This window comes from Thalassospira lucentensis (assembly GCF_032921865.1).
GTDB classification, from domain to species: Bacteria; Pseudomonadota; Alphaproteobacteria; order Rhodospirillales; family Thalassospiraceae; genus Thalassospira; species Thalassospira lucentensis_A.
The window spans coordinates 3,157,420-3,272,762 of record NZ_CP136684.1; the positions used below are offsets into that span (position 1 = coordinate 3,157,420).

The following is a 115,343-nucleotide window of genomic DNA, read 5'->3' on the forward strand; positions in this document are numbered from 1 at the left end:
ACAAGGGGTGGAACCTGCAGAAGCTGTTCCCCTGAGAGGTTTCGGAAACGTTGCCAGATTCCGGAAATGCAAACGCGCGGCCCCCGGGATCTGCGCGTTTCGGGTCGGAGGAAGTCTTAAGCTTCCTCGGGAGGGCAGAATACTTCCTGCAATACGCCGATGATCTTCATGATATCGGGATTGGCCAGTGAATAGTAAATCGTTTGCGATTCCCTGCGCGTTTTCACCAGCCCGTCACGGCGTAATCTGGCAAGGTGCTGTGATAGAGCCGATTGCTTGATGCCCAGTTCACCTTCCAGTGTGCTGACCGATTTTTCGGTTGTTCCCAGTGAACAAAGAACCATAAGGCGCCATTCATTTCCCAATGTTTTCAGGAACTCTGCGGCATCGCGAGCGTTTTTGTGTAAATTGCTATAAGGCATCAGGCGCAGTATCCATTCTCGCAGTCGGTTCGGCTATTTTCTGGCGCGTTGAATTCGACAAACCGGTTAATCTATTTAATCTTCGTCGTTCAGCAACGCATTGGTTTGATGTTACACTGGATTTCGTCACCAGCTAAGCAATTCGTAGCGGAAAGGGCGGTTTCGTTGATTAAAACGGGTTCTTTTATGAAAGTTTTGATCTTGAACAAGGAAAGATGCGTTTTGCGGTTGCAGACTGGCCCTGCATGACGTCTTGACGCGTTGAACTGACCGCAACAAGACATATGTGTCGAAAGACACACCAATCTCGGGAGTGAGTGCGATGGCAGTAAGAACGATTCTGGCTCCGGTGGCAGGTTCGAATATAGATCAGCGGGTACTTGATCTGGCGTTTCGAACGGCCAAAAGATTTAATGCACATCTCGAAGCATTGTTTGTCGCGGCCGAACCCCAGGATGCGATCCCGATTGTGGGTGAAGGTATGTCGGGTCTGATCATCGAAGAAATGATGCGGGCAGCCGAAAGCGAAACCCAGCGACGTGAAACCCGCGGGCGTGCAGCCTATGACGCGGCACGCGATGCCGCCGCCGTCGCGGAGGCTGCGGTTCCGATGCCTGATCTTCAGGCGACCTGCGCATGGCGGCGTGATAACGGTCGCGAGGACGAAACGGTCGCACGACGCGGTCGTTTGTTTGATCTTGTCGTGATTGGCCGCGATCCGCGCGAAGCTGCCGCGTCGCTAACCTTTGATGCCGCCCTGATGGAAACCGGTCGCCCGTTACTGGTTGCACCGGAAAAAACACCGGAAACCGTTGGTGAAAAAGTCGTGATTGCCTGGAATGGCGGGGTCGAAGCCGCGCGCGCCGTGACATCGGCCATGCCGCTTCTGCGTACGGCCAAGGAAGTCACCATCGTTAGTGTCGGCGAAGTCCCTCATGGCCGGGCTTGTGCCAAGGCATTGGCCGAACAGTTTGTCTGGCATGGAGTCGAGGCAAGGGTGTCCGAATTACCCGAACAGTCGCATGTTGCTAATGCCTTGATATCGGAGGCGGAAAAGGTTGGTGCCGATAGCATCGTTCTGGGCGCGTACAGCCATTCACGTTTCAAGGAAATGATCCTTGGTGGGGTGACGCAGGACATGCTGGCAAAATGCACCTTGCCGCTTTGGATAATGCATTGACCCAAGGGTCACGTAACCTCCTGATATCCGGATGATTATTTGTATGATCATTGGTATATGACACTAAAGGCGCAGTCTTCTGCGCCTTTTTTTGTTGCGTCTGCGAAGAAAACCGGCCACCGTTACTGAAATCTTACAAAGACGGAAGCCCGATTAACGAGGCTCTCCGCCCGATAAAAGAACAGTGGAAGAAACGTCTGGCAGGGGAATTCCCATGTTATCACTTCGCGATGTCATTGATTTCGCTTCCATGTCCGAGGATCTGGCCCGGGAACTCGCCCGCCAGAATGTCGGTTTGCCCGATCTTGGTGCGGTTGTGGCCGGTTATGGCAATGTTGCCACCGGCACTGTTAGCGCCTGCAATGCAACGCCCTGTGCGGCGAATGACGCGGATAGCGAATAAACCGCTAAATCCATGACCGGCCGATCAGAAAAGATCGATCTGGCCGTCGTCCTGCTTGGCGGTTTTGGTGCTGTCCGGCAAATCTTCGGACCATTTCAGAACATGATCGGGCACCGGGCCCAGCATGTGACGCACGGTGTAAAACCGGTTGGCGGGATCAAGCCATCCGGCGATATGGTTCGGTCCGATCACGGTGGGCATTCTGTCATGGATCTGCGCGATCGAGGGCGCGGGGGCACAGGTGATAATTACTGCCTCCGTCCCATTTTCAAGCCCGGCAAACAGCACTGGCTGATGATCGGGCAGGGTAATACGGGTTTTGTGTTTGACCGCGCCGTCCTTGCGCCATTCAAACCAGCTTGTCGCCGGGATCAGGCAACGCCGTTCCAGCAACGGACGAAAGGTCGGCTTTTGATCAAGGGTTTCGGCGCGTGCATTGATCAATGGCGCGTTCAGTGTCGCAACGCTTAAACCCCAGCGGCGCAAGACGGGTTTTTGCCCCGGCAGGATGACAATCACCGGATCGGTCGGGCGGCGAATGCCTGAAAGTGTTTCAAAGACGGTTTCGTCCGTCTCTGTTTCCAGTTCTTCCTGATCTTCAGGGACGGTTTCATTGGGAAAATCCGATGCTTCCTTGCGAATGATATCCGTAAGGTCGATGGCCAATTGCGCCTGAAACGCATTCATGTCGCTGATAAGCTGGTATTGGCTGCACATCGGATGTCCGTTCCTGAATTGACAATGATCATAGCCGTTTGACTGGTTTTGGCACAACCTTCATCCTATATAGGAACGCGTGTTGCGACAGGTGCCTGCCGCGGATAGCAATGCTATAAGAAGATTATTGCACGATATAACGCGCCATTTTGGCGCGCGGGATTTGAAAGAGCCGCCCAATGAATACCAATGCCCCGAAAACCGTTGTCCTGACCGGCGCAAGCCGCGGGATCGGCCATGTTACGGTCGGTTATTTTGCCGCGCGTGGCTGGCGGGTGATTTGCTGCTCGCGCGAGGCCCCGCCGCCCAGTTGCCCGCGTGATCCGGCACAAGGTATTCATATTGCCGCCGATCTTTCCAAACCCGAAGATGTCGAATTTTTCATCAAACAGGCCAACGAAGTACTGGGCGACGATCCGCTTCATGCGTTGGTGAACAATGCAGGTGTATCGCCCAAGACGCCGTATAAAGAACGGCTGGGCTGCCTGAATGGCGATATCGAGGCATGGCGTGATGTGTTCGAACTGAACTTCTTTACCCCGCTGACTTTGTCGCGCGGCTTTGCCGCTGCCCTGCACCGGGGCAAGGGGGCAATTTGCAACATTACCTCGATCGCGGGCCACTATGTCCATCCCTTTGCCGGGTCGGCTTATTCCACGTCGAAGGCCGCCCTTTCGGGGCTGACACGTGAAATGGCGGTGGAGTTTGCCGAACTGGGGGTGCGGGTTAATGCTGTCGCCCCCGGGGAAATCAAAACGGCAATGATTTCCCCTGAATACGAGGCACTGGTGCCCCGCATCCCGATGAACCGAATGGGCACCCCCGAAGACGTGGCCGCCGCCGTGCATTATCTGGTCGGCGACGACAGCAGCTATGTCACCGGCACGGAGATCTTTGTCACCGGCGGGCAGCATTTGTACTGAGTCGAAATCCGGATCAAACGGGGACCGCAATAGCTGTTGATGACAGGCTATCAAACGGCTGACGGTCGGGAATTTCCGGCTGTTTTCTTTTGTTCAGTGCTGCGGGGCGATGTAAAAGGCCGGGTCGTAATCAACATTTCCTGCCGGAATAGTATCGATCAGCGGTCGAGCCATGAAATACTGGTCGGGAACGCCTTCCAGTTTCAGATCGGGCAGGGGCGCAAAGCCAAAGCGGCTGTAGTAGTCCGGTTCGCCAAGGACCACGCAACCAGCTGCATCATTGATACGCAGTCTGGCGATTCCGGCCTGGATTAACTCTGATCCGATCCCCAAGCCCTGCCGGTCGGGGTTAACCGCAACCGGGCCAAGACCGAACCAGTCGCTTTCTTGGCCATCGATTTTTACCGGTGAAAAGGCAACGCAACCGACAAGTTCGTCATCTTCGATTGCCACAAGCGACAGGCTTAAACGGCCCTTGTCGCGCAATGCATCCACGATCAGATGTTCGGTTTGCTGGCTATGTGGTGCGGTTGCAAACGCATTCGCCAGCAATGCGTGGATTGCCGGAATATCGGCCTCTGTCTCATCGCGGATAAGCATGATCGGACCCGTCCCATCCTGTGACTTGGCACCCGCTACCTGCGGGTCTATCTCTCGACTATAACGGGAATTGGAATTAGGCCAACAGACTTTTCAGCCAATCGCGTTTTTGTTTCAGTCGACGTGCTTCCATGTCAAGCCATCCGGTGAATGGGGCAGCTTCGTTCGCATGCTCTTCGCGAAGTGCCAGAACGCGATCAAGTTCCAGTTCGCAAACGTCATGCAGGATTTCGATCTGGTCGCGGCGCGTCTCGTCATCCAGCAGATGCAGGAACCGCATTTTAAGTGCCATCACAAGGCGCGAAAGCTCGCCTGATGTATCACGAAGCGTGCCCTGCATCAGTTCCTTGAACTTGTCATGTCCGGCCTTGGTCAGCGACAATTGCGCATCCGAATATGACCCGCTGTTGCAATCTTCGCGCACCAACCCTTCAAGCTTAAGAAGCTGAAGCGAGCTCCCCATCATATCAAGCGACGGCCCCATGATATGGGCGGTAAAATGGCGCACTGAATTGGCCAGATCGGCATAGCTGATCGGTTTATCGGAAAGGGCAAGGGTGCCGAGTGCGCAAAGGCGCAGACATTCTTTGGGCAGCAAGGTTCTATCCGAATACATAAACGGTCCCTGTCATGTTGCAGACACCGAAGTTAGCGCGAACGGTTCTTAATTGCAAGATGGCAAATGGCTTCTGTCCCAACATCGTGTGATGGCAACAGCATCAATATAGGACGGGAAGTTTCGAAAGCAAACAACCGCATCACGAGAACAATCATTTCCCGATCTGCCGAAGAAGGGGCCCGCAATGAGTGGCAGACACAAAAAAGAAGGCCGTCGATAATCAACGGCCTTCAGTATTCTGTCATATGCAGTGGGATTTTAAGTCTCAGGCTGCCTTGGCAATACCAAGCTGGCCCCAAACCACCAGAAGCGAGTCGATCAGATGATCGATCAGTTCATCATTGTGAAGCGGGCCGGGGGTAAAGCGCAGCCGTTCTGTGCCGCGCGGTACGGTCGGGTAGTTGATTGGTTGCACATAGATGTCGTGATCAAACAGCAGACGGTCGCTGGCTTCCTTGCACATTGCTGCATCGCCCACCATCAGCGGCACGATATGGCTTGGCGCATCCATCACCGGAAGACCGGCGGTCCGCATGCGTTCGCGCAGCGTTTCGGCACGTTCTTTCTGGGCTTCACGTTCTATATTGCTGTCCTTGAGGTGGCGGACCGAGGCCAGTGCTCCGGCCGCGATGCTGGGCGGGTGAGAGCTGGTGAAGATAAAGCCATTCCCGAAACTGCGCACGAAATCGACAATTTCATGTTTGGCCGCGATATAGCCACCGATCACGCCAAATGCCTTGGCAAGCGTGCCCTGAACGATATCGACACGATCCATTACGCCGTCGCGTTCGGCAACGCCGCCGCCACGCGGGCCATACATGCCGACCGCATGCACTTCGTCGAGATAGGAGATCGCGTTGTATTTTTCGCAAAGATCAAGGATTTCTGTGATTGGCGCGATATCGCCATCCATTGAATAAACAGAACTCGAACGCGACGATCTTGGCCCGGTTCGGTCCCAGATCGCGCAGGATTTCTTCAAGATGTTCGACATCGTTATGTTTCCAGATCCGGCGTTCCGCCTTGGAATGGCGCATGCCTTCGATCATGGAATTGTGGTTAAACGAGTCGGAAATGATCACACAATCCGGGAGTTTCGAGCCAAGGGTTGAAAGCGTCGTCCAGTTGGCAACATAGCCCGATGTCATCAAAAGGGCTGCTTCCTTGCCATGCAGATCGGCGAGCTCCTGCTCTAGCGCGACATGCAGATGGTTGGAACCGGAAATATTGCGCGTGCCACCTGCACCGCCACCCTGACCGGTGATGGTGTTTTGCATGGCTTCAAGAACCTTCGGATGCTGTCCCATGCCAAGATAGTCGTTCGAACACCAGACCGTAATTTTGCGCGGCGCATCACCGTTTCCCGGGTGATACATGGCTTTGGGAAATTCACCGACAATGCGTTCAAGATTGGCGAATACGCGGTAACGGCCTTCGGCTTTGAGGCCGGACAACGCGTCTTTAAAGAAGGTGTTATAATTCATCTTTTGTGTCTTTCGCCTGTCTCTTTACCGCAGGTACGGGCTGTCTTTCATCCCGTTCTCTCACCCTTGGCAAAGCTCTGGTCCTGGCCGGATATGCGTACATCTCCGGATCAGCATGGTCCCGTTTGACCGGGTCTTGATAACTTCCTTATCGGACATGGCTTCCGACTTGGCATTGACCCTTGTCAAAAATTTTAAAGCGATTCCAGTTTCACTTCGATTGTCGTTTTCAGTGTCGCTGCGAACCACGCTGTCAAAGAAGGCGTCCATTCATTGTTTGTCGATCTCGCCATCACTCATGGCGTTGGGTGGTTCCCTGTTCAATTCCTGTTCCCAATTTGGCGCTATTGATCGCATTTGGCAAGGTTTTGAAAGGACTTCCGACCCACAATTAAATCAATTCAAACAAGCAATAAAATCTATCAACCGCCATTAATTGAAAGTTTCTTGCTATGGCGATGCCGCTGCGTCTTCATCGATGCAGCGGCATCTATTTGTTTTGTAAAGGTTTTCTGTTCTGGGATATTTCAGCCGAGGCTGTTGTGCCAGTCCCCAAGAGCAGCTTCGACCTTGTCGAACATATCGTGGACCTGCTGTTCGGTAATGATCAGCGGCGGGCAGAAGGCGACACTATCGCCAAGTGCACGCAGGATCACACCGTGGTCCATACATTTTGCAACAACCGCCTTACCGGCAGCACCGACAGGCTGCATTGGTGTTTTCAGGCATTTGTCTTGGACCAGTTCAAATGCGCCAATCAGCCCGCGTCCGCGGGTTTCGCCGACATGTTCGAATTTATTGAGGTCCTTGAGGCGTTTCTGGAATGGCGACATGACATTGCGGACATGGTCGATAATGCCGTCTTCCTCATAGATTTTAAGGGTTTCAAGCGCAACGGCAGCCGCGACCGGATGGCCGGAATAGGTGAAGCCGTGGCCAAATGTACCGATCTCGTCGGATGCCTTTTTCGCAGCCTGATAAATCCTGTCATTGATGAACAGGGCCGAAATCGGCTGATAGGCCGATGAAAGCTGCTTGGCGACCGTGATCATGTCGGGTTTAAGCCGGAAGGTTTCGGTGGCAAACATCCGTCCGGTCCGGCCAAATCCGCATATGACCTCGTCAGCGATAAACAGGATGTCATACCGGTCCAGAACTTCTTGCACCTTTTCGAAATAGGTGCGCGGCGGCACGATCACGCCACCGGCTCCCATGATCGGTTCGGCGATAAGCGCCCCGATGGTTTCCGGGCCTTCGGCTTGAATCAGGTCTTCAAGCTGTTCGGCAAGACGGGTCGCGAAATCCTCCTCTTCCTCGCCGGGCTGGGCCTCGCGCCAGTAATGCGGGGTTTCGGTATGGATGATGCGGTCAATCGGCAGGTCGAACATCTTGTGGTTGCCCGGAAGCCCCGTCATCGAGGCCGCAGCCACCGTCACCCCGTGATAGCCCTTCTTGCGCGAAATGATCTTCTTCTTTTCCGGTTGGCCAATCGCATTGTGATAATACCAGACCATCTTGACCGCGGAATCCGTTGCTTCTGATCCGCTATTGGCAAAGAAAACCTTGGACATAGGGACGGGTACAAGTTCCAGAAGCTTTTCGGCCAGGTCAATCGCCGGGTTGGTGCTGCGTGATGCGAAGGTGTGGTAATAGGGCAGGGTTTCAAGCTGCTTTGTCGCGGCTTTCACAAGGCGATTTTCGCCAAATCCCAGCGACGCACACCAAAGACCGGCCATGCCTTCGATAAAATCGCGGCCATTGTCATCGGTCACATAAATCCCGTGACCCTTTGAAATGATATGCGGCCCGGTTTTTTCGTGAGTGGCAAGGTTGGTATAGGGATGAAGATAGCTTGCGATATCGCGGCTGGCTGCGGAATTGCCTTTGGCGGTCGGGGCAGTATCGATTGTCGTGGTGGTGGCGTTGGTGTTCATGGCGAACCTCTGTTTCGTGCAGGAAAGATCCTGATGCTTTCAGGCACTTTAGTCAGCTATTTCCGGCATGGGAATCATTAGTTGGACCATGCTTTGGCGAAGATCTTTGGCGTGATCGGCAAAAACGAAACCGACAAACAAAACCGGCCGGGCAAGGGCACCGGCCGGCTTGGTAACGATGTCGTTGGTCGCAGCCTAGTGCGACATCAGAACCGGCACCGTCATGTGACGCAGAAGATGCTGTGTCACACCCCCCATCATCAATTCACGCAGGCGCGGGCGGCCATAGGCACCGCAAACGATCAGGTCGATGCTTTCATCGGCCGCACGCGACAGCAGAAGATCGCCAACGCTGATGCCGCTGGCATTCATATTCTCCTTGCGGACATTCACCCCGTGGCGTTCAAGCCGCGAACCGATATCGACACCGGGAACAGGAATGGAGTCACGGGCGCCCTTGTTCGGATCGGCACAAAGAACGAGGGCCGATTTGGCATTTTCGAGAAAGGCCATGCCGTCATTCACCGCACGGACGGCTTCGCGATACGGCTTCCACGCAACCATAACGCGTTCGCCAATCGTTTCGAACCGACCGGCATAGGGGACGACCAGAACCGGGGTGCCAGCGGTCAGAATGGCCTTGTCAGGCATTTCCGAGGTTGAGGACGGATCGGCACTGTCCGGGTCATACTGGCCCAGAACCGTCAGGTCATGATGGCGGGCATACATGGCAACCGTGTCGGCAATCTCGGCTGCCGAGCATGGCGTTTCCTGCCAACTGAAGGTAACACCAGCGTCTTCGCAGGCTTTTGCGAAGTCGCGCTTGGCTTCCTTGGCGGTTTCGGCCATGGCCGCGCGCTGCTGATTGACGATTTCCTGAGAAATCTGAACTTCCATGAAACGTGGAATTTCGGCATAGGGCAGAAGAAACAGCCCGGTCAGATGGGCTTTTTGCGCCTTGGCAACCTTCAGGGCAACCGAAAGCCGTTGTGCGCAAGGGGCTGAATTGTCGATATGAACAAGGATATCCCGATACATCTGCCAGTCTCCTTTTCCGGGCAGCACCGCCTTCGATCAAGGCGGCTAGCGTGGTTATGAGAAGCAGTCTAATGCGATCAGTGGTGGCGTTCTTTGTTCTATCTCAAATTGCACTTATCGCGTGTATCTGAGTATCGCGTGACCCTGTGGCGAGAAAATGGTCATTGGTAAAAGGCATCATCCATCAACGGGCTTGGACATCATCGGAATGGTCTTTTCCATGGTAGGTGTACCATTCTGCGGCATCGTTGTCGGGGCAGGGGATGTTACCAGACCGGGTGTTGCTCCCGCGGTCGGATCGCTCATTATTGGCGCACCGGCCGATGGCATTACCCCCATGTTGTCACCCGAAATGATCGAAAGGCTTTTGTGCAATTGCTGTGACAGGGTTGACCAGTTGGTCTGAAGTGTATTGCAGGCTGCCGGGTCATTTTGCTGCACACAACGTTGTGCCATGCGATCAAGGATGTCGAGCGCGATGCGTGCCTCGTCGATCTGTTGGCGCTGTATGTCGGTGATTGCGGCCTTTTGGGGATTTGGAGTCATGACGAATTTGTCATTTGCGGCATTCGCGGATGTTGCCGTGGTCGGGCCACCCCACGGAGTTACTATTTCCGCGGTGGTATCAGCGGCGGGATTGTTTTGTGCGGTGGGTTGCACGCAGCCCGAGAGTATCAAAGCGGAAACAACAAGACCGGACAGGAGGCCAGCGCTTCTGATCTTCATGAGTTGCTCCTTTGGCCGCAAAGCGATGATGCGCCCGGGCCGTTCCCATAACCTGACAGTGCCATTTATCATACGGCCTTGCTTTTGCTTTGGAATATATTGGACCCTGTTAAACCCGATGTCCAGAAAAGGGCATGTGACAGCACTGGCGCCATCAGTTCCCGGAGGCATGGTTATCACGCGATACCATGGCGATGATGGTTTCAAACAATTCCTGCTTTGCCTGATCGGCGGTGATTTCACCGGTTGCCGCGGCATAGGAGAGGGCCTCAGCGGCACCCAGAAAGCCCCAAAGACGCGGCATGGGGATTTTCCCCGTTGGGCTGAAAGACGACAGGATATCGCGGCATTTATCAATGAACAGAAGATGATAGTCCCGCTTGACCTGTTCGAGTTCCGGCGATCCGGCAAGCGATGCGATCACGCCCGAAATTTCGCGTCCCTGTGACAGCACACAGTCAACATAGGATGCCGCGATGACCGATGCCTTGTCGCGCAAGGTCGGGCTGCTTCGGGCCAGAGTGGCGTCCATCAATGCGGTCTGGCGCTGGTCGTAATCCTGATAAAGCGCGATCAGCAAACCAGACCGGGTGCCAAAATGATCATAGACCACCGGTTTGGTAACCCCGGCCTGTTCGGCAAGATTTCCAAGGCTAAGCCCCTCGGTTCCGCCGTCGTGGATCATCTTCCAGGCAACGTCGAGAAGTTGCCGGTTGCGATCTTCGCGGGTCATACGTTTACGGGGCTTATGCAACGGAGACTTTTTTGCACCGAGACTTGACATGGCTATATACCAAAAGTAACTTACAGATAGTAACTTACTTATAGTATATAATGATTGCCGTTGAGAGGCAATCACTTAGCAAGGAGATAAGCCATGCGCGCGCTTGTTGTTGTCGCCCATCCAAATTCCGGTTCGTTCAGTCATGCGGTCGCCAATCAAATTGGCAAAGGGATTGAGGATGCCGGGTCCGAACACAGTTTCGAGCTTGCCGATCTGTCGGAGGAGGGATTTGATCCGCGCTTCAATCAGGACGATATCGCGGCCTTCGAGATGAGGTCACCGTTTCCGGACGATGTGCTTGCCGAACAAAGGCGGATTGATGCCGCCGATACGCTGGTGCTGGTTTTTCCAATTTACTGGTGGTCGATGCCCGCAATCCTGAAAGGCTGGATCGATCGGGTGTTTTCAAATGGCTGGGCCTATGAGGATATTGACGGTGAAAAGGTGATCAAAAAGCTGAACCATCTGAAGGTTCATCTTGTCGCGATTGGTGGGGCAGGACTTGGCACGTTTGCCCGGCATGGATATTTCGGGGCCATGAAACTGCAAATCCATCAGGGCATTTTTGATTATTGCGGAGTGAAAGTCGCAACTTCGGAATTGATGTTGCTGGCCGACGGCAATGACCCTGCGGAGCACCTTAAAAAGGCACGCGAGGTTGGGGCGGCGATCCCGGCAAAGGTGACAAAGCCGGAATTGGATATGGCGGGATAAATCTCGTTAGACCGGCCATCAAAAGCAAAACGCCCGCAGATTTTCCCTGCGGGCGTCTGAATTTGGCAATGTGTTGCCGGCTTAGTCGTGCTTTCCGCCATTGGCTTTTGACCAGCCGATTGGATCAGCAAGGAAGGCCCGAACGCCTTCGATGGCTTCTTTGGGGAAGTATTCGCCTTCTTCGGCAACGGCCAGAACATCGGCCCAGGTTGCCAGGTAATGCAGTTCGATGTCGTCCTTTTTCAGTTCCTCAAGCGCGTTGGGGAACACACCATAGAAGAACACGACAAAGGCATGTTTGCATTCGGCGCCGGTTTCGCGGATGGCATTGACGAAATTGACTTTTGATGCGCCGTCGGTGGCAAGGTCTTCGACCAGAAGAACGCGCTGGCCTTCGTGGATGTCGCCCTCGATCCGTGCCTTGCGGCCAAATCCCTTTGGCTTCTTGCGGACATACTGCATCGGCAGGTCCAGGACATCGGCCAGCCAAGCGGAATAGGGGATGCCCGCGGTTTCACCACCGGCGACCGCATCAAATGCCTCGTAACCGGCCTTGTCGGAAACCTGACGCGCGGCAAGTTCCATGACCTTGCGGCGTGCGCGCGGGAAGGAAATCAGCTTGCGGCAATCGATGTAGACCGGGCTTGCCCAGCCGGATGTCAGGATATAGGCCTCTTCCGGGCGGAAATTCACAGCCCCGATATCAAGCAAAATCTTTGCGACGGTTTTGGCGGCATACGAGCAATGCGCGGTCGAAGTTTCGTTGGTCATGGCGACTATACCCTTTTTCGGATCGAATATTTGCGCACGTCTTAGCGTTTTTGAACGCAAAGCGCAAAGAAAAGCCGCTGTCCAGCTGGTCAGGATCAGGTGCCCGGTGTTGCCGGGGGCAAATTTGCGGGCAGCAGAGCCGGATGCGAATAACGCAGTGCCGATTTGAAATATCAAAACTGATATCTTAGATATCATAATTGCAGTTTCAGATACCTTTTGTTAGGCTTCGGTCATGTTTGGATAGAGGGTTTGCTTCATGATCACCGCAGGACAGATGCGCGCGGCGCGTGCGTTGCTGGGCATTGATCAGAAAACACTGGCTGAGATGGCCGGGATTTCTGTGCCAACCATCCAGCGGATGGAGTCCAGCAAGGGCAATGTGCGCGGTGTGGTCGATACGCTGGCCAAGGTGGTTGATGCACTTGACCGGGCCGGGATCGAGCTGATTGGTGATCAGGCACCGAGCATTGCGACCGGACGCGGTGTGCGCCTGAAGGAACCTGAAACGCGACCTGCCCGGGATAACGGGCAGGGTGAGGAATAAAACGCAACGAATTTTGCGACGGCGACCGCCGACTTATGCCGACGATCCCGCCGCCTTTTGCAAGGCTGCCGGAGACTATGGAAACCAGAACCTCGAAGATCAATCCGGCATCCGAACCCGGATATGCCGAACTGTTTACACCGAAACTTGTTACCGTCCTGCGCGAAGGATACGGACTTAAAGAGCTTCGCGCTGATGCGATTGCCGGTTTGACAGTGGCGATTGTCGCCCTCCCGCTATCGATGGCGATTGCAATTGCATCGGGCGTTTCTCCGGCGCAGGGGCTTTATACCGCGATTGTCGGTGGCATTCTGGTGTCGCTTCTGGGCGGCAGCCGTTTTCAGATCGGTGGACCGGCGGGGGCGTTTATCGTTCTGGTTGCGGGCACGGTGCAGGCGCACGGGCTGGACGGGTTGCTTATTGCAACCATCCTGTCAGGCGTGATGTTGCTGGCCATCGGGGCACTGAAGCTTGGCACCTATATCAAATTCATTCCCTATCCGGTGACGGTTGGCTTTACCGCCGGGATTGCGGTGATCATTTTCGCAAGCCAGATCAAGGATTTGCTGGGGCTGACCCTGTCGGGGGCGGAGCCGGGGCCGCTTCTGGAAAAACTTCCGGCGATCTGGGCCGCTTTGCCGGGGATTGATCTTGTAACGGTTGCCCTTTCCGGGGCGACGATCCTTGTGATCATTGGCACCAAACGGGTGCGTCCGCACTGGCCGGGCATGTTGATTGCCGTCGCCGGGGCCGGGTTGATAACAGCATTTTTCAATCTGCCGGTATCAACCATCGGCAGCGTCTTTGGCGGTATACCAGGCGACTTTCCAGCGCCGGTGCTACCGGAATTCACCCTTGAGAAAGTGCAGGCGGTTTTGCCCAACGCAATTGCATTTGCACTTCTGGGCGCCATTGAATCGCTGCTATCCGCCGTGGTGGCCGATGGCATGACCGGGCGGCATCACCGGTCGAACTGCGAACTGGTGGCCCAAGGGGTGGCCAATATGGCATCGGGTCTGTTTGGCGGCATATGCGTGACCGGCACGATTGCGCGCACCGCGACCAATATCCGTGCGGGTGCGCATGGTCCGGTTGCCGGGGTTCTGCATGCGCTGTTTTTGCTGCTGTTCATTCTGGTGGCAGCCCCGTTAGCAAGTTTCATTCCGCTGGCAAGTCTGGCCGGGGTGCTGGCGGTCGTCGCGTGGAACATGATCGAAAAACATGCCTTTGCTACCTTGCTGCGTGCATCGCGCGGTGATGCGGCGGTGTTGCTGGTGACGTTCCTGCTGACGATTTTCCGTGATCTGCTGGAGGCCATTGTGGTCGGCTTTGCCTTGGGATCGGTCCTGTTTATCCAGCGGATGTCAAAAACGACCGCAATTGCCACCCACAGCCCGTTTGTGTCCGAAGACCGGGCGGATGGCACGACCGGCGGGGCCGGGGCATCGGGTATTTCATCGACAACCGATCCTGACATCATGATTTACCGGATTACCGGCGTGTTCTTTTTCGGGGCCGCGGCATCCATCGGATCGGTTCTGGACCGGATTGGTGATACGCATAAGGCGCTGATCATTGATTTTGCTGCCGTGCCGTTTCTTGATTCAACCGCGGCCAATACGATTGCCGGGCTGGCAAGCAAGACTCACGGACGCGGGATCGAGGTCATTCTGACCGGCACATCGCATGACCTTCGGCGGGAACTGTTTGCGCACGGCATCAAGCCGCCGCTGGTTCATTATGAAACTGATATCGAGACGGCGGCGGTGTGGCTTCGGGCGCATGGGATGCGCGACGTCCCTGCATCCTGATTTGCTGCCACGAAGACAGTGAGAATACCCCAAGCCCTTGTCAGGCATTGGCAAAGTGCGGTTTTGGGTTTATTTGGTATAGCTTTACCGAATTAAGCGGAAAGGCACTGCCATGTCGCAGGAAACCGGACTTGTCGTCGATATCAATGACGGCGGTATTGCAATCATCACCATTTCGCAGCCGGAGCGCAAAAACGCGCTGACCAAGCCGATGTGGGGGGAACTTGCCCGGATTGCCGACGATCTTGGTGGGGACAGCAACCTGCGTTGCATCGTTATTCGCGGCGGCAGCGGGGCCGGATTTGGGGCCGGAGCGGATATTCATGAATTTGTTCGCGAACGTGACGGGTTTGAAAAGGCGCGCGATTACGGAATGCTCCATGCCGAAGCCTTGCAGGCGCTTCGGGTTTGCCAGCATCCAGTGATTGCGGCGATTGACGGGCCGTGCATCGGGGCGTCGTTTGTGTTGGCTGCGGCCTGCGATTTGCGGATTGCAGCCGATAATGCAAAATTCGCCGTGCCGCCGATGAAGCTTGGCGCGACGCTGGGCTATCCGGAATTGCAGATCATGCTGGATCTTCTGGGCGAAGCAACCCTGTTTGAAATCCTGCTGGAAGGGCAAGTTTTTGATGTCGCGCGTGCGCGCGAAATCGGCTTTATCGCCCGGCATGTGCCACTTGATGCATTCGATGCGGAAGTAACGGCGACAGCAACCCGAATTGCCGGTGGCGCACCGATCACCCAGCGCCTGCACAAGAAAATGATCAACCGCCTGAAAGAAGGCGGTTCGATTGACGCAAGGGAATTTGACGAAGGATACCGCGCCTTTGACAGTGCGGATTTCAAGGAAGGCTACACCGCCTTTCTGGAAAAAAGAAAAGCGGTGTTCGAAGGCAGGTAACGGTCGGGTCACAACGGCAAATCCGGTGTCAGCGGCACGTCGGTAATGCCGTAATCAAGACCCATCTTGTAAAGCTCGCTTGTGATTTGCGATCTGTGATGGGTTTGGTGGTTGAAAAGCTGCATCAGGAAAAGCTGGCGCGGCAATTTGCGGGTTACACCATCCAGCCCCATCAATTCGCGAATGTCATCCTGCCAGCCATGATCGCTGGAATCGACGAATTCGGCGATTGCCGTGTCGGTTTCGATCCGCATTTTGCCAAGAGTTTCGAAATCATCGGCCATGACGGTGCGGGCATCAAATGGCTCGGCCTGTCCGGTTTTCAGAATGCCGAGGATGCGGTGATCTATATACAGCAGATGATTAAGTGTTGCGTGGATCGAGCCAAAAAACATACCGCGGTCACGGCGGCGTTCCTCGTCACCAATCTGATCACAAAGATCGTACAGAATACCATTTTGCCAGCTGTTATATTTGGCCATGGCGCGGCCGTAATCGTTGAAATTCATCTTTGCCATCTGGTGGGGCTCCTTGTTGGCATTAACCGGTCTGTACTTAATCTGCGGCAACCGCGACGGTATCGTCGGTTTGGGCCGGGGCAGGCTGTTCGATCTGTTTTGCCTCGGCCACGAAATGGACCATGACATTGGCGAAAATGCCAAAGGCCAGCATCGATGCTGTCACGGGCAGAAGACTGCCGTCATGGACCTGTCCGATAATGGTGCCTGCTAATGCGCCGGTGGCAAACTGTATGGTCCCCATCAAGGCGGTGGCCGTCCCGCCGATATGTGGGAAATACTGCATGAAGGCCGCGGTTGCGTTTGGTGCGGTCAGCCCGATCATGCCGACAGCAACCATCACCAGCGGCACCACAGCATATAGCGACGGCTCAAACGCATTCACCGCAATGAACAATCCGATCACGGCCGCCAGTTGAAGGGCGGTGCCAATCGCAAGTATCTGATGGCATTCAAGCCGTTTCAGCAACGGATTGTTCAGGCGGTTGCAGATCACGATGACAATGACATTCGCCCCGAACAGATAGGGGAACTGGCTTGGTGATACGCCGAAATAATCAATATACATGAACGGGCTGTCGGTCAGGAAACTGAACATGACCGCACTTGCCCCGGTGTGGGCCAGCATGAAACCAACTGCCTTGCGCGTACGCAGGACTTCCAGATAGGTCCACCACACCCGTCGTGCTGGTCCGGCATAGCGTGGGCGCAGTTTGGTGGTTTCGGGTAACTTGAACCAAACAATCACCAGCATGATGCTGCCATATATGACCAGCAGGACGAAAATCGCCTGCCACTGGAAATAGACCAGCAGGGCCGAACCAACCGTTGGAGCGACCAACGGGGCAATCATCATGATCACCGCGATCAGGGCAAACATGCGCGCGGCATCCTTGCCATCAAACAGGTCGCGCACCGATGCACCGACAATCACAAGGGCAAAACCGCCGCCAATCGCCTGGATAAAGCGCATGACATTCAGCGACAGGGAACTGTCGACAAAGATGATGATCGCACTGGTGATGATGTAAATCACAAGCCCGATCAACGCGACCGGGCGACGGCCAACGCGATCCGAAAGCGGCCCGCCAATCAGCTGACCCAGGGCAAAACCAATCAGGAACATGCTGATTGATACTTCGACATTATGCGTCGGCGCGCCAAAATCTGCTGCCATCGCCGGAATGGCAGGCAGGTAGGTATCAATCGCAAATGGTGCGGTCGCGATCAGGGCGGCAAGCAGGATCGCAAGGCGCTGCGTATTGATCGGGGCGCTGGCATCTGTATTCGCCATGACTTCCGTATCCGTTTCTTATGGTGGCAGGTGGGGCGTGATCTGTCCGGTTTCCAGTATCGGTCTTTAGCGGACTTCCTTAAGGCCAGCCGGAATGACAGGAAACGGGACATATCGCCAACACCCGGACAGCGGGCGGGGCGAAAATTCCGGTCAGATATGGCAGTGGCATCAGGAAGGCCGCACCGTTGCGGGTGGCGGGGCCGGGTGGATCGCAGCCTGAAACGATTCAATTTGTGCCATTATCCACGGAAATTCTGTTTTTTCCAGCCCGGCGATTTTGACAGCCTGAATATCAGCTATGCATATAACCGTCTGACGCGGCAAAAGAATACAGGCCGCAAAAGAAAACGGCACCCGCGATGGGGTGCCGTTTGCAAGGTTTTCAGTTCTCGCCTGATCTAATAGTTCATGACCTTTTCCGGGCCCATCAGCATGGTCGGAAGCCATGTCGAAATTGCCGGTATGTATGTCACGATGATCAGGAAGACCAGCAGGATCATCAGCCAAGGCAGGGCTGCACGAACCACCTGAACCAGCGACATGCCGGTGATACCCGATGTCACGAACAGGTTAAGCCCGACCGGCGGCGTGATCAGGCCGATTTCCATGTTCACAACCATGATGATGCCCAGATGGATCGGATCGATACCAAGCTTCATCGCAATCGGGAACAGGATCGGTGCCATGATCAGAAGGATGGCCGAAGGTTCCATGAAGTTGCCCGCGATCAACAGAATGATGTTGACCACGATCAGGAAGGCCCAAGGTTCCAGACCCCAGTTGATGATGGTTTCTGCAATGGTGTGCGGAATGCGTTCGGATGTCAGCACATGGGCAAACAGCATGGCGTTGGCAATGATGAACATCAGCATGATGGTCACTTTGCCAGACTCCAGCAGCACGTGGCGGATATCCTTGTCGAACGGGATCAGCGCGATGGCCTTGCCGATTTTAGGCAGGTTGTAGCCTATGATAGCGCCCACACCCATGCCTTTTTCCGGAACCCAGGCAACACCCTTGATCGGGCCCATATCGCGATAAAACACGATAGCGACCAGCAGGGCATAGACGGATGCGACGGCTGCGGCTTCGGTCGGGGTAAAGATCCCGCCATAGATACCGCCCATGATCACAACCACCAGAAGCAGGCCACCGGATGCGGAAAACAGGCCTTCAAACCATTCCGAAGCGCTCGGACGATCCTGTTTGGGCAGCTTTTTGATCCGGGCGACAACATAGATCACCGCCATCAGCATCAGACCGGCGATCAAGCCGGGAATGACACCGGCCAGGAACATGCGGCCGACCGAAACCTGGGTTGCCGCGGCATAGACCACCATCACGATGGATGGCGGGATCAGAATGCCAAGCGTACCGGCGTTACAGATCACACCGGCGGCAAAGTTGCGTGGATACCCCGATTTGATCATGCCGGCGATCACCACCGAACCAATGGCAACAACCGTGGCCGGGCTGGAACCAGAAACAGCGGCAAACAGCATACAGGCCAGAACGGACGCCATGGCAAGGCCGCCATGGAACCAGCCAACCGTATCCACCGCAAAGCGGATCAGACGACGTGCCACCCCGCCGGTCGACAGGAAGGTCGAGGCAAGGATGAAGAACGGAATGGCCAGAAGGGTGTAATGTTCCATCCCGTTGAACAGTTTTTCGATCAGGGTCGCAAGCGAGTCCGATCCAAAGAACAGGATGGTGGTGATGGATGACAGGCCCAGCGCCACGCCGATCGGGGTGCCAAGCGCCATCAACGCAAACAGCGTGATGAACAGATATGCGATTGTCATTTAAGGCGTTCCCCCGCGATCATTTATCGTTGTCGCGACGGACCATGCCGTCGGCCATGGCTTCGGCTTCATCGCCCTCGCCAATGGTTTCGATCGCCTCGCGTGCCTCGTCGGCAAGCGAGAATCCGTTTTGCTGACCCGAAAGAATACGCCACAGGACCTGTCCGAGACGGAACAGCAGTAACGCACCGCCAAGCGGCAGGATCAGATAGACCACCCACATCGGGATCGGGGAATCTTCGGCCTCGATACCGATCATGTGATAGAAGGTCATGCTTTCCCAGCCGCCATAAAGAATGAGCGCGGCATAGGTCATGCAGACCAGGGCAACAAAGATACCGGTGATGCGCTGGGCGGGTTTTGCAAACAGCTGCACAAGGGCATCGACCCCGATATGGGATCCGACCTTGACGCCATAAGACATGCCGAAAAGCACAAGCCAGGCAAACAGAAATTCGGTGATTTCCATCGACCAGGTCATACCGGAATTGAAGCCGTAACGAAGAACGACATTGACGAAAGTCAGTACCGTCATGGCGGCGAGAAGGAGGGCAATAATGCCCTCCTCCAGCCGGTCAACGACCGTTTTAATCATAGCGGTAACGGTCCTCTAGGTTCGAGGAATTACTTGTTGCAGGCGGCGGCGGCTTCGATCAGATCGGCACCGATATCACCTTCGAACTGAGCCCAGACAGGCTTCATGGCTTCGCGCCATGCTTTGACATCGTCAGGAGACGGTTTGACGATTTCGGTTTCGCCCGAGTTAACGATCAGCTGGCGCTGTTCGTCGGCCAGTTTGCCCGACAGACCGTTCGAGTATTCGGTTGCTTCGTCCATGGCCTGTTTCAGACCAGCCTGGATTTCCGGATCAAGACCGTCCCACCATTTGGTCGAGGTCACGACCAGATAGTCGAGCAGACCGTGGTTCGATTCAGTGATGTAATCCTGAACTTCGAAGAACTTCTGGGAATAGATGTTCGACCAGGTATTTTCCTGACCGTCAACAACGCCGGTCTGAAGTGCCGAATAGGTTTCGGCGAATGCCATTTTCTGCGGGACGGCATCAACAGCTTCGAACTGGGCAGCAAGAACGTCCGAGCTCTGAATACGGAATTTCAGGCCAGCGGCGTCAGCCGGGGTCAAAAGCGGCTTGTTGGCCGAAAGCTGTTTCAGGCCGTTGTGCCAGTAACCAAGACCGGTGAGACCCTTGTCAGCCATCGAAAGCAGAAGCTCCTGGCCTTTTTCACCTTTCTGGAAGCATTCAACAGCTTCCATGTCGTTGAACAGGAACGGAAGATCGAACAGGCCGAGCTTCGAGGTCCATTTGCCGAATTTCGCAAGCGACGGTGCAGCAAGCTGAACGTCACCGCGGAGCATTGCCGGCAGAACCTTGTCGTCATCGAACAGCTGCGAGTTCGGATAAATTTCGACTTTAACCTTGTCACCAAGGATTTCTTCAGCACGCTTTTTGAAGAACTCAGCGCCCTGACCCTTCGGGGTGTTCGGGGCAACCACGTGAGCATATTTGACAACAACCTGTGCGGATGCTGCGCTGGTCATGCCAAGAACAGCTGCCATTGCAACGCTGGTTGCGAGAAGTTTTTTGGTAATCGGACGCATCAATAGTCTCCCTATAAGCTTTGTGCGTTTTCCCAGTAGCGCGCCAGTTATCGGCGTCGTTCAGGTCGCCGTCTGGCGCTGGGGTGCAATACTGCAATTGCCGGGCCAGTTCTGCATATCTGCCATTACGATAAGTAATATCAGCGGTTTGCGGTGTATTTCACGATGGTGCGGTGCAGCGTAAGTTCTTATTTTTGTTGTCTTTCCCGCACATCCCTCTTTCGCAATGTGCGGTCTTCCGCACAATATCTCAAGTTGAAAATGCAATTTTTTTATCGATTACGGGATTTTGGGCGCAATCAGGGTCTGCCATTGGTAGGACCAATACCAAAACCGTCCGGAAAAGCGGTTCCCGGCCGGTGACGTTGGTCAGCCATGATCGACGCCTAAGGGCACATTGCCAAGTGGTGTCAGCCGTCCGATTTATTGCGGAATTCAGCCGGGACGATGCCGTATTTGGCAAGTTTGTCATAGAAGGTTTTGCGCGGGACACCCAGCGCATTGACCGTCGCAGTGACATGGCCGCCATGCTGGCGCAGGGCCTCGCAAATCACGCCTTTTTCAAAGGCTTCGACCTGTTGGGGCAGCGACAGGACATTTTCGATTGTCTGTGCGCTGTCACCGGCAAACGGATCAAGGCCCAGCACCCGGCGTTCAGCGGCATTGCGCAATTCGCGCACATTGCCTGGCCAGTCATGGGCCGTCAGGCGGGCGATTTCGGTACCGTTCAACGGGGCAAATTCCCGGCCAAACCGTCCTTGCGCCTCTTTCATGAAATGCTGGAACAGAAGGGGGATGTCATCCTTTCGATCACGCAATGGCGGAATGTGAAGTTGGACGACATTCAGGCGGTAATACAAATCTTCGCGGAATGCCCCGCGTGATGATGCCTCGCGCAGGTCAATCTTGGTTGCGGCAACCACACGCAAATCAATCGGTTGCAACTTGTTCGATCCCAATCGTTCCAGCGCGCGTTCCTGTAGCACACGCAGCAGCTTGACCTGCAGGGACAACGGCATGCTTTCGATTTCATCCAGGAACATGGTGCCCTTGTCGGCAAATTCGAATTTGCCGATGCGCTTGTTTTCAGCCCCGGTAAAGGCACCTGCTTCGTGGCCGAAAAGTTCGGATTCAATCAGGTTTTCAGGCATTGCCCCGCAATTGACCGCGACAAACTGCCCGGGGCGGCCTGATGCCTCGTGCAGGGTGCGCGCAACCACTTCTTTGCCCGCACCTGTTTCGCCATTGATCAGGACATGGGCATCGGTCGCGGCGATATTGCCAATCAGCGTGCGCAGCTTTTCCATGGCAGGCGTTCGACCGATCAGGCCCGATACTTCCTTGCTGTGGCGGGCCAGTTCGGCCTTGAGCGTCCTGTTTTCAAGAACCAACTGCCGATGGGCCATGGCCCGGCGTGCAACATCGATGAAATGGTCCGGATCGAACGGTTTTTCGATGAAATCAAACGCGCCTTCGCGCATGGCACGCACCGCAGTGGCAACGTCGCCATGCCCGGTGACAAGGATCACCGGCATTTCCGGTTCGGTTTTACGGATCTGGGACAGCAATTCCATGCCATCCATGCGTGGCATGCGGATATCGGTAATCAGGATTCCGGGCCAGCCGCGGCGAATGCGTTCCAGCGCCGAACCGGCGTCGCTGTGGCATTCGACAGGGATGTCGGCAAGCTCCAGCGTTTGCTGTGCGGCTTCCCGCACATCTTCGTCGTCATCGACAAACAGAACGCAATGGGCCGAGTTATTCAAATGCCTTCCCCTTTTAATCCGTTCCGGATCACGGGGCGATCATACGATGTACCAGCAGATCCGTTTCCACGCCTTCTGTTTCGGCGGTTTGGCCGGATGTTGTATCAGGCATCGGCGATGACGTCGAGGTTGATGTGCCGTCATGCCCGGTCATCTGTTCGACACATCGCAATTCAATTGTGAAACAGGCCCCGCCCGTCGGGCGGTTTTCCGCACGTATCGTGCCGCCAAAGCTGCGCATGATGCCATAACAGATCGAAAGCCCAAGCCCCAGCCCGTCGCCAAACGGTTTGGTGGTAAAGAAGGGGTCGAACAGTTTGGGCAGGTTTTCGGGCAGGATACCGGGGCCGTTATCGGTAATCGCGACCAGAACGCGGCCATCCTTTTCTTCCAGCATAATCCCGATTTGCGGGAATTCCTCATCCCGGCAGGCATCGGCGGCGTTGCTCAGGATATTGAGGAAAACCTGTTCGAGCTGGTTTTCCTCGGCGGTCACCAGTGCGATGTTTTCAGTTGCCTGATACCGGATATCGGCCAGTCCGGCCCGCCCGGTTTCGCGCAAAAGGTCAATCGCCTTTTCCAGTGGACCGGCAAGGGCAACGGGGTGCGTGTCGTGTTTGGGGCGGCGGGCAAAAGTTTTCAGATGGTTGGTGATCCGGCCCATGCGTTCGGTCAGTTCGGAAATCCGGCCCAGATTGCGACTGGCGGTTTCATCATTGCCGCGCGCAATGAATTTCAACGCATTTTCGGCATAGCTTCGAATGGCGGTCAGCGGCTGATTGATTTCATGTGCGATGCCTGCCGACATCTGGCCAAGGGCGGCAAGTTTGCCTGCCTGCACCAGTTCGGCCTGTGCCGTGCGCAGCGCGTCCTCTGTCCGGCGGCGTTCGCTTATTTCCTCGGCAAGGCGCAGGTTGGAGCTCATGAGGTCGGCGGTGCGAAGCCGTACCTGACGTTCCAGTTCGCGTTGCGACCAGTCACGAATTTCGATTTGTTCAAGCATCGCGCGGCGGCGCTGCAGCAGAACAAATATCGTTCCCATGATGATGATATGCATCGCCCCGCCAATGAAACCGGCGGTCAGGATCGACTGATCCAGAACCGCCTTGTCGGTCAGCAGGTATATGTTCCAGCCCTGTTTGGGCAGGGGGCTTCGGATTACCAGATAGGGTTTGGCATCTTTTGGGGCTTTTTCCGCGGCTTCCGCTTCTGCATTTGTGGTGGCGGGCTGACCTGACTGCAGGGCTTCGGGCGTTATGACCTGTGCCGGGGCAAGGGACAGGATACCGATCCCGTCATTGCCGGGCCATTCGCCCTGGTGAACCGGCATCGGGTCCAGGGGATATTCACCGTATTTGCGCGACAGCATCAATGCCGGGCGGTCTTCGGGGGAGATGCCAATCAGATCGCGGAACCGCCATTCGGGGCGGGATGTAATGATGACAATGCCGTTTTCATCGGTCACCAGAACGTTTTCATTCCCACGCGCCCAGCGTTGCACCAGTGTTTCCAGATGGGTTTTCACCACCATTACACCTTCGAATTCCGTGCCGTTCGGGCGCACCGGATGCGATATGTAATAGCCCGGCACATTTGACGTGATGCCAAATGCAAAATAGTGACCGGTCAGTCCGGCTTCGGCCTGTTTGAAATAGGGGCGAAACGCGAAATTACGCCCGACAAAGGATGCGTCGCTGTTCCAGTTGCTGGCTGCAATTGTCGTCCCGTTGCGATCCATGAAATAGATGTCGGATGCGCCACTGTCGGCGGCGAGTTTTTCCAGATAGACATTGACCTCGGCCGCGTCTGACGGGCTGGAATGCAGGGCAAGGTCGATGATGCGTTTGTCACTGGCAAGCGTGATCGGAAGATATTCGTGTTCCTTGATCGCGCCCTGAAGGTTGGAACGGTAAAGTTCCAGCTTGTTGCGGCCGTCCTCGGTGATTTCGACAAGACGGGTTTCGCGCCACAGTTCCGTGGTCAGCCAGACGGTAACAGGCAGCAATATCAGCATGCCGGCCAAAACCAGCCGTGCGCTTCGCTTTGCGGATATTGATGTCTTGAGCATTTCCCGTCGGACCGTTTTTCAGATTATGCCAATGTATTATGATGACATATTGGTAACAAAGCATAGCCGAAAAAGGCTGCGCGCGTCAGGTGCTTGATAAAAGTGCGGACTGTCTGTACCAATCAGAAAGTGACTGGCGCCCGCGTTGACCAGCACTTCCTGCCTGCACGGGAAATCAATAGTCCGACAAGGATGCGACCCTGAATGACCGATGATGATGCACACCTGATCTGGGTTCTGGCCGATGATCGCGCCGGAAACGTCAATCAGGCCGTCGGCGTGGCAGAAGCACTGGCCCAGCCCTTCAAGCGGATCGATATCGGTTATACCAATCTGGCGCGCCTGCCCAATGTTATCCGCCGCGCCAGCCTTTTGGGGGTGGATATCGCGTCGCGCGCGCGTCTTGTCGCGCCCTGGCCCGATCTGGTGATTGCCGCAGGGCGGCGGACCGCACCGATTGCGCGCTGGATCAAAAAGCAAAGCAACGGCCATACACGGATTTGCCAGATCATGCGTCCGGACGGGGGCGAGGGGGCGTTTGACCTGATTGCCGTTCCCGCCCATGACCGGATGGCGGCACGTGACAATGTTCTGGAAATTCCCGGCGCCCCGCACCGCGTGACCGAAACGCGCCTTCTGATCGAAGCCGATACCTGGCGCCCGCATTTCAAGGGACTGCCAAAGCCACATATCGCCCTGATCATTGGCGGCAGCACCAAGGCCACGGTTTTCACAGCCAGCATGGCGCGTGAACTGGCCGGGCGGGCGATTGAGGCCACAAAGGCGATAGATGGCAGCCTGCTTGTCACGACGAGCCGCCGCACCGGGCAGGAAAACGAGGCGATCATTGCAGAAATGCTGAGCGCATCTGGTGTGCCCTATCACCTGCATGACTGGAACGCGAAGGCGGAAAATCCGTATTTCGGCTATCTGGCGCTGGCGGATATCCTGATTGTTACGGGTGACTCGGTTTCAATGTGTTGCGAGGCCTCAGCCGCACCAGGCGGGGTTTATATCTATGCCCCCGATGGTATCGCAAACCCGCGCCATCAGCTTTTGCATCAGGCATTGTATGATGGTGATTATGCCCGACCGTTGTTGCCAAATACCGAAATCGTACCGTTCAAACATCCGTCCCTGCAACCGGCCCGCATGGTGGCACAGCGCTGCCTTGAATTGCTGAGCGCGCCGGTTTCTTAAGCCGCTTTAATCGTTACGGAATTCGGATGCCGTTTCCGTACGGGTCGATATGATTAACCAGAAAATCGATAAAGGCCCGGATGCGCGCGGCAAGATGTTCATGCCCGGCAAAGATCGCATGGATCAGCTGTTCTTCGTTCGGGTTCCAGTCCGGCAGGATTTCAACCAGCGTTCCGGCCTTGAGATCACCCTGGACATGGAACCGGCCAAGCCGCGCCATGCCCAGCCCCGAAAGGCAAAGGCGGCGCATGGCCGCGCCGCTGTCGCACTGGAAGTTTCCGGTGATCGTCCGGCCAATCCGTTCTCCGGTTTCGGGATTGATGAACGGCCATTCACTCATCGGGACGGGAAAGTTAAATCGCAGGCAGTTATGATCCACGAGATCATCCGGGTGGCGGGGCAGGCCGCGTTTGGCAATATATTCTGGTGATGCCACGATGGTGCGGCTGCTTTCGACCAGTTTGCGGGCCTTTAACGATGAGTCGGGCAATGATCCGGACCGGATGGCGATATCGGCCCGTTCTTCAAGCAAATCAATGATCCCGTCGGTCAGGGAAAAATCCAGTTCGACCTCGGGATAGCGTTCAAGAAAGGCCGGGATCAGCGGCTGAACATACATCACACCAAACGCGATGGAGGCATTGACGCGCAATCGGCCACGCGGAGCGGCCTTGCCGCCACTGGCGACCGCACGTTCGGCATCGTCAATTTCATCAAGGACACGCTGGGCGCGGACCAGATACATTTCGCCTTCGGGTGTTAACTGCAATCCGCGTGTGGATCGCACCAGAAGTCGGGTCGCCAGCCGGTCCTCGATCCGTGTCACCAGCTTGCTGACAGCCGATGGTGACAGATGCAGTTTTCGCCCGGCTTCGGAAAAGCTTCTTAGTTCGGCCACCCGGATGAAGACTTCCATTTCCCCTGCGCGATTATCCAACTGATCCTCCGGCTTTGAATTCAATTCAAAAGCATTTGTCGCGCAATCCGGATTATCGTGCAAGCATTCCATCGGCATAGTGGGCGGCAACGAACGGGGCGGGATGCCCCACCAACCATTTGTGCCCGCAGACGCACCGCGCGCGGGCCGGAGAATTGAAATGCCCCTTGCTTTATTTGCGTTGACGATCGCGGCCTATGCGATCGGCACGACGGAGTTTGTCGTCGTCGGCCTTTTGCCGACCGTGGCAAACGATCTTTCGGTGACCCTGCCGATGGCCGGGTTGATTGTCAGTGTCTATGCCCTTGGCGTTACGTTCGGTGCGCCGGTTTTAACTGCCCTGACCGGGCGCATGCACCGCAAGACCCTGATGCTGGGGTTGATGGCTTTGTTTGTGGTCGGCAACAGTGCCGCCGCACTTAGCCCGACCTATGAAATGCTTCTGGTTGCGCGGGTGATTTCGGCCTTTGCGCATGGTGTTTTCTTCTCGATCGGGGCGACGATTGCCGCCGATCTGGTGCCGGAAAACCGCCGGGCATCAGCGATTGCCATGATGTTCATGGGGCTGACGGTTGCGATTGTAACCGGCGTGCCGCTGGGAACTTTCATCGGTCAGATGCTGGGATGGCGTGCGACTTTCTGGGGTGTTTCGCTTCTTGGCGTGATTGCCTTTGTCGGGATTGCGGTTTTGCTGCCCTCGAACCTTAGCCGGGCGGAGCCCGCACGCCTGATTGATCAGGTGCGCGTGCTTGGCAGTGGGCGGTTGTTGCTGGTGTTTGGCATGACGGCGTTTGGTTATGGCGGCACGTTCGTCACCTTTACCTATCTGTCCGCCGTGCTTCAGGATATTACGGGGTTCAGTGAGTCCAGTGTCAGTCTGATCCTTGTGTTCTATGGGCTTGCGATTGCGGTTGGCAACCTTGCCGGTGGGCGTGTTGCGGACCGGAACCCGGTCCGGGCGCTGACCATCCTGTTTGCCTTGCAGGCCGTCACACTTGTGATCTTTACCTTTACCGCTGTGTCGCCGGTCCTTGCGGTTATCACGCTGGCCGCCCTTGGTTTCCTGCAATTTGCCAATGTTCCGGGGCTTCAGCTTTATGTCGTGCAACTGGCAAAGCTGCACCGTCCGGGCGGGGTGGATGTTGCATCCGCGCTGAATATCGCGGCCTTTAACCTTGGTATTGCGATCGGGGCGTGGGTTGGCGGGATTGTCGTGTCCTCGTCGCTTGGTCTGTCGGCAACGCCGTGGGTTGCGGCCCTTCTGGTCGCGTTTGCGGTTGGTCTGACCATGATCAGCGGTGTGCTGGACCGCCGGTCCGATAACGTCCTTCAGACCGCATAACCGATATCGGGGTTGCCACGTCCTGTGCACCGGATGTGGCACCCTTTGCCGGAAAGGCTTGTTTTAATGGTCTTTCTGGCGTTTTCTGATTGTTCGCCCCACAAAACCGGTTTTGATATGTCCTTATCGACTGCGCTGCCTGCTGCCGTTCCTGAACATTTCCCCCGCCAGATTGCGGTTCTGATCCTTGTTGTTGTTGCCTGTTCCTTTGCCGGGAACCATGTGGCGGCAAGGCTGGCGTTTGAAAACGGTACCGGGTTGCTTCTGGCGATCCTGTGCCGGTCGGGTGTGGCATTGGCGATCCTGATCACGCTTGTGATCTGGCAACGCCAGACGATCCGGCTGCCGGTCGGGACGCGCAAATGGCAATTGCTGCTGGGGCTTCTGGTCACGATCCAAAGCCTGTGCCTGTATTCGGCGGTGGCGCGTATTCCGGTCGCACTTGCACTTCTGACGGCCAACAGTTTCCCGATCATTCTGGCGTTGCTAACCTGGGCGTTGGGCGGGGCGCGACCGACATTGAAATCGGCGGCCCTGATGCTGTTCATCCTGTCGGGGCTTGTGCTGGCGCTTGATGTGCCAGGTGTTCTGGCGATGGATGGTGATGTTGGTGCGAACTGGTGGCAGGGGATTGGTTTTGCGCTGGGGGCGGCAATGTCCTTTGCCGTCGCCCTTTGGGTGACCGATCACAAATTATCGGCTTTGCGCGGATCGGTGCGCAGCATGTTCACCATGGTGATCGTGTTTGCATCGATGATCATTGCCGGTTTTGCCGAACTGGTGCCGGGCGGGATGGCATTGCCATCCGCAACACCGGGCTGGCTTGGGCTTGGTGCATTGGTACTGCTTTATGGTGGTGCCTTTTCCGTCCTGTTTATCTCGGTGCCGCGGCTGAATATGGCGCGCAATGCGCCGGTGATGAATATGGAACCGATTGCCACCCTGCTGTTTGGCTGGGTGGTGCTGGAACAGATGATCAGCCCGGCCCAGATGCTGGGCGGGTTGGTCGTGATTACCGGGATTGTCATCCTGACGGTGCGCAAATCGGCCTGAGTGCCGGAATTATCGGAACCTTCGGGTTTGGCAGCCGTTGCGAAGACAGTCGCGACATTTCCAATGAGGAATTCAGATGTTTGATGTATCTGCAAATGGTGCGGTGATTCCCGCCCTTGGCTTTGGCACGTTTCGCATGCCCGAAGCCGACGTTCTGCGTATCGTTCCGAAGGCGATCCAAACCGGCTTTCGCCATATCGATACGGCCCAGATTTACGACAATGAAGCCGCGGTAGGGCAGGCGATCCTTGATAGCGGTGTTCCGCGCAAGGACATCTTCCTGACCACCAAGGTCTGGGTCAGCAATTACGGGCATGATGCCTTTATCAAGTCGGTCGATGAAAGCCTTGAAAAGCTTAAAACCGATTATGTCGATCTGTTGCTTTTGCATTGGCCGAACAAGGATGTGTCGCTTGCCGATCAGATTGGTGCGCTTAACGAGGTGCACAAGGCTGGCAAGGTGCGCCATATCGGGGTCAGCAATTTCAACATCGCCCTGATGGATGAAGCCGTTGCCCTGTCGGATGCGCCGCTTGTGACCAATCAGGTCGAATATCATCCGTTCATTGATCAGACCAAGGTGATGGATGAGGCGCGCAAGCATGGCATGGCGCTGACCGCCTATTATGCGATGGCCGATGGCAAGGTGCTTGATAACGCAGAGCTTGGCGAGATCGCCAAATCGCATGACAGGTCGGTCGCACAGGTGGTTCTGCGCTGGCTGTTACAGCAGAATGATGTCATCGCCCTTTCGAAAACCGCAACCGAAAGCCGGGTCGCGGAAAACTTCGACATCTTTGATTTCGAACTGAGCGGCGAGGAAATGCAGGCCATTCATGGTCTGGCCGATAAAAACGGCCGGATCGTCAGCCCCGACGGGCTGGCACCCGATTGGGACTGATCCCGCTTTCAGCAAACGACAGGGCCGGCGAAACAGATTTTCCCAACTAAGATATTGAGAAATATATCCTTTCTGTCGTGGTGAGCTTTCGTTGGGAACTTTTTCCGGGTTTTTGGAATAAAGTTCTTGATTTGTTCTTTTTCTTGTGGCATAAAGATAAAGTCAACAGGACAAATGGGTCCGGAGACAAAACCCGCAAAGCGTGATTCGCTTTTGCGGGTTTTTTGCGTTTCGGGTGGCAAAAGCAGGAATGAGACGATGGCAGGGCAACGATCTGAGATGACATGGCGGGGTTGGTATCGCCGAAGGGACGTTACCGGCGCATGGAAAAGTCATTACGGCGATGGTGCGTCCGGGCCGTGAGGCCGTCGGAAATTTACGAAAAACGGGTGTTTATCATGACGGGAGAGATGTGCCCTTGGGGCAAGGGTGTTTGTTCGGGGCAGGGATAGCCGGGGCGAGGCGAAGTTGGTTCGGTCCAGCTCAGTCCAATCCGGGGCCAGCCCGGTCGGTGAAGTCTGGCAATGCCGAGGATCAGCAGGCCCGAATTGCGTCTGCACTGGATCGGCTGCCTGAATTGGCTGGCTTGGCCCGGCGATGGGGCCGATGGTGCATTCCGAGATGTCGAAAGGCCGGTCATCAATGGCGGGATTTGTGCCTGCCATGCGGCAACGCTGTGGCCCTTGGGGCGAGGTGCGTTTGCGGTGTCCATCGAAAGCCCGAGGTGCTTGTTCGGGACAACCGGGACTGGGGCGAGGCCGGTCTGGTGCAATCCGGTTCAGTTCCTTTCTGTCCTGTCCGTCCAGCCCACCCGGTCGGTGGCGTTTGGTGATGTCGAGGGGCAGCAGAGCTGGTTGGCTGGATTGGCTTGGGGATGGATCAAAATCGTCATTCCGGGCAGAGCAGAGCGCAGACCCGGAATCCATGCCCGATTGAAAGAGACTGGATTCCCGCCTTCGCGGGAATGACGATGAGGTTGGGAATGACAATCGGATTGGGAGGGCTTTGTCAGCAATCTATCCGGCCCTCCTGTGGTTTAGACCGCCTGTGAGTGCCGTCCGTGGGCGTGATCAAGATAGGTGTCAAACGCCGCACACACCGCACGGACGAGCGGTCGGCCGCTTTCGGTAAGGTGGATGTGTGTGCCGTTAACTTCGACAATGCCATCCTGCGTCATGGCGCGGACCCGCTCGATCTCCCAGGTGAAACGGTCGGCGGAAATGCCGTGATCGGCGCAGATGGCGGCGACGTCGACCGTCAGGTTGCACATCAGTTCATTGATGATGTCGCGCCGGATGCGGTCCTCGTTACTGACCGCAATGCCCTTTTCAATGCCGCATTCGCCGGCCTCGACCGCGCGTTGCCAGCGGGCAAGAGCCGGGTCGTTCTGGGCATAGCCCTGCGGCAGGGATGAAATGGCCGAGGGGCCAAAACCGATCAATGCTTCGGCGCGGTCGGTGGTGTAGCCCTGAAAGTTCCGGTGCAAAAGGCCGCTTTTCTGCGCGATGGCCATGGCGTCGTCATCGCGGGCGAAATGGTCAAGGCCGATGGCGCTGTAACCATGCGAGGTCAGCCGGGTCTGGATGGCTTCGTATTGCGCCCAGCGTGCAGCGGTGTCGGGCAGGGCTTCGGTCGGGATCAGGTTCTGGTGCTTTTTCATCCATGGCACATGGGCATAACCGAATACCGACAGGCGGTCGGGGTTCAGCGTAACCGTCTGATCAACGGTTTCGATGATGCTATCCACGGTCTGGAACGGCAGGCCATACATCAGATCGACATTGATGCCCGAAATCCTGTGCGCACGCAGGCGGGCAATGACATCTTCGACCAGCTCAAACGATTGCACGCGGTTGACCGCACGTTGCACAAACGGGTTGAAGTCCTGAATGCCGATGCTGGCACGGGTAAAGCCGCATTCGGCCATGATATCGATAAATTCCGGTGTGGCCGTGCGCGGATCCATTTCAAGGGCGACTTCGGCATCGTCAAGGATATCGATGCGATCGGTCAGGTCGGCCATGATCGCGGACAGGTCTTCGGGTTTCAGTGCCGTCGGGCTGCCGCCGCCAAAATGAATGTGCGAAACCTTGAAACGATGCGCGGGGTCAAGCTTTGACAGCAGGCTTGCGATTTCAGCCCGAAGGGCGACAACAAAATTGCCGACGGGGTCATATTGTTTGGTGATTTTGGTGTTGCAGCCGCAGAACCAGCACATTTCCCGACACCACGGAATATGCAGATAAAGCGATAAGGGTTGTGCGGGATCAAGGTCACCCAGCCAGCTTTCGAAAACCCTGCCATTCACCGACGCACTGAAATGCGGAGCGGTCGGATAGCTGGTATAGCGCGGTAGACGCAGGTCGTATTTTTCGTAAAGGGCGAGTTGCATGACGGACATCCCGAAAATTCGTTCTGTCCGTCTTTTGCATTATTCCAAATTCATCTTCCTTGATATGCGTCAAGGAGCGGCAAAGCGGGAAATTACAGATGCTTGAAGGCCGAAATCAGATCGGCGCGCAGGATCGCCAGCCGTTCATTGCCGGTTTCCTCGTCATAAGGTTCGGCCTTGCCGACACCCCAGATCGGGCCGGGCCATGCGGCATCATTTTTGAACCGGGCGACGACGTGGCAATGCAGTTGCGGAACCATGTTGCCCAGCATCGCGACATTGGTTTTATGTGCGTCGAAGCGACGTTTCAGCGTTGCTGAAACGGCGGCGCATTCATCGCCCAGCAATTTGCGTTCATCCGCGCTCAGGTCGTCATAATCGACCAGATTGGCGCGTTTGGGGACCAAAATCAGCCAGGGATAGCGGGCGTCATTCATCAGCAGCACGTGCGATAGCGGGCCATCGGTCACGATGGAGGTGTCGGCGGCAAGCTGTGGATGGAGCTGGAATTTTTCGGTCATGGGAGCCTCGTGGGTGGCATCTGTCAGAAGGGACGAAAAAGGATAATCAGTTATACATAGTAACCTATCCTTTTGTCGCGATTTCAAGGCGTGCATGCCGATTGTTTTCTGTCTGACTGGTCGATTTGCTTTTTGCAGGAGCCCGGCGGGCCTGTCGGGGCGCAGGAGGCTATCTTTGTCTTTTATGTCGACAGGTGTTCAGAGGGCAGGCTGGATTTCGGGTTTTCGATTTCCATACAGCCGAGCATGCGTAATGTTCTGGTGATCGCGATATCAAGATCGGTATGTGGCTCGGATCCAAGAAATGACACCAGATTCTGATTGTTCAAGCGGATCGGTTGCTGCCACAGATAATGCAATTCCGTCGCTTCGCGGAAGAACGGCACAAAGAATTTAGCAAGTTTCATTAAATTCCATGGCAGTGCCGCGACCCTTGCGCTTTGTTGTCCGCTGACGCGGCGAATGGCGTTGATCATTTGCTGCCCGTCATGGTCCCAGTATCCCGCCATGTGAAAACGTGCAAAATCGTCAAGTTCGGTTTCGTGACATAGCAACTGCGCCATGGTTTCAGCAACATCAGGTAAGTAGGCCCATTGATGGCCAATCCCGGATTTGCCTGGATAGGTGATTTTGGTCACCGGCGTTGCGGGTTTGACAAGACACTGAGAAAACCAGTTATTGCGTGCTGTTGGCCCAAAAAAGTCGCCAGCGCGGACGATCAGGGCTTTGGCCCCGTAATCACATGCAGCTTTCAGCCGTTCTTCAATCGCGACACGGATTGCACCCTTGCGGGTTATCGGGTTTTGCGGGCTGTTTTCGCCGGGTTCCGGCAATGCATCGGGACCGTAATTATAAATGGTGCCCGGAAGAACAATGCGGGCTTTGTTAACAGTGGCCGCGGCAATCGTGTTGTCAATCATCGGCAGAACCAGCTTGTCCCAGTCGCGATAGCCGGGCGGATTGACGGCATGGACAATCACATCCACATCGCGGGCCGCATTCATAACGTCGTCATGATTAAGAGCGTCACCGATGCGCCAGTCACATTGCGATGCATTTCCATAAATGGCATCCGCAGGTGCGGGGCTGCGGGCCAGAACGCGAATTGTCCAGTGTCGGCGCAGTAACGCCAATGCGATCTCTGCGCCGATGCCGCCGGTTGCGCCAAGGATCAATGCTGTTTTTCCGGTCTCGGTATTGTTCATTGGAACCTCCTGATGGGAACTGGCATCAGGATATGGCGGGAAGAGAATAAACAGTATTCTATAAAGATGTTTGCATGATATACATTTATGTATGGATAAGCCTGACCCGGACTGGAGCCATTATCGCAGTTTCCTTGCCGTGCTGGAGGAGGGATCTCTTTCGGCCGCCGCCCGTGCACTTGGCTTGACCCAGCCGACATTGGGGCGCCATATCGACGAATTGCAATATCGTCTTGGATTGTCCCTGTTTACCCGGTCGCAATCGGGATTGGCGCCGACAGATGCGGCAATTGCCCTTCGTCCGCATGCCGAAGCCCTGAAAGCAGCCACAGCCGCGATCCGGCGTGCCGCCAGTGGTGTCGGGACCGGCATTCGTGGATCGGTGCGTATTACAGCCAGTGAAGTAATCGGTGTTGAGGTTTTACCGTCGATCCTGCGAAGGCTCCGGGAGAGTTATCCTGATCTGGAAATTGAACTTGTGCTGTCCAATCGGGTGGAAAATCTGCTGCGGCGTGATTCCGACATTGCGGTCCGTATGGTTGCGCCATCCCAAGACGCATTGATAGCCAAGCGGATCGGCGATATTCACCTCGGCCTTTTTGCGCATGCCGACTATCTTGAACGCCGCGCCATGCCGCAGCGGCCGGCTGATCTGGCCGGACATGATCTGATCGGGGTTGATACCATTACACCTGATGTTCGCAGCATGCTTGAACGGCTATCCGGGTTTGCCGACAATATCTTTCATCTTCGGTCTGATAATCATCTGGCGCAGCTTGCCATGGTTCGAAATGGTCTTGGCATCGGTTTGTGCCAAATTGGTCTGGCGCGCAGGAATGATCGTCTGGTGCGGGTTCTGGCCGATTTTTCTGTGCCGTTGGACACATGGGTAACGATGCATGAAGACCTTCGCGACAGTTTGCGGTGCCGGGTTGTGTTTGATGTGCTGGTTGCAGGGATGAAGGAATATTGGCAGGAAAGCCGATCCGGTTTGCCCGCCTCTGATCAAAAAATTGTTCGGCATGAATAACTTGCAATAATTACCGTTCCTGCCTAGCTAGAGCCGGGGTCGGACAAATGCATGACAGGAGCATGACCGGCATGACGGACAAGAAGCGGGTGGTAATTGTGGGTGCGGGTTTCGGGGGCATGAGTGCCGCCAAGAAACTTGCGGGCAAGGATGATGTTGACGTCATCCTGATCGACAAGCGCAATCATCATCTGTTTCAGCCGCTGTTGTATCAGGTGGCGACGGCCGACCTGTCACCCGCCGAAATCGCCTGGCCGATCCGCAGTATTTTCAGCCGCTATCCCAATGTTTCCGTCTTCATGGGCGAGGTCACCGGGCTTGATTTGCCGGGGCGGCGGATCATCGCGGGGGATCGCGACCTTTCATATGATTATCTGGTGATCGCGACCGGGGCGGTGACATCCTATTTCGGGAATGATCACTGGGCGATGGTCGCACCGGGCCTTAAAAACATTACCGAGGCGACCGATATCCGCAAAAGCCTGCTTCTGGCGTTTGAACGCGCGGAAAACAGCGAAGATGCGGAAGAACGGCGTCGGTTGCTGAACTTTGTTGTGGTTGGTGGTGGGCCGACCGGGGTCGAGATGGCCGGGGCGATTGCCGAACTTGCCAAGCAGGCATTATCCCATGATTTCCGCCGGATCGATCCGCGTGATGCACGCATCATCCTTGCCGAGGGTGGCCCCAGATTGCTGGGCGCATTCCCGGAGGATCTATCGGACTATACCCGAAAATCGCTTGAAAAAATCGGGGTCGAGGTCCGGGTCAATCAGCAGGTTTCCGACATTACCGCGATGGGTGCGCAGATTGGCGATGAGTTTATTCCGAGCGCCAATGTGATCTGGGGTGCGGGGGTCCGGGTTGATCATCTGGCCGACTGGACCGGGCGGGAATGTGATCGGGGTGGCCGGGTTATGGTCAATACCGATCTGTCGGTGCCGGGTTATGAGGATGTTTTTGTCATCGGTGATGCGGCGCATGTGCCGTGGCGCGATGGCATGACGGTGCCGGGGATTGCCCCGGCGGCCAAGCAGCAGGGCAAATATGTTGGCGGGCGTATTCTTGATCATATGGCAAACCGCGAAACGCCCCCATTTACCTATCGCCATGCCGGAAATCTGGCGACGATTGGCCGTCATCGGGCGGTGATTGACCTGAACGGGTTGAAGCTGCGCGGCTGGCTGGCGTGGTGGTTCTGGGGGCTTGCGCATATCTATTTTCTGATCGGTTTGCGTGCGCCGGCGCTCGTGATGGTGCAGTGGGTCTGGAGTTATCTGTTCCGCAAAAAAGGCGCGCGTCTGATCACCGGGCTGATGTCGGGCGAGGTGTCGGATCAGGCAAGTCCCGCCCAAAGCGCAGCATCAAGCCCGGGGCAGAAAAACGACAAGAACACCACCGGGGGAAGGAGGGGGCGATCCATTCCCCGGTGATGGTGCCATCAGGCTTTTCAGGCCGTCATGGCGATATCGGAAACCTGCGTATGGCGTGCCTGTAGTTGCATGACGATATCGGTGACCTTTGCCTCGGCATCGGCGATGGATTTCTGGGTGCGTTCATCGCCGAATTCGTCATATTCGATGGCGGTGCTGTGCTGATCGGTGATGCCGATATATTCCAGCGGGGCGAAGACGCCGCCTTCGACATGGTTAAGATGGGCAACACGTCCACCCGGATCATATCCGAAATCGCCGCGCGAGGATAAGACCACCACCGATTTGCCACCGGTCAGCATCGGCCAGTACGGTTCGCCATCGCGCGACCGGTCAAAGCCGAAGGTGACGCCGACGCGGACGATGTTTTCGATCCATGCCTTCATCTGGGCGGGCATGCCGAAATTATACATCGGCACCCCGGCAACAATCACATCGGCACGCAGCAATTCGGCAAGCAGTTCGTCGCTTTCGGCCAGAACCTGATGCATCCAGTCTTCGCGCTGGGCCGGTTTGGTGAAGGCCGCATGGACCCAGTCACCGGTCACCGGATTGGGGGGATTGGCCCCGACATCGCGATAGATGATTTCGTCATCCGGACGGGTGGCGCGCCATTGTTCGATGAATTTGGCGGTAAGGCGGCGGGAGTGGGAGCCATGGGCGCGCGTGTCGGATCGGCCGGGGCGCGCACTGCTGTCGATATGAAGAATGGTTGTCATGGGGCACCTTTGATCGTTAGTGATGATCTTTGTTCATCTGTTTCGATTTGCGTTGCCCAATATTTGACTTGGATACAGGTTTTGATCAAAATCGAATATCTCAGCCAGTAGATGAATTGAGTTCATCCATATGCCCTTGCCCCCGCTTGCGACCCTGCGCGCCTTTGAAGCCGCCGCCCGGCACCTTAGTTTCAAGCGGGCGGCGTCCGAACTTGCCGTTACCCCGACCGCGATCAGCCATCAGGTGCGGTTGCTTGAAGAAACTCTTGGTGTGCGATTGTTTGACCGCAAGCCAAGGCAGGTGACACTGACCGCCGCCGGGCAGGAGCTTTATCCCACATTGCGCGATGGCTTTGCCGGTTTTGCCGTTGCCATTGATCGGGTCAAGGCGCGCAAGCAGCAGCGCAGCCTGACGGTGTCGGTGCTGGCGTCGTTTGCGGCCAAATGGCTGTTGCCGCGCCTTGGCGGTTTTCAGGCAGCACATCCCGATATCCATCTGCGGCTGCATACTTCGGCCGAGGTGGTTGACCTTAATTCCGGGATGGCTGATGCCGCCGTTCGATATGGACGGGGGCCTTTTGCCGGGATGGTGGTGCAAACCCTGTTTGCCGACCGGTTCGCGCCGGTTTGCAGCCCGATGTTGAATATCCAGACCCCCAAAGACCTGCGCGGGCAGACCTTTTTGCATCTGGAATGGCTGCGCCCGGACGAGGCAACGCCGACTTGGGCCCGGTGGTGCAAGCTGGCCGGGTTGGACGATGTCGATTTATCAAGTGGGCTTAGTTTCAGTGACGATACCCATGCCATTCAGGCGGCCATCGCAGGGCAGGGCGTTGTACTGGCCAGTTCGGAAATGGTGCGTTCGGAAATCGCCGCCGGGCTTCTGGTGCAGCCATTCCGCCCGGTGATGGAAGGGCATCATTATCATCTGATCCATACCGGCAAGAGTGCCAATATCAAGGAAATCGAGGCATTCGGTGCGTGGCTTGCGGACGAAATTGCCAAAGATGGTGCCGTGTGATGAAGGTGTCCGGGATGCCGTCCTGCTTTGGCATTGACGCGGCGGCGGTGATGCGAAACCATGACGACCCGAACCCATGCTCCGATCAGGTGTCCAATGCCCCGTTTCAGCGCCAATCTTTCATTCCTGTTTGCCGATCTGCCATTTGAAAAACGTTTCGCGGCGGCGGCAGCGGCCGGGTTTGGCGGGGTCGAATATGTCGGCGCCTATGACATGCCGATGGCAAGCGTCAAATCGCTGCTGAGCGACAATGGGCTTGAACAGGTTTTGTTCAATATGCCGACCGGCGATTGGGAAAAGGGCGAACGCGGGCTTGCCTGCCGACCGGGGCGCGAGGATGCGTTTCGCGATTCCGTGGTCAGGGCGCTTGATTACGCGGCCGCGACCGGATGCCAGATGGTGCATTGCATGGCGGGTGTGATGGGCAAGGGCGAGGATGCCGGGGAACTGGCGCGGCTTTATTGCGACAATCTGCTTTATGCCGCCGATCTGGCCGAACAGGCCGGTGTCAAAATCCTGATCGAGCCGATCAATCCGATTGATATGCCGGGTTATCTGCTTAATTCCGTCGAACAGGCCGCCGTGATCCTTGATCAGCTTGATCATCCCAATCTGGCACTGCAATTCGATATTTACCATGCGCAGATTGTCGGCGGGAATATTGCGGCCCGTCTGGACAAGCATCTGGACAAAACCGCCCATATCCAGATTGCCGGTGTGCCGGGACGGCACGAACCCGATAGCGGCGAGCTTAATTACCCGTTCCTGTTCTATATGCTGGATCGGGTCGGGTATGACGGCTGGATCGGCTGCGAATACAAGCCGCATGGCAATACCGATGCCGGTCTTGACTGGATCCGCCCGTGGATGCCGAAGTGATAGAGTATTTCAGGTGTTGAACAAAGGGTCTTTCAATACGGCGTCTTTGATGGCCTCCAAATTGCCGTTGAAGCGTTTTAAAATTGGCTTTGGAGGAGGGTTCCAAGGCTGCCCAGCCAAAGACATTGCTTTGCAGTTTTTGACATAAGATTGAAAAAATAAGGATGACCGAAGCCCTTTAAGGTTTCGATATGATATTTTGTCATGGCCGGGATATTTGAGTTCATCTTCGGACGTAGCGTGTCGCAACTTCGGTCGTTCCGCACCAAGGGATTTCCCTTTGGCGATACGAATTATATTACTACCTCCAAGGTAGTGACCTCTATTCGACATGGATTGCTATCCTCCATGGATGTTTAATTTAGTTCTCAATCAGGATCGCGCGGAAGTCGTTTACGTTGGTGAGCGTCGGGCCGGTGATCAGGAGATCGTCGATTTTGGCGAATGCGCTATAGGCGTCGTTATTGGCCAGATATTCCCGAAGGTCGATCCCGGCTGAAATCGCCTTTTGCCAGCTTGTCGGGTCGATGATCGCACCGGCGTTATCTTCGCTGCCATCAATCCCGTCGGTATCAATCGCAAGCGCGCTGAACCCTTCGTGATCGCGGAACTGGATCAGGAGGGAGAGCAGAAATTCGCTGTTGCGGCCACCACGACCCCCCTTGGCGCGGACCGTGACGGTTGTTTCACCGCCCGATAGCAGCACGCAGGGTCTGGCGGCGGGTTGGCCGTGATTGGCGACCTGATGGGCGATCCCGGCATGGACGATGGCGACCTCGCGGGCTTCGCCTTCGATGGCATCGCCCAGAATGACCGGATTGATGCCAAGGTCGCGGGCGACTTTGGCCGCGGCCTCCAGACTGTCCTGCGGGCGTGACAGCATGATCACTTCATGCCCGTCAAAGCATTTGTCGCCCGGTTTGACGGTTTCATGGATGTCGTTATTCAAAAGTTCGGTCGCGGCAAGCGGTATTTCGATCCGGTAACGGCGGATGATATCAAGCGCATCCTGCCCGGTTGTCGGATCGGCAACCGTGGGACCGGATGCGATGATTGCCGGATCGTCGCCCGGCACATCGGATACCAGATAGGTGGCCATGCGTGCGGGGGCACAGGCGGCGGCCAGCCTGCCGCCCTTGATCGCCGAAAGATGCTTGCGCACACAGTTCATTTCGGAAATGGTCGCACCGCTATGAAGCAGGGCCTTGCTGATTGCCTGTTTGTCTTCGAGTGTCAGGCCCGGACCGGGCAGGGCCAGCAGGGCCGATCCGCCGCCCGAAATCATGCAGACCACCAGATCATCGGGACCAGCGGATTTGACGATATCAAGAATACGCTGGGCGGCCTTTTGCCCGGCGACGTCGGGGACCGGGTGGGAGGCTTCGACAATTTCGATTTTCTCGCACGGGACCGCATGACCATAGCGGGTGACGACCAGACCGGAAACATCGCCATCCCATGCCTGTTCAAAGGCGCGCGCCATATTGGCCGATGCCTTGCCCGCACCGATGATAATGGTTTTGCCCTTGGGCTTTGGCGGCAGGTTGCGCGGAATCTGGACCGCAGGATCGGCGGCCTTAAGGGCGGCATCCATCAACTGCAAAAGCGTGTCGCGCGATGTCGTCATGTCTGGTTTCCCTGAATGGTCGTATTTTTATCGTTCTTGTAATTGTATTTGCGGCTCAGTTCGGTTTGTTCACGGCGGCCAGTTTGAAATATTCGATGACCGCCTGCAAATGTTCGGACATGGCTTTTTCCGAGGCGTCCGGGTCACGGGCGGCGATGGCTTCGACAATCGCATAATGATGTTCCTGCACCATCCGGTCAAAGGACGGGCCGGACAGATTGTTAAAGCGGATTTCGGTCAGGGCCGCCTGCAGGACATCGTGCAGCATTTTCATGACGTGGTAATAGATGATTGATCCGCTGGCGCGGCCGATCATCATATGCAGGCGATGGTCATCATCTGCGCGGTATTTTGGCGCGCGACGCGGATCGTGGGCCTGCCGGTAGGCGATGCGCAGCAGTTCGATATCCTCGTCACTGGCATTGATGGCAGCCCGACGTGCGGCCCATGTTTCGAGCGTGCAGCGGATTTCCTGCAGGTCGCGCAGATTGTTAAGCGAGTCCCGGACAAGATCGGTCATCGCGGTATCCATTTCGACCCCGGTCGAAGACAGGACTTCGGTGCCGCCGCCCTGAACCGCGCGCAGGTAACCACGGGTTTTAAGCTTTTGCAGGGCGGCACGGACCGAAACGCGGCTGACTTTCATGTCCTCGGCCAACTGTCGTTCGCCCGGCAGGCGATCACCGGGCAGGAACATGCCCGCAGTGATCATGTCGAGAAGCTTGTCGGCAACCTGATCGGCAATCCTTTTGGGCCGGTTGGCATCAACCGTGTCCGAAGACGGTACAGGTTTGACAGGCGGCATGTTCTGAACACTCCAGCAGCGACTGTACTCCAGCCGACAAACGCGTTTGATTTTATTGGTCATACCACTTTACGGGATGTTTGGCGTTGCTGCAAAGTGTCCGTTGAACTGTTGTAAAGGGGACGTGCGGGCGACCTTGTCAGTCCTGCAATAAATTGATAGTTCAACAGGGTCCGATGTGCCGGTTCGTGCCGGTTCCGGACCCGAAAATTTCAAGCTGCCCCAATTTCAGGAGAATTCGCGTGAGCCACCATACCGGGTCGCTGCTGGGCCATGATGATCCCGCACCGTTTGAGGTTTTGAACGAGAACGGCAAGGGGCATTCGCTTTTTGTCTGTGACCATGCTTCGCGCGAAATCCCCAAAAGCCTTGGCACGCTGGGCCTGCCGGAAGAAGAACGCAAACGCCATATCGGTTGGGATATCGGGGCGCGCAAGGTGACCGAAATTCTGGTTGAACGGTTTGATTGTCCGGCGGTTTTGGGCGGGTTTTCGCGGCTGGTGATCGATTGCAACCGGCAGCTTTGGGACCCGACCGGGATGCCCGAAATCGCCGATCAGACGGTGGTGCCGGGCAATAAAAACGTTTCGCCGACGGAGCATATGAAGCGCATCCGCGAGATTTTCCTGCCTTATCACGGGGCCATCGAGGAACGGATTGCCAATTTCCATGCCCATAAAATCGTCCCGGCCCTGATCGCCATTCACAGCTTTACCCCGGTGTTCCAAGGGTTTGAACGCCCGTGGGAGATCGGCGTGCTTTGGGATCAGGATGGCCGTATTCCGGTGCCGTTGCTGGCAAAACTTCGCGAACAGAATCCCGATCTGACGATTGGTGATAACGAACCCTATTCCGGGCAGCATATGGCCGATTACACCATCGATCATCACGGCGAAGCCGGTGGGTTGCCCTGTGTGTCGATTGAAATCCGCCAGGATCTGATTGATACTGATGCGGGATGTGAAAAATGGGCCAAAATCCTTGGCGATGCGTTTGTCGACATCCTGGCCGACCCGAACCTTTATAAAATCAGGAGAGACTGATTTGGCGGTGTCCCATTCGCGCGAACCGGGCTTTTCCATCGGGATCGAGGAAGAATTCTGGCTGGTGGACCGCGAAAGCCGCGATCTGGCGACGGACCCGGCAGCGGATTTTCTGAAAGACTGCAAGGCCGAACTGGGCGATCAGGTTTCAAGCGAGTTCATGCGATGCCAGGTCGAAACCGGCACCAAGGTTTGCAACAGTGCGGCCGAGGCGCGTGACCAGCTAACGCATATGCGCAGCACGGTTGCCGATATTGCCGCACGTTATGACATGGCGTTGCTGGCGGCATCGACCCATCCGTTTGCGCAATGGGACAGCCAGAAACATACCGAGGGCGAGCGTTACAGCACGATTGCGCGCGACCTTCGCACGGTTGTTGATCGGCTTCTGATTTGCGGGATGCATGTGCATGTCGGGATCGAGGATGACGATCTGCGGATCGAACTGATGGCGCAGGCGAGTTATTTTCTGCCGCATCTTCTGGCACTGACGACCAGTTCGCCATTCTGGCGCGGGCGTGATACCGGGCTTCAGACATTTCGGCTTTCGGTGTTTGATAACCTGCCGCGTACCGGCTTGCCGGAAGTGTTCGGATCATGGGCGGAATATCGCCGCCATGTCGATATGCTGATCCAGGCCGGGGTGATCGAAGATGGCACCAAGCTTTGGTGGGATTTGCGCCCCAGTGACCGTTGGCCGACGCTTGAAATGCGGATTGCCGATGTCTGCACCGATCTGGAAGATGCGATCTGTGTTGCATCGATCACGCGATGCCTGATGCGGATGCTGTATCGTTTGCGGCGTAATAATCAGCGCTGGCGGATTTATTCGAACATGCTGGTGCGTGAAAATCGCTGGCGGGCGTGCCGGTATGGCAGCGACGCCGGGGATAAAACCGGGCTGATCGATTTTGGCCGGGCGGAGATAGTGCCCTATGCCGATCTGCTTGAAGAAATCATCGAACTGATCCGCCCGGATGCGGAGTATTTCGGCTGTGTCGCGGAAGTCGAACATGCGCGCACCATTATCAAACGCGGCACAAGCGCACGCCGCCAGCGCGAGATTTATACCGATGCGGTGGAAAACGGCGCCAGCCCGCGCGATGCGTTGCTTGCGGTGGCCGATCACCTGATCATGCATACGGTGCCCGGCGAAAAATCCGCAGTTTGAAAGCCGTCTGAAATTTGCCGGGCGAACGGGTCTTGTCATGGCAAAGCGCATTGAGTATCGTCGCGCCGCATTAAAATTCAGCGCACCGGTTTCCGCTGCGCAAACATGATCGGAGAATATCAGGAATGACCGAAGTCGGTGGAATCGCAGCCGATCAGCTTGCGAGCTATGTCGAACGCATCGAACGCCTTGAAGAAGAAAAAGCCAACCTGATGGCTGATATCAAGGAAGTTTACGGTGAAGCCAAGGCGCTTGGTTATGACGTGAAAATCCTGCGCCAGATTATCCGTCTGCGCAAAATGGAAGATCACGAACGCACCGAACAGGAAGAAATCCTTGAGGTTTACAAACGTGCGCTTGGCATGAGCTGATCTGCTTTGTCAGGAGTGTCGCGCCAAGATGCAAAGCCCGCTTTCGAGCGGGCTTTTGTTTTTGTATCCTGTGGCGATGAATGACCGCAATCGCCCCCAAATCACAAGCGAAGTCACAGAAGGCGTTTGCCGTCTTTTGTATCATCATCGCATGGCGTGCCTGACCGAGCTTAGGCTTGGCAACGGGCGGAGGCTTGATGTGCTGGCCCTTGGGGAAAAGGGTGATCTTTGGGCCGTCGAGGTCAAATCATCGGTCGAGGATTTTCGCGTTGATCAGAAGTGGGAAAGCTATCTTGATTATTGCGACCGGTTTTTCTTTGCCGTGCCGATGGAATTTCCGCGCGACCTGATCCCGGTCGGTGTCGGATTGATCGTTGCCGACCGGTTTGAAGCGGCCATTGTCCGCTCCGCGCCGGAGCCGGATCAGAAACTGTCAGCAGCGCGCAGAAAGAAATTACTGATTTCATTCGGAAGGACGGCAGCAGGCCGGATGACTCCGGAAGCGGACAGTGAAATCTTTGTTCTGTAAAGTATGAAAAACTAAATTAGAAAACAGTATAAATCTGTGAATGTATAAGTCTTTGTTATGTAATACTTATACGATACCCCGATAGGAAACGGATACCTTAGGGTAGTATTTCTTGTCTCATTTTTGAACTAATATCCTAACAAACATGTCACTTGGTTGCGCTAGTGGTCGCTGACTACACTCTGCCGCGCGGTCAGGTGATAGAAGAAAATATCCCTGGAAACGATCAAGATCGGTTTATGCCGCGGAAACCTGTATGACGGGGTGCATTTTTGCGCGCCTGTCGGATCGTGGGGGTACGATGGCGGGGATGGGACGTGCTGCGAGAGCGGCTGCAAGCTTTGGGCTTGTATCGGGGGATGGCATCGGGGCGCGGGGGCGTTACATCCGGTATGCCGGTCCGAACTTTATCCGGTGCGGAACTGCGCACCTGTCTGTGGCTATCCAAGCCCGGCGTATCTTCAGATTTTCAATAAAAACAAGCAACCGGCATTTGCCGCGCACGCATTTCGCATCTGGTGGAATGGGGCCGGCGAATGATCGTTGTGTCGCCAATGAGCTGGTTAAGGGACATCGCAAAAACAAGGGTGACGCCATAGTCACCATCTTCCGGGAAGCTGTTGGGGCAGTTGCCTGATATCCTTGTAGTTACAATTGGTTAGAACGTTACAGAATGAAAACTTTCGTCAATCTGAATATCGGTACCAAGTTGGCGGTCCTGCCGCTGATCGGGGTTATCGCCATTGCCATTGTGGGCGTCATCGGGGGACGCGCGATTGTATCACTTAGCAACGGTCTGGAATTTGCCGTTTCGGAGGCCTATCCGGAGGTTCGCGATATCGGCAATATCGACCGTAATGTCACCAAGGTTCATCAGACGGTTTATCGCCTGCTGTCATGGTCGGCCGCAGGCGTTGACGAAGACCGTATGAGCAGCGTGAATGCGGAATTGCAGTCGCAGATTACGGCGGCGCGCGATGCCTTTACCCAGATGCTGGGAGATCAGAACCTGCCAGGGCCGGAACGCGAAATCGCGGAAGGTGCGGCCAAGCTTTACGAAGATTACCTGGCCAAGATCGATCAGGTTCTGGGGATGCTTGATATCGAGTATACCGGGGCGCTGAGTTTTTCATGGTCGGCACAGTCGGATTACGAAAGCCTGATGGCGACATTGGCCGAGCTTCGTGAAACGGCGGAAAACCGCATGGATGTTGCCAGTTCGGATGCGATGGCAGCCGGCATGACAGCCCAGAACCAGACAATCATTGCATCGGTTGTTGCCGTTCTTGCGATGGTGCTGATCAGTTTTGCCATCACGCGCGTGATCGGCGTGCCGGTCAAACGGTTGACCGCGACCATGCGCGAACTGGCCGATGGAAGGGCGGATATCGATGTGCCCTTTACCGGGCGGACCGATGAAATGGGCAGCATGGCAGGCGCGGTTGAAGTGTTCCGCCAGAATGCCGAAAGTTTGCAGGAAGCCGAGCGCAAACGCATAGAGGACGAAGCCAAGGCGGCCGAGGAAAAACGCCGCACCATGCAGGAACTTGCCGCCGAGATCGAAACATCGGTGCAGGGAACCGCAACCGCGGTCAGTGCCGCGATCGAACAGATCGGGGCATCGGCCAGTGCAATGTTGACCAATGCCGAACGCACCGATCAGCAAAGCGAGAATGCCTATGATGCGTCGGGCAAATCCAGCCGCAATATGGGTGAGATTTCAGAGGCGGCCAACAGCCTTGCCGCCGCGATTTCCCAGATCAGCAATGAAATCCAGGAAAGCAGCCGACGCGCACAGGCCGCAAGCGAGCAGGCATTGGATGCGGATGCCAAAATCCGCAAGCTTGAAGAAGCCAGTGTCCGGATCGAGGATGTTGCGGCACTGATTGGCAATATTGCTGAGCAGACCAACCTTCTGGCACTGAACGCGACGATTGAATCGGCCCGTGCCGGGGACGCCGGAAAGGGCTTTGCGGTTGTGGCCAACGAGGTCAAGAACCTTGCCAGCCAGACGGCACGGTCGACCGAGGAAATCGCATCCGAAATTGCCAATGTCCGCACGGAAACCGTTCTTGCGGTCGAGGCGATCCAGACGATTGTTGCCAGCGTCAATGACGTCAACGGTATCCTTAAAGCCATCGCCGATGCGGTGCTGGAGCAGGGGACGGCCACCGGCCAGATCAGCAACAGCATTTCGGAAGCCGCCGGGTATGCCGAAACCGTATCAGGCGGGATTGGCGATGTGCGTGAAATTGCCCGTGCCACACGCGAGTCCGCAGATTCCGTCGGGCAGGCAACCGGCGAGCTTGGCCGTCAGATGACCGGTCTGAGTTCATCCGTGGACGGGCTTGTCGCCCGTTTGCGGGCGGTCTGATCCATTTTCCATTTTACTTCCAACAGGTTCATCAAAGGGGATTACCTGATGAAAACACTTATGCGTCTTTTTGTATCTGCCATGACCGCACTTTGCCTGACCACCGGCCTTGCACAGGCCCAGGACAAGGCGGCAACCGCACAGGGGCTGGTTGACAAGGCCATCGCACTTTATGACGAAGTTGGTCAGGACAAGTCCTTTGCCACCTTCAACGACAAGGACGGCGAATATGTTTTTGATGAGTATTATGTGATTGTCGCCGACGGCGAGAAGGGCACGTTCCTGACCCATGCGATCAATCCGAAGCTGATCAACAATCCGAAAATCTGGGATCTTCAGGATGTGAACAGCAATTTCATCATTCGTGACATGGTGGAAACCGGCAAGACGAACCCGGATGGCGGCTGGTCCAACTATACCTGGACCCACCCGGAAACCAAGAAACTTGCCGAAAAGAAAACCTGGGTAAAGCCGCATGACGGCAAAATCTTTATGGTCGGTTATTACGAGTAATCGGTGCCGAATCGCAAGAGATGTCAAAGGTCACCCGTCGGGTGACCTTTTTCCATTTTGTAATGTTTTTCGTTCATGGAAGTATCTATTTTCCTGTGACGGCCGTCAGACAAATAGTGAAATAAAAGTTACGAAGCATTTTACTGGTATAGATATTTGAGTTTCGACACTATTCGATGGTCTATATTTGTTCCAAACTTTCATAAGTTTGATGTCGAATGGTAAATTATCTTAAATATTGAATAGGTTATAATGCTTCTCAGCTTCAGAGGCCCGCGCAAGACGGGCTGATATCTCCTGGGTGGAAGCGCTGGCAACTGCGGCGTTATTCCAACGCAGCGTTCGGGTGTTCAGTCGTTTAACGACAAATGAGTGGGAGATAGCTGTGAGAAAAATCAAGCGGGCAATCTTTTTGTCCGGCGGTGGACCTGCCGTCGGATTAAGTATCGGGGTTCTGAAACGACTTCAGCAGGAACCCGATATCACGTTCGATATCTGGTCATCTGCCTGCATCGGTGCATGGCTTTCGGTGGCCTGGCATCAGGCGGACGAAGGACAGGAACTTGATCAGACGATCGGGTTTTTCCGCAAGATATTCCGCCCGGCAAGCGTTTATGAACGCTTTCCGATTGCATCGGCCTTTGCGCCGGATTTCTTTTCCGATTTCGCCAACCGGCTTTCCTATTTCTTTAACCCGGGCAGCTATCAGGGGCTGATCGTCCCCGAAGCCATCGGTGAGGCCGCCGAGCATGTCCGCCATTTCATGGGCAATCCGAAATACTGGACGCCCCATAACCTTAACGATGTGCTGTTGAACGGTATTCTGGCGGTCAATCCGCTGTCGCGCTTCATGATCGGTGCGATGTACCAGACCAAGACCAAGGGATTGGCGAAAATCTATTCGCCCGACAGCATGTTCCTGGATCGGCTTGATTTCGACCGGTTGTATCAGCCTGATAAACCGGCCCTTTTCCACAATGCCTATAACCTGACACAGCAGCGGTTAGAGCTGTTTACCAACAAGCCCGATCATTACAATCTGCCGCAGATGAATGCGCAGACGCTGTGTGCCTGTTCGGCCCTGCCGTTTATCGAGGAACCGGTTGAAATAAACGGCGATACCTATTGCGAGGGGGCGACGGTTGATACGGTCAATTTCTTTGACTTCCTGCACCATCATCCCGATGTCGAGGAAGTCTGGGTCAGCCGTATTCTGGACCTTAAGCAGGTGCGTCAGCCGGAAAACCTGTATGACGCGCTGAATAACCTGATCATGCTGTTTGCCGCATCGGCAAGCGAGGATGCGGTCAAGGCCTTCAAACGTGAAGTCGCCGAAAGCGGGCGGAAGATCGACATCATCGAAATCCCGGTTTCCCCGCATATCAATTACGACTGGACGTGGGAGAACCTTGATCGCGGGATTGACGATGGCTATCAGGCGACCGATGACATGATCGCCAGTTACCGCAGCCGGCAGCTTCGCGAACATCCGGTGCGTGATCTGCGCCGTCGTGCGGCACGGGTTCTGCCCGATCTGCATTTCCCGCTGGGCGGGCCGCGGCCGCGACTGGCGTAACATCAACATAAAAAAGGGGCCGCTGATCATGCGGCCCCTTTGATTTTTGACAGATTTTTGGAAGGCCGCGTTATTCCGCGGCTTTCAGATGTTCCGGCGGGTTGCGGAACTGTTCCAGCAGTTCGGCCTCGCGGGTTTTGACCTTGTCGATATTGCCATCCTTGATATGGCCGTAACCACGGATCTGTTCGGGCAGGGCCAGAAGGGCATTGGCAATTCGGGCATTGTCATGGTTAAGGCCAGTGATGACCTCGTCCAACAGTGCCTCGTAATCGGCAATCAATTGACGTTCCATTTTGCGTTCATGGGTACGACCGAACGGATCGAGTGCCGTGCCGCGCAGGAACTTGAATTTCGCAAGAATGCCAAAGGCACTCATCATCCACGGACCGAAGGCCTGCTTTTTCAGGTGGCCGGTTTCCGGGTCCCTGTCGGCAAGGGCCGGTGGGGCCAGATGGAACCGGATTTTGTAATCGCCGGTGAAGTTTTTGGCGAGTTTGGCCCTGAAAGCCGGATCGGTATAAAGACGGGCGACTTCATACTCGTCCTTGTAGGCGAGCAGTTTGAAGTAATATTTCGCCACCGTCCGTGCGAGATCATCACCGCCATCAAGACGTTTTTCCGCCGCCGCAACCCTGTCGACCAGTGCGGCAAACCGGTTGGCATAGGCCGCGTTCTGATAATCGGTCAGGAAGGCCTTGCGTTTGGCAACCATGTCGGAAAGCGTGGTGGCAATCGGATGTGCTTCGGCCTCGTTCGGGCCGATGACATCAAGCACGCGTTTCGGATCATGGGCAAACAGGCGGCCCCAATAGAAGGACTGCTTGTTCATATCAATCGCGACACCGTTGAGATCAATCGCCTGCATCAGGGCTTCTTCGGTGATCGGGATCAGGCCGCGCTGCCATGCGACACCCAGCATGAACAGGTTGGTCGCAATCGAATTGCCCATCAGGCGGGTGGCGATATCGCTGCCTTCGACGAAATTCACCGCATCAGCACCACAGGCGTCCGAAATGACCTTCATATGCTCGTTCGATTTCAGCTGGAAATCGGGGTTGCGGGTAAAGGCACCGGTGACCGTTTCATGGGTGTTGATCACGGCCTGGGTAAAGTTGCGGCGCATCTTGGCAAGGCCTTCGAAGCTTGCCGCGACCAGAAGATCACAGCCCAGCACGACATTGGCCTCGCCCGCCGGAATGCGGGCGGCATGGAGTTTTTCCTGCGTATCGGCAAATCGGATATGGCTTACGACCGCACCGCCTTTTTGCGCCAAGCCCGCCATATCAAGACCGACAATTCCCTTGCCCTCGATATGGGCGGCCATGCCAAGCAGCGCACCGATGGTTACGACACCCGTGCCGCCAACGCCCGTGATCAGAACCGACCACGGATCGGTGATATCGGGCAGGGTCGGGCGCGGCAGGCTGGCGAAGATGGCATCGCCCGCATTACCGCTTTTGGCGGCGGCTTCGGGTTTGCGCAGCGATCCGCCTTCGATGGTGACGAAGCTTGGGCAGAAGCCATTCAGGCAGGAGAAATCCTTGTTGCAGGCCGACTGGTCAATGGCGCGCTTGCGGCCAAATTCGGTTTCGACCGGCACGACGGCCAGACAGTTGGATTTTTCGCCGCAATCGCCGCAGCCTTCGCACACCAGATCATTGATGAAGACCCGTTTGGGCGGATCGACCATCAGTTTGCGTTTGCGACGGCGGCGTTTTTCGGCCGCACAGGTCTGATCAAAGATCAGGATGGTCACGCCTTCGATTTCACGCAGTTCTTTCTGGGTGTTTTCCAGTTCGTCGCGATGACGGATATCAACGCCATCGGCGAAATGCGATGCGACCGGATATTTATCGGGTTCGTCGGACAGAACGATGATGCGTTTCACCCCTTCATCGGCCATCTGGCGGGTGATTTGCGGCACGGTCAGCGGGCCGTCAACCGGCTGGCCGCCGGTCATGGCGACCGCATCGTTAAACAGGATTTTATAGGTGATGTTGACACCGGCCGCGACGGCGGCGCGCACCGCAAGCGACCCGGAATGGTAATAGGTGCCATCGCCAAGGTTCTGGAAAACGTGCTTTTCATTGGTGAACGGGGCCTGCCCGATCCAGGTGACACCTTCGCCGCCCATATGGGTAAAGGTTTCGGTCGACCGGTCCATCCAGTTGACCATGTAATGGCACCCGATTCCGGCCATGGCACGGCTGCCTTCGGGCACCTTGGTGGAGCTGTTATGCGGGCAACCCGGACAGAACCACGGAATGCGCGCGACATCCGGGCGCGGTTCGGCGATTTCGCGTTCTTTCTGTTCCAGCCAGTCGATGCGTTCGTGGATTTTCGGGCTGTCATAGAAACGGTTGATGCGCTGGGCGAGGACAACCGCGATGCGCGCCGGGGTCAGTTCATCCATCGAGGGCAGAATCCATTCGCCCTTTTCATCGAATTTGCCGATCACGGTCGGGCGGACATCCTCGCGCCAGTTATAAAGCTGTTCCTTGACCTGATTTTCCATCACCGCGCGTTTTTCCTCGACGACGATGATTTCCTCAAGCCCCATGGCAAATTCGCGCACATCGTCACGGTTGAGCGGCCAGCTCATGCCGACCTTCAGCACGCGGATGCCGATTTTGGCGGCATCGGCCTCGGAAATGCCAAGGTCATCGAATGCCTGCATGACATCAAGATAGGCCTTGCCGGTCGTGATGATGCCAAGCCGTGCATTCGGGCTGTCGATGACGGTTTTGTTCAGCTTGTTGGCGCGCGCATAGGCAAGGGCGGCATAGAGTTTGTATTTCATCAGGCGGTGTTCCTGATCCTTTGGCGTGTCGGGCCAACGGATATGGAGCCCGCCTTCGGGCATGTCGAAATTATCGGGGATGACCGGCGTGATGCGATCGGGCGCGACATCGACCGCCGCCGAACTTTCAACCGTTTCGGCGATGGTTTTCATCGCGACCCAGCAACCGGAATAGCGGCTCATGGCCCAGCCATGAATGCCGAAATCAAGGATATCCTGCACCCCCGACGGGTTCAGAACCGGGATTTGCGCATCGATAAAGGCATATTCGGTCTGATGGGGCAGGGTGGATGATTTGCAGGAATGGTCATCACCGGCCAGAACCAGAACGCCGCCATGTTTGGAGGTACCGGCATAGTTGGCGTGTTTGAAAACATCGCCCGACCGGTCAACACCCGGCCCCTTGCCATACCACATGCCAAAGACGCCATCATATTTGGCGTCCTTGTACATATTGACCTGCTGGCTGCCCCAGACGACGGTGGCAGCGAGGTCTTCGTTCACACCGGCCTGAAATTCGATCTGCTGTCGGGTCAGGAATTTTTTGGCGCGCCAAAGCTGCTGATCAAGGCCGCCCAGTGGTGATCCGCGATAACCGGAAATACAGCCGGCGGTGTTCAGGCCTGCGCGCGCGTCAAGCTGGCGCTGCATCAGGGGCAATCGAACCAACGCCTGGATACCGGTCAAATAGACCCGGCCTTCTTCAAGCGTATATTTGTCATCAAGGCTAATTGCCGCCAATTGTGCCATGACCAGTCTCCCTCGGGATCTCTCTCTGATTGTGGGGTCGTGTGGGCCAGTTGCGCTGCTTTTATTGATATAAGTTTACGCGCAGCGTTTTGGTATGGCCCGTAAAATTCTCTTTGCTGTCATTGGCGTTCCGGCTTTGGCGTTTGGTCGGGACGGATCGCTGTCTGACAGGATAATGGTAATGAATGCTGACCTTTTTTCAAATCAACTCGCATTGCAATGTGCAAAACGCTTGATTGCATAGGTTGACGTTGGGTCAACTTAATATTTACTTATTCCGGTACCGATTTACGCGCAATTTTATTGCGAACATGCTGCGACGCGAAATTTCGGCTGTGCCCGAGTCCGGGCTCGGCAATGGGGAAACGGGGTGTTAGTCTCAGTCCGGGTTTGGGTGCTTTAGGGGTTTGACCCTGAGAGCAGGAGCATGAAATGGATCAACGTGTATCGCTGATTACACTTGGCGTTGCGGACCTTGACCGGTCGCGGCGGTTTTACGAAGACGGGCTTGGCTGGAAAGTCACCCAGATGGTCGAGGGGCAGGTGGTTTTCTATCAACTGTCCAACGGCCTTGCGCTTGGACTGTTTGGCCGGGACGACCTGATCAAGGACGGGCAGTTTGATGATGATACCGGTGCCCGTTTTGCCGGCCTGACGATTGCCTATAACACACGGGACGAGGCCGAGGTCGATGCGGTGATGGCAGAGGCAAAGAAAGCCGGTGCCGTCATTCAGAAACCGGCGGAAAAGGTGTTCTGGGGCGGGTATTCGGGATATTTCCGCGATCCGGACGGGCATGCCTGGGAAGTGGCGTATAACCCGTTCTGGGAACTCGATGCCAAGGGTAGTCTGACGATCCCGAAGCCGGAATGATTTTTGACTGCGCCACTAAAAAAAGGCCCTGCTGATAATCCGCAGGGCCTTTTGTTTTAGCTGGCTTTATCCTTGCGCAGATGGGTCAGGAAATGGATCAGCCCACCGGCCAGCAATCCCCAGAACGCCCCGGCAACCCCGAAAAAGGATAGACCGGCGGCGGTGACAAGGAAGGTTACGGCGGCGGCTTCGCGCGCGTCGTCATCCTTGAATGCGGCAACCACCGATCCGGAAAATGCCCCGATCAGGGCAAGGCCGGCAACCGCTTCGATCAGGATCGAGGGGGCGAGACTGACAAAAGCGGTGACAAGCCCGGCCAGCAATCCGAACAGGATGTAAAACACCCCGCCAAAGGCCGCCGCCCAATACCGTTTTTTCGGATCGGGATGGGCGTCTTCGCCCGCACACAGGGCGGCGATGATCGCGGCAAGGTTGACGGCATGCCCGCCAAAGGGGGCGGCAAGTAAAGAGAAAAAGCCGGTGGTGGCAAAAAGCGGGCCGGGCGGGGTATCGTAATTATTGGCGCGCAAAACGGCCGTGCCGGGAATGTTTTGCGATGCCATGGTGACGATAAACAGCGGCAGGGCAATGCCGACCAGACCGGCCAGTGTGAATTCCGGCATGACGAATTCGACCGGCGGCACGATGGCACCGCCAAGGCTGCCTAGGGTATTTTCGGGAAACTCGACACCGACCACCATCACAATGATAAAGGCCAGCAAGGCCGCAGGCACGGCAAACAGGCGATTGATCCGCCCGACCACCAGCCAGGCAATGACAATCGGCAGGCCAAGAAGCGGATTGAACGCAACCGCCTTGATCGGTGCCAGACACAGGCCCAGCAACACACCGGCCAGCATGGCATTGGCAAGCGGGGCGGGAATGGCGGCAACCGCACGGCCCAACGGCTTCCAGATGCCGCAGATGATGATCAGGATCGCGCAAACAATAAATGCCCCGACCGCCACGGCAAAACCGCCGTCAATCGCGCCGGATGTTGCCAGCAAGGCCGCACCGGGGGTGGACCATGCGATGCTGATCGGCATGCGGGTGCGCAATGACAGATAGATCGAGCACAGACCCATGGCGACCGATAGCGCCATCAGGCCCGATGCGGCCTGATCGGGCGTTGCACCAACGGCACCAAGCCCCTGAAGGACGACGGCAAAGGAACTGGCCGATCCGACAAAGGCGGCAAGAATACCCATGAACAGGTTTTGGGGCGAGATATCGCGCAGCATGGTGGCTCCGTCAAACAGGTAAAACGGATGGATGGGAAATGCGGTGGCAGCGCAGTGAATTTAGTGGGATCGTGCGATACAGACCAGAAAAAAAGAAAGCCCCACAGGCATTTACCGGGGGCTTCTTTGGTAGAAGGTTATTCAGGGCAGGTGACAATAACGTTAGGGATGGTGGTCAAAGCATGTCGCGTTTGGTGTGCGGATTTGCCACCTCGTGGGTGCCGATCAGTTTGGCCTGATGGCGGGCAAGGATGTCTTTGGCGCGGTTTTCCTTTGTTTCGTCGGGTGTCTGTACCCAAAGCAGCAACCCGCCATGATCCAGTTCGTCCTGCAATTCACCGGAATATCGTTTGCCGATCATGGCCGCGACCACACCGCCCGCCGCAGCACCAACACCGCCTGCACCGACAATGGCCGCGATGGTCAGGGCAATCGGGCCACCTGCGGCAATCATGACACCGGCCGCGCCAAAGGCGGCGGCATACATGGGGGCACCGACCAGAACGCCCTCGGCATTGCCAATCGGGGTTGGCGCGGTATAGGCGAGCGGGGGCATGTCGGGATCGTTTTCGATATCCTCGACCTTGCTGTAAATATGACCCAGCTTGTCCTCGATGGTGCGTTCGGTCGCAAGCAGGCTTAGATCGGAATGTTTGAAACCGGCTTTTTCCAGATCCTCTGCGGTTTTTTGCAGGGCGGGAAGGTCATGAAAAACGCCAACGGTTTCGTTTCGGGTCCTGAGGATGGACATTTGTGGCCTCCTTTTTATTGAAAGGCTCCCTTAAGCCACCAACGTGCCGGTGTGGTTCTTGGTTCCGAATTTTTCCCGATCCAGTGAAATGCGCCAGAAAAGACAACGGCACCCATCAAGGGTGCCGTTGGTGATCTTTATGGTGCCGGTCTTACCGTTCGGTGATCTTGAATTCGATACGACGGTTGCGGCGATAGGCGATTTCGTCGTCACGGTTATCAAGCGGCTGATATTCGCCAAAGCCCGCAGCAACCAGCCGGTTTGGCGGAACGCCGCGTTCGATCAGGAATTTGACCACCGAAATGGCGCGTGCGGCCGACAGTTCCCAGTTTGATGCGAATTTCAGGTTACGGATCGGAACCTTATCCGTGTGACCATCAACACGCATGACCCAATCGATATCGTCGGGGATTTCGGCCGAAATGGTTTTCAGTGTATCGCCAAGCTTTGCCAGCTGTTCCTGACCTTCTTCGCCAAGATCGGCGGAGCCGGATGTGAACAGGACTTCGGACTGGAAGACAAAGCGGTCGCCCACCACGCGGATATCCTGACGGTCGCCCAGAACTTCGCGCAGGCGGCCAAAGAATTCCGAACGATAACGCTGCAATTCGGCGACCTTGGTGGCAAGGGCGGCATTCAGGCGTTGTCCAAGATTGACGATCTGGGCCTGTTTGTCTTCGTTCTCGCGTTCGGAGACTTCGAGGGCTGCCTGGATTTTCTGAAGCTGCTGGCGCAGGGCCAGCATTTGCTGATTGAGGGCCGCGACCTGAGCCTGTGCCTCGGTGCTGAGCTTTTTCTCGTCTTCAAGTTCGGCTGCGCGCGAGGCCAGCAGGGCGGAAAGTTCTGCGATGCGGCTTTCCTGATCGGCCATCTGTTCGTCGGCTTTTTCGCGTGCGGTGCTAAGCTCGGCCTCTTTTTCCTCAAGATTGGCGAGGGCTGCCAGAAGTTTCTTTTCCATCTCGTCAGCGGACAATTCGGCGGCTGAAAGCTGGCTTGCGAGGGCGGCGGCACGGTCACGCAATTCGTCCCGCTGGTCACTGGTGTTGGAAAGCTCGGTCGTGAGCTGTGTCAGTTCGAGTTCCATGCGCTGATTGTTGGTGCGTTCGAGCGACAAAAGATTTGTCAGCTCGTTCACCTGTGCGGTGAGGTCGTTCAATGCCTGGTCACGCCCGGAAAGGGCAGCACCCAGATAGACCTGCGCGACGACGAAAATCATCAGCAGGAAAATGATCACCATCAACAGGGTGGCCAAGGCATCAACAAAGCCAGGCCAGGTGTTGACGTCGCGATTTCGGCGGCGTGACAACCCGGTCATGCGATCAACCCTCCTCGGCGATCGCGGCGATGGTACGGGCCAGAAGCTTGATCTCGCTTCTGATTTCCTGGGTCGATTGCTGACGGCCCATTGTCAGTTCCTCGCCAACGCGCGAAAGGGTGTTGTCGAGGGACCGGATATGGGCGCGTGTATTGTCATCAATGCCGAAGCTTCCGATTTTCATGGAATCGGAAAGCTGATCAAGCACCGGTTTCAGATGCATCTGGTTTTCCGCCAGCTTGACCATAAGCTGCTGTTCGGCCTTCATCTGATCGGTCAGGGTCGAAAGTTTGTCGGCCAGATCGATCAGGGTGTTATGCGATTTGATCTGCGAGCTTTCGGAGCGCTGGATCGAGTTTTGCAACCCTTCCATATTGTCCGCCATCTGTTCGATCAGGGCCGACAGATAGGCCGGAACCGATTGTTCCCCATCCGAAACCGGACCGCCCGAAGAAAGGCGGGTGAAGCCCGAAAGCCATTCTTCAAGTTCGTTAAAGAAGCGGTTCTGTGCCTGACCGGCCTGCATGTCGATCAGACCAAGGGCCAGTGATCCGGCAAGACCGAAGAGCGAGGACGAAAACGCCGTTCCCATGCCGCCAAGCGGCTCGGCAAGGCCTTCCTTGAGTTCGTTGAACCACAGATCAATATTCTGGCCCGAGCCGACATTGACGTCACCAATGACATTGGCAACCGAGTTGACGGTCTGAAGCAGGCCCCAGAAGGTACCGAGCAGACCAAGGAACACCAGAAGACCAACGACATAGCGCGACAGTTCGCGGCTTTCATCCAGACGGGAACGGATCGAGTCCAGAATGGTGCGGGTTGCCATGGTTGAGAGTTGCGGGCGGTCGCGGCGCTGTTCGGCCATCATGCGTGCCATCGGCAACAGCAGTTTTGGCGGAACCTGCGATGTCAGGCCGGGACGGTTGCGGCGGAAATCCTCGATCCAGGTGACTTCGGCCGACAGGCTTGCGACCATACGGAACGTATAGATCACGCCGACGACAAACACGCCAAGGATCAAACCGTTCAGAACCGCGTTGGCCATGAACGCATCGGACAAAGTCGGAAACAGCAATGCACCGACGGCAGCGATAACGGCGATGAAAATCCCCATCCGCGTCAGATAGCTTCCCGGTTTGGTAACAGCAGGAAGGGTTGCCATGCCGTTGGCCGAATTATTGCTCATGACGGATCAATCCTAGCGTTGAACGGTTTTGATATCGACACGATCCGCCGGGCCGGAAGGAACATTGGCACCCAGCGCACGGACATCGATGCGCGTGGACCGCACACCTTTGTCGATCAGATAGGAACGGACCTGCAGGGCGCGCGAAAGCGACAGGCGGCGTGCCTTGCTGGCATTGTTGGAATCGCCTTCGGCATAGGCCTGAAGCTGAATACGCATGTTTTCATCACTGCCCATGCTTTTGACGATGCTGTCAAGCTGGCTGCGTGCGGCGTTGTTCAGCTCGAAACTGCCCGAACCGAATGCCAGGCTGTATTCGCCAGCACCGGATGGTGCAGATACAACCGGGTCCTTGGCGGCTGGTGGTACTGCGGCGGCTTCGGCTGCCGGTTCTGGTGCCGGGGCCGGCGCGACAGGCGTCTCGTTGCTGGAACGCTGTTCAAGCATTTCCTGCGGTGATGTTGTGGTATCGGGTGCCGGGCTTGGTGCCTCTGGCACGTTTGACTTGTCCGGTATAACCGGTTCCGGTGCCGGAGGAGGCGGTGCCTGTCTGGTTTCCTCGGCCGGAAGCGGCGGGGCTTTTGGGGGTTCGATTTCGGCCGGTTTTGTTTCGACTTTCGGTGCTTCGGGAGCTGGTTCGGCCTTCGGTGCCGCAGGGGATTCGGATGCCTGGGCCATTTCGGCGGCAGGAGCCGGGACCTGTGTCGGTGCCGGTGTCGGTTTGCTTAGTGGAACCGGTGCGCTGCCACTGCCTGTTTTTGCGGCTGCCACCGGGGCAGCCGGTTTGGCGCGCGGGGCTGCAGCCGGTTCAGGCCGGTTAAGCGTGATCACCTGATTTGCGCCATCATCATAGGATGGGCTGGTGGTGACACCGGGGACGCCGTAAAATTGCGACCGGGTCGGGATGTCGTTGCTGCCGGCACCATCAATGACGACGGTTTCAAATCCGTCACCATATGTCGTGCCGCTGACATCCTGCGCAAAGCGGTCTGCGGCAAGGAATTCCGAATGCGGGCGGGTTTCGGGATAGATCAGATCGCTGCCAGCGATCGAAATATGTTCGCGCGAAACCGAGGGTGAAAGATAATTCGGTACGGTCGGTTGTCCGCCGATGCCGTCGGCAACGTCCCAGTTTACCTGTACGCTGTCGTCAACGGATACGGGGGTGTATTGCTGTGCGGATGCACCGCCACTGACAACCGCATTACCGCCCAGTGCTGCCATGAATGCCAGCACCGAAATCTTGGAATACCCCTTCATCAAATCGCAGGCCCCTTGTTACCCTGTGTTTGAACACGTTGTTTTATAACGCACAGTTTTGTGTCGATCTTTTGGCACATTGTTCTTTGTTCATTGTGCCACCCCGATCCAGCCACCCCGATATATGGTTGGCCAGACGGCAAGTACCATAGCTTAGAGCTTGATGATGAACAACCGCTTTGACCTTTGGCAAGGGGCGGGATGCAAAAAGGGCATCCGTGCCAAAGCAGGGATGCCCTTTCAAAAAACGGTAATAAAAGCTGATACTTACTCGGTAACGGCTTTTTTGAGCGTCTTGGCCAGCACGGGCTGGATATAGTCGTTGGCGGCAACGACGCTGCCGGTGCCAAGCATGTTGGTGCCACCTTTGGCATCGCGGACATAGCCGCCTGCTTCGGTGATCATCAGAAGGCCCGCAGCGATATCCCACGCATTAAGATGGGATTCCCAGTAACCGTCAAAGCGACCGGCGGCAACATAGGCCAGATCAAGTGATGCAGCACCCATACGGCGCACGCCGGCACAACGATCCATGACCGAATGAAGCTGTTTTTCGAACGCGGCGTGATCGCCATGTCCGATATGCGGGACACCGCATGCCAGAACGCATTCATTCAGGCGACGACGGCCCGAAACACGCAGGCGACGGTTATCAAGATAGGCGCCAACGCCTTTTTCGGCCCAGAAGAATTCATCCTTGGCGACATCGTAAATGATGCCGGCAATGATTTCGTCACCCTTTTGCAGGGCCACGGAAATCGCAAAATGCGGAATGCCGTGCAGGAAGTTGGTGGTGCCATCAAGCGGATCGATGATCCAGCGGTGCTCCGGATCGGAGCCCTTGATTTCGCCGCCTTCTTCCAGAAGGAAACCATAGCCCGGACGCGCACGTTCAAGTTCTTCGCGCAGGCGTTTTTCGGCACGGTGATCGGCAGCAGATACGAAATCCGCCGGGCCTTTCATCGACACCTGAAGGTTTTCGACTTCACCGAAGTCGCGTTTAAGTCCATAGGCCGCCTTTTCGACGGCCTTGAACATGACATTGATATTTGCTGAACGACGGGCGGCGCCACGCACGGCTCATCTCCCGGTGTTTGAAAGTAAAAAAATGAAGGCCCAAGGACGAATGTCCTTAGTCTTTTGCACGCTCGAGATAGGTGCATTCGGTCGTGTTCACGACAACGCGCGTACCCGATTCAATATGCGGCGGCACCAGAATGCGAACGCCATTATCAAGAACGGCCGGCTTGAAGGAAGAAGACTGGGTCTGCCCTTTGACAACCGCGTCGGCTTCGACGATCTGGCAGACAACATGTTCGGGCAGGGTAACGGCAAGCGGTTCGCCTTCGAAGGATTCGATGGTAACAACCATGCCGTCCTGAAGGAATACAGCCGGTTCACCGACGAGTTCCGCATTGACTGTGATCTGTTCGAAAGTTTCGCTGTCCATGAAGGTGATCATGTCACCATCGGCAAACAGATAGGTATATTCATTCTGTTCCAGACGAATACGTTCGACGGTTTCCGAGGCACGGAAACGTTCGTTCAGCTTGGTGCCGGTACGAATGTCTTTGAGTTCAACCTGGTTAAACGCACCGCCTTTACCCGGCTTCACAGCCTGGCATTTTACCGCACGCCACAGGGCACCTTTATGTTCGATAAGGTTACCCGGACGGATTTCGTTGCCGTTGATTTTCATGGCACCAACCGTTCTTTCAGATCACAGATTCACGATGTAAGCGGGACATCCGTCCCATTAAAGTCGGGCTTAACTACCAGTTTGGCGAATTTGCTGCAAGCAGATTGATCAGGGTTTGCGTGCATGGCAAACCGTCATTCGCGCATGGCTGGCGCCAAATCCCTGCGGTTAAAAGGGGATAAACCGGGCTGGATTTCAGTCCGAGGCAGCGGCAATCGCGGCCTTGATCGCCTTTGCCCCGGCCTCGGGACCGTCCGGATGGCTCCAGACTCCGCCTGTAACGGCGATGAAATCGGCACCGGCTTCGACGATCGGGCCAAGGTTATCAGCCGTGATGCCACCAATCGCGACACAGGGGACGGTTGTAAAGGTCGTCCAGATTTCGATGATTTCGGGGGTGACGCTGGTTTTGGCTTCTTTGGTTTGCGTCGGATAGAACGCGCCAAACGCCACGTAATCAGCCCCTTTTTCACCAAGTTCCATGGCGCGATGGCGACTGTCATAGCAGGACACGCCGACAATGTGTTCCTCGCCCATGATGGCGCGTGCCTCGGCGTAGCTGGCGTCTTCTTCACCGACATGAACGCCATCAACACCCGATTTTTTGGCAATGTCAGGACGGTCATTGAGGATCAGGGGAATGTCGCGGTCTGAGCACAGCGGCAGGATCGCATCAATCGCCTTGCGGATTTCATCATCGGAAACGTCTTTGAGACGAAGCTGCAGACAATCAATCGCACCGGTATCAAGCACGGATTTCAGAAGGTCCGGAAACACGGCCAGATCGATTTTTGGCGGTGTCAGAAGATAAAGGCCGGTTTGGTCGTCTGCGTTCACAATGGTCATTCCTGATCAAAAACTGCGTATCATGTAACGTTTCATCACCCTTTTGGCAATCACCCAGCCAAAAACGCCGAAAGCCGCCGGTCAAGTTCCGTATCGGGCAGGTGATCGTCACCGGTTTCGTAAATCCGGTCCGGGTCGGGCAGGGCGGTGATGACCCGGCATCCCGACTTTGATCCGAGATTTTCAAGCCGGGCTTTCAGATCATCAGGCAGATCATCATCAAGCAATACCGCATCCAGCCCGGTTTCCATCGCGGCCAGGGCCGATGCACGACGCCCGCGACAATCAAGAATGCCGTGGATGAGGGCATCGGGAAATTCGGTTCGTAATCTTCCGATCAGGGTGGCAAACCATTGTGCACCAAGCGACGCCCCGGCATTTTCCGGCGACAGCAGATTGATCCGCGCATGCCCTGCCAAAAGCCTTGCGACACGGCAGGCTGATTGGCCGCCAGCCATGCCATGAATGCGAATGAAAAGGTTTGTGGTGTCTTTCATCGGGGCAAAATATCACCGGGTCGGGATTTGCCAAACAGAAAGGGCGACCCGAAGGCCGCCCTGATCCGGATCGATAGCTTCAAGTTCCGATTAAAGGAACTTCGCCATGGCAACGGCGGTATCGGACATACGGTTCGAGAAGCCCCACTCGTTGTCGTACCAGGACAGGATACGGACGAAGTTGCCGCCGATAACCTGGGTCTGGGTGACGTCGAAGGTCGAGCTGTTCGGATTGTGGTTGAAGTCAATCGAGACCAGCGGTGCATCGCAAACGCCAAGAACACCCTTGAGCGGGCCGTTTGCGGCTTCCTTGATCGCGGCATTGATTTCATCAGCCGTGGTGTCGCGACCGGCAACGAAGGTCAGGTCAACCATCGAAACGTTCGGGGTCGGGACGCGGATGGCGGTGCCATCAAGCTTGCCTTTGAGTTCCGGAAGAACCAGACCGACGGCCTTGGCCGCACCGGTCGAGGTCGGGATCATCGAAAGCGAAGCGGCACGGGCGCGGCGCAGATCCTTGTGCAGGCTGTCGACCGTGTTCTGGTCGCCGGTGAAGGCGTGAACGGTGGTCATGAAGCCCTTGGTGATGCCAACGGTCTTGTTCAGAACGTCTGCAACCGGTGCCAGGCAGTTGGTGGTGCAGGATGCGTTCGAAACGATGATGTCGGATGCGCTGAGCGTGTCGCTGTTAACACCGTAAACGACGGTTTTGATGTCGCCCTTTGCCGGGGCGGAAATCAGAACGCGCTTGGCACCTGCGGTCAGGTGTTTGCCGGCACCCGCTTCGTCGAGGAAGATGCCGGTGCATTCGAATGCGATATCGACATTCAGAGCGCCCCACGGCAGGTTCGCCGGATCGCGTTCCGAGCAGACCTTGATCGCCTTGCCGTCGATGACAAGGTCGTTGCCTTCGGCTTTGACGTCATTGGCAAGAACGCCATGAACGGAATCGTATTTCAGAAGATGTGCGTTGGTGGCGACGTCACCCAGGTCGTTGATGGCCACGACTTCAACATCGGTACGGCCGCTTTCAACGATGGCACGCAGAACCAGACGGCCAATACGACCAAAACCATTAATCGCTACGCGAATAGCCATTCATCCCTCCAAAATTATGATGATTGGTACCTGGGGAGTATCAATCACGGCTTGGGGTTCAACCCCATAGAAAAAAGGCCGGATCGGCATATTACCGATCCGGCCCCTTGAATTAAACGAGTTCTTTGGCTGCCTTGACCAGCGCCTCGGCGGTGATGCCGAAATGCTCGTAAAGGACTTCGGCCGGTGCCGAGGCACCAAAGCCGTGCATGCCAATGACTTTGCCGTTGTCGCCAACGTATTTTTCCCAGCCGAAGACCGACAGGGCTTCGATGGCGATGCGCGGTTTGTCACCAAGGACTTCCTTGCGATATTCCGGCGACTGCGCGTCGAACAGTTCCCAGCTTGGCAGGGAGACGACGGCAGCATTGATGCCGTCGGCCTTGAGTTTCGCCTGTGCGTTCACGGCAATTTCGACTTCGGAACCGGTCGCAATCAGGGTGACCTGACGATCACCGTCGCAATCCGAAATCACGTAACCGCCGCGCGCGACAAGGTTGTCTTCGCGGTATTCGGTGCGCAGGGTCGGCAGGTTCTGACGGGTCAGCGCCATGACGGTCGGGCCGGTTTCGTTGGTGATCGCCATTGCCCATGCTTCGGCGGTTTCAACCGCATCGGCCGGACGGATGACGGTAACGTTCGGCATTGCGCGCAGGGATGCGACATGTTCGACCGGCTGGTGGGTCGGGCCGTCTTCGCCAAGACCGATGGAATCATGGGTCATGACATAGACAACGCGCTGGTTCATCAGGGCCGACAGACGGATTGCCGGGCGGCAATAGTCGGTGAAGACCAGGAAGGTGCCGCCATAAGGCAGAACGCCGCCATGAAGTGCCAGACCATTCATGGCCGCAGCCATACCGTGTTCACGGATACCGTAATAGATATAGCCGCCATGATAACCGCCATCAGCGGTGATCGGGGCCTGAACGCCGGTTTTGGTGTTGTTCGAGCCGGTCAGGTCGGCAGAACCGCCGATCATTTCCGGTATTGCCTTGGTCAGGACTTCAAGAACGTTCTGCGACGATTTGCGGGTCGCGACTTTCGGCAGTTCAGCGGTGATCTGCTTTTTGTAGTCGTTGAACGCGTCAATCCAGTTTTCCGGCAGTTTGCCTTCGACGCGACGTTCGAATTCGTCCTTGAGGGAGGCTTCAAGATTTTCGAAACGCGAACCCCATGCATCGAAATCGGCCTTGCCGCGTGCACCGGCATTGCGCCATGCGTCGAGAATGTCGGCCGGAATGTCAAACGGCTCGGCCGTCCAGCCGAGTTTTTCACGCGCACCGGCAAGTTCGGTCGCGCCAAGCGGGGATCCGTGCGTTGCCGAGGTGCCACCCTTGGTCGGGGCGCCAAAACCGATTTCGGTTTTGCAGGCGATCATCGAGGGCGTGTTGGTGGTTTTTGCCTTGGCAATGGCGGCTTCGATGGCGACCGGATCGTGGCCGTCAATCTGCTGCACGTCCCAGCCAGCGGCTTCGAAACGTTTTTTGTGATCTTCGGACGTCGACAGAGAGGTCGGGCCGTCGATTGAAATGCCGTTATCGTCAAACAGGACGATCAGTTTCGACAGTTTCAGGTGACCGGCCATCGAAATGGCTTCCTGCGAGATGCCTTCCATCAGGCAGCCGTCGCCGGCAATCACGTAAGTGAAATGATCGACAACGTCATTGCCAAAGCGCGCATTCATGATGCGTTCGCCAAGCGCGAAACCGACCGAGGTCGCAATACCCTGACCCAGCGGGCCGGTGGTGGTTTCGATACCGGCACCATGGCCATATTCCGGGTGACCCGCGGTGCGGAAGCCCATCTGACGGAAATTCTTGATCTGATCCAGATCGAAATCTTCGTAACCCGTAAGGTGCAGAAGCGAATAAAGCAGCATCGAACCGTGACCTGCGGACAGGATGAAACGGTCGCGGTCGGGCCAGTTCGGGTGCTTGGGATCAAATTTCAGGAATTTGGTATAAAGAACAGTCGCGACGTCTGCCATGCCCATCGGCATGCCGGGATGTCCGGAGTTGGCTTTTTCGACGGCGTCGGCCGAAAGAAAGCGAATGGCATTGGCCATGCGGTTGTGTTCTGATTGCGTCGTCATTGGATGCGGTTCCTGGGGGTTTCGCGGTCGGGCGATGAAAACACTTTTAATACATGTATTCCATGTTAACGGAATTCGCGCGGAACATGCCCGCACAGGGGGCATCCGTCAACCGCTTCTGTCGAAAAACTGCGCCTGTTGTCCTGATTGCGGTTAACGAAAATGACAAACATGTCATGTGGCGATGGTGCTTGTTGACGCGTCCCGATCTTGACCCCTATGTTGCCAGTCGGTCCTGTGTTCCTTGTATCCTGTTGGTTCAGTGGACGGACCACATATCGTGCAGCATGTCATGGCGGGCTTTTCCATACGATTTTCGGGCATTGATCCCCAAGGCTGATATTTGAAGCCACGGGTTTGTTCGGGAATAAATCAGCCTTTTTCATGACAAAGTCGGTTGGCAGGGTGGCCGATCTTGTGATCAGGAACAGGTTTTGCCTGTGCTGACCGGGTAGTTTAACAAAGCTGGATATTGAATATGTCGCGTTTGCTAGAAGCGAGTAACCGACTAAAAGCGGCCATCGACAGTCTTGATGCTGCCGCGGAGTCGCGTATGGCCAAAGACATCGGAAACCAGTCCGATGCTGCCGGTGAAGTCGAAACCCTGAAAAGCCAGCTGGCTGCCTTGCGTCAGGATTATGACAAGCTCGCAACAGCAACCCAGACCGTTTCGGCCCGCCTTGATGGTGCGGTCGGGCAGTTGCGTCTGGTCCTTGATGATGATCGCGAACAAAAGCAGGCATAAATTCCATGGCACAGGTTTCAGTACGAATTAACGGGCGCAGCTACGATGTTGCCTGCGACGATGGTCAGGAAGAACGCCTGATGAACCTTGCGCAATATGTCGATGAACGGGTTCGTGAAATTGCCGGTGCGGTTGGTCAGATTGGCGAGCAGCGCCTTCTGGTCATGACCAGTCTTCTGATTGCCGACGAGCTTGGCGACATGCATGAAAAATTGCGCAGTCGCCAGACAATGGCTGGACCGGAGCCCGGCAGTGTCAGTGCCGCCGAAGGTGACGCGATTGCGGAAAACATGGAAAGCATGGCTGTTCGCATCGAAGCTATTGCGCAAAAGCTTTCGCAGGACTAAGTTCCGGACGCTGACTGTTTTCGATGCGCCGTTCGCGGCGATCGGGCGCAGCAGCAATTCGGGGGCTGCCCTGTTCGTCAGGTTCGCTAATTCCCGGGGCCGATGCTCATTTCTCTAGGGAGCTGTCCCTGTCGAGGCCGTGGTCTCGTTATACGGCGCCCACCTGCACACGCAGGTCACGAGGAATTACCACATGGCCAACGGCAGCGGTGGCTCCCACTTAGTTCATATCCCCATCTCATTTATGTTGTGCATCAAACGGTGCGTCTGACAGGGGCATCGGTTACAGTCATGTCCGAATTTCGGGCGTGCGACGAAACAGGAAATACAATGCGTTTACTCCATCTCGGCGACGTTCTTGGCCAATCCGGCCGTACCGCAGCACTTGAAGCGTTACCGATGCTGCGGGACCGTCTTTCGGTCGATATCGCAGTGGTGAATGTCGAAAACGCGGCCCACGGTTTTGGCGTTACCGCCAAAATCTGCAAGGAATTCTATGATGCCGGTGCCGATGTCCTGACGACGGGCAATCATGTCTGGGATCAGCGCGAAATCATTGCCTATATCGACGAGGATGAAAAACTTCTGCGTCCGTGGAACTTCCCCGACGGGACGCCGGGCAAGGGCGACTATGTTTTCAAAACCCGTTCGGGCAAAAAAGTTTGCGTTGTTAACATGATGGGGCGGCTGTTCATGGACCCGCTGTCCTGCCCGTTCCAGGGGGCGAACAAACTGTTTGCCAAGCATAAGCTCGGCAAGAATGTTGATGCGATCATCATCGATTTCCATGCCGAAACCACGTCGGAAAAGATGGCGTTTGGCCATCATTGCGATGGGCGGGCATCGCTTGTTCTGGGAACCCACACCCATGTTCCGACCGCGGATGCCCAGATATTGCCGGGCGGAACGGCCTATCAGACCGATGTCGGCATGTGCGGCGATTTTGATTCCGTGATCGGGATGAAAAAGGAAAATTCGGTCCGCAAATTCATCACCAAAATGCCGACTGGCCGGTTCGAACCGGCAGACGGCCCGGCAACGGTGTGCGGCATTTATGTTGAAACCGACGATGTCACCGGCCTTGCCAAACGGATCGAGCCGGTTCGTATCGGCGGACGGCTTAAGGGTAGCTGGCCCAGCGCGTAATATCCAAACATTTTCAATGCTTTAAAACCCTGTCGGTATCGGCGGGGTTTTGTTTTTGGAAATAGTTAGCAAAATACCTAACTATTTCTTGTATGCGATGTTTGGATTTGTTACTTAGGCATATGACTAACAATAATGAACAACTCGACCAGATGTTTCACGCCCTGTCGGATGCCACGCGTCGCGGCATGGTTGACAGGCTGTGCAAGGGGCCTGCGACGGTCAGCGAGCTTGCCGAACCGCTTGATATGGCGTTGCCGACCGTGATGGGTCATTTGCGGGTGCTGGAAAACTGCGGGCTTGTCCGCAGCATGAAACGGGGCAGGGTTCGCACCTGTGAACTTGAACCCGAACAGCTGACACAGGTTGAAATCTGGATCAATGAGCGACGATCCCTTTGGGCGCGCCGGTTTGACCGATTGGGAGAATTCCTGGCGAAATCCGAACCGCCAAACGAATAGCCCGTCATGGAAGAACCGCAAAAATGGACCGGGCCAGCATAACAGCAGGAGCAGCACAATGACGTCCGCCGCCAATAAAGCAGATGACAAGATCGCACGTTCTGTCACCCATGCCATGTTCATAATCGAACGGGTTTATGACGCAAGCCCGGCCCGCGTTTTCCGGGCGTTTTCCGACGCGGACGCCCATCATCGCTGGTTTGTTGCCGAAGAGGGATGGGACGTCATCGAATATAATCACGATTTCCGGGTCGGCGGGCGTGAAGGTGGACGTTTCAGCCAGGACGGCAAGGTGTTTTATCATAACGACACGCTTTATCAGGATATCGTGCCCGATAACCGGATCGTCTTTGCCTACACGATGGATCAGGACGACAAACGCATTTCCGCCTCGGTCGCGACGGTGGAACTGAAACCCGAAGGGGACGGCAAGACGCGCCTGAAATTCACCGAGCAGGGGGCGTTTCTTGACGGTTTCGACAAGGCGGAATTTCGCGAAGAGGGCTGGCAGGGATTGCTGGAAAGACTGGCGGTGGAAATCACGGAACATGCCTGATTTCAGGTGCCGGAACACGAAAGAGGCCCGAAATATCGGGCCTCTTTTTTTTCGGGATACAGGTTTTGGGGTCAGGCGGCGCGACTGCGGGCCTGCTCGCGAAGGTCTTCGAGAATACCGTTGATGCGCGCACGCAGGGCCTCGACCTTGTGCGAGGCATCCTGTGCGGTGGTCAGAACTTCGCCCGACAGTTGGCCGGTTTTGCCGGTTTCACTTGCCACATCATTGATCGAGGCGGAAACGGTGCGGGTGCGGTCGGCTGCACTGCGGACGTTTCGCGTGATCTCGTCGGTTGCCGCCCCCTGTTCCTCGACCGCAGCCGAGATGGTGGTGGCAATCTCGTTGATGTTTTCGATGATGCGACCGATATCCTCGATGGCGGTGACAAATTCGCCCGTCGCCTTCTGGATGCCGGAAATCTGACCGGCAATTTCCTCGGTCGCCTTTTCGGTCTGGTTGGCGAGGTTCTTGACCTCGGCCGCGACAACCGCAAAGCCCTTGCCCGCATCGCCGGCACGGGCCGCTTCGATGGTGGCGTTAAGGGCCAGAAGGTTGGTCTGTTCGGCGATGTCGGTGATCAGTGCGATGACTTCGCCAATGCGGTTTGCCGATTGCGACAGGCTAACCACCAACTGGTTGGTTTCCTGTGCGCGGTCGGCGGCATTGCTGGAAATGCGGGTCGATTCCGCCATCTGACGGTTGATTTCCGCATTCGAGGCCGAAAGCTGTTCGGTGGCCGCCGCAACGGTTTCAACATTGCCGGTGGCTTCCTGTGCCGAGGATGCGACATCTTCGGTCTGGCCGGAAACCAGTTCGGCGCTTTGGCTCATTTGACCCGACACACCCTGAAGCTGTTCGGCGAGGGCGGCGATTTCGCCGACCGCACTTTCGACTTCGTTTTGCAGGGTATCGGCAAGGCCAAGCAACTCGTCACGGAGTGCCTCGTTACGTTCGCGGTTCAGACGTTCTTCTTCGGCCTGAAGTTCACGGACTTTCAGGGCGTTGTCCTTGAACACCTCGACCGCGCGGCCCATGGCGGTGATTTCGTCGTTACCCTTGACCGGGACGTCGATATCAAGATTGCCATCGGCCAGTGTGACCATGGTTTTCTGCAGACCGGCCAGGCGGCGCAGAAGATTGCCACGGACATAGACGACATAAATGATCAGCGAAATCAGGATGGCGGCGGCTGCGACGCCATACATGATCTGCGAGCTTTGCGCATTCAGGGTCTGGGTCGATGCGGCGGCGGTGTCGACATCCGATTGCAGGCTTTCAACCAGTGCCTTGACGCTGCTTTCCATGTCGGCGGCGTATTGCGCGCCTTGATCGACAATCTGCTGCTGGGTTGCTGCGGCTTCAAGGTCCTTGATCCGCAAGGCCGGGAGGCTGGCGTCGCCGATTGACAGTTCAAGCATGTCACCGACGATGTTGGTGTAGAACTTTTTGAGTTTTTCGTTCTCGAGGCTTTCGATCAGTTTCTGCAGCGACGCGAAGCTGCCACGGACCTGCACGCTGATGACCGAAAGCCGGGTCGTATCGTTAAGCGAGCTTGATGTCAGGATCGTATTGACGATGTCGCTTCCCATACGGCTGAGTTCCAGCACCGGACCACGCGATGCAACGGCATCGTTCAGGTCATAAAGAAGTTTGGTGGTGCGGACCTGATCTTCGTAGGGCAGGGGATCGCCGGATTTGCGCAGGTCTTCGACGGAAGCATTGATCCCGGAAATGGTCGTCTGGGTAAAGGACAGGAGCGGGGTGATCATGCTGCTGTATCGCCCGCTTAGCTGCTGAAACTTGTTGAGTTTCTCGGCGATCTCGTCTGCGATGGCAAACCGGTTCAAGGTTATTGAATGCAGATTTTCCAGGGCATCGCGCAGATTGGCACTGTTGGTATCGATGCCATCCAGAATTTCGGGTTGCAGATTTGTTTCGCGCAATTGCCCGACATTGTCATCAAGCCCGGCCAGCAGCGTATCAAGTTCTGCTTTGACGATCTGTTCTTCGTCGGGGGTTTTCGATGCGATGATCCGCGGCGCGATGGCCACGATCTTTGCGCTGTCGGTTGCCAGTTGCTGTGCCGCAAACATCGGCGGCAGTTTTGAATGTGTGATGTTGGCAAGTTCGGTGCCGAATTTGCCAAACGATATGACGGCGACGGTGGCCGCCACGACGGCCATCAGGCCGACAAGGGCAAATGATGCCGCCAGTTTCCCCTGAACGCCGAAGCCTTTTGCGGTCTTTTTGACCGGCTTCTGGCGATCATCAGATTTGATAGTCTTTCCCATTACTCACCTAACCCCGATTACGCATAACCAGCGCACCGGCTTCTGTCATGCCGGTAACGCACGTCTGTTTGATTTTCCTGGATGGAACCTTCCTGTGGGTTCCGCATTCGGGGATATCCGCGATATCGGTTAGGAACGATAAGGATGCGGATAATTGAAAGCGGAAGTTTTTGTTTTTCTTATGTTGGGAAATTCTATAGCACACGCATCTGTGTAGAATAACCGAAATGTTTTACTTATTTTACAGTCCTGTCCATCTGGATAATTCTTTTTGTACAAAAGCTTGTGGTTATGGTGCCAAACAAAAAGGCCCGCCATGAGGCGGGCCTTTGCACAAGAACGAAGTCTGATGGATCAGGAGGCGCGATCACGCGCCTGCTGACGCAGGTCTTCGAGGATGCCGTTGATCCGCGAACGCAGATTTTCGACCTTTTCGGATGCGGTCTGTGCGGTTGACAGAACCTGACCGGAAAGCTCGCCCGTTTTGCCGGTTTCGCTTGCGACATCATTGATCGAGGCGGAAACGGTGCGGGTGCGATCGGCGGCACTGCGGACGTTTCGCGTGATCTCGTCGGTTGCGGCACCCTGTTCCTCGACCGCGGCCGAGATGGTGGTGGCAATCTCGTTGATGTTTTCGATGATGCGACCGATATCCTCGATGGCGGTGACAGATTCGCCCGTCGCCTTCTGGATGCCGGAAATCTGACCGGCAATTTCCTCGGTCGCCTTTTCAGTCTGGTTGGCGAGGTTTTTGACCTCGGCCGCGACAACCGCAAAGCCCTTGCCCGCATCGCCGGCACGTGCCGCTTCGATGGTAGCGTTAAGCGCCAGAAGGTTGGTCTGTTCGGCGATGTCGGTGATCAGTGCGATCACCTCGCCAATGCGGTTTGCCGATTGCGACAGGCTGACCACCAACTGGTTGGTTTCCTGTGCGCGATCCGCAGCATCGTTCGAGATACGGGTCGATTCCGCCATCTGACGGTTGATTTCCGCATTCGAGGCCGAGAGCTGTTCGGTGGCCGCGGCAACGGTTTCGACGTTGCCGGTGGCTTCCTGTGCCGAGGATGCGACATCTTCGGTCTGGCCGGAAACCAGTTCGGCGCTTTGGCTCATTTGACCAGACACACCCTGAAGCTGTTCGGCGAGGGCAGCGATTTCGCCGACCGCACTTTCGACTTCGTTTTGCAGGGTATCGGCAAGGCCAAGCAACTCGTCACGCAGGGCCTCGTTACGTTCACGGTTCAGGCGTTCTTCTTCGGCCTGAAGTTCACGGACTTTCAGGGCGTTGTCCTTGAACACCTCGACCGCGCGGCCCATGGCGGTGATTTCGTCGTTACCCTTGACCGGGACGTCGATATCGAGATTGCCGTCGGCGAGTGTGACCATGGTTTTCTGCAGACCGGCCAGGCGGCGCAGAAGGTTGCCACGGACATAGACGACATAAATGATCAGCGAAATCAGGATGGCGGCGGCTGCGACGACAGCCAGTGCCGTCAGGCTCTGTTTCTCGACCACTTTGGCCTGTGCGGCGGCATCCTGGACTTCGGAGTTCAGGGCGGCGACCAGTTCGGCGACACTGCTGCGCATCGCGTTGGCGAATTCACCGCTCTGGATGACCAGACGCTGGCTTTCCTCGGCTGCGGCCAGTTCGCGTTTGCGAAGTTCCGGCAGGCTGTCATCACCCACCGAAAGCTTCGACATCTTGTCGATCAGTTCGACATAGAAGTTTTTAAGCCGTTCGTTGCCAATCGATTCCAGTGCGGCAAGGGCATCGGCATAGGTGCCGCGGATGCGCACCGGAATGATTGACAGGCGGACGGCCTGCGTTTCGGTGGTGGACGCGATGATCATGTTGGCAGCGGACGAACCAAGGCGTTCGATTTCCAGCACCGGTGAACGTGCGCTGATGGCGTCGTTCATTTTTATGAAGTTCTCGATCACTTCTTCGGTGCTTGCCGTGTATTTGGCGGACGGATCGTCTTTGAGCGACTGTGCGTAGGCATTGCCCTGCGCGATGTCGTTCTGGGTATAGGACAGAACCGGTTTCAGCGTGTCGCCATAGCGTTTGGCAAGATCCTGGAATTCGCCCAGTTTTTCGGCCTTTTCGGCGGAAATGGCAAAGCGTTCCTGGGTTACGGTGTGTAACTGGCCAAGGGTGTCCTGCAACTGAATGCGGTTGTCATTGATCGTGGCAATGACTTCGGGCATGAAGCCGGTGGCTTCGATTTCGTTGATCTTGTTGACCAGTTCCAGCAGGCGGAAATCAAGTTCTTCCTTGATGGCCTGTTCTTCGTCGGTGGAATTGGATGCAACGATGCGTGGCGCAATCGCCACGATTTCCGCGCTTTCGGTCGCCAGTTCCTGTGCGGCGGCGATTGGCGGAAGTTTTTCTTCTGTGATGGTTGTCAGAGCTTCGCCGAACTTGTTGAAAGAAACGGCACCCACAACGGCAGACACGACTGCCATTAAACCGACCAACGCAAACGATATCAAAAGCTTGCTTTGGACCCCGAACTTAGTTCCCATTCTGTCCTACCTTCTTGTGCTGTTTTCCCCGGGCGGCTTCTTCGTCCGACCGGGTTTCTTGGATCAGGCAACGGGCATTTTGTTGTTTTCGCCGCCCGGTTCGTAACCCCCGAGAGTTATACTTTAGAGTTATTTTTTCTTATTAAGGGACATTATTGAAATATTATTCACAGAACTGCAAGATGTAAGCAGTTCTGCGACAAAAAATCACGATTAAATCCATAAGTTGTATAAATCACAGGTGATGCGACCGGGTTTCCGGTGCGTGCCGGTTGATGGATGCGAACAGATGACGGATAGCTGGACCTTGTGTCGCAAACAGGATATAGGAGCGGTCGAAATTTCTGCCTGCCAGTTGTCCGGTCCGGTTCGGTCCGCCCGACTGGCGCGCAATCATCGCGAGACCGGTCTGCCCGGGAAGATCCCGCAGTTACCGGCCGGTGCCCGATTTGCACTGATCGACAACACGAAAAGAATACAGGTTTCAGGTTATGGCCGGCCATTCCCAATTTAAAAACATCATGCACCGCAAAGGCGCGCAGGATAAAAAGCGCGCCAAAATCTTCACCAAACTCGCCCGTGAAATCACGGTTTCGGCGAAAATCAGTGACGATATCAACAGCAACCCGCGTTTGCGTGCGGCCATTGCCGCCGCGCGTGTTCAGAACATGCCCAAGGACAACATCGATCGCGCCATCAAAAAGGCGACCGGTGCCGGCGAGGGCGACAATTATGAAGAAGTCCGTTACGAGGGTTACGGTACGGCCGGTGTTGCCGTTATCGTCGAGGCCCTGACGGACAACCGCAACCGTACCGCATCCGAAGTGCGCGCCGCATTTGCCAAAAGCGGTGGCAACCTTGGCGAAACCGGTTCGGTCGGCTTCATGTTCAACCGTCTTGGCGAAATCGTTTACCCGGTGGACAAGGCGGGTGCGGACGAAATGTTTGAAGCCGCCCTTGAGGCCGGTGCTGCAAATGCGGAAACCGATGATGAGAATCACATCATCGAAACCGAGATCGAAGATCTTAACGCGGTGCGTGAGGCCCTGACCGAGAAGTTCGGCGATCCGGAAAGCGCGAAGCTTGTTTTCCGTGCGGTTACCGAGGCCGATATCAACGTTGAACAGGCACAGAGCATCATGAAGCTTGTTGATGTGCTTGAAGATAACGACGATGTGCAGAATGTCTGGACCAATGTGAACTGGACCGACGAGATCGTTGCCGCGCTTGATAACTGATTACGCTTGCTTACGCCCGTCATTCCCTTTTGAATGACGGGCGTATTTTATTTTGCTCATAATAATAAGGTGGGGCGACGTGGTCAGGGTTCTTGGTATCGATCCCGGTCTTCAACGCACGGGCTGGGGGGTGATCGACCTTACAGACAACCGGATGCGTCATGTTGCCAACGGTGTCGTGACCTCGACACAGACGCTGTCGCTGGCGGAGCGTCTTGACCAGCTTCATAGCGGGCTTATGGATGTGATTGCGACCTGGACACCCGACGAGGCCGCGGTCGAGGAAACCTTCGTTAACAAGAACCCTGTTTCGACCCTTAAACTGGGGCAGGCGCGCGGTGTTGCACTGCTTGCACCAGCACGCTGTGGCATTCCGGTAACGGAATATACACCCAATGCCGTCAAAAAGACGGTGGTGGGTGCCGGTCATGCGGCCAAGCAACAGGTTGAAATGATGGTGTCCACGTTGCTGCCGGGATGTCAAATCCATGGCGCAGATGCGGCCGATGCCTTGGCCGTGGCGATTTGTCATGCACAACATGCCGGAACCCGTGCGCTTGCGGGGATAACAGCCGGACCGGGGAGAAAATACAGGTGATCGCAAAACTTCGCGGAATTGTCGATTTCATTGGCGAGGACAGTGTCATCATCGATGTGAACGGGGTTGGATACCTTGTTTTTGCATCGCGCAGAACATTGACCATGCTGCCGCCAAAAGGTGGTGAAGCGGGGTTGATGATCGAAACCCATGTTCGCGAAGATCACATTCATCTGTATGGATTTGCCGATAACGCAGAAAAACAGTGGTTCGCGCTTTTGACGACGGTGCAGGGGGTGGGGGCCAAGGTGGCGCTGGCCCTTTTGTCTGTTTTAAGCCCGACCGATCTTTTGCGGGCACTTGCCGCACAGGATACCACCGCCCTTTGCCGTGCGCCGGGGATTGGTCCGAAGGTGGCGACCCGTATCGTTGGCGAGCTTAAAGACAAGGCCGCGCGTCTTAATCTTGGTCCGGTGGCGGCGCCAGCCGCACCGGCAGCATCACCTGCCGCAACTTCGTCAAAAAAATCTGCCAAATCTGCCAAACCGGTCAGTGATGTGAGCATCGACACAGCCGAAGCCGCACCTGTTGTGGATGATGGTGCGGTTCTGGCCGATGCGGTTTCCGCACTGGTTAATCTGGGCTATGGCCGGTCCGAGGCATTTGGCGCGGTTGGCAAGGCGGCCCAGCAGGCCGGTGAGGACAAGACACTTGATACCCTGATCCGTCTGGGACTGAAGGAGCTTAGCGCGTGAGCGAGGAAGAAGACCGTTTACTCAGCGGGGAACGCCGCGAAGAGGATTATCAGGACGGTTCGCTGCGCCCGCGTCGGCTGGACGATTTTACCGGCCAGAAGGAAGTGCGCGAAAATCTTGACGTTTTCATTCAGGCCGCGCGTGGCCGCGAAGAAGCCATGGACCATGTGCTGTTTTTCGGGCCACCGGGGCTAGGCAAAACCACGCTTTCGCAGATTGTTGCCAGCGAACTTGGTGTTGGTTTTCGGGCGACATCCGGCCCGGTCATTGCCAAGGCTGGTGATCTTGCAGCCCTTCTGACCAACCTTCAGCCGCGCGATGTACTGTTTATTGATGAAATCCATCGCCTGAACCCGGCGGTCGAGGAAATCCTTTATCCGGCGATGGAAGATTTCCAGCTTGATCTGATCATCGGCGAGGGACCGGCAGCACGTTCGGTGCGGATTGACCTGCCGCCCTTTACCCTTGTCGGGGCGACGACGCGGTCGGGGCTTTTGACCACGCCGCTTCGTGATCGTTTCGGTATTCCGTTGCGGTTGCGATTCTACGAGCCCGAAGAACTGGTCGAGATCGTCGCACGCGGGGCGCGGTTGCTTAATTTCGATATGACGCGCGAGGGGGCGATGGAAATCGCCCGCCGGTCACGGGGAACACCGCGTATTGCCGGGCGTTTGTTGCGGCGTGTGCGTGATTTTGCGGTGGTTGCCGGTAAATCGCCCGTCGATAAATTCATCGCCGATGCGGCCCTGACGCGGCTTGAGGTCGATAATCTTGGCCTTGATAGTCAGGACAGGCGTTACCTGAACTGTATCGCCGGGAATTACGGCGGCGGGCCGGTGGGCGTTGATACGCTGGCCGCGGCCCTGTCGGAAGAACGCGACACGATCGAGGATGTGATTGAGCCGTATCTGTTGCAGCAGGGGCTGATACAGCGCACCCCGCGCGGCCGTATGCTGGGCATCAAGGGGTACAAGCATCTGGGCCTTGTGCCGCCACGTGAAGGCAATGGTGTGCCGCTGGCGGATCTGTTTGACCAGCGTGCGGCCAATGCCGCAGACGGGACAGACGAATGACGGATACGAACGATACCGGCCTGCTCGGTTATATCGAAGGCAAGCGGCATATCTTCCCGTTAATGGTGTTTTACGAGGATACCGATGCGGGTGGGGTTGTGTATCACGCCAACTATCTCGCCTTTGCCGAGCGGGCGCGTTCAGCGATGCTTAACCTGTTGGGGTTTAGCAATAGAAGTGTTGCAGAGCGCCACAAAGTTGCCATAGCCGTTCGACACTGTACGCTCGATTTTCGCCGGGCGGCCCGGTTGGAAGACAGGCTGATTGTGGAAAGTCGCCTGATCAAACTGGGGGGCGCGTCGCTGGGATTCGAGCAGAAGATCATGCGGGACGACGAGCTACTCGTGGTTATCGAGATATATCTCGCCTGCATGTCACTGCAAGAGTTACGGGCGCAAAGGCTGCCCGAAGAATTGAGAATGGCTTACGCAACCTATCTGGATGTGAACGAGGACTGAAGAGAATATGGAAAATCAGGTGGTCGACGCGGTAACGCTGGGGCAGTCGGTCATGGCTCATGACATGTCCATGTGGGGCCTGTTCATGCAGGCCGGGATTGTCGTCAAAACGGTGATGATCGGGCTGATGCTGGCATCGGTCTGGGTATGGGCAATTGTTTTTGAAAAACTGATGCGGTTGCGCAAACTGCGCGCCCAGGCAAATACATTCGAAGAAGCATTCTGGTCGGGCGGGTCGCTTGAAGACCTGTATGATCGTATCGCCGATCAGCCACGCGATCCGATGTCGGCCATTTTTGTGTCGGCCATGCGCGAATGGCGTCGTTCCAATGCGCGCGGGGTCAAGGGCGAAACAATGCGCGCCCGCCTGCAGCAGCGTCTTGAACGGTCGATGGAAACCACGCTGGGCCGGGAAATGGATCGGGTTGAACGTTACATGACGTTCCTGGCGTCTGTCGGCTCGACCGCACCGTTTGTCGGCCTTTTTGGTACCGTGTGGGGCATCATGGTGTCCTTCCAGTCGATTGCAGCATCGAAGAACACATCGCTTGCGGTTGTCGCACCGGGTATTGCCGAGGCGTTGCTGGCAACGGCGATGGGCCTTGTCGCGGCTATTCCGGCGGTGGTGGCCTATAACAAGATTTCCAGCGACCTGAGCCGTTACGGTAATCGCCTTGAGGCGTTTGTCGACGAATTCACGTCGATCCTGTCGCGCCAGCTTGACGACGCGAGAGACTGATATGGGCGCACAACTCGCATCCGGATCGGGCGGAGGACGCCGCCGCGGTCGTCGCAACCGCCGCAAGGCCATGAGCGACATCAACGTTACCCCGATGGTTGACGTGATGCTTGTCCTGCTTGTGATCTTCATGGTTGCTGCACCCCTGATGACGGTCGGGGTCGAAGTCGACCTGCCGGAAACGTCGGCAGCCCCGATGACCGGTCAGGACGAACCGCTGGTCGTGTCGGTCACCGGTGATGGCACCCTTTATATTATGGATAGTGAAGTCCCGCAGGACACGCTGGCCGAGAAGCTTTCGGCCATTACCGAGAACAAACGCGATACCCGCATTTTCGTGCGCGGTGACCGGGCAATCGATTATGGCCGTGTGATGGAAGTCATGGGCCTGATCAGTGAAGCCGGGTTTAGCAAAGTTGCGCTGATCGCGGAGCTGCCCGAAAAGGGCAAGTAAACCGACATGTTACGCAGTGTTCTGATTTCCCTGGCAGCCCATCTGGCGATCTTTTTGATTGCCTGGTTAGGCCTGCCGGAACTGTTCGAGGAAACGCCGCTGGAACTGCAGTCGATTTCGGTCGAGGTGGTCACGGTCGATGAATTCTCGGCGGCTCCGACCAAGGCGCTGCCAAAGCCGAAAGCTGAAGAAAAGCCGAAACCGAAACCGGCCCCGAAGCCAGAGCCAAAGCCCGTTCCGAAGCCGGAGCCAAAGCCGGAACCAAAGCCCGCGCCGAAACCGGAACCAAAACCGGAGCCGAAGCCAGAGCCAAAACCGGAACCGAAGGTCGAACCCAAACCACAGCCCAAGCCGGAACCCAAACCCGTTCCGAAGCCGGAAGTGAAGAAGGAACCGACCCCGACCCCGGAAAAGCCGAAACCGAAGCCGGTTGAAGCCAAAAAGCCGGAGCCAAAACCGGAACCGAAGCCCGAGCCGAAGAAGCAACCCGATCCGGAACCGAAGCGGACGCTTGCCGATATTCTGAAGGATGTGCGTAAAACCGAACCGAGCGCACAGCCGACCCCACAGGATACACCGGAAGATACGCCCGAGGACAATGCCAGCGAGGTTGTCGCGACGCGTCTGGACGCACGTTTGACTATGAGCGAGCTTGACGCCGTCAAAAGACAGATCGAACGCTGCTGGAGCCCACCGGCCGGAGCCAAGGAAGCCGGGAACTTCGCGGTTGAAATTCATGTCAGCGCGAACCCGGACGGTACCGTCCGGCAGGCACGAATTAGCAACTCTGGCGAGATTGGCGGCGACCCATCACGCCGTACGATTGCAGAAAGTGCCCTTCGAGCTGTGCTAAATCCGCAATGCAGTCCTCTAAAACTGCCGCTGGATAAATACGAAATGTGGCGCACATTCACGTTCAATTTTGACATGCGTGAAATGCTGGGCCTGTAATGAATAAAATCATAAGTCCCTCAAAACGCGTGGAAAATAGCGAGGCAGGATGACCATCAAGACCAACGCATTCAAACGATATTGGGTTACACGCAGTCTGGCCGGACTGTGTGCCCTTGCCGTTGTCGCTGGCCTGGCCGTTGTACCCTCGGCACCGGCGCATGCCGAACTCCGTATCGACATCACCCGCGGTGAAGTCAAGCCGATGCCGATCGCCATTACCCGTTTCCCGGGTGAAGGTGTTTCGGAAACCGAAGTAGGCCAGAACATCACATCGGTGATCAGCAATGATCTGGCGCGATCGGGTCTGTTTGCGCCGATTGACGAAAAAGCCTTTATTCAGAGTGCCAGTTCGCTGGCGGTTAATCCGAACTTTGCCGAGTGGCGCGCAATCAATGCACAGGCACTCGTCAATGGCCGGGTCGTAACCGAACCGAACGGGCTTCTGCGTGTCGAATTCCGCCTTTGGGATGTTCTGGCTGAAAACCAGATGGCAGGGGTGGCCTATCGCACCCAGCCGAACAACTGGCGGCGCATCGCACACAAGATTGCCGACGAGATTTATAAACGCATTACCGGGGAATCGGGCTATTTCGATACCCGTATCGTTTATGTCTCCGAATCGGGCCCGGGCGATAAACGCGTCAAGCGGCTTGCCATCATGGATCAGGACGGTGCGAACCACCGTTTCCTGTCAGACGGCAAGTTTCTTGTCCTGAACCCGCGTTTCTCTCCGACGGCCCAGGAAGTGGTTTATATGTCGTACTTCAACGACAAACCACGTGTCTATGTTCTGGATATCGATACCGGCGAGCTTGAATTGCTTGGCGATTTCCCGGGCATGACCTTTGCCCCGCGCTTTGCCCCAGATGGCAATTCCGTGGTGATGTCCCAGGCTTTGGACGGCAATAGTGAAGTCTACGAGCTGGATCTGCGTACGCGTGAAAAACGCCAGTTGACGCGGCATCCTGCAGTTGATACATCGCCGTCATATTCTCCTGATGGTTCGCGAATCACGTTCAACTCTGACCGTAGCGGATCACAGCAACTTTACGTGATGAATGCGGATGGTAGCGGCGTCCAGCGCATCAGTTTCGGTGGTGGTCTTTATGCCACACCGGTCTGGTCGCCACGCGGAGACCTGATCGCCTTCACCAAATCACAAGGAGGTCGGTTCTATATCGGTGTCATGCGTCCGGATGGCAGTGGAGAGCGGCTTTTGGCCGAGGGCTTCCTTGTCGAAGGCCCGACATGGGCACCGAACGGAAGAGTGTTGATGTATCACCGCCAGCACCCGTCCAGGGACGGGACCAAGGATCGATACCGTCTGTATTCGATCGATTTGACCGGTTATAACGAACGAGAGATCGTTACACCGGCGGATGGATCAGATCCAGCATGGTCGCCCTTGATTCCCTGATATCTCAAGAGTATAGTCATCGCGAAGCACTGAATGCGATTCGCATTAATCGCGGGCATTTTCGGTGTCGCGAGACATGGAAAACACCACAATCGGGCGAATGTGTCCGGTGTTAAGGGGAAAACTTAAATGAAACTTCGGATTCTGAGTGTTTTTGCTGCTGCCGCACTTCTGGCTGCCTGTGAAACCGCACCTGACAGCTCTGCAACCTCTGCTGGCGAAGGTGTCTCGACCACCAATCAGCCGTCTTCCACTTCGAGCGCGCTTTCGGAAAGCAGCCCGGAATGGTTCGCGGTTAATGTTGGCGATCGCGTATTCTTTGGCTTCGACAAATATGACCTGTCGGGCGAAGCACGCCGTACGCTGGAACTTCAGTCTGCTTGGCTGAAAAAATACCCGCAGTACAAAGTCGTTGTCGAAGGCCATGCCGACGAACGCGGCACGCGTGAATACAACCTTGCACTGGGTGAGCGTCGCGCGAACTCCGTGAAAGATTACCTCGTTGCTCTGGGCATTGATCCGTCGCGTGTCGAAACCATTTCCTATGGTAAAGAACGTCCGGTCGCTCTGGGCCACGACGAAGAAAGCTGGGCGAAAAACCGCCGCTCTGTTTCGGTTATCCGTTAAGAGCGTGCAGGTGAAAGCCTGAATTTCAAGGCGCCTGTTCCGTACGGAACAGGCGCCTTATTTTTGCCGCCTGAAAATGTTGCAACATTAGATATTCCTTGATGACACGGGGGATATGATGTTCGAAATTACGACGAAGGACCCGAAAATGATCCGAGTTGGCCCGAAAACCGGTTACCGAAATGACGCCCTGCCGCCCCGTATGTCGGCCGTTGCGATTTCACCAACCGTTGGGGGGAAACAGGGGGCGTTGCGACGCAGCCCGATCGGCTATCTGTCGGTGTTTGCCGTCACGGCCCTGATGGGAATGACTGTTCTTGGCAGTGCGCCTGTGCATGCGCAGGACGCCAATATGACCCGTCAGGTCGAACAGCTTCGCAATGATCTTGATCTGTTGCAGCGTTATGTCTATCGCGAGGGTGTTCCTTCGGGGGGCGTGCCTGACAGTGGTGGTGCAAGTGGCGGAAGCCCGGCAGCGGCCCGTCAGCAGGTCCAGATCAACGATATCGAGCGCGCCGTCACCCAGTTGACAGGGCAAATCGAGGAATTCGATTTCCGTATCCGCAAGATCGAAGATCGTCTTGAACGGTTGGTGTCCGATGTCGATTATCGCCTGAGCCAGCTTGAAGGCGGTGCAGCGACCGGTACCCAGACGGGCGCCGTTGCGCCATCTGCGGCGGCGGGGGCTGCGGCAGGGGCGGCTGCGAACAATGCAACCGGTTCGGCGGCACAACCCAATACCGCAGGCGCGGGGCAACGGGTTGATGATCGTGGCACCCAATTGTTTGGCGTGATTGAAAACGAAGGCTCGCCGCCCTCTGTTCCGTCAGGTCCGGCAGGTACGTCTTCGGCGGCACCGGCCCGTACGGCGAGTGCCGCGGCCGGTGGTGCAGCACTTCCGGCCGGTACACCGGAAGAGCAATATCGTTACGCTTTTGATCTTTTGCGCCGGCAGGATTTTGCCGCGGCTGAAACTGCACTTGCCGCGTTTGTCAAAAGCCATCCGGACAATCCATTGGCCGGTAATGCGCAATACTGGCTTGGCGAGACATTCTATGTTCGCGAACAGTATGATCAGGCGGCTGTTGCCTTTACCGAGGGCTTCCAGACATATCCCGATAGCAGCAAGGCGGCGGATAACCTGCTGAAACTTGGCATGTCGTTGGGCAATCTTGGCAAGAACGAGGATGCCTGCACGACTTTTGGCCATCTGATTGCGAATTTCCCGAACGCGTCGGCGGTGGTGCTTGACCGTGCCCGCCAGGAACGCAAAACACGCGGTTGTTCGTAAAAGCAGACTGATGACAGATCGATCAAACGATATGATCAAATCTGATCCGGCGTCCGATGGAACCTCATTGGACGCCGTTGTCTTTTCGCGCCTGATGAATGCGTTTGCGCCGTTTGAGGACAGCCCCAAAATTGCCGTGGCTGTTTCCGGTGGTGCGGACAGCATGGCGCTGGCGTTGCTGGCGAATGAATGGTGCCGGTCAAACAGTGGCGAATTGATCGCTATGACGGTCGATCACGGTTTGCGAGCCGATGCTGCGCAAGAAGCCATCTGGGTCGGAGAGCAGCTTGAAAAGCACGATATTGCGCACCGCATCCTGCGCTGGGACGGGGAAAAGCCGCAAAGCGGCATTCAGGAAGCGGCGCGCAAGGCCCGGTATGAATTGCTTGATCGCGAATTGGGTGCGTTGGGCATCCTGCATCTGCTGGTCGCCCATCACCGGGATGATCAGCGTGAGACGCTTGTGATGCGGCAGAACCGTGAAAGCGGCGTCATTGGACGGGCAGGGATGAGCGCACGTCGTTTTCTGCGCAATGCGCGCCTGTTGCGACCGTTATTGCCCATCGCCAAGGTAGACCTGATCGCAACGGTGCAGGCATACCGGCAGGATTGGGTCGAAGACCCGTCAAATCGCAATACCGGTTTCGAAAGGGTTCGCATCCGGCACGGTGCGATCCTGACGGATGATGCAGGCGGGGCTGATCCAGATCGCGGCACGGAAGAACGTCAGGCAGCTGAATATCTTATCGGTGATCTTCTGGCCGCGACGGTTCAGGTCGCGAATTGCGGTATTGCCCAAGTTGCATTTTCAAAATGGCGGGATGCCGGAACCGGTGAAACCACGGCTTGCTATGGGCTTGGGCATATTGTCCGGGTGATTGGCGGTGAAAATTACATGCCTGCTTTTGATGCGTTGGCCGCCGCCTTGTTGCAATTGAGGGGGCAGGAAGACGCGCGCGTCAGTCTGGGCGGATGTGTGTTGCACCGCCGCGGCGATATTTTACTGGTTTATCGCGAAGTCGGGCGGATGGATATCGCGCCGGTTCGCGTCAATCCGGCATTGGTGATTGGGCCGGCTGGTCAGCGCTGGGACAATCGTTTCGAGCTGTTTTTTGACGGTATCAGGCAGGTTGCAACCGCTGATTATGCTGATTTTGGCCGGTTTGTGATCGCGCCGCTGTCTGCTTGTGATGCGTTTCACACACGGGCATTTCGGGCCGCCATTGGCAAAATCGCGCCGTTTGTTGATCGTTTACCGCGCGCGGCCCTTGCATCCATACCCGCCCTTTATGATAAAGAAGTCCTGCTTTCCGTTGGCGGGCTTGAGGTTTCGGGCATTTCCGACGTATTATCCGCCGCCGGTTGCCGGACGGTCCCGATGGGAGCAGAAAACGCAATCGGAATGCGATGGCGGTTTGCACCCCCGACACCTTTGTGGGAAAGTGGGTTTAAATCGTCGCCGAAACCCGACGTCCTACTTGCGTAAAGGTACCTTATCATTATCTGATGATCAGGCCGTGCGCAGGGCGATTGCGCGTCATGGCGAACACAAATTGCGATCAGTAGCTTGGAATGAATATGGGAAAAAATCTCGCACTGTGGGTTATCATTGCCATCCTTTTGGTGGCTTTGTTTAACCTGTTTCAGTCGCCATCAGGACGGAGCGGCCAGTCAACGCTGGCGTTTTCGGACTTCCTGGCCGAAGTTGACAGCGGCCAGATTTCAGAAGTTACGATCCAGGGCAACACTCTTACAGCGCAAACCCGCGATAACCGGACCGTTAGTGTTTATACCCCTGATTATCCGAGCCTTGTCGAACGTCTAAACGACAAGGGCGTTCGTATTATCGCCCAGCCGGAAGAAAGCCTGTCGCCGCTTATGAGCGCGCTGATCAGCTGGTTCCCGATGCTGCTGATCATTGGTGTGTGGATTTTCTTCATGCGTCAGATGCAGGGCGGCGGTGGCAAAGCCATGGGCTTTGGCAAATCAAAGGCCAAGATGCTGACCGAGAAATCCGGTCGGGTGACCTTTGAAGACGTTGCCGGGATCGAGGAAGCCAAGGGCGAGCTTGAAGAAGTCGTCGACTTCCTGCGCGATCCGCAGAAATTCCAGCGTCTTGGCGGTAAAATCCCCAAAGGCATGCTTCTTGTCGGACCTCCGGGTACGGGTAAGACGCTTCTGGCGCGTGCGATTGCCGGTGAAGCCAATGTGCCGTTCTTTACGATTTCGGGTTCCGATTTCGTTGAAATGTTCGTTGGTGTCGGTGCATCGCGTGTGCGTGACATGTTCGAACAGGGCAAAAAGAACGCGCCCTGCATCATCTTCATCGATGAAATCGACGCCGTTGGCCGCCATCGTGGTGCCGGTCTTGGCGGCGGTAACGATGAACGCGAGCAGACGCTCAACCAGCTTCTGGTCGAGATGGATGGTTTCGAAGCCAACGAGGGTGTTATCCTTGTGGCGGCAACCAACCGTCCGGACGTTCTGGACCCGGCATTGCTGCGCCCCGGTCGTTTTGACCGTCAGGTCGTTGTGCCGAACCCGGACCTTGAAGGCCGTGAACATATTCTTGGTGTTCATGCCCGCAAGGTTCCGCTGGGACCGGATGTTGACCTGCGCACTGTTGCGCGTGGTACGCCGGGCTTCTCGGGCGCGGATCTGGCAAACCTTGTCAACGAGGCAGCCCTTCTTGCAGCCCGTCTTGGCAAGCGTGTTGTCACCATGGCCGATTTCGAGAATGCCAAGGACAAGGTGATGATGGGGGCGGAACGCCGTTCCATGATCATGACCGACGACGAGAAGAAGCTGACGGCCTATCACGAAGGTGGTCATGCGCTTGTCGCGCTGCATACCCCGGCATCCGATCCGATCCACAAGGCAACCATCATTCCGCGCGGTCGTGCGCTGGGTATGGTGATGCGCCTGCCGGAACGTGATCAGGTTTCCAAATCCTATGAACAGCTGATTTCCGACCTTGCGGTTGCCATGGGTGGCCGCGTTGCCGAGGAAATCATCTTTGGCAAGGACAAGGTCACCACGGGTGCGTCTTCGGACATCAATATGGTGACGCAATATGCGCGCAAGATGGTGACCGAGTGGGGCTTCTCGGACAAGCTTGGCAACGTCAAATATGTGGACAATCAGGAAGAAGTGTTCCTGGGCCACAGTGTTGCCCAGCACAAGAATGTTTCCGAGAAAACAGCCCAACTGATTGACGAGGAAGTGCGTCGTTATTCCGACGAGGCATATGTCTTTGCCAAGCGTGTTCTGACCGAGCATCTTGACGATCTGCATGTTCTTGCCAAGGGGCTTCTGGAATACGAAACCCTGTCGGGCAAGGAAATCGAAGCGCTTCTGCGTGGTGAGGAAATCAACCGTTCGGGCCATTCCAATGGCAGCGGCAAGGATACGGGCAGCGGACGCCGTTCGACCGTGCCGAGCACCGGTGGCGCACGCAAGGAAAACCCGGGTGAAGGTGGTGGGGATCTGTCCCCGGAGCCGCAGCCGGGCAGCTAACTGAAAGAGACTGATGGACAAGATCGAAGGATCGGTCCTGCGAAGCCCCGCCGATGTGCGGGGCTTTGCTGATTTTGACGGACCGTTATATTACGCACCTACCGGTTTCATCGACCATGCCGATGATCCCAATACATTACCCTTGGCCGGATCCCGCCGTGGATTTTCCGCGCTTGAAATCATCCGTCGTCGCGAAGGCGGCGGGGCCGAAAGCATGATCCTGCCGTTGCTGGCGCTTGAAGGCTGGGTCCAGAATTCGGGACGGGTTGATGAAATCAATGATGTCCTGAACCGTCTGACCACAAAGCGTGCCGATTTTGCCGGGCTTGATATGGCGTCCTGCCATGTGATGGGCATTGTCAATGTGACGCCGGACAGCTTTTCCGATGGTGGAGATTACAACACCACCGATCAGGCGATTGCGCGTGCGCGCGTGCTGGCCGAGCAGGGGGCGTCCATCCTTGATATCGGTGGGAAATCGACACGCCCGGGGGCGGAAACCGTTTCCGAAGCGGACGAGATCGCGCGCGTTGTTCCGGTGATCCGTGCCCTGGCCGAAGACGGTCATTGCGTTTCCATCGACACCCGCCATGCGGGGGTGATGGAAGCCGCCATTGAGGCCGGTGCAGCCATCATCAATGATGTTACCGGGCTTGAGGGGGATGAGCGGTCAATGGAAGTCGCCGCCGCATCGGGCAAGCCGGTGATCCTGATGCATATGCAGGGCGAACCGGGCACCATGCAGGAAAACCCGCAATATGATTGTGCGGTTCTGGATGTGTATGACTATCTGCTGGACCGGATTGAAAGCTGCGAACGGGCGGGTATTTCGCGCGATCGCATCTGTGTTGATCCGGGTATCGGTTTTGGCAAGTCATTGTCGCATAATCTGGAACTGTTATCGCGTCTGGCGATTTTTCATGGTCTGGGCTGCCCGATCCTGTTGGGGACATCGCGCAAATCGTTTATCGGCAAGATTGATCCGGCAGCATCCCCAAAAGAACGTCTTGGCGGGTCGATTGCATCGGCGATCAATGGCTGGCGGCACGGGGTTCAGATGATCCGGGTGCATGATGTGCACGAGACGGTTCAATCGATTTCCGTCACGACGGCAACGTCCCTGGTATAGGCTTCTTCGATCGTCAATCTATAGATGTATAGATTGACGGTTTTTACCAACGATTTATAAAAGGCCTGCAGTTTTTGTGTACTTTCGGGTGCCTGGACTGCGGGCCTTTTTACTGGTGTGGGGAATCTGGCAATTTCTGACAGATTGTGCTTGGGGCTTGCGGATTTTCCCCAATCGCCACATACCATTATAGATAAAACTAAATGCGACCAGGAAGGTCGCGCGAATGGTTGGTTCTGAGCAAACATTGAAAGCGAAGTTGAATGAACGGATACAGCGCGCGCGTGCGCGTTGAGCAGTCCGGAGCGGCTGCAGGTCAGGAAACAATGGCGACTTGTGTTTTCGTGGTTGAGGACAATGCCGATCTTAATCGGGATTTGTGTGAGTACCTCGAGATGTGCGGCTTTGATGTTGTCGGTTGCGACACCGGCGCAGCGTTTCATCGTGCGCTGAAAACCAAGTCACCGGCGGCGGTCATTCTTGATATCATGCTGCCGGATGCGGATGGCTATGAGTTGGCCAAATATGCGCGCGCCAATCTTGATTGTGGAATCATGATGCTGACCTCGCTTGCGGGGATGGACCATCATCTTACGGGTTATAAATCCGGTGCGGATGTTTACCTGACGAAAGACAGCCCGCTTTCGGTGATCGAGGCGGCCCTGCGCCCGCTGCTGCGCCGGGTTGGCAGGAGCGAGAACGAGGCGGAAGCCGAACTTGAGGCACTGGCCCGTGACGATCGCTGGACGCTCGACATGCTGAACTGGACGCTCAGCAATTCCGATGGCAATTCTTCGACCCTTACGGCGACCGAGCGCACGATTGTTCGGTTGCTGGTTGAAGCCAACGGTGCCTGGTTGACGCGCCCGGAAATTGTCATGGCACTGGGCAAGGCCGATACGGCTGAAAACTGCCGCAATCTTGATACGGCGATCCGGCGTGTCCGCCAGAAGGTGCTTCGCGAAGTTGGCGAGGAATTGCCGATCCGGACCGCTTATGGCCGCGGCTATGCCTTTACATCCTCTGCTGTTATCGTGGGCGTGCCCGAAAGCGCCTGATCCTAATTGCCGAATGATCCGGTGATCTCGTCGCAGGGCAGCAACAGACAAAGTTCGACACCGTCTGTACCCTTGTCGCGCATTTTTATCGATCCACCATGTGCATCGACAATGCGCTGCGAGATATGCAGGCCGAGGGCGCTTTGCAGGGATGCTGCCTCAACCTCGCGACGGAACAGGGCATCGCTGATGCGGCGGATTTCATCACTGTTCAAATCCTGCCCGTGATAGGGGATAACGATTTCCACAAGCCAGTCACTGTTGGGGCGTGCTGCCACATGAATGGGGGCGCCATGGGCATATCGGCGTGCCGTTTCGATCAGGTTGGTGATGGCAAGGCCGACAAGCGTGACATCGACATAGGTTTCCAGCCCTTCGGTCCCGATGCATTCAAGCGTGATTTCGGCATCGGCGCGTGACGTGTTCGATACGAAGTCGGCCAGTAAGTGGTTGACCGGCACCAGTTCACGGGCCAGCGCAAAGTCGCCGTCGTCGATGCCATCCTTGTTGAGGAAAATATCCACCAGACGGGATAGTTTCCGTGCCTGATCCTGAATGCGTTGCAGGCGGTCCGTCACATCGCTTCGTGCTTCGCGCAGGCGCAGCGAAAGCATTTCGGACGACCTTTGAATGACGGCAAGCGGTGTGCGGAATTCATGGGAAAGCATGGAAATCAGTTTGCGCTGTTCACCGACAAGCGATGTTGTTGCCGCGGCGATTTTGACCATGTCCATGCGTTCTTTTTCGATTCTGGACAGGCGAAAGCCCATGATCACGCTCATGGCGCACATATGGAAAAGCAATGTGAACTGATGTAGTCCGAGCCGCAGTGGCGTGGCTTCGATCAGGCCTGCATGTGTCAGTTGCAGCAAGACGGCAGCCCCTGTCGGAAGTGCAAGCACAACGAAATAAAGCCACAACAGCCATTCGGTCGGGGTGCGTATGATCCGGTAGGCGAGGACAATGCAAAATGTCGTCAGGAGTACGGCATGCAGGGGCACAATATAGGTACCGTAAAGCGCGTAAAAATTATTGGTTGCGGTCAGTGCGCAGGCAATTGAAAGCACGCAATAAATTTTGATGATCCTTGCCACGACATTGTTCTGGCGGTTCAGATCGAGAATATAGAACCACAGGAAAATGGTGGCCGCAGCAGCCATGGCATTGCTTCCACCAACGATCAGATCATTGGCATAGGGCCATTCGGGTTGAAGGATCGACAGTGCAAGGCCACTTGCCGATGATGCAAGGGTCCCGATCGACAGGACACAGGATCCATATGCCGCGATGGCCCGGTCACGTGCCAGTGTTCCCAGAATGATGTAAACAACCCCCAGCATCAGAATAACGCCGAAATAGATGCTTAGTCCGGAATCCCGCAAGGTCAGGCTGGAAACCAGCTGATTGGTGGGCCACAGCTTGGCCATAAGGAACTGGGTGCTGTTTGATTTGGTTCGGATAACAAGCACATAATCGCCGGCTTCCAGCGGGGGAAAGCGGTCGACCTGTTCGCTGCCTTTTATTGGCCGCTGGCTTGCCGGGACATGGTCCCCCATCCGGCTTTGCCAGAAATGTCGCGATGTTCCCTGTTTGATCAGATAAACATCGATGAAGTTCATATAGCTTGGGCGAATTTCAAGATGCAGCGGTTCGTTCAATCCTTCGGGAACCGAAAGCGCCAACCGATACCAGACGGTGTCACCGGTATAACCAAAACTTGGAATGCCGGGACTAGGCGCAAAGTTTTCGGCCGGCATTTGCAGGATGTCTTCAAGTGTCAGATCATTTGTCCTGTCTTCAAGTGACAGAACATGATTATGCAGATTAACCGGGCTGGAAATTCCCGGCAGAAGTGTCAGTTTGCCAAATTCCGCGGCCCTGGCCGATGACAGGATCGCCATCCCGAACAGTAATGTTGTGACAGCCAGCATGACGTGTTGCCAAACAGAATATCCAGACAGGGTGTTCCGGCGACTCATGACGGATTTCCTTCGCGGGAAACAGGCATGGCTGGCGGATCAAGATTATCGGTTCGTGCGGCTTCGATATTGTTGTTGGTCAGTTCCCGGTCATAAGGCAAACGGATCAGAATGGTCGTGCCGCCGGTTTCACCGACGCTGATTGTCATCCGGCCACGATGGGCATTGATGATCCGGTTGGTGATGTGCAGACCCAAGCCGACACCATGGGTGCTGCCCGATGTATTGCCGCGATAGAACGCTTCTGAAGCCAGTGCCAGATCATCCTGGGATATTCCCGGCCCGTTGTCGGTCACGCGGATATAGACATTGCCATCGCTTCGATGGGTGAAACCGATACGAACACTGGCATTCGGGGCATATTTCCGGGCGTTTTCAATCAGATTGCTCAGTGCCCGTTCGATCAGGGTGCGGTCGATCCGGATAACGGTGAAATCGGTTTCGCCCAGATCGACATCATGATCCGGGTTTTCGCGTTGACGCCGTTTGACCAGATCCTTCAGGAACGGGGCCATAATGGTTGGTTTGGGCGAAATACTGAAATTGGTACTGTCCAGGGTTTCCTTGGTCAGGAACACATTAACCAGTTCCGATAGTTGCGAGGCATTGCTGCGGATGGTCGCGATACGGCTTGTGACAGCTTCGGGGGCGTTCTGAACATGCAGTGCGACCATTTCCGCCGCGCGCTGGATAATCGCAAGCGGCGTCCGGAATTCGTGGGACAGCATGGTAATGAATTCACGCTGCTCGTCCGCGAGCTGGTTGGCGCGCGTATTGCTGCGGTAGGCCGAAACGCGCTGATTGGCGAGCTCATGCGTTCGTCCGGCCATCGCGATCCCCAGCAACAGCAAATGTGCAAGGGATGCCACCTGATAACAGTTGCTGGTAAAGACATTGGCCGGGACGATGCCCATCAGCATCAAAAGATGCACGATTGCCGCGACCGCAGGCAAGCCAAGAGCCACAAAATACACGCGCAGCATTTGGGCATTTGATCTGGTCCAGCCGAAATAGAACAGATATCCAAGCAGGATCAGCAGGACACCGATATGTGGCAGGAACATGCCGCGGGCAAAATAGATATAGGTGTCACTGACCGATGTAAGGGCACATAGACCGGCAAACGTGGCATAAATCGCCATTGCCCGGAAAACATTGCGCTTTAACCGGTCCAGTCCAATGATGTAGGCCCACATCATAACACTGGTTGCAATCGAAAATGCCGTACCCGATCCGGTGATCGCGTCACTTGCCTGCGGCCACGTTCCAGCCAGAAGAAGATGGGCATATCCCGAAATACCCGCCGTCGCGGTGAACAGGGCGAGAATGTAAAGGCCGTACCAGATAATCGCCCGGTCGCGGATCAGCAAACCGAGTGTGAAATAGACCATAAAGCCGATAAAAAGGATGCCGAGATAAAGACCATACAGGAACGTATCCTGCACGTTTTCGGCAATCAGAACCGTATCGGATTTGATATGTGCATTCAAAAGCTGGGCGCTGTTGCTGGAAACGCCAATCACCAGCCAGTAACTGCCGGCAGGCAGGTTTGGCCAAGTGCTGAGATGCTGTCGCCCGCGGGCTTCTGATGCATTCGGGGTGATATGGTCACCGACGATGTTGTTCCAGACCGGCAATCGGGTCTGGCGATCAAGAATGGTCAGCGCGACCCGGTTCAGATAGGGCGGCGAAATTTCCAGATAGCGTTTGAATTGAAGGGGTTCCGCACCGGCTTGTGTGACATGGATCTGCATGCGGTACCAGACGGTATCAAGCGTGTAACCCGCACCTACAGAGCCAACAACCGAGGTGAAATCGTCTGCGGGAAGGCTTGCGACCTCGGATGCAATGCGGGCCTGCCGGTCTGCTTTCAGCCGTTCAATCAACGGGGTAAGGTCGATATTGTCCTGGTCTTCGGAATAGGATCCGATGACAAGTTCATGATTGCCAGGATGGGCAAGGGCAGGGCGGATCATGGAAATCATCAAAAAGATGACCTGTAATATGATCACAGCCATATAGCCGTTGCGGTAACCGACTTTCCGCAAAATGCCCCCGATTTCGGAATATTCAAACGCTTTGCATTCTAGATACCGGGTTTTAAAAGCAAGGTCATGGCTTTTATAAGCGAAGCATCAAGGATGCGATTAACGGATCGGTTGTTTATTCCCGGTACAATCGGTCACTTGCCGGTAGCATTGCGCGGACACTTTGATATAACCGGCAGTCAGGAAAAATAACCCGCGCATCAATGCGTCGGGATGGAAGCAGAGAAGACGAGCATGAGCCGTAAATATTTCGGGACCGACGGTATCCGCGGAACCGCCAACACCGCCCCCATGACAGCCGAAGTTGCGCTTAAGGTCGGGATGGCCGCAGGCCATTATTTCACGCGGGGCGATCATCGTCATCGTGTGGTGATTGGCAAGGATACCCGTCTCTCGGGCTACATGCTTGAGCCAGCCCTTGTTGCCGGTTTCACATCCATGGGGATGGATGTGATGCTGGTCGGGCCGATGCCGACCCCGGCCGTTGCCATGCTGACCAAATCGATGCGTGCCGATATCGGTGTGATGATTTCGGCCTCGCATAACCCCTATCAGGATAACGGGATCAAGCTTTTTGGCCCGGATGGTTTCAAACTGTCTGACGAGGTCGAGCTTGAGATCGAAGCCATGATGGATAGCGATATGTCCGCGTTGCTTGTACCTGCGAACAAACTTGGCCGCGCGCAACGCATTGATGATGCGCCGGGACGCTATATCGAGGCGGTCAAATCATCGCTGCCGTCTTCCGTGACGCTTGAAGGGCTCAAGATCGTTCTGGATTGCGCCAATGGTGCGGCCTATTCCGTCGCCCCCAAGGTGTTGCGGGAATTGGGCGCGGACGTCATTGAAATCGGCACCAAGCCGAATGGCCTTAACATCAATGCCGAATGTGGATCGACTCACACCCAGACCATGTGTGACCGGGTGTTGGCCGAAAAGGCCGATGTCGGGATTGCCTTGGATGGCGATGCCGACCGGGTTCAGATGTGCGACGAAAAAGGCCAGTTGATTGATGGCGATCAGTTGATGGGCCTTGTCACCACGCACTGGAAACGCACCGGGCAGTTGCGCGGCAATGCGCTGGTTGCGACTGTGATGTCAAACCTTGGCCTTGAACGTTACCTTGAAAGCAATGGTCTGCGCCTGATCCGTACCAAGGTCGGGGATCGTTACGTTGTGGAACAGATGCGCGCCCTTGATTGCAATGTCGGCGGGGAGCAGTCCGGCCATATCGTTCTGTCGGATTTTGCGTCCACCGGTGATGGCCTGCTGGCATCCCTTCAGGTTCTGGCGGTTCTGGCTGATCGTGAAGGTCCGGTTTCGGAAATGAGCCGCGTGTTTGATCCGCTGCCGCAGATCCTTAAAAATGTGCGGTATGCAGCGGGTTCCGATCCGCTGTCACACAGCAGTGTGGTTGATGCGATTTCCAGTGCCGAACGGGCCTTTAACGGCGATGGTCGCGTTCTGATCCGCAAATCGGGAACCGAACCACTGATCCGTGTGATGGCCGAAGGCGATGACGCGATGAAGGTCGAACGGATCGTTGATGGCATTGTTGCCGAAATCATGGCTGTTGCGGGTTAAGGCAGCGGAACTATCTTAGGGTCCTGACCCTGGACCGAATATCAGAAGTGCTTGGAGGTCGATCATGAAAGGTCGCGTGTTGATCATTGCCGGTTCTGACTGTTCCGGCGGGGCCGGAATTCAGGCCGACATCAAATCCGTGACCGTTCTGGGCGGATATGCCGCAACCGCGATCACGGCGCTGACGGTGCAAAATACCACCGGTGTTTTCGATGTTCTGGGGATTGATCCGAAACTGATCGTTCATCAGGCTGAAGTCACAATTGATGATATCGGGGCGGATGCAATCAAGACCGGTATGCTCCATAGCGTCCCGGTTATCGAAGCGGTTGCAAAATTCATCCGGGCCAAAGCCGCCGATATTCCAGTGGTTGTCGATCCGGTGATGATATCGCAAAGCGGATCGCGTCTTTTGAACGAAGATGCGGTTGATGCCCTGATCAAAAACATGGTGCCGCTGGCGACCGTCCTGACCCCGAATATTCCCGAGGCCGAAGTGCTTTCGGGGATGAATATCACGGATGAGGGCGACATGATCGAAGCCGCCCGCAAGATAGGTGAACTGGGGGCGAAGGCGGTTCTGGTCAAGGGCGGTCATGCCGAGGGTGACCGCATTGTTGATATTCTTTGGCGCCATGATGGCGATATCGAAGGATTTGAGGCGGATCGCATTCCGTCGGAAAACAATCATGGGACGGGATGCTCGCTTGCCAGTGCAATTGCGACGGGACTTTCGCAGGGCATGGGGTTGAGTGATTCTGTTGCACGTGCGCGGGCGTTCGTGCGCGAAGCGATCCGCACCGCCCCTGATTTTGGCAAGGGCAATGGTCCGCTTAACCATGCCCACCCCGTTACCGGCGAGTAAGGGGACGGGGTTTCATGCACGGAGAAAATGCCATGCCGGGAACCTCCTTTTTCCATCAGGCGCGCAACAATGCGTGGTCCAATCATCGCTTGCTGACGGTCTGTTCGCGGTTGAGTGACGCGGAGCTGAATGCGGAGCGTACATCGTTCTTTCCGACGATCCTTTGGACGCTTAATCACATCCTGATTGTCGACTGGTTTTACATTGATGCCCTTGGGGCCGGTGGGCGCGGGCGTGATTGCTTTGCCGATGAAAACCCGTTTTCCGATATTGCGGCACTTTCCGATGCCCAGCGTCAGAATGACCAGACATTGCTGAAATTTTGCGAAAACCTGTCCGATGCCGATGCGGCCCGGCTGGTGGCGTTAGATCGTGGTAACGGGAAGACAGCGCATGAAACGGCGGGGGCGGTTTTATCGCATCTTTTCGTGCATCAGACTCATCATCGCGGGCAGGTGCATGCCATGCTGAGCGGTACATCGCAAAAGCCGCCGCAGCTTGACGAATATCATCTTGATTGTGATGCCGAATTTCGCGGCACCGATTTTCACGACCTTGGCTGGGACGGCGTATGACATTCAGACTGACCGATCGAACCAAACGGCGTCTTTTTCTGGTCGCGGTGACGGCATTGGTTGTTGCCACGATTGCAGATGGATCACGTCGTTTCGTGGCCGACCTGATCTGGACGGATGATGCTGCCCCTTGGGAAAAGGTGACGGCGGTTTACTATCCCGACACGCAGAAACAAACCGATATCCGTATTTCGGATGCAAGGTTTGATGACGTTGCCGAATGCCGGGCGCATATCGGCGAACTTTCATCGGAAAATGGCGACCCGGACCTTAAAAAGGGACGATATGAATGTGCCATCGGATTTTACCGCGATGGCACGGGCGAGGGTAGCTATCGCCTGATCGTCCGGTAGGTCTAGAGCACGTACCACAGCAGGCCGGGCAGGGCAATGGCGGCAAGGAAGCTGGAACTGATGACAACACCGGCAACTTCTTCGGGTTCGCGGTTGTAAAGCTGCGCAAACAGATAGCAGAACACCGCAACCGGCATCGAACATTGCAGGATCACGACCCCGCGTTCGATCCCGGTAAGTCCCATGACTTCGGAAAGTCCGACGCCAACCGCAAAGCCCATGGCAAGGCGCAGCATGCTAAGTGCGGTGCTGCGTGCAAGGCTGACCGGGCGAAGGCGGGCCAGTGACACACCCAATGTAAACAGCATTAACGGAATGGTGAGCTGCCCGATCAGGTTGGTCGTGTTGTAAAGCCATGCGGGGACTTCGGTATTGGTCGCAAGGAAGCCCGTCGCAATCAGGGTTGCCGGGATAATCGGCATCTTGATGATCGATTTAAGCGAGAAACTGCCCGAAACGAACGCCACCCCGATGGTCAGTTGCAAAACCACGTAAACAGCAAAAAACGCAACCGACAATGCCAGACCATCCTGCCCGTAAGCCAGCATGCAAAGCGGCAGACCGACATTGCCGACATTCGGCCAGGCCAGCGATTGCAGATAGGTCCGCGGGGCCAGTTTGAAAACTTTCAGGATCGGCCAGCCGATCAGGACGAAAATGATGTTCGCGGCAAGGGCGGCAGTCCCCATTGATACCAGCGCATCCGCACCAAGGTCGACTGTGGCAAGGGCTGCAAAGGTCAGGCAGGGGGTCGCAAAATAGGTGACGATGGATGTCACCAGGCCCGTATCGAAATGTCTGCCGGATCGTGCCCAGATATAACCAAGACCCGTGGTTATGAAAACCGGTGCAAGAATGGCAAAGATATCGGCAAACATGAAATTCAGTATCCCCAGATGGCTTGGCCCAAATGGCCCCGGGTGAAATTGTCATGACCGATAGTCGCGGGGCAAGCGAATAATGGTAATACCAGTTGGTTTTCCGCATCGCGATAAGTCGACGCAAACCTGCGTCGTGAAAACTTGTCATTCCGGATGCTGATGGTGCATGGTAGCGCGATATTGGCGCAGCTAGACAAGATACAGTGTTCGACATGAGCCACAGGAAATACGATTTCGTTCATCGCCATTTCATCGATCCGGCTCCGCGCTGGCGCGATCAGCGCAATCCTGTGCCTGCGGTTTTTCTCGATCGTGATGGGGTGGTGAATGAAGAGGTTCACTACCTGTCAAAGATTGATGATCTTGCCCTGATCCCCGGAACCGCCAGCGCGATCAAGCAGCTTAACGATGCCGGTATTCCGGTTGTGATCGTGACCAACCAGTCGGCGGTGGCGCGTGGCTATCTGTCCGAAGAGGGTCTTCGTGATCTGCACGAGGCGATGATTGCGATGCTGGCGCGCGCGGGGGCATCGGTGCAGGGGATTTATTATTCTCCCTATCATCCAGATGGGATTGAGGAGTATCGCCGAGACAGCGAATGTCGAAAACCGGGCCCGGCCATGATCCTTGCTGCGGCCGAGGATTTTGCGATTTCGCTGCCTGACAGTGTTCTGATCGGGGATCGCATCAATGATATTCGTGCCGGACGTGCGGCCGGAACCCACGCGGTGATCGTGCGGACCGGGCACGGGGCAAAGGAAACCACCTGGCCCGAGGCGGCAGAGGCCGACTTTATCGCCGATGATTTGCAGGCGGCTGTCTCGGAATTATTCGCGCGCGGTGTTCTGGCGCGTTAGGCGCATCATAACGCGCACCAGGTTTTCCACATATCCCGACAGGCTTCTTCAAGCTCGCGGGCGGCGGCGTGGCCGCTCATGGCCTTGCTGTTTTTCATCCGGTCGCGCATGCCGGCCCGAATGGTGGTAAGGGCGTTGATATCCTGTGTCAGAAGGAGGGCCTTTTCGACGTAGCCTTTCTGTGTTTCCGCCGCCAGTGCATCAAGCCCGACATCGGACAGCAGGCAAAGTCCCGTGCGGGATGCCGGTGTTTCCCCAGCCATCGTGACAAACGGAATACCGTGCCAGAGCATATCAAAATAGCGCGCGATATCGATCATCGGGAACGGGGCCAAGCCGATATCGATCCGGGCGTAAAGATCGGGTTTGTCTTCGGGACTGACCGTACCAATCAGATTGACGCGATCCGAGTGCAGCCCGGCCTGCCTCAGCCGATCCAGCATCGTCTTTCTGGCAAAGGCGTCGCCTAGAACATCATCCTGAATGACAAGGCGGCTGCCCTTGATCTTGTTTAAAACACGCGCAAAGCAGTTGAGGCTGGCGTCACTGATGTTTGATAGCTGGTCAAAGCAGCCAAAGGTCACGACCTCGTCAATTGCCGCCGGAAGGAGGCTTAGGGGGGCGGCATCATCGGCACCGGCATAGGCAAACGGCCCCGATCCCAAATGCTGCACATTTTCGCAAAACAGCTTGTTTTCGGCAGGTTTTGACGGGATCGCACGATGATGGACAAGGATATAATCCATCTGGCTGATGCCGGTTGTCATCGGAGCGATACTGGCCTGAACCGGGGCAGCGCGATGGGCAAATACCGTGATCGGCTGATTTGCGACCGGGCCGGTCAGGTCAAACAGGATGTCGATCCTGTCCTTGCGGATACGCTCAGCGATTTGAAGCGGGCTTTGGCCGTAAACCTCGCGCCAGCCATCGGCCATGACCTGCCATGAACGGGTGGTTTGGTCCGGGCGCGGGGTGGCCGAATACAGAAACAGTTCGACCTCGTTGCGGTTAAGGTGCCGGGCGACACCTGATAGGAGGGCGAAGGAAGCATGTTCGCAAAAATGCGGTGACAGCCATCCGATGCGAAGCCGTTTATCGACCTGTTTGCTGTTGATGAAGTTCGGCTCGGGCAAGGCTGGCATGTGGCTGCGTGCCCATTGGCGGGCCTGTTTAAGATATTCGACCCCGCCGATATCAGGCAGCCTGGCAACGGCAGCCAGAAGAGCGGTATGAGCCGTGGCATTTGCCGGGTGTTTTTCCACAAGAACGGTCAGTTCGGCAATTGCGCTTGCAATATCGCCGCACCGCAATTCGATATCGGCAATTTCAAGATCGATTTCGATCCTGCCCTTGGCAAGGCGCTTGGCGGTTTTAAGGATCGCGATCGCCTTGGCATAATCGCCCTGTGCCGAGAGCGCGCGGCCCAAACCGTGCAGGGCCGGGACATGACGGGGATCAATGCTGAGCGCGCGTTGATACAGGTTTTGCGCCATGCCGGGATAGCCAAGCCGCAGCGAAACATCGCCGACACGGCAAATCATATTCGGGGTGATGCCGGCGGCCTCGGCGGCGCGGTCAAGCGACGCGAGTGCGGCTTCTTCCTGCCCCAGTGCGTGCAATGCCTCGCCAAATAACAAAAGGCCTTCGTAATGATCGGGTTTAAGGCCCAGCAACCGACCCAGAAGGTCCACCGTCTGCCCGATATGGCCGCGTGGCATTTCAAGGCGGGCGAGATGATAAAGGGCAGTGGGGAAATCGCCGTGATAGCTGATGGCCTGGCGGAATTCGTCGATGGCCTTTTCGATCTGTCCGGCGCGTTCCAGCGCAATCGCGAAATTGCACCGAACGGCAGGATTGGCACCAAGCCGGGGCAGGCAGCTATCAAACAGTTCAAGGGCCTCGCGGTGGCGGTCAATGCCGGTCAGAAGAGTCGCCAGCAGATGTTCGACTTCGGGATTTCCGGGCGAAAGCGACAGGGCACGACGGTAAATCTTCTCGGCCTCATCAGGACGGTTGCCTTCATGCGCGCTTAGTCCACGCCTGAGCAGTGTCTTGAGATCGGCCGACATCGATATGCTTTACCTCGTAAGATGGACAGTCCTGATCGCTGTCATATGGGGCAGCATGCAGAAAAAGGAACGTTCTGTCATTGCTTTAAAGCATTTCATCGTTTCAGGAAAAAGAATGATGGCGCCGTAAAAAGCATAAAAAAAACCCCGAGCCTGCAAGCAGGCCGGGGTGAGAATGGGAGTGGGAGAATCGCCTGGCGGCGATAATCACCTATTAAGATATGGATTGTGGTCGAGGCCGTCGCCTATCTAATGGGATAGCATTTTGGGTCTTTCGGGTAGGTTGGCTAGGGGAAGGTGGTGGAATTCCCGAAACTTAACCCGGTGATTGAAAGTGCTGCCTTGGAAAGGGCTGCTATCTTTCAGGTAGCATTCGTTCCATATGGCGCAAAAACACGAAATTTTCGGGCAAAAAACTGTCATTGGGCGCGAAGACTGTGCTAGAAGCCCTAAATATGTGACAATGATAAATACCCCGCGAAGATAGAGAGGTTCGACCATGCCGGAATATCGGTCCCGTACAACCACCCATGGCCGCAATATGGCCGGTGCGCGCGGCCTTTGGCGCGCCACGGGCATGAAGGATGAAGACTTTGACAAGCCGATCATTGCGGTCGTCAACAGCTTTACCCAGTTCGTCCCCGGCCACGTTCACCTGAAAGACCTTGGTCAGATGGTGGCACGCGAAATCGAAGCTGCCGGTGGTGTTGCCAAGGAATTCAATACCATTGCCGTTGATGACGGTATTGCGATGGGCCATGACGGCATGCTTTACAGCCTGCCGTCACGTGAAATCATCGCGGATTCCGTCGAATATATGGTCAATGCCCATTGCGCGGATGCGATGGTCTGCATTTCGAACTGTGACAAGATCACGCCGGGCATGCTGATGGCTGCCATGCGCCTTAACGTTCCGGCGGTGTTCGTTTCCGGTGGCCCGATGGAGGCCGGGAAGGTCACCATCAATGGTCAGGAACGTCATCTTGACCTTGTTGATGCGATGGTCGAAGCCGCCGATCCGAAAATCTCGGACGAACAGGTTGCTGTTGTCGAACGGTCGGCATGTCCGACCTGTGGTTCGTGTTCCGGGATGTTTACCGCCAACTCGATGAACTGTCTGGCCGAGGCTCTCGGTCTTGCACTTCCGGGTAACGGTTCGGTGCTGGCAACGCATGCCGCGCGCCAGGAACTGTTCCTTGAGGCAGCGCGCACATCCGTCAAGCTGGCGCGCCGTTATTACGAGGAAGAAGACGTTACCGCGACCCCGCGTGGCATCGCGACGTTCGAAGCCTTTGAAAACGCCATGGCGCTTGACATCGCGATGGGCGGTTCGACCAATACGGTTCTTCATCTTCTGGCTATCGCCAAGGAAGCGGAGGTCGATTTTACCATGGCGGATATGGATCGCCTGTCGCGCAAGATCCCGTATCTGTCCAAAGTGGCGCCAAACCACCCGAAATTCCACATGGAAGATGTTCATCGTGCGGGAGGTATCATGCGTATTCTGGGCGAACTGGATCGTGCCGGTTTGCTCCATACCGATGTTTCGACCGTACACGCCAAAACCATGGCCGATGCCCTGGAAAAGTGGGACATCAAACGCACCAAGAACGAGGCCGTCCAAAAGTTCTATCGCGCCATGCCGGGCGGTATTCCGACCCAGACCGCGTTTAGTCAGGAGCGTTATTGGGATGATCTCGATCTCGATGAAAAAGAAGGCTGCATTCGCGACGTTGCGCATGCTTACAGTCAGGATGGTGGTCTTGCGGTTCTGTTTGGCAATTTTGCGACCAATGGTTGCATCGTCAAGACCGGTGGTGTGGATGAAAGCATCCTGAAATTCACCGGTCCGGCCGTGATCTGCGAAAGCCAGGATGAGGCGGTTGCCAAGGTTCTGGGTGGTGAGGTCAAGGAAGGCGATGTTGTTGTCATCCGTTATGAAGGGCCCAAAGGTGGTCCGGGCATGCAGGAAATGCTGTATCCGACCAGCTATCTGAAATCGATGGGGCTGGGCAAGGCCTGCGCGCTTGTCACCGATGGCCGTTTCTCGGGCGGGACGTCGGGTCTTTCGATTGGCCATGTATCGCCCGAAGCGGCGGCAGGCGGTGAAATTGCCCTGATCGAGCCGGGTGATATGATCGAAATCGATATTCCGAACCGTTCGATTAAAATTGCGGTCGATGACGCGGTTCTGGCTGCACGCCGTCAGGAAATGGAAGCCAAGGGCAAGGATGCCTGGAAACCGGCCAAGCCGCGCAAACGCAAGGTCACAACGGCCCTTCGTGCCTATGCCGCGCTTGCAACCAGCGCCGATCAGGGTGCGGTCCGCGATGTGACGCAGGTCGAATTTTAAGTCGTTCAAACCATAACATCAAAAAAGCCGCCCGGTTCGCCGGGCGGCTTTTGTTTTGGCGCGAGGATGATCAGGGTTTGCGCAGCGTGCTGAACCCATGCGCAAGGCTGTGGCCAAGGTTGGGCAGGGCATTGGCAATCGCCTGCACGGCAAAACCGATAAACAGAATTCCGGTGGCGCGCACGATCCAGATTTCATGGCGCTGATAGGCCCGGTGCAAAATCCCAAGCCCGACAACCCAAATCAGGATCAGATCGGCAATCAGAAACCCGACGGCAGAGGCCAGCAAAAGCCCGGTTATGCTGTCCCAGCCAAGCGATGCGGCATCCTGTGCCAGAAGGGCTGTGAACATCGCAACCGCGACCGGATATCCCTTGGGATTGGTGATCCCGAAGATAAAGCCGCGTCGCCACGGACGGCGCACGGTAATATTGACCGCACCGTCGACCTTGCGCTTTGCGATAACCGCACGGATGCCAAGCCAGAAAAGATAAACACCGCAAATCATCGCCAGAATATCAAATACCATCGGATCAAGTACGCGCGACCCGATGATCGCCACCAGTGCCAGACTGGCCCACATGATATCCCCGGCAAAATGCCCGAACAGGAAGCCGGCACTTGCCCGGCGGCCCTGCGCGGCACCAATGCCCAGCATCGCCAAAAAGGCCGGGCCGGGTGTCAGGGTATAGATGGCGGCCGCGACCATCGCCCCGATCAACATCGATATTTCCATGGTTGTTTCATCCCGTATATCTTTTCGGTAATGCTAGCACAGCCTGAGACAACAAACCCCGCCAAACTGACTGGCGGGGTTTGCTCGGGCAGGGTGACTAGCCCCGCCGGGAGGTTGGATTAAGCTGGTTTACGCAAGCACCCGGTCAAGGGGCAGGTAATCGTAGCCAAGATCACGCGCGACGGCCTCATAGGTGATGCGACCTTCGTGAACGTTGAGCCCTGCGGCCAGATGGGGATCTTCCTGGCAGGCTTTTTTCCAGCCCTTGTCGGCCAGTGCCAGGGTAAAGGGCAGGGTTGCGTTATTGAGCGCAAAAGTCGATGTGCGGGCGACCGCACCGGGCATGTTGGCAACACAGTAGTGCACCACGTCATCAACGATATAGGTCGGATCGGCATGGGTGGTGGCTTTGGATGTTTCAAAGCAGCCGCCCTGATCAATCGCGACATCGACAATCACCGAACCCGGCTTCATTTTTGAAAGCTGGTCCTTGTGGATCAGTTTCGGTGCCGCGGCACCGGGGATCAGGACTGCACCGACAACCATGTCGGCATCATAGACCAGTGCCTCGGTATCATCGATGGTGGCATATTGCGTTTTGATGCGTGGGCCAAACAGATCGTCAATCTGTGTCAGGCGTTTGACATTCTTGTCGAGAATGATGACGTCCGCGCCCATGCCTGCGGCAATGCGGGCGGCATTGGTGCCGACAACACCACCACCGATCACAACTACCTTGGCGGGGGCAACGCCGGGCACACCGCCCAGCAACATGCCGCGTCCGCCATTGGCCTTTTGCAGGGCAGCAGCCCCAACCTGCGGGGCCATGCGACCGGCAACTTCGGACATCGGGGCCAGCAACGGCAGGCCACCATTTTTATCAGTCACGGTTTCATAGGCAATCGCGGTCACACCGGATTTGACCAGACCTGCGGTCTGTTCGGGGTCGGGTGCCAGATGAAGATAGGTAAACAGAAGCTGCCCTTCGCGGAGCTGCTCGTATTCGACTTTCTGCGGTTCCTTGACCTTTACGACCATTTCGGATTTGGCAAAGATTTCGGCCGCGGTGTCGACGATTTTTGCGCCGGCTGCGAGGTAATCATCGTTGCTGCAACCGATACCGGCACCAGCATTGGTTTCGATGATCACATCATGCCCGTGTGCCGTGACTTCACGCACGGAACTTGGGGTCAGGCCGACGCGATATTCATGGTTTTTGATTTCTTTCGGAATGCCAATAAGCATTGTGTTTCTCCCGGACAAACGTGGCAGCGATAACGGGTTGTCCCGTTTTTAGTTGTCTATGCAGGATACCCGAAAATTGTGGCAATTTCCCTTCAATCATCGGTGAGTTTGGTGGTATTAATGCTATATAATTTTAAAAAATCCGCTTCAGGCAGGGAGAATATTCGAAATGCAGATGGACGAACGTGACCGGATGATCCTGCGGCTGCTTCAACGCGATGGCCGTATCAGCAACGCCGAACTGGCCGAAAAGGTCAATCTGTCGGCTTCTGCCTGTTTGCGCCGTGTCCGGCTTCTGGAAGAAGCCGGTCTGATTGACCGTTACACCATGCTGCTTAATCCGGCCCGCATCGGCAAACCGGGCAATGCATTCGTCAATATTTCGATTGCACGCCAGACCCGCGAAGCGTTGGAAACCTTTGAAAAGGAAATCCAGTCAGTGCCCGAGGTGGTCGAATGCTATCTGCTGGCCGGGCAAAGCGATTATCTGGTGCATGTGGTCTACAGTAACACAGCCGACTATGAACGCATACATAGCGAGGTTCTGACCCAGCTTCCGGGTGTGGAGCGTGTTCAGACCATCATCACGCTGCGCGAAGTCAAACGCACGACCGAATTGCCGGTCTGATACTCCGTTCCAGTTCGCAGCCGCAGCGAATCAAATCTGTACGGATTTTTCGATTTTGTGCGCCGAAACGTTCCTTGATTGAGGTATGGTGACCAATGTTCATCTATCGCGCGTTCAAAAAACACAGGCGAACTGTTTGTTACATAAAAGTTTCTTTGATTTTTTCTATCAAAAGTCGCCGCGCGATTTGACTTTTGAATGAATTAAAAGGCATTAATATAAGTTCAGGGAGAATGTTGGGGGAATAATTCTCTATGGAAAACGAATGTCTTGTTCGTGCGCGTAGCCACGAGCAAAAGCTTAAACGTAGAAACGATATACTTGTCGCGGCCGAGGCGCTTTACCTTGAGGGGGACGGACAACTGCCATCGGCAGCCGAAGTCGCCAAGAAGGCAAACCTCGCCAAAGGCACGCTATATCTTTATTTTTCAAGCAAGGAAGCCCTTTTTCTGGAAGTCCTGCGCGGATTCCTGAAGGGGTGGTTTGAAAACAATCTTGAAGTGATTGAACAGGAAGCGTTGCGGCGTCCCGAAGAACGGGATTCGGCGCGCGTTGCACTGCAATTCGTGCAATATCTGGTCAAGCGGAAGCAGTTCCTGCATCTGGCATCCCTGTCACAAGGGGTTCTGGAACAGGGGACGGATGATGAAGCCGTGCTTAGCCATCGAAGATTTGTTTCTTCAATGGTCAAACGTACAGCCGATGCCTTGTCCGAGCTTTATGCCATCACGCCCGAAGATGCCAACAAGCTGATGCGTACGTCGTATGCACTGGTGATTGGCATGTGGCAGATGTCACAGATTCCGGATCGTGTTGCCGAACTGATGCGCCAGAACGCATTGGATAACCTGATTATCGATTTCAGTGTGGCAGCCGAAGAAGCCGTTGTGTCTTATTGGCGTGTCCTTGCGCCGGGCATGAAATGCCGTGAATTCCTGCGGCAGATGGCGGAACAGAATCAGGCCTGATTTCAGGTTTGTATTCGGGTTTTCCATCCGGATCATAAAAAAAGCAGCACCTGCAAAGGTGCTGCTTTTTGTTTTGGGCGACATGGAATCAGTTGTCGATTGTTGCCTGATTCATGGATCGGGTACGCGCCCGTTCGGATCGCAGGATCAGCAGGCTCGAAATCACGATCATCACCGATACCGCAAGGATGATGAGCGTTGCGAGCGCGTTGATTTCCGGCGAAACGCCAAGTCGCACGGACGAGAAAACCTTCATCGGCAGGGTGGTGGAACCCGGACCGGCGACGAAGCTTGCAATCACCAGATCATCAAGAGACAGGGTGAAAGACAGCAGCCAGCCAGCGAGAAGTGCCGGCAGGATCATTGGCAGCGTAATGACAAAGAAAATCTTTGCCGGTTTGGCGCCAAGGTCCATCGCGGCTTCTTCGACCGAGGTATCCATACCCGCCAGTCGCGATTGCACAACAACCGCGACATAGGCCGCACAGAAGGTCGTGTGTGCGATCACGATCGTGGTAACGCCACGCCCGGCCGGCCAGCCGATAAGCTGTTCAAGGGTAACAAACAGCAGCAGCAATGACAGGCCGGTGATGACTTCGGGCATGACAAGCGGGGCAGCAACCATACCCGAAAACAGGGTGCGACCCTTGAACCGGCCAAAGCGGGACATGACAAGCCCCGCAGGGGTCCCGACGGCCAATGCCAGCGTTGCCGACATCACCCCGATCCGAAGGCTATTCCAGGCCGCATCAATCATGCCGTCATTGGAAAACAGCGACACATACCATTTGAACGAGAAGCCGGTCCAAACGGTCACAAGCTTGCCCTCGTTAAACGAGTAAATGATCACAAGCAGGATCGGCACATAGAGGAATGCAAAGCCGAACACCAGAGCACTTAGAAGGAAAGTCGAACGTTTGCCGGTCATTGTCCGTTCTCCTCCTGCTTGGTCTGGATATGCTGGAACCACATGATCGGCACGACAAGGAACAGCAGCATGGCAATCGCGACCGAGGATGCAATCGGCCAGTCACGGTTGGCAAAGAATTCGTTCCACAATGTCCGGCCGATCATCAGGGTATTTGGCCCGCCAAGAAGTTCCGGAATAACGAATTCGCCAACGGATGGAATGAATACCAGAAGTGATCCCGCCAAAATGCCGGGCATGGAGAGGGGCAATGTTACCTTCATGAAGGCCTGCCATGGCTTGCAACCAAGATCCAGGGCGGCCTCGATCAGGCTGACATCCATTTTTTCCAGCGTGGAATAAAGCGGCAGGATCATGAAGGGCAGGTAGGTATAGACAATGCCGATATAGACCGCGAATTCGGTCTGGCGCATGATCAGCGGCTCGGAAATGATGCCAAGGTTCAGCAGCAGGGCATTGATCAGGCCTTCGCGGTCCAGAATGCCGATCCAGGCGTAAACCCGGATCAGGAAGCTGGTCCAGAAGGGCAGGATCACCATCATCAGAAGGACACTGCGAAGCGATCCTTGTGCGCGCGCAATGCCATAGGCCATCGGATAGCCGATCAGAAGCGTGATCACGGTTGAAATCGCCGCAATCCGGATCGAATTCAGATAGGCCGAGATATAAAGGCTGTCGCTGAGCAGAAACAGGTAATTGCCGAAATTGATCGTGATATTGACGCCTTCGTCAATCCACGTGAACAGCGCGCTATAGGGCGGCTGGGCATATTCGGCGGTGGCGAAGCTGATCTTGAGCACGATCAGGAACGGGATAAGGAAGAACAGCATCAGCCAGAGATAGGGCAGGCCGATCACAATGACCCGTCCGTGCTTGAGCATCAGGCGATCATAACGTTGTTTAAGGGTTGGCTTGTCACGGCTCATTGGTTCAGAACCGAAGCAGCCCCGGCCTCCCACGTCACCCAAACGCGATCTTCCCACGTGTAACGCGGTTCGACATGGCGGCTGGAATTGGGTTCGGTGACCTTGATGCGGAAGCCGCTGTCAAGGCGCACATGGTAAGTCGACAGCCCGCCGAGATAGCCGATTTCCTCGACCTTTCCCGACAGGCAATTGTATTTCGTATCGGTCGGCTGTTCGGTCAGCAGACGCAAGCGTTCAGGGCGGAGCGCGATCCAAAGTGTCGCACCTTCGTGGCCCTGAACGGCGTGGTCGATATAAATCTCGCCACCGGCATCGTCGGACTGGATGACCGCGTATTTTTCATCGTCATCAACAAGCGTTCCCTCGATCAGGTTAACCTGACCCAGGAAGTTCGCGGTAAAGCGGCTGTTGGGATATTCGTAAAGCTCGAACGGGGTGCCAAGCTGACGGATTACGCCTTCATTCATCACGGCAATGCGCGATGCCATGGTCATGGCTTCTTCCTGGTCATGGGTGACCATGACGAAGGTGGTGCCGACCTTTTCCTGAATGTTGACCAGTTCGAACTGCGTTTGTTCACGCAGCTTTTTATCAAGCGCGCCCAGCGGTTCGTCGAGCAGCAGCACCTTGGGTTTTTTGACAAGGGATCGTGCCAGGGCAACACGCTGGCGCTGGCCGCCGGAAAGCTGATGGGGTTTGCGTTTGGCAAACTTGGTCATCTGCACAAGGGCCAGCATATCGGAAACCAGTGTGCGGATTTCCGATTTCGGCAATCCGTCCTGATGGAGGCCAAAGGCCACATTCTGTTCAACTGTCATGTGCGGGAACAGGGCATAGGACTGGAACATCATGTTGGTCGGGCGTTCATAGGCCGGGACGCCAGCCATATCGACACCATCGATGAATATTTTACCTGCTGTCGGTTCCTCGAACCCGGCCAGCATGCGCAAAAGCGTTGTTTTGCCGCAACCCGATCCGCCCAGAAGGGCAAACAATTCATGCCGGTAAATATCAAGCGACACATCATCGACGGCATAAAAGTCGCCGAATTTCTTGGTCACATTCTCGAAACGGATAAACGGGACCGCGTCGGGATTGTTCCAAGGCTGAGTCTTGTGCACATCCTCGTGTGCTTTCTGCAAAGCCCCCTGCGACACCAAGCTTCTCCCCTTGTTTGTTGTCGAGATATACCCAAAACATCGGGCGACATGCCCGGCTGGTCTTTTCAGTCCGATTGCGTTCGACGTGCCGTCCGATGTTTTGGTTTTTCCTGATTAACAGGATGAAGCAATTCCACAATCTGTAAAGAGGGGTGTGCGATATTTTGAACGTTTTGTGACCAATGTTGCGATAAATGGCGGAAAAGTCAGTAGGGGTGTTCAGAAAATGGGCATTGTTCGCGGTTTCATTTCCTGCTGTCCTGCCTGGGTGCCTTGCGCGGTTTCACGCACACCATCGCGAGTCACAATGCCGCCGCCCTATATACCGCCATGCAAAAGGGGCGCTGCATGACTGCAACGCCCCTTTGACAGGTTTCGATATCAACCGGATCGATTACTGACCGGTTTTAAGCTTGGTCCACAGACGGGTACGGGTACGCAGTTCTTTCGGACCCGGCTCGATCTTGGAGCGCAGGCGTTCCTTGACTTCCTGTGACGGGTAAACGCCCGGATCGGATTTCAGATCTTCGTCGATGAATTCCATGGCCGCTTCGTTCGGGCTGGCATATTCGACATAGTTGGCAAGATCCGCACCGACATCGGCACGCAGGATGTAATCAATGAATTTGTGGGCCAATTCCGGGTTCGGTGCATCGGCAGGGATCATCATCACGTCAAACCAGATCAGCGTGCCTTCCTTCGGAATCACGTATTTGATCTCGTTGCCGTTGCCGGCTTCTTCTGCGCGAAGGGCAGCCTGGCCAACGTCACCCGACCAGCCGATAGATACACAGACGTTACCATTGGCAAGGTCGTTGATGTATTGCGAGCTGTGGAAATAGGTGATGTAGGGACGGACTTTTTCGAGTTCGGCCATCGCGGCTTCGATGTCTTCGTTCGACTGCTTGGAGTCCGGTTTGTCGAGATAGAAATTGACCAGCGGCACGATCTCGCCCGGATCATCAAGCATGGTCAGGCCGCATTTCGACAGCTTTTCGGCATATTGCGGGTCAAATACCAGCGCCCAGCTATCGAGCGGTGCATCGTCGCCCAGAGCTTCCTGAACCTTGGCAACGTTATAGCCAATGCCGTTGGTGCCCCAAAGGTAAGGAACCGCATAGTCGTTGTTCGGGTCGTATTTGGCGGTCTGGTTCAGGATCACCTTGTCCAGATTGCCAAAGTTTTCCAGTTTCGATTTATCGACTTTCTGGAAGATGCCCGCCTGGATCAGGCGCTGCGCATCGGCCAGCGTCGGCACGACCAGATCATAGCCCGAATTTCCTGCCAGAAGCTTGGCTTCGACAACCTGGTTGCTGTCATAAACGTCGTAATTGACCTTTACGCCATATTCCTTTTCGAAATTGGCCACGGTCTCTTCGCCGATATAATCAGACCAGTTATAAACGTTAAGGACTTCCTGTGCCGATGCACTTGCGGCAAAGCCCGAAAGGGCTGCGGCAAGGACAACAAGGCTTGAAGATTTAAGAAGTGATTTCATTTCGCTGAGCCTCCCATGTGGCAGCGTTTGAAAATTTGAAGGTCCTGTTATTGCTCTCTCCAAGACCTTCATATCCTTCGAATGCCTCAGGTTTTTGTCAAACACAAGATGGATTTTTGGGCATTTTTCGCATCAAGTGAAAAATTAGGCATTCATCATGCAACATTCTTGCGCCGGGGATGATGCCCCGGCGCAAGAATTCAATCAAACGTTCAGCAGAAGGTGTTCACGCTCCCACGCGCTGATCACCGTCTGGTAGGCATCCCATTCGGCTTCCTTGACGGCCAGAACCGCGGCCGAAAATTCTTCGCCCAACAGGTCTTTTAGCGGTTTGCACCGATGGAATTTTGCCAGCGCCTCGTGGATGTGGCGGGGCAGGGAGTGTGCCCGGTCATAACCCGAACCCTCGATCTGGGCGGTCGGATCGATTTCCTCGATAATACCGAGCAAGCCGCAGGCAAGCGATGCCGCAATCGCCAGATACGGGTTGGCATCGGCACCCGGAATCCGGTTTTCGATGCGGCGAGCATTGGCCGGACCGTTAGGCTGGCGCAGGCCGACCGTACGGTTATCAAGGGACCAGTGCATGTTGATCGGCGCATCCGACCAGGGCTGCAAACGGCGATAGCTGTTCATGTTCGGTGCCAGAAGCGGCATTGCCGCCGGAAGGTAACGCTGCAGGCCGCCGACATAGTTCAGGAACATCTGGGAATTGTCGCCATTGTCATCGGCAAACAGGTTTTTGCCTGTTTTGATGTCGATGACGCTCTGATGGATGTGCATGGCACTGCCCGGATGGTTGCCCATCGGTTTGGCCATGAATGTGCCATAGACCCCATGTTTGAGCGCGGTTTCACGCAGCGTGCGTTTGAACAAGAATGCCTGATCGGCCAGTTCAAGCGGCGCACCGTGATTGAAGTTCATTTCAAGCTGGGCAGGGCCCGACTCGTGGCTCATGGTATCGGCGTCGATATCCATGGCTTCGCAATAATCATAAAGGTCTTCGATCAGCGGATCGAATTCGTTGATCGCATCAATGCCAAAGGCGTTCGATGCCCGTTCCGGGCGGCCCGAACGACCGATTGGCGGCTCAAGCGGGTTGTCCGGATCGGTGTTTTTTGCCACCAGATAAAATTCAAGTTCCGGGGCAATGATCGGCTTCATGCCGCGTTCTTCAAAGGCGGCCAGGACGCGTTTGAGAACGTGGCGCGGCGAGATCGACACCTCGTCGCCATAAAAATGGTAACAGTCGCAAATAATCTGTGCTGTCGGTTCTTCGTACCACGGCACGACGCGAATGGTTTCCGGATCGGGTACCATGACAACGTCTTTTTCCGCCGGGTCCAGAAACGCGTCGGTTTCTTCCGGGTAACCCCCGGTGACCGTCATGGAAAAAATTGCCTCGGGGATGGCAAGGCTTTTGGCTTCAAGCCCGCGCAAAAACTTTTGCGTTGGCAGAACCTTGCCTCGCGCCACCCCGGACATATCTGGGACAATACATTCGACTTCTTCAATTTTGCGGTCAGAAAGCCACTTTTTGAGATCGGTACTCATGTGTAGTCGGACGCTTTCGCGCCAGTCCTTCAAAATTGCATTTTCTTGCTTTTTCCGGGCGTTTCCCGGTGAAATTCACAAGAAAGGAGGTTTGTCTTCGATGAATTCAGAATGTTTTTTTGTTATTTGTTTCGATATTCGAATTTTGTGCGAACATTTCGGTGGATAGTCGAAGATATCAATTCATATATCTGGATGGCTCCCACCAAGTTGCGTTATAGTCGCCCCAGATTATAAGGGCAGCGGTTGGACGCTGGTCAAGGAGGTAAAATGAAAATCGAACATCCGTATCTTATGTTTCTTGGTGATGCACCGGACGAACTGGCTGCAAAAACCGCGATTGGCATCAAGCAGTGGCGCCCGGAATGGTGTGTCGCACAGCTAAGCCTTCCGGGCTGTCAGGCTGATCTTGGCCTGCCGGAAATGTCGATTGCCGAAGCCAAGGCCGCAGGCGTCAAAACCATCGTTCTGGGCGTTGCCAACCGTGGCGGCGTTATCGGACCGGCATGGATGGAAACCCTTCTGGCAGCGATTGATGCCGGTATGGATATCGCCAATGGCCTGCATACGCGCCTTTCGACGATTCCCGAACTGGTCGAAGCCGCCAATGCCAAAGGCGTGAAACTTTTCGACGTCCGTCACTTTGATGGCAAATTGCCGATTGGCAATGGTGAAAAGCGCCCGGGCAAACGTGTCTTGGCGGTTGGCACCGATTGCTCGGTCGGGAAAATGTACACCGCACTGGCCCTTGATGCCGAAATGAAAAAGCGCGGCATGAAGTCAACCTTCCGTGCGACCGGCCAGACCGGTATCTTCATCGCGGGCGAGGGCATTTCGGTTGATGCCGTGATTTCGGACTTCATTTCCGGCGCGGTCGAGACGATTGCACCGGCCAACGAGCCTGATCACTGGGACGTTGTCGAAGGGCAGGGCAGCCTGTTCCATGCATCGTTTGCCGGTGTCTCCATGGGCCTGATCCATGGTTCGCAGCCCGATGCGATCATCGTCTGTCATGAACCGACCCGTACCCACATGCGCGGTCTGCCGGGTTACAAGCTTCCGGACCTGAAAACCACGATGGAAGTCAACCTGATGCATGCACGCCTGACCAACCCCGATTGCGTGGTGGCCGGTTTCGCGATCAATACCAAGTCGCTTGACGATGCGGCTGCCAAAAAGCTTCTGGCCGAAGTCGAAGCCGAGTTTGGCCTGCCATGTGTTGACCCGGTTCGGACCGGTGTTGCACCGATCGTCGACAAACTGCAGGAGATCTGATGTGCCGCGCATAAGTGTCACATCCGAAGTCTGGCCGCTGCGCGTGGCGTTCAAAATCTCGCGCGGGGCCAAGACCGAGGCCCATGTCGTCAAGGTCACCCTGACCGATGGTGAATTCACCGGATATGGGGAATGCGTTCCCTATGCCCGTTATGGTGAAACCGTCGAAAAAGTGATTGCCGATATCGAGGCCCAGGCCGATGCCCTTTCGCGTGGTATGACGCGCAAGGAACTGCAGGACGCAATGAAGGCCGGTGCGGCGCGCAACGCAGTTGATTGTGCCTATTGGGACCTTGAGGCAAAGCGGTTTGACCGCCGTGCCTGGGAACTTGCCGAGCGCAAGGCACCCGAAGGCCTGATTACGGCAGAAACGCTTAGCCTTGATACGCCTGATGCGATGCGTGAAGCCGCGCGCAAGGCGGCATCGGCACCGTTGCTCAAGCTAAAGCTTAACGGTGAAAACGTTCTCGAATCTGTTCGTGCGGTTCGGGAAGGCGCGCCGACATCGCGTTTGATCGTTGATGCCAACGAGGCATGGTCGATTGAACTGCTTGAAGATATCGGGGCCGAACTCGACGCGCTTGGTGTGGAAATGATCGAACAGCCGCTGCCTGCCGGGCAGGATGATGGACTGCTTGATCTTGATTGTCCGGTGCTGCTTTGTGCGGATGAATCGATCCATACCGTCGCCGATATCCCGCGCCTTGCGCAGCTTTACGACATGATCAATATCAAGCTCGATAAAACCGGTGGTCTGACCGGGGCGCTTGAGCTTGCCGATGCCGCCGCCAAGGTCGGCATGCAGATCATGGTTGGCTGCATGGTCGGGACGTCGCTTGCGATGGCGCCGGCCATGATCGTTGCTGCCGATGCGCGCATTGTCGATCTTGACGGGCCTCTCTGGATGGCAAAGGACCGCGAAAATGGTCTGGCGTTTGACAAGGGTGTTATGGGGCTTCCGGACCGGGCGCTTTGGGGCTGATCCTGTTCCAGAAGGGTTGCGATCTGCCTTGATTATTGCCGCCATACCGGGTTTCCGGTGTGGCGGTTTCTTTTTATCGCATGACGGCCTTGCCCTTTATTGCGAGTCGCGAATGTTTCTTAGTTCGCCTTAGGGTTTTGCGAGTGAAGTGTATCGGAAAAACAACCTGAAGACGTTAATTTGCGTTCGACTTTGTGTTGAAACAGGTGCTTATTTGCATTTTTTCACTCGCGGTTAGTTAAAAATTAATTCAAATTTATACAGCCACCTCTTCTGGATAGTTGAATTGGCGGTTAAATCAGGGAACGATCATAAAAATTTCGGGGCTGCTGTGGCTCCTTCGCAAAGATGAGTTGGAGCTGATCCGCGTGCTATCTGGTCCCCGAAGAGATAGTCGGCGCTTCGCAGGGCCACTGCGTTGCCGCTATCGAGATTTCCTTTACACGCCCCGGCATGCAGAATTGCTGCATCTGCGGCGCAAGGAATCGGTCCAGCTGACTGCACGCTTCGCGGCCTTTTTCACCCTCGTTCTGCTGGCGCTTGTCCCGATCTGGGACGGGGCTTTTGGTAATGGCTTTTGGCAATCGCAAACCGTGATCATGCGCTTCCTCGTCATGGGGATTGCGATTGCGGTGCTGATCAATCGTGCGGTCAGTTCCCGATGGCGACGACGTGCGCCTTATCTGCCGATGCTGTTCCTTGTGATTGCTGCCACCCTGCTTTGCGGTTTTTCCGGGCTTGATCCGGATGCCTCGCCCAAGATGCTGACCGCGCACAGTTTCCTTCTGCTTGGTATCGTTGTTCTGGTAGCGATCATGCCTTTGACGCTGGTTGAGGCGGGGATAATGGTCTCGCC

104 protein-coding genes, 1 other RNA gene and 1 pseudogene (2 of these 106 only partly in view) are annotated in these 115,343 nt (G+C 55.9%); 56 read left to right on the forward strand and 50 right to left on the reverse strand.

Annotated features, from left to right (window positions below; translation table 11 throughout):
• On the forward strand, positions 1–35 hold the end of the coding sequence (pdxH, locus tag R1T41_RS15310; protein ID WP_062952458.1) for a pyridoxamine 5'-phosphate oxidase. It extends 586 nt beyond the left edge of the window; only the last 35 of its 621 coding nucleotides appear in the window; its start codon lies beyond the left edge, outside the window; it ends in the stop codon at positions 33–35.
• 81 nt (positions 36–116) lie between these two features.
• On the opposite strand, the gene R1T41_RS15315 is transcribed toward pdxH, so the two are convergent.
• A complete protein-coding gene (locus R1T41_RS15315) occupies positions 117–422 on the reverse strand; it encodes an ArsR/SmtB family transcription factor (protein WP_062952459.1) in 306 nt (101 codons plus the stop codon).
• A 322-nt stretch (positions 423–744) separates the two neighbouring features.
• Between R1T41_RS15315 and R1T41_RS15320 the strand changes: the two genes are divergently transcribed.
• Both R1T41_RS15320 and R1T41_RS15325 read left to right on the forward strand, forming a co-directional pair.
• Positions 745–1,602, forward strand: coding sequence for a universal stress protein (locus R1T41_RS15320; protein WP_062952460.1), 858 nt, complete (start codon positions 745–747; stop codon positions 1,600–1,602).
• 214 nt (positions 1,603–1,816) lie between these two features.
• Positions 1,817–2,005 carry a hypothetical protein gene (locus R1T41_RS15325; RefSeq protein ID WP_062952461.1) on the forward strand — a complete coding sequence of 63 codons (189 nt, stop codon included), beginning with the start codon at positions 1,817–1,819 and terminating at the stop codon, positions 2,003–2,005.
• Positions 2,006–2,029: 24 nt separating this feature from the next.
• Here R1T41_RS15325 and R1T41_RS15330 read toward each other — a convergent pair whose 3' ends face one another.
• A complete protein-coding gene (locus R1T41_RS15330) occupies positions 2,030–2,722 on the reverse strand; it encodes an SOS response-associated peptidase (RefSeq protein ID WP_317337706.1) in 693 nt (230 codons plus the stop codon).
• Between the two features lie 179 nt (positions 2,723–2,901).
• On the opposite strand from R1T41_RS15330, the gene R1T41_RS15335 reads away from it, so the two are divergent.
• Positions 2,902–3,645, forward strand: a complete 744-nt coding sequence (locus R1T41_RS15335) for an SDR family oxidoreductase (protein ID WP_317337707.1) — start codon at positions 2,902–2,904, stop codon at positions 3,643–3,645.
• Positions 3,646–3,738: 93 nt separating this feature from the next.
• Here the strand turns inward: R1T41_RS15335 and R1T41_RS15340 are convergent, their stop codons facing one another.
• The 7 genes and pseudogenes from R1T41_RS15340 to R1T41_RS15370 form a co-directional block, all read right to left on the reverse strand.
• Positions 3,739–4,245 carry a GNAT family N-acetyltransferase gene (locus R1T41_RS15340; protein ID WP_062952464.1) on the reverse strand — a complete coding sequence of 169 codons (507 nt, stop codon included), beginning with the start codon at positions 4,243–4,245 and terminating at the stop codon, positions 3,739–3,741.
• Between the two features lie 76 nt (positions 4,246–4,321).
• Entirely contained in the window at positions 4,322–4,861 is a 540-nt protein-coding gene (locus R1T41_RS15345) for a hypothetical protein (RefSeq protein ID WP_317337708.1), read from the reverse strand.
• Positions 4,862–5,129: 268 nt separating this feature from the next.
• A pseudogene (hemA, locus tag R1T41_RS15350) lies at positions 5,130–6,348 on the reverse strand (5-aminolevulinate synthase).
• A 527-nt stretch (positions 6,349–6,875) separates the two neighbouring features.
• Positions 6,876–8,282 (reverse strand): aspartate aminotransferase family protein, encoded by a 1,407-nt coding sequence (locus R1T41_RS15355; RefSeq protein ID WP_317337709.1) that lies wholly within the window; start codon positions 8,280–8,282, stop codon positions 6,876–6,878.
• Between the two features lie 195 nt (positions 8,283–8,477).
• The gene (locus R1T41_RS15360; protein ID WP_062952468.1) at positions 8,478–9,320 is read right to left on the reverse strand and encodes a universal stress protein; all 843 of its coding nucleotides are present in this window, start codon (positions 9,318–9,320) and stop codon (positions 8,478–8,480) included.
• 177 nt (positions 9,321–9,497) lie between these two features.
• Complete coding sequence (locus R1T41_RS15365) at positions 9,498–10,046, reverse strand: hypothetical protein (RefSeq protein ID WP_317337710.1); 549 nt, start codon at positions 10,044–10,046, stop codon at positions 9,498–9,500.
• Positions 10,047–10,200: 154 nt separating this feature from the next.
• On the reverse strand, positions 10,201–10,779 hold the full coding sequence (locus tag R1T41_RS15370; protein WP_317337711.1) for a TetR/AcrR family transcriptional regulator: 579 nt from the start codon (positions 10,777–10,779) through the stop codon (positions 10,201–10,203).
• Positions 10,780–10,923: 144 nt separating this feature from the next.
• Between R1T41_RS15370 and R1T41_RS15375 the strand changes: the two genes are divergently transcribed.
• Positions 10,924–11,544 (forward strand): NAD(P)H-dependent oxidoreductase, encoded by a 621-nt coding sequence (locus R1T41_RS15375; RefSeq protein WP_317337712.1) that lies wholly within the window; start codon positions 10,924–10,926, stop codon positions 11,542–11,544.
• 81 nt (positions 11,545–11,625) lie between these two features.
• Here R1T41_RS15375 and R1T41_RS15380 read toward each other — a convergent pair whose 3' ends face one another.
• Positions 11,626–12,315 carry an orotate phosphoribosyltransferase gene (locus R1T41_RS15380; protein WP_209221746.1) on the reverse strand — a complete coding sequence of 230 codons (690 nt, stop codon included), beginning with the start codon at positions 12,313–12,315 and terminating at the stop codon, positions 11,626–11,628.
• Between the two features lie 259 nt (positions 12,316–12,574).
• Here R1T41_RS15380 and R1T41_RS15385 point away from each other — a divergent pair, with 259 nt between their 5' ends.
• The 3 genes from R1T41_RS15385 (at position 12,575) to R1T41_RS15395 (ending at position 15,574) form a co-directional block, all read left to right on the forward strand.
• A complete protein-coding gene (locus R1T41_RS15385) occupies positions 12,575–12,862 on the forward strand; it encodes a helix-turn-helix domain-containing protein (RefSeq protein WP_209221748.1) in 288 nt (95 codons plus the stop codon).
• A 77-nt stretch (positions 12,863–12,939) separates the two neighbouring features.
• Positions 12,940–14,673 (forward strand): SulP family inorganic anion transporter, encoded by a 1,734-nt coding sequence (locus R1T41_RS15390; protein WP_317337713.1) that lies wholly within the window; start codon positions 12,940–12,942, stop codon positions 14,671–14,673.
• 112 nt (positions 14,674–14,785) lie between these two features.
• The gene (locus R1T41_RS15395) at positions 14,786–15,574 is read left to right on the forward strand and encodes an enoyl-CoA hydratase/isomerase family protein (protein WP_317337714.1); all 789 of its coding nucleotides are present in this window, start codon (positions 14,786–14,788) and stop codon (positions 15,572–15,574) included.
• An 8-nt stretch (positions 15,575–15,582) separates the two neighbouring features.
• Here R1T41_RS15395 and R1T41_RS15400 read toward each other — a convergent pair whose 3' ends face one another.
• The 8 genes from R1T41_RS15400 to R1T41_RS15435 form a co-directional block, all read right to left on the reverse strand.
• Complete coding sequence (locus tag R1T41_RS15400) at positions 15,583–16,092, reverse strand: DinB family protein (RefSeq protein WP_317337715.1); 510 nt, start codon at positions 16,090–16,092, stop codon at positions 15,583–15,585.
• A gap of 37 nt (positions 16,093–16,129) precedes the next feature.
• Positions 16,130–17,386: a multidrug effflux MFS transporter gene (locus R1T41_RS15405; protein WP_317337716.1), complete on the reverse strand. Its 1,257-nt coding sequence runs from the start codon at positions 17,384–17,386 to the stop codon at positions 16,130–16,132.
• 171 nt (positions 17,387–17,557) lie between these two features.
• Positions 17,558–17,836 carry a hypothetical protein gene (locus R1T41_RS15410; protein WP_317341604.1) on the reverse strand — a complete coding sequence of 93 codons (279 nt, stop codon included), beginning with the start codon at positions 17,834–17,836 and terminating at the stop codon, positions 17,558–17,560.
• On the reverse strand, positions 17,788–19,194 hold the full coding sequence (locus tag R1T41_RS15415) for a TRAP transporter large permease (RefSeq protein WP_062952482.1): 1,407 nt from the start codon (positions 19,192–19,194) through the stop codon (positions 17,788–17,790). The genes R1T41_RS15410 and R1T41_RS15415 overlap by 49 nt, the downstream gene beginning before the upstream one ends.
• A gap of 19 nt (positions 19,195–19,213) precedes the next feature.
• Positions 19,214–19,789, reverse strand: coding sequence for a TRAP transporter small permease (locus tag R1T41_RS15420; RefSeq protein ID WP_062959017.1), 576 nt, complete (start codon positions 19,787–19,789; stop codon positions 19,214–19,216).
• A 29-nt stretch (positions 19,790–19,818) separates the two neighbouring features.
• A complete protein-coding gene (locus R1T41_RS15425; protein ID WP_317337717.1) occupies positions 19,819–20,814 on the reverse strand; it encodes a TRAP transporter substrate-binding protein in 996 nt (331 codons plus the stop codon).
• 410 nt (positions 20,815–21,224) lie between these two features.
• Positions 21,225–22,580, reverse strand: a complete 1,356-nt coding sequence (locus tag R1T41_RS15430; protein ID WP_317337718.1) for a sigma-54 dependent transcriptional regulator — start codon at positions 22,578–22,580, stop codon at positions 21,225–21,227.
• A gap of 28 nt (positions 22,581–22,608) precedes the next feature.
• Positions 22,609–24,648 carry an ATP-binding protein gene (locus R1T41_RS15435; protein ID WP_317337719.1) on the reverse strand — a complete coding sequence of 680 codons (2,040 nt, stop codon included), beginning with the start codon at positions 24,646–24,648 and terminating at the stop codon, positions 22,609–22,611.
• Between the two features lie 204 nt (positions 24,649–24,852).
• Here R1T41_RS15435 and R1T41_RS15440 point away from each other — a divergent pair, with 204 nt between their 5' ends.
• A complete protein-coding gene (locus R1T41_RS15440; protein WP_317337720.1) occupies positions 24,853–25,848 on the forward strand; it encodes a mitochondrial fission ELM1 family protein in 996 nt (331 codons plus the stop codon).
• Between the two features lie 13 nt (positions 25,849–25,861).
• On the opposite strand, the gene R1T41_RS15445 is transcribed toward R1T41_RS15440, so the two are convergent.
• Complete coding sequence (locus R1T41_RS15445; RefSeq protein ID WP_097051447.1) at positions 25,862–26,785, reverse strand: LysR family transcriptional regulator; 924 nt, start codon at positions 26,783–26,785, stop codon at positions 25,862–25,864.
• A gap of 160 nt (positions 26,786–26,945) precedes the next feature.
• Here R1T41_RS15445 and R1T41_RS15450 point away from each other — a divergent pair, with 160 nt between their 5' ends.
• From R1T41_RS15450 to R1T41_RS15460, 3 genes are all read left to right on the forward strand, one after another.
• Entirely contained in the window at positions 26,946–28,127 is a 1,182-nt protein-coding gene (locus R1T41_RS15450) for an MFS transporter (protein WP_317337721.1), read from the forward strand.
• A gap of 117 nt (positions 28,128–28,244) precedes the next feature.
• Complete coding sequence (locus R1T41_RS15455) at positions 28,245–29,180, forward strand: DMT family transporter (protein WP_317337722.1); 936 nt, start codon at positions 28,245–28,247, stop codon at positions 29,178–29,180.
• Positions 29,181–29,256: 76 nt separating this feature from the next.
• Positions 29,257–30,081, forward strand: coding sequence for an aldo/keto reductase (locus tag R1T41_RS15460; RefSeq protein WP_317337723.1), 825 nt, complete (start codon positions 29,257–29,259; stop codon positions 30,079–30,081).
• 1,036 nt (positions 30,082–31,117) lie between these two features.
• On the opposite strand, the gene hemN is transcribed toward R1T41_RS15460, so the two are convergent.
• The 3 genes from hemN to R1T41_RS15475 form a co-directional block, all read right to left on the reverse strand.
• Positions 31,118–32,473 (reverse strand): oxygen-independent coproporphyrinogen III oxidase, encoded by a 1,356-nt coding sequence (gene hemN, locus R1T41_RS15465; RefSeq protein ID WP_317337724.1) that lies wholly within the window; start codon positions 32,471–32,473, stop codon positions 31,118–31,120.
• Between the two features lie 92 nt (positions 32,474–32,565).
• Positions 32,566–32,994, reverse strand: coding sequence for an HIT domain-containing protein (locus R1T41_RS15470; RefSeq protein WP_062960117.1), 429 nt, complete (start codon positions 32,992–32,994; stop codon positions 32,566–32,568).
• A gap of 182 nt (positions 32,995–33,176) precedes the next feature.
• On the reverse strand, positions 33,177–34,199 hold the full coding sequence (locus R1T41_RS15475; protein ID WP_317337725.1) for an NAD-dependent epimerase/dehydratase family protein: 1,023 nt from the start codon (positions 34,197–34,199) through the stop codon (positions 33,177–33,179).
• Between the two features lie 91 nt (positions 34,200–34,290).
• Between R1T41_RS15475 and R1T41_RS15480 the strand changes: the two genes are divergently transcribed.
• Both R1T41_RS15480 and R1T41_RS15485 read left to right on the forward strand, forming a co-directional pair.
• The gene (locus R1T41_RS15480) at positions 34,291–35,229 is read left to right on the forward strand and encodes a LysR family transcriptional regulator (RefSeq protein WP_317337726.1); all 939 of its coding nucleotides are present in this window, start codon (positions 34,291–34,293) and stop codon (positions 35,227–35,229) included.
• Between the two features lie 71 nt (positions 35,230–35,300).
• Positions 35,301–36,659, forward strand: coding sequence for an NAD(P)/FAD-dependent oxidoreductase (locus tag R1T41_RS15485; protein WP_317337727.1), 1,359 nt, complete (start codon positions 35,301–35,303; stop codon positions 36,657–36,659).
• Positions 36,660–36,676: 17 nt separating this feature from the next.
• On the opposite strand, the gene R1T41_RS15490 is transcribed toward R1T41_RS15485, so the two are convergent.
• Entirely contained in the window at positions 36,677–37,378 is a 702-nt protein-coding gene (locus R1T41_RS15490; RefSeq protein ID WP_317337728.1) for an FMN-dependent NADH-azoreductase, read from the reverse strand.
• A 130-nt stretch (positions 37,379–37,508) separates the two neighbouring features.
• Here R1T41_RS15490 and gcvA point away from each other — a divergent pair, with 130 nt between their 5' ends.
• A complete protein-coding gene (gene gcvA / locus R1T41_RS15495; protein WP_317337729.1) occupies positions 37,509–38,399 on the forward strand; it encodes a transcriptional regulator GcvA in 891 nt (296 codons plus the stop codon).
• A 96-nt stretch (positions 38,400–38,495) separates the two neighbouring features.
• Positions 38,496–39,278, forward strand: a complete 783-nt coding sequence (gene otnI / locus R1T41_RS15500) for a 2-oxo-tetronate isomerase (protein ID WP_317337730.1) — start codon at positions 38,496–38,498, stop codon at positions 39,276–39,278.
• Between the two features lie 361 nt (positions 39,279–39,639).
• On the opposite strand, the gene R1T41_RS15505 is transcribed toward otnI, so the two are convergent.
• Positions 39,640–40,905: a glycerate kinase gene (locus R1T41_RS15505; protein WP_317337731.1), complete on the reverse strand. Its 1,266-nt coding sequence runs from the start codon at positions 40,903–40,905 to the stop codon at positions 39,640–39,642.
• A 55-nt stretch (positions 40,906–40,960) separates the two neighbouring features.
• The gene (locus tag R1T41_RS15510; RefSeq protein ID WP_062952497.1) at positions 40,961–41,710 is read right to left on the reverse strand and encodes a FadR/GntR family transcriptional regulator; all 750 of its coding nucleotides are present in this window, start codon (positions 41,708–41,710) and stop codon (positions 40,961–40,963) included.
• A gap of 242 nt (positions 41,711–41,952) precedes the next feature.
• Here R1T41_RS15510 and R1T41_RS15515 point away from each other — a divergent pair, with 242 nt between their 5' ends.
• The 7 genes from R1T41_RS15515 to R1T41_RS15545 all read left to right on the forward strand — a co-directional run bounded on the left by R1T41_RS15515 (position 41,953) and on the right by R1T41_RS15545 (position 49,287).
• Positions 41,953–42,753 (forward strand): N-formylglutamate amidohydrolase, encoded by an 801-nt coding sequence (locus R1T41_RS15515; RefSeq protein WP_317337732.1) that lies wholly within the window; start codon positions 41,953–41,955, stop codon positions 42,751–42,753.
• A gap of 1 nt (position 42,754) precedes the next feature.
• Positions 42,755–43,924 (forward strand): carboxylate-amine ligase, encoded by a 1,170-nt coding sequence (locus R1T41_RS15520; protein WP_317337733.1) that lies wholly within the window; start codon positions 42,755–42,757, stop codon positions 43,922–43,924.
• 125 nt (positions 43,925–44,049) lie between these two features.
• A complete protein-coding gene (locus tag R1T41_RS15525) occupies positions 44,050–44,295 on the forward strand; it encodes a DUF2312 domain-containing protein (RefSeq protein ID WP_007090950.1) in 246 nt (81 codons plus the stop codon).
• A 28-nt stretch (positions 44,296–44,323) separates the two neighbouring features.
• Complete coding sequence (locus R1T41_RS15530; protein ID WP_317337734.1) at positions 44,324–44,824, forward strand: MmcB family DNA repair protein; 501 nt, start codon at positions 44,324–44,326, stop codon at positions 44,822–44,824.
• A 673-nt stretch (positions 44,825–45,497) separates the two neighbouring features.
• A complete protein-coding gene (locus R1T41_RS15535; protein ID WP_062960108.1) occupies positions 45,498–47,198 on the forward strand; it encodes a methyl-accepting chemotaxis protein in 1,701 nt (566 codons plus the stop codon).
• A 48-nt stretch (positions 47,199–47,246) separates the two neighbouring features.
• The gene (locus tag R1T41_RS15540; protein ID WP_209221786.1) at positions 47,247–47,711 is read left to right on the forward strand and encodes a cache domain-containing protein; all 465 of its coding nucleotides are present in this window, start codon (positions 47,247–47,249) and stop codon (positions 47,709–47,711) included.
• A 385-nt stretch (positions 47,712–48,096) separates the two neighbouring features.
• Positions 48,097–49,287 carry a patatin-like phospholipase family protein gene (locus R1T41_RS15545; protein ID WP_085645623.1) on the forward strand — a complete coding sequence of 397 codons (1,191 nt, stop codon included), beginning with the start codon at positions 48,097–48,099 and terminating at the stop codon, positions 49,285–49,287.
• Between the two features lie 70 nt (positions 49,288–49,357).
• Here R1T41_RS15545 and R1T41_RS15550 read toward each other — a convergent pair whose 3' ends face one another.
• Positions 49,358–52,840, reverse strand: coding sequence for an indolepyruvate ferredoxin oxidoreductase family protein (locus tag R1T41_RS15550; RefSeq protein ID WP_317337735.1), 3,483 nt, complete (start codon positions 52,838–52,840; stop codon positions 49,358–49,360).
• Between the two features lie 432 nt (positions 52,841–53,272).
• On the opposite strand from R1T41_RS15550, the gene R1T41_RS15555 reads away from it, so the two are divergent.
• Positions 53,273–53,713, forward strand: a complete 441-nt coding sequence (locus tag R1T41_RS15555; protein ID WP_317337736.1) for a VOC family protein — start codon at positions 53,273–53,275, stop codon at positions 53,711–53,713.
• Positions 53,714–53,769: 56 nt separating this feature from the next.
• On the opposite strand, the gene R1T41_RS15560 is transcribed toward R1T41_RS15555, so the two are convergent.
• The 11 genes from R1T41_RS15560 to tkt form a co-directional block, all read right to left on the reverse strand.
• On the reverse strand, positions 53,770–54,954 hold the full coding sequence (locus R1T41_RS15560; RefSeq protein WP_062952506.1) for a benzoate/H(+) symporter BenE family transporter: 1,185 nt from the start codon (positions 54,952–54,954) through the stop codon (positions 53,770–53,772).
• Positions 54,955–55,129: 175 nt separating this feature from the next.
• Positions 55,130–55,705, reverse strand: coding sequence for a hypothetical protein (locus tag R1T41_RS15565; protein ID WP_317337737.1), 576 nt, complete (start codon positions 55,703–55,705; stop codon positions 55,130–55,132).
• Between the two features lie 151 nt (positions 55,706–55,856).
• Positions 55,857–57,020, reverse strand: coding sequence for a peptidoglycan -binding protein (locus R1T41_RS15570; RefSeq protein WP_062952508.1), 1,164 nt, complete (start codon positions 57,018–57,020; stop codon positions 55,857–55,859).
• 4 nt (positions 57,021–57,024) lie between these two features.
• A complete protein-coding gene (locus tag R1T41_RS15575) occupies positions 57,025–58,209 on the reverse strand; it encodes a hypothetical protein (protein WP_062952509.1) in 1,185 nt (394 codons plus the stop codon).
• A 12-nt stretch (positions 58,210–58,221) separates the two neighbouring features.
• On the reverse strand, positions 58,222–59,469 hold the full coding sequence (locus R1T41_RS15580; RefSeq protein WP_317337738.1) for an OmpA family protein: 1,248 nt from the start codon (positions 59,467–59,469) through the stop codon (positions 58,222–58,224).
• 267 nt (positions 59,470–59,736) lie between these two features.
• The gene (locus R1T41_RS15585; RefSeq protein WP_197467397.1) at positions 59,737–60,546 is read right to left on the reverse strand and encodes an inositol monophosphatase family protein; all 810 of its coding nucleotides are present in this window, start codon (positions 60,544–60,546) and stop codon (positions 59,737–59,739) included.
• A 55-nt stretch (positions 60,547–60,601) separates the two neighbouring features.
• Positions 60,602–61,168 carry an elongation factor P gene (gene efp, locus R1T41_RS15590; protein WP_062952511.1) on the reverse strand — a complete coding sequence of 189 codons (567 nt, stop codon included), beginning with the start codon at positions 61,166–61,168 and terminating at the stop codon, positions 60,602–60,604.
• A gap of 195 nt (positions 61,169–61,363) precedes the next feature.
• A complete protein-coding gene (gene thiE, locus R1T41_RS15595; RefSeq protein ID WP_062952512.1) occupies positions 61,364–62,014 on the reverse strand; it encodes a thiamine phosphate synthase in 651 nt (216 codons plus the stop codon).
• Between the two features lie 50 nt (positions 62,015–62,064).
• Entirely contained in the window at positions 62,065–62,511 is a 447-nt protein-coding gene (locus R1T41_RS15600) for a hypothetical protein (RefSeq protein ID WP_317337739.1), read from the reverse strand.
• 90 nt (positions 62,512–62,601) lie between these two features.
• Positions 62,602–63,609 (reverse strand): type I glyceraldehyde-3-phosphate dehydrogenase, encoded by a 1,008-nt coding sequence (gene gap / locus R1T41_RS15605; protein ID WP_114124041.1) that lies wholly within the window; start codon positions 63,607–63,609, stop codon positions 62,602–62,604.
• 112 nt (positions 63,610–63,721) lie between these two features.
• Positions 63,722–65,704 (reverse strand): transketolase, encoded by a 1,983-nt coding sequence (gene tkt, locus R1T41_RS15610; protein WP_062960097.1) that lies wholly within the window; start codon positions 65,702–65,704, stop codon positions 63,722–63,724.
• Positions 65,705–66,182: 478 nt separating this feature from the next.
• On the opposite strand from tkt, the gene R1T41_RS15615 reads away from it, so the two are divergent.
• From R1T41_RS15615 to R1T41_RS15640, 6 genes are all read left to right on the forward strand, one after another.
• Complete coding sequence (locus tag R1T41_RS15615; RefSeq protein WP_062952516.1) at positions 66,183–66,449, forward strand: DUF4164 family protein; 267 nt, start codon at positions 66,183–66,185, stop codon at positions 66,447–66,449.
• Between the two features lie 5 nt (positions 66,450–66,454).
• Positions 66,455–66,796 (forward strand): cell division protein ZapA, encoded by a 342-nt coding sequence (locus R1T41_RS15620; RefSeq protein WP_317337740.1) that lies wholly within the window; start codon positions 66,455–66,457, stop codon positions 66,794–66,796.
• A 59-nt stretch (positions 66,797–66,855) separates the two neighbouring features.
• Positions 66,856–67,016, forward strand: a non-coding RNA gene (gene ssrS, locus R1T41_RS15625) — 6S RNA.
• A gap of 110 nt (positions 67,017–67,126) precedes the next feature.
• Entirely contained in the window at positions 67,127–67,942 is an 816-nt protein-coding gene (locus R1T41_RS15630) for a TIGR00282 family metallophosphoesterase (protein WP_317337741.1), read from the forward strand.
• Positions 67,943–68,064: 122 nt separating this feature from the next.
• Entirely contained in the window at positions 68,065–68,403 is a 339-nt protein-coding gene (locus tag R1T41_RS15635) for an ArsR/SmtB family transcription factor (protein WP_062960093.1), read from the forward strand.
• A gap of 58 nt (positions 68,404–68,461) precedes the next feature.
• On the forward strand, positions 68,462–68,959 hold the full coding sequence (locus R1T41_RS15640) for an SRPBCC family protein (RefSeq protein WP_317337742.1): 498 nt from the start codon (positions 68,462–68,464) through the stop codon (positions 68,957–68,959).
• Positions 68,960–69,030: 71 nt separating this feature from the next.
• Here R1T41_RS15640 and R1T41_RS15645 read toward each other — a convergent pair whose 3' ends face one another.
• Both R1T41_RS15645 and R1T41_RS15650 read right to left on the reverse strand, forming a co-directional pair.
• Positions 69,031–71,250: a methyl-accepting chemotaxis protein gene (locus R1T41_RS15645; RefSeq protein WP_317337743.1), complete on the reverse strand. Its 2,220-nt coding sequence runs from the start codon at positions 71,248–71,250 to the stop codon at positions 69,031–69,033.
• 354 nt (positions 71,251–71,604) lie between these two features.
• Complete coding sequence (locus tag R1T41_RS15650; protein ID WP_097050601.1) at positions 71,605–73,776, reverse strand: methyl-accepting chemotaxis protein; 2,172 nt, start codon at positions 73,774–73,776, stop codon at positions 71,605–71,607.
• 491 nt (positions 73,777–74,267) lie between these two features.
• Here R1T41_RS15650 and R1T41_RS15655 point away from each other — a divergent pair, with 491 nt between their 5' ends.
• From R1T41_RS15655 to R1T41_RS15725, 15 genes are all read left to right on the forward strand, one after another.
• On the forward strand, positions 74,268–75,014 hold the full coding sequence (locus R1T41_RS15655) for a YebC/PmpR family DNA-binding transcriptional regulator (protein WP_062960087.1): 747 nt from the start codon (positions 74,268–74,270) through the stop codon (positions 75,012–75,014).
• Positions 75,015–75,093: 79 nt separating this feature from the next.
• Positions 75,094–75,612 (forward strand): crossover junction endodeoxyribonuclease RuvC, encoded by a 519-nt coding sequence (ruvC, locus tag R1T41_RS15660; RefSeq protein ID WP_062951677.1) that lies wholly within the window; start codon positions 75,094–75,096, stop codon positions 75,610–75,612.
• Positions 75,609–76,307 (forward strand): Holliday junction branch migration protein RuvA, encoded by a 699-nt coding sequence (gene ruvA, locus R1T41_RS15665; RefSeq protein WP_317337744.1) that lies wholly within the window; start codon positions 75,609–75,611, stop codon positions 76,305–76,307. Before ruvC ends, ruvA begins: the two co-directional genes overlap by 4 nt.
• Positions 76,304–77,380, forward strand: coding sequence for a Holliday junction branch migration DNA helicase RuvB (ruvB, locus tag R1T41_RS15670; RefSeq protein ID WP_062951679.1), 1,077 nt, complete (start codon positions 76,304–76,306; stop codon positions 77,378–77,380). The genes ruvA and ruvB overlap by 4 nt, the downstream gene beginning before the upstream one ends.
• Positions 77,377–77,838: a YbgC/FadM family acyl-CoA thioesterase gene (locus R1T41_RS15675; protein ID WP_317337745.1), complete on the forward strand. Its 462-nt coding sequence runs from the start codon at positions 77,377–77,379 to the stop codon at positions 77,836–77,838. The genes ruvB and R1T41_RS15675 overlap by 4 nt, the downstream gene beginning before the upstream one ends.
• Before the next feature lie 7 nt (positions 77,839–77,845).
• Positions 77,846–78,577 carry a protein TolQ gene (gene tolQ, locus R1T41_RS15680; RefSeq protein WP_062951681.1) on the forward strand — a complete coding sequence of 244 codons (732 nt, stop codon included), beginning with the start codon at positions 77,846–77,848 and terminating at the stop codon, positions 78,575–78,577.
• A gap of 1 nt (position 78,578) precedes the next feature.
• Positions 78,579–79,031, forward strand: a complete 453-nt coding sequence (gene tolR, locus R1T41_RS15685) for a protein TolR (RefSeq protein ID WP_062951682.1) — start codon at positions 78,579–78,581, stop codon at positions 79,029–79,031.
• Between the two features lie 6 nt (positions 79,032–79,037).
• Positions 79,038–79,982 carry an energy transducer TonB gene (locus R1T41_RS15690; RefSeq protein WP_317337746.1) on the forward strand — a complete coding sequence of 315 codons (945 nt, stop codon included), beginning with the start codon at positions 79,038–79,040 and terminating at the stop codon, positions 79,980–79,982.
• A gap of 49 nt (positions 79,983–80,031) precedes the next feature.
• Positions 80,032–81,402 carry a Tol-Pal system beta propeller repeat protein TolB gene (gene tolB, locus R1T41_RS15695; protein ID WP_062951684.1) on the forward strand — a complete coding sequence of 457 codons (1,371 nt, stop codon included), beginning with the start codon at positions 80,032–80,034 and terminating at the stop codon, positions 81,400–81,402.
• 129 nt (positions 81,403–81,531) lie between these two features.
• Complete coding sequence (gene pal, locus R1T41_RS15700) at positions 81,532–82,029, forward strand: peptidoglycan-associated lipoprotein Pal (protein WP_097050595.1); 498 nt, start codon at positions 81,532–81,534, stop codon at positions 82,027–82,029.
• 115 nt (positions 82,030–82,144) lie between these two features.
• Complete coding sequence (gene ybgF / locus R1T41_RS15705; protein ID WP_317337747.1) at positions 82,145–83,320, forward strand: tol-pal system protein YbgF; 1,176 nt, start codon at positions 82,145–82,147, stop codon at positions 83,318–83,320.
• A gap of 10 nt (positions 83,321–83,330) precedes the next feature.
• Positions 83,331–84,806, forward strand: a complete 1,476-nt coding sequence (gene tilS / locus R1T41_RS15710; RefSeq protein ID WP_317337748.1) for a tRNA lysidine(34) synthetase TilS — start codon at positions 83,331–83,333, stop codon at positions 84,804–84,806.
• Positions 84,807–84,892: 86 nt separating this feature from the next.
• A complete protein-coding gene (gene ftsH, locus R1T41_RS15715; protein WP_317337749.1) occupies positions 84,893–86,836 on the forward strand; it encodes an ATP-dependent zinc metalloprotease FtsH in 1,944 nt (647 codons plus the stop codon).
• A 13-nt stretch (positions 86,837–86,849) separates the two neighbouring features.
• Positions 86,850–87,965, forward strand: a complete 1,116-nt coding sequence (folP, locus tag R1T41_RS15720; RefSeq protein ID WP_317337750.1) for a dihydropteroate synthase — start codon at positions 86,850–86,852, stop codon at positions 87,963–87,965.
• A 263-nt stretch (positions 87,966–88,228) separates the two neighbouring features.
• Entirely contained in the window at positions 88,229–89,023 is a 795-nt protein-coding gene (locus tag R1T41_RS15725; protein ID WP_062951690.1) for a response regulator transcription factor, read from the forward strand.
• Between the two features lie 2 nt (positions 89,024–89,025).
• Here R1T41_RS15725 and R1T41_RS15730 read toward each other — a convergent pair whose 3' ends face one another.
• Complete coding sequence (locus R1T41_RS15730; protein WP_317337751.1) at positions 89,026–91,002, reverse strand: sensor histidine kinase; 1,977 nt, start codon at positions 91,000–91,002, stop codon at positions 89,026–89,028.
• On the reverse strand, positions 90,999–92,978 hold the full coding sequence (locus R1T41_RS15735) for a sensor histidine kinase (protein WP_317337752.1): 1,980 nt from the start codon (positions 92,976–92,978) through the stop codon (positions 90,999–91,001). Before R1T41_RS15735 ends, R1T41_RS15730 begins: the two co-directional genes overlap by 4 nt.
• A 306-nt stretch (positions 92,979–93,284) precedes the next feature.
• Here R1T41_RS15735 and glmM point away from each other — a divergent pair, with 306 nt between their 5' ends.
• The 4 genes from glmM to R1T41_RS15755 all read left to right on the forward strand — a co-directional run bounded on the left by glmM (position 93,285) and on the right by R1T41_RS15755 (position 96,427).
• Positions 93,285–94,634 carry a phosphoglucosamine mutase gene (gene glmM / locus R1T41_RS15740; RefSeq protein ID WP_317337753.1) on the forward strand — a complete coding sequence of 450 codons (1,350 nt, stop codon included), beginning with the start codon at positions 93,285–93,287 and terminating at the stop codon, positions 94,632–94,634.
• Positions 94,635–94,698: 64 nt separating this feature from the next.
• On the forward strand, positions 94,699–95,499 hold the full coding sequence (gene thiD / locus R1T41_RS15745; protein ID WP_317337754.1) for a bifunctional hydroxymethylpyrimidine kinase/phosphomethylpyrimidine kinase: 801 nt from the start codon (positions 94,699–94,701) through the stop codon (positions 95,497–95,499).
• 32 nt (positions 95,500–95,531) lie between these two features.
• Positions 95,532–96,074, forward strand: coding sequence for a DinB family protein (locus R1T41_RS15750; RefSeq protein ID WP_317337755.1), 543 nt, complete (start codon positions 95,532–95,534; stop codon positions 96,072–96,074).
• Positions 96,071–96,427, forward strand: a complete 357-nt coding sequence (locus R1T41_RS15755) for a hypothetical protein (RefSeq protein ID WP_297013643.1) — start codon at positions 96,071–96,073, stop codon at positions 96,425–96,427. The genes R1T41_RS15750 and R1T41_RS15755 overlap by 4 nt, the downstream gene beginning before the upstream one ends.
• 2 nt (positions 96,428–96,429) lie before the next feature.
• Here the strand turns inward: R1T41_RS15755 and R1T41_RS15760 are convergent, their stop codons facing one another.
• Entirely contained in the window at positions 96,430–97,305 is an 876-nt protein-coding gene (locus R1T41_RS15760; RefSeq protein WP_062951881.1) for an AEC family transporter, read from the reverse strand.
• A gap of 215 nt (positions 97,306–97,520) precedes the next feature.
• On the opposite strand from R1T41_RS15760, the gene R1T41_RS15765 reads away from it, so the two are divergent.
• Positions 97,521–98,165: an HAD family hydrolase gene (locus R1T41_RS15765; RefSeq protein WP_317337756.1), complete on the forward strand. Its 645-nt coding sequence runs from the start codon at positions 97,521–97,523 to the stop codon at positions 98,163–98,165.
• 5 nt (positions 98,166–98,170) lie between these two features.
• Here the strand turns inward: R1T41_RS15765 and R1T41_RS15770 are convergent, their stop codons facing one another.
• Positions 98,171–100,234, reverse strand: a complete 2,064-nt coding sequence (locus R1T41_RS15770; protein WP_317337757.1) for a tetratricopeptide repeat protein — start codon at positions 100,232–100,234, stop codon at positions 98,171–98,173.
• Positions 100,235–100,733: 499 nt separating this feature from the next.
• Between R1T41_RS15770 and ilvD the strand changes: the two genes are divergently transcribed.
• The gene (gene ilvD / locus R1T41_RS15775) at positions 100,734–102,587 is read left to right on the forward strand and encodes a dihydroxy-acid dehydratase (RefSeq protein ID WP_062951697.1); all 1,854 of its coding nucleotides are present in this window, start codon (positions 100,734–100,736) and stop codon (positions 102,585–102,587) included.
• 70 nt (positions 102,588–102,657) lie between these two features.
• Here the strand turns inward: ilvD and R1T41_RS15780 are convergent, their stop codons facing one another.
• Together R1T41_RS15780 and ald are read right to left on the reverse strand one after the other, a co-directional pair.
• Complete coding sequence (locus tag R1T41_RS15780; protein WP_317337758.1) at positions 102,658–103,323, reverse strand: LysE family translocator; 666 nt, start codon at positions 103,321–103,323, stop codon at positions 102,658–102,660.
• Between the two features lie 129 nt (positions 103,324–103,452).
• Positions 103,453–104,568 carry an alanine dehydrogenase gene (gene ald, locus R1T41_RS15785; protein ID WP_297205378.1) on the reverse strand — a complete coding sequence of 372 codons (1,116 nt, stop codon included), beginning with the start codon at positions 104,566–104,568 and terminating at the stop codon, positions 103,453–103,455.
• Positions 104,569–104,737: 169 nt separating this feature from the next.
• Between ald and R1T41_RS15790 the strand changes: the two genes are divergently transcribed.
• Together R1T41_RS15790 and R1T41_RS15795 are read left to right on the forward strand one after the other, a co-directional pair.
• Positions 104,738–105,196: an Lrp/AsnC family transcriptional regulator gene (locus R1T41_RS15790; protein WP_007092109.1), complete on the forward strand. Its 459-nt coding sequence runs from the start codon at positions 104,738–104,740 to the stop codon at positions 105,194–105,196.
• Between the two features lie 254 nt (positions 105,197–105,450).
• Positions 105,451–106,164 carry a TetR family transcriptional regulator gene (locus R1T41_RS15795; protein WP_062960061.1) on the forward strand — a complete coding sequence of 238 codons (714 nt, stop codon included), beginning with the start codon at positions 105,451–105,453 and terminating at the stop codon, positions 106,162–106,164.
• A gap of 88 nt (positions 106,165–106,252) precedes the next feature.
• Here R1T41_RS15795 and R1T41_RS15800 read toward each other — a convergent pair whose 3' ends face one another.
• The 5 genes from R1T41_RS15800 to R1T41_RS15820 all read right to left on the reverse strand — a co-directional run bounded on the left by R1T41_RS15800 (position 106,253) and on the right by R1T41_RS15820 (position 112,230).
• Complete coding sequence (locus R1T41_RS15800; RefSeq protein ID WP_062951701.1) at positions 106,253–107,092, reverse strand: ABC transporter permease subunit; 840 nt, start codon at positions 107,090–107,092, stop codon at positions 106,253–106,255.
• On the reverse strand, positions 107,089–108,018 hold the full coding sequence (locus R1T41_RS15805) for an ABC transporter permease subunit (protein WP_317337759.1): 930 nt from the start codon (positions 108,016–108,018) through the stop codon (positions 107,089–107,091). The genes R1T41_RS15800 and R1T41_RS15805 overlap by 4 nt, the downstream gene beginning before the upstream one ends.
• Positions 108,015–109,175 carry an ABC transporter ATP-binding protein gene (locus R1T41_RS15810; protein ID WP_062951703.1) on the reverse strand — a complete coding sequence of 387 codons (1,161 nt, stop codon included), beginning with the start codon at positions 109,173–109,175 and terminating at the stop codon, positions 108,015–108,017. The genes R1T41_RS15805 and R1T41_RS15810 overlap by 4 nt, the downstream gene beginning before the upstream one ends.
• Before the next feature lie 397 nt (positions 109,176–109,572).
• Entirely contained in the window at positions 109,573–110,676 is a 1,104-nt protein-coding gene (locus tag R1T41_RS15815) for a polyamine ABC transporter substrate-binding protein (protein WP_062951704.1), read from the reverse strand.
• A gap of 204 nt (positions 110,677–110,880) precedes the next feature.
• Complete coding sequence (locus tag R1T41_RS15820; protein ID WP_062960060.1) at positions 110,881–112,230, reverse strand: glutamine synthetase family protein; 1,350 nt, start codon at positions 112,228–112,230, stop codon at positions 110,881–110,883.
• 270 nt (positions 112,231–112,500) lie between these two features.
• On the opposite strand from R1T41_RS15820, the gene dgcN reads away from it, so the two are divergent.
• From dgcN to R1T41_RS15835, 3 genes are all read left to right on the forward strand, one after another.
• Positions 112,501–113,505 carry an N-acetyltransferase DgcN gene (gene dgcN / locus R1T41_RS15825; RefSeq protein ID WP_085646219.1) on the forward strand — a complete coding sequence of 335 codons (1,005 nt, stop codon included), beginning with the start codon at positions 112,501–112,503 and terminating at the stop codon, positions 113,503–113,505.
• Position 113,506: 1 nt separating this feature from the next.
• Positions 113,507–114,487 (forward strand): N-acetyl-D-Glu racemase DgcA, encoded by a 981-nt coding sequence (dgcA, locus tag R1T41_RS15830; protein WP_317337762.1) that lies wholly within the window; start codon positions 113,507–113,509, stop codon positions 114,485–114,487.
• A 461-nt stretch (positions 114,488–114,948) separates the two neighbouring features.
• A protein-coding gene (locus tag R1T41_RS15835; protein ID WP_231858246.1) for a sensor domain-containing diguanylate cyclase crosses the window boundary here: on the forward strand, positions 114,949–115,343 show its beginning. Its footprint extends 715 nt past the window's final position; the window shows 395 of its 1,110 coding nt (coding positions 1–395); it begins with the start codon at positions 114,949–114,951; the stop codon falls past the right edge of the window.

Coding starts and splice junctions, on each gene's coding strand:
- R1T41_RS15315 (WP_062952459.1), bottom strand. CDS start 422: ATGCCTTATAGCAATTTACACAAAAACGCTCGCGATGCCGCAGAGTTC.
- R1T41_RS15320 (WP_062952460.1), top strand. CDS start 745: ATGGCAGTAAGAACGATTCTGGCTCCGGTGGCAGGTTCGAATATAGAT.
- R1T41_RS15325 (WP_062952461.1), top strand. CDS start 1,817: ATGTTATCACTTCGCGATGTCATTGATTTCGCTTCCATGTCCGAGGAT.
- R1T41_RS15330 (WP_317337706.1), bottom strand. CDS start 2,722: ATGTGCAGCCAATACCAGCTTATCAGCGACATGAATGCGTTTCAGGCG.
- R1T41_RS15335 (WP_317337707.1), top strand. CDS start 2,902: ATGAATACCAATGCCCCGAAAACCGTTGTCCTGACCGGCGCAAGCCGC.
- R1T41_RS15340 (WP_062952464.1), bottom strand. CDS start 4,245: ATGCTTATCCGCGATGAGACAGAGGCCGATATTCCGGCAATCCACGCA.
- R1T41_RS15345 (WP_317337708.1), bottom strand. CDS start 4,861: ATGTATTCGGATAGAACCTTGCTGCCCAAAGAATGTCTGCGCCTTTGC.
- R1T41_RS15355 (WP_317337709.1), bottom strand. CDS start 8,282: ATGAACACCAACGCCACCACCACGACAATCGATACTGCCCCGACCGCC.
- R1T41_RS15360 (WP_062952468.1), bottom strand. CDS start 9,320: ATGTATCGGGATATCCTTGTTCATATCGACAATTCAGCCCCTTGCGCA.
- R1T41_RS15365 (WP_317337710.1), bottom strand. CDS start 10,046: ATGAAGATCAGAAGCGCTGGCCTCCTGTCCGGTCTTGTTGTTTCCGCT.
- R1T41_RS15370 (WP_317337711.1), bottom strand. CDS start 10,779: ATGACCCGCGAAGATCGCAACCGGCAACTTCTCGACGTTGCCTGGAAG.
- R1T41_RS15375 (WP_317337712.1), top strand. CDS start 10,924: ATGCGCGCGCTTGTTGTTGTCGCCCATCCAAATTCCGGTTCGTTCAGT.
- R1T41_RS15380 (WP_209221746.1), bottom strand. CDS start 12,315: ATGACCAACGAAACTTCGACCGCGCATTGCTCGTATGCCGCCAAAACC.
- R1T41_RS15385 (WP_209221748.1), top strand. CDS start 12,575: ATGATCACCGCAGGACAGATGCGCGCGGCGCGTGCGTTGCTGGGCATT.
- R1T41_RS15390 (WP_317337713.1), top strand. CDS start 12,940: ATGGAAACCAGAACCTCGAAGATCAATCCGGCATCCGAACCCGGATAT.
- R1T41_RS15395 (WP_317337714.1), top strand. CDS start 14,786: ATGTCGCAGGAAACCGGACTTGTCGTCGATATCAATGACGGCGGTATT.
- R1T41_RS15400 (WP_317337715.1), bottom strand. CDS start 16,092: ATGGCAAAGATGAATTTCAACGATTACGGCCGCGCCATGGCCAAATAT.
- R1T41_RS15405 (WP_317337716.1), bottom strand. CDS start 17,386: ATGGCGAATACAGATGCCAGCGCCCCGATCAATACGCAGCGCCTTGCG.
- R1T41_RS15410 (WP_317341604.1), bottom strand. CDS start 17,836: ATGGCTTCCGACCATGCTGATGGGCCCGGAAAAGGTCATGAACTATTA.
- R1T41_RS15415 (WP_062952482.1), bottom strand. CDS start 19,194: ATGACAATCGCATATCTGTTCATCACGCTGTTTGCGTTGATGGCGCTT.
- R1T41_RS15420 (WP_062959017.1), bottom strand. CDS start 19,789: ATGATTAAAACGGTCGTTGACCGGCTGGAGGAGGGCATTATTGCCCTC.
- R1T41_RS15425 (WP_317337717.1), bottom strand. CDS start 20,814: ATGCGTCCGATTACCAAAAAACTTCTCGCAACCAGCGTTGCAATGGCA.
- R1T41_RS15435 (WP_317337719.1), bottom strand. CDS start 24,648: ATGCTCAAGACATCAATATCCGCAAAGCGAAGCGCACGGCTGGTTTTG.
- R1T41_RS15440 (WP_317337720.1), top strand. CDS start 24,853: ATGACCGATGATGATGCACACCTGATCTGGGTTCTGGCCGATGATCGC.
- R1T41_RS15450 (WP_317337721.1), top strand. CDS start 26,946: ATGCCCCTTGCTTTATTTGCGTTGACGATCGCGGCCTATGCGATCGGC.
- R1T41_RS15455 (WP_317337722.1), top strand. CDS start 28,245: ATGTCCTTATCGACTGCGCTGCCTGCTGCCGTTCCTGAACATTTCCCC.
- R1T41_RS15460 (WP_317337723.1), top strand. CDS start 29,257: ATGTTTGATGTATCTGCAAATGGTGCGGTGATTCCCGCCCTTGGCTTT.
- hemN (WP_317337724.1), bottom strand. CDS start 32,473: ATGCAACTCGCCCTTTACGAAAAATACGACCTGCGTCTACCGCGCTAT.
- R1T41_RS15470 (WP_062960117.1), bottom strand. CDS start 32,994: ATGACCGAAAAATTCCAGCTCCATCCACAGCTTGCCGCCGACACCTCC.
- R1T41_RS15475 (WP_317337725.1), bottom strand. CDS start 34,199: ATGAACAATACCGAGACCGGAAAAACAGCATTGATCCTTGGCGCAACC.
- R1T41_RS15480 (WP_317337726.1), top strand. CDS start 34,291: ATGGATAAGCCTGACCCGGACTGGAGCCATTATCGCAGTTTCCTTGCC.
- R1T41_RS15485 (WP_317337727.1), top strand. CDS start 35,301: ATGACGGACAAGAAGCGGGTGGTAATTGTGGGTGCGGGTTTCGGGGGC.
- R1T41_RS15490 (WP_317337728.1), bottom strand. CDS start 37,378: ATGACAACCATTCTTCATATCGACAGCAGTGCGCGCCCCGGCCGATCC.
- gcvA (WP_317337729.1), top strand. CDS start 37,509: ATGCCCTTGCCCCCGCTTGCGACCCTGCGCGCCTTTGAAGCCGCCGCC.
- otnI (WP_317337730.1), top strand. CDS start 38,496: ATGCCCCGTTTCAGCGCCAATCTTTCATTCCTGTTTGCCGATCTGCCA.
- R1T41_RS15505 (WP_317337731.1), bottom strand. CDS start 40,905: ATGACGACATCGCGCGACACGCTTTTGCAGTTGATGGATGCCGCCCTT.
- R1T41_RS15510 (WP_062952497.1), bottom strand. CDS start 41,710: ATGCCGCCTGTCAAACCTGTACCGTCTTCGGACACGGTTGATGCCAAC.
- R1T41_RS15525 (WP_007090950.1), top strand. CDS start 44,050: ATGACCGAAGTCGGTGGAATCGCAGCCGATCAGCTTGCGAGCTATGTC.
- R1T41_RS15530 (WP_317337734.1), top strand. CDS start 44,324: ATGCAAAGCCCGCTTTCGAGCGGGCTTTTGTTTTTGTATCCTGTGGCG.
- R1T41_RS15535 (WP_062960108.1), top strand. CDS start 45,498: ATGAAAACTTTCGTCAATCTGAATATCGGTACCAAGTTGGCGGTCCTG.
- R1T41_RS15540 (WP_209221786.1), top strand. CDS start 47,247: ATGAAAACACTTATGCGTCTTTTTGTATCTGCCATGACCGCACTTTGC.
- R1T41_RS15550 (WP_317337735.1), bottom strand. CDS start 52,840: ATGGCACAATTGGCGGCAATTAGCCTTGATGACAAATATACGCTTGAA.
- R1T41_RS15555 (WP_317337736.1), top strand. CDS start 53,273: ATGGATCAACGTGTATCGCTGATTACACTTGGCGTTGCGGACCTTGAC.
- R1T41_RS15560 (WP_062952506.1), bottom strand. CDS start 54,954: ATGCTGCGCGATATCTCGCCCCAAAACCTGTTCATGGGTATTCTTGCC.
- R1T41_RS15565 (WP_317337737.1), bottom strand. CDS start 55,705: ATGTCCATCCTCAGGACCCGAAACGAAACCGTTGGCGTTTTTCATGAC.
- R1T41_RS15570 (WP_062952508.1), bottom strand. CDS start 57,020: ATGACCGGGTTGTCACGCCGCCGAAATCGCGACGTCAACACCTGGCCT.
- R1T41_RS15575 (WP_062952509.1), bottom strand. CDS start 58,209: ATGAGCAATAATTCGGCCAACGGCATGGCAACCCTTCCTGCTGTTACC.
- R1T41_RS15580 (WP_317337738.1), bottom strand. CDS start 59,469: ATGAAGGGGTATTCCAAGATTTCGGTGCTGGCATTCATGGCAGCACTG.
- efp (WP_062952511.1), bottom strand. CDS start 61,168: ATGAAAATCAACGGCAACGAAATCCGTCCGGGTAACCTTATCGAACAT.
- thiE (WP_062952512.1), bottom strand. CDS start 62,014: ATGACCATTGTGAACGCAGACGACCAAACCGGCCTTTATCTTCTGACA.
- R1T41_RS15600 (WP_317337739.1), bottom strand. CDS start 62,511: ATGAAAGACACCACAAACCTTTTCATTCGCATTCATGGCATGGCTGGC.
- gap (WP_114124041.1), bottom strand. CDS start 63,609: ATGGCTATTCGCGTAGCGATTAATGGTTTTGGTCGTATTGGCCGTCTG.
- tkt (WP_062960097.1), bottom strand. CDS start 65,704: ATGACGACGCAATCAGAACACAACCGCATGGCCAATGCCATTCGCTTT.
- R1T41_RS15615 (WP_062952516.1), top strand. CDS start 66,183: ATGTCGCGTTTGCTAGAAGCGAGTAACCGACTAAAAGCGGCCATCGAC.
- R1T41_RS15620 (WP_317337740.1), top strand. CDS start 66,455: ATGGCACAGGTTTCAGTACGAATTAACGGGCGCAGCTACGATGTTGCC.
- R1T41_RS15630 (WP_317337741.1), top strand. CDS start 67,127: ATGCGTTTACTCCATCTCGGCGACGTTCTTGGCCAATCCGGCCGTACC.
- R1T41_RS15635 (WP_062960093.1), top strand. CDS start 68,065: ATGACTAACAATAATGAACAACTCGACCAGATGTTTCACGCCCTGTCG.
- R1T41_RS15640 (WP_317337742.1), top strand. CDS start 68,462: ATGACGTCCGCCGCCAATAAAGCAGATGACAAGATCGCACGTTCTGTC.
- R1T41_RS15645 (WP_317337743.1), bottom strand. CDS start 71,250: ATGGGAAAGACTATCAAATCTGATGATCGCCAGAAGCCGGTCAAAAAG.
- R1T41_RS15650 (WP_097050601.1), bottom strand. CDS start 73,776: ATGGGAACTAAGTTCGGGGTCCAAAGCAAGCTTTTGATATCGTTTGCG.
- R1T41_RS15655 (WP_062960087.1), top strand. CDS start 74,268: ATGGCCGGCCATTCCCAATTTAAAAACATCATGCACCGCAAAGGCGCG.
- R1T41_RS15675 (WP_317337745.1), top strand. CDS start 77,377: ATGACGGATACGAACGATACCGGCCTGCTCGGTTATATCGAAGGCAAG.
- tolQ (WP_062951681.1), top strand. CDS start 77,846: ATGGAAAATCAGGTGGTCGACGCGGTAACGCTGGGGCAGTCGGTCATG.
- tolR (WP_062951682.1), top strand. CDS start 78,579: ATGGGCGCACAACTCGCATCCGGATCGGGCGGAGGACGCCGCCGCGGT.
- R1T41_RS15690 (WP_317337746.1), top strand. CDS start 79,038: ATGTTACGCAGTGTTCTGATTTCCCTGGCAGCCCATCTGGCGATCTTT.
- tolB (WP_062951684.1), top strand. CDS start 80,032: ATGACCATCAAGACCAACGCATTCAAACGATATTGGGTTACACGCAGT.
- pal (WP_097050595.1), top strand. CDS start 81,532: ATGAAACTTCGGATTCTGAGTGTTTTTGCTGCTGCCGCACTTCTGGCT.
- ybgF (WP_317337747.1), top strand. CDS start 82,145: ATGATGTTCGAAATTACGACGAAGGACCCGAAAATGATCCGAGTTGGC.
- tilS (WP_317337748.1), top strand. CDS start 83,331: ATGACAGATCGATCAAACGATATGATCAAATCTGATCCGGCGTCCGAT.
- ftsH (WP_317337749.1), top strand. CDS start 84,893: ATGAATATGGGAAAAAATCTCGCACTGTGGGTTATCATTGCCATCCTT.
- folP (WP_317337750.1), top strand. CDS start 86,850: ATGGACAAGATCGAAGGATCGGTCCTGCGAAGCCCCGCCGATGTGCGG.
- R1T41_RS15725 (WP_062951690.1), top strand. CDS start 88,229: ATGAACGGATACAGCGCGCGCGTGCGCGTTGAGCAGTCCGGAGCGGCT.
- R1T41_RS15730 (WP_317337751.1), bottom strand. CDS start 91,002: ATGAGTCGCCGGAACACCCTGTCTGGATATTCTGTTTGGCAACACGTC.
- R1T41_RS15735 (WP_317337752.1), bottom strand. CDS start 92,978: ATGATCCGCCCTGCCCTTGCCCATCCTGGCAATCATGAACTTGTCATC.
- glmM (WP_317337753.1), top strand. CDS start 93,285: ATGAGCCGTAAATATTTCGGGACCGACGGTATCCGCGGAACCGCCAAC.
- thiD (WP_317337754.1), top strand. CDS start 94,699: ATGAAAGGTCGCGTGTTGATCATTGCCGGTTCTGACTGTTCCGGCGGG.
- R1T41_RS15750 (WP_317337755.1), top strand. CDS start 95,532: ATGCCGGGAACCTCCTTTTTCCATCAGGCGCGCAACAATGCGTGGTCC.
- R1T41_RS15755 (WP_297013643.1), top strand. CDS start 96,071: ATGACATTCAGACTGACCGATCGAACCAAACGGCGTCTTTTTCTGGTC.
- R1T41_RS15760 (WP_062951881.1), bottom strand. CDS start 97,305: ATGTTTGCCGATATCTTTGCCATTCTTGCACCGGTTTTCATAACCACG.
- R1T41_RS15765 (WP_317337756.1), top strand. CDS start 97,521: ATGAGCCACAGGAAATACGATTTCGTTCATCGCCATTTCATCGATCCG.
- R1T41_RS15770 (WP_317337757.1), bottom strand. CDS start 100,234: ATGTCGGCCGATCTCAAGACACTGCTCAGGCGTGGACTAAGCGCGCAT.
- ilvD (WP_062951697.1), top strand. CDS start 100,734: ATGCCGGAATATCGGTCCCGTACAACCACCCATGGCCGCAATATGGCC.
- R1T41_RS15780 (WP_317337758.1), bottom strand. CDS start 103,323: ATGGAAATATCGATGTTGATCGGGGCGATGGTCGCGGCCGCCATCTAT.
- ald (WP_297205378.1), bottom strand. CDS start 104,568: ATGCTTATTGGCATTCCGAAAGAAATCAAAAACCATGAATATCGCGTC.
- R1T41_RS15790 (WP_007092109.1), top strand. CDS start 104,738: ATGCAGATGGACGAACGTGACCGGATGATCCTGCGGCTGCTTCAACGC.
- R1T41_RS15795 (WP_062960061.1), top strand. CDS start 105,451: ATGGAAAACGAATGTCTTGTTCGTGCGCGTAGCCACGAGCAAAAGCTT.
- R1T41_RS15800 (WP_062951701.1), bottom strand. CDS start 107,092: ATGACCGGCAAACGTTCGACTTTCCTTCTAAGTGCTCTGGTGTTCGGC.
- R1T41_RS15805 (WP_317337759.1), bottom strand. CDS start 108,018: ATGAGCCGTGACAAGCCAACCCTTAAACAACGTTATGATCGCCTGATG.
- R1T41_RS15815 (WP_062951704.1), bottom strand. CDS start 110,676: ATGAAATCACTTCTTAAATCTTCAAGCCTTGTTGTCCTTGCCGCAGCC.
- R1T41_RS15820 (WP_062960060.1), bottom strand. CDS start 112,230: ATGAGTACCGATCTCAAAAAGTGGCTTTCTGACCGCAAAATTGAAGAA.
- dgcN (WP_085646219.1), top strand. CDS start 112,501: ATGAAAATCGAACATCCGTATCTTATGTTTCTTGGTGATGCACCGGAC.